This window comes from Cedecea sp. VD22 (assembly GCF_037150195.1).
GTDB lineage: Bacteria > Pseudomonadota > Gammaproteobacteria > Enterobacterales > Enterobacteriaceae > Cedecea.
The window spans coordinates 1-114,322 of the sequence record NZ_JBBCPX010000012.1 but is presented as its reverse complement, the minus strand read 5'-3'; the positions used below and the strand labels follow the sequence as shown (position 1 = coordinate 114,322).

At 56.2% G+C, this 114,322-nt stretch carries 105 protein-coding genes, 2 rRNA genes and 1 riboswitch (1 of these 108 cut by a window edge); of the genes, 47 read left to right on the top strand and 60 right to left on the bottom strand.

Going from position 1 to position 114,322, the window contains the following annotated elements; genetic code table 11:
* The 3 genes from WFK85_RS18575 to WFK85_RS18565 all read right to left on the bottom strand — a co-directional run.
* Positions 1-426 carry the start of a glycoside hydrolase family 1 protein gene (locus WFK85_RS18575; protein WP_336709032.1) on the bottom strand. Its footprint begins 981 nt before the window's first position, so the window shows 426 of its 1,407 coding nt (coding positions 1-426); the start codon lies at positions 424-426; the stop codon falls past the left edge of the window.
* A gap of 8 nt (positions 427-434) precedes the next feature.
* Positions 435-749: a PTS sugar transporter subunit IIB gene (locus WFK85_RS18570; RefSeq protein WP_008455701.1), complete on the bottom strand. Its 315-nt coding sequence runs from the start codon at positions 747-749 to the stop codon at positions 435-437.
* Positions 750-1,169: 420 nt separating this feature from the next.
* Positions 1,170-1,913 (bottom strand): SDR family oxidoreductase, encoded by a 744-nt coding sequence (locus tag WFK85_RS18565; protein ID WP_336709033.1) that lies wholly within the window; start codon positions 1,911-1,913, stop codon positions 1,170-1,172.
* 122 nt (positions 1,914-2,035) lie between these two features.
* On the opposite strand from WFK85_RS18565, the gene WFK85_RS18560 reads away from it, so the two are divergent.
* A complete protein-coding gene (locus WFK85_RS18560; protein WP_008455703.1) occupies positions 2,036-2,395 on the top strand; it encodes a winged helix-turn-helix transcriptional regulator in 360 nt (119 codons plus the stop codon).
* A 14-nt stretch (positions 2,396-2,409) separates the two neighbouring features.
* Here WFK85_RS18560 and WFK85_RS18555 read toward each other — a convergent pair whose 3' ends face one another.
* From WFK85_RS18555 to WFK85_RS18545, 3 genes are all read right to left on the bottom strand, one after another.
* Entirely contained in the window at positions 2,410-3,285 is an 876-nt protein-coding gene (locus WFK85_RS18555; RefSeq protein ID WP_286180214.1) for a diguanylate cyclase regulator RdcB family protein, read from the bottom strand.
* A complete protein-coding gene (gene crfC / locus WFK85_RS18550; protein ID WP_336709034.1) occupies positions 3,285-5,648 on the bottom strand; it encodes a clamp-binding protein CrfC in 2,364 nt (787 codons plus the stop codon). The genes WFK85_RS18555 and crfC overlap by 1 nt, the downstream gene beginning before the upstream one ends.
* Positions 5,649-5,752: 104 nt before the next feature.
* Positions 5,753-6,421 (bottom strand): WYL domain-containing protein, encoded by a 669-nt coding sequence (locus WFK85_RS18545; protein WP_008455708.1) that lies wholly within the window; start codon positions 6,419-6,421, stop codon positions 5,753-5,755.
* Between the two features lie 409 nt (positions 6,422-6,830).
* On the opposite strand from WFK85_RS18545, the gene WFK85_RS18540 reads away from it, so the two are divergent.
* From WFK85_RS18540 to phnP, 13 genes are all read left to right on the top strand, one after another.
* Positions 6,831-7,166, top strand: coding sequence for a zinc ribbon domain-containing protein YjdM (locus WFK85_RS18540; protein WP_008455710.1), 336 nt, complete (start codon positions 6,831-6,833; stop codon positions 7,164-7,166).
* A 97-nt stretch (positions 7,167-7,263) separates the two neighbouring features.
* Positions 7,264-7,692, top strand: a complete 429-nt coding sequence (gene yjdN, locus WFK85_RS18535) for a VOC family metalloprotein YjdN (protein WP_336709035.1) — start codon at positions 7,264-7,266, stop codon at positions 7,690-7,692.
* 608 nt (positions 7,693-8,300) lie between these two features.
* Positions 8,301-9,026: a phosphonate metabolism transcriptional regulator PhnF gene (gene phnF / locus WFK85_RS18530; RefSeq protein WP_008455715.1), complete on the top strand. Its 726-nt coding sequence runs from the start codon at positions 8,301-8,303 to the stop codon at positions 9,024-9,026.
* On the top strand, positions 9,027-9,488 hold the full coding sequence (phnG, locus tag WFK85_RS18525; RefSeq protein ID WP_336709036.1) for a phosphonate C-P lyase system protein PhnG: 462 nt from the start codon (positions 9,027-9,029) through the stop codon (positions 9,486-9,488).
* A complete protein-coding gene (phnH, locus tag WFK85_RS18520) occupies positions 9,485-10,069 on the top strand; it encodes a phosphonate C-P lyase system protein PhnH (RefSeq protein WP_008455719.1) in 585 nt (194 codons plus the stop codon). Before phnG ends, phnH begins: the two co-directional genes overlap by 4 nt.
* Positions 10,069-11,133, top strand: a complete 1,065-nt coding sequence (locus WFK85_RS18515) for a carbon-phosphorus lyase complex subunit PhnI (RefSeq protein WP_008455720.1) — start codon at positions 10,069-10,071, stop codon at positions 11,131-11,133. The genes phnH and WFK85_RS18515 overlap by 1 nt, the downstream gene beginning before the upstream one ends.
* On the top strand, positions 11,126-11,971 hold the full coding sequence (locus WFK85_RS18510) for an alpha-D-ribose 1-methylphosphonate 5-phosphate C-P-lyase PhnJ (protein ID WP_008455722.1): 846 nt from the start codon (positions 11,126-11,128) through the stop codon (positions 11,969-11,971). The genes WFK85_RS18515 and WFK85_RS18510 overlap by 8 nt, the downstream gene beginning before the upstream one ends.
* Positions 11,968-12,726 carry a phosphonate C-P lyase system protein PhnK gene (gene phnK, locus WFK85_RS18505; RefSeq protein ID WP_336709037.1) on the top strand — a complete coding sequence of 253 codons (759 nt, stop codon included), beginning with the start codon at positions 11,968-11,970 and terminating at the stop codon, positions 12,724-12,726. Before WFK85_RS18510 ends, phnK begins: the two co-directional genes overlap by 4 nt.
* A gap of 9 nt (positions 12,727-12,735) precedes the next feature.
* The gene (phnL, locus tag WFK85_RS18500) at positions 12,736-13,440 is read left to right on the top strand and encodes a phosphonate C-P lyase system protein PhnL (RefSeq protein WP_336709038.1); all 705 of its coding nucleotides are present in this window, start codon (positions 12,736-12,738) and stop codon (positions 13,438-13,440) included.
* On the top strand, positions 13,427-14,563 hold the full coding sequence (gene phnM, locus WFK85_RS18495; RefSeq protein WP_008455728.1) for an alpha-D-ribose 1-methylphosphonate 5-triphosphate diphosphatase: 1,137 nt from the start codon (positions 13,427-13,429) through the stop codon (positions 14,561-14,563). The genes phnL and phnM overlap by 14 nt, the downstream gene beginning before the upstream one ends.
* Positions 14,560-15,147 (top strand): ribose 1,5-bisphosphokinase, encoded by a 588-nt coding sequence (phnN, locus tag WFK85_RS18490; RefSeq protein WP_237717570.1) that lies wholly within the window; start codon positions 14,560-14,562, stop codon positions 15,145-15,147. The genes phnM and phnN overlap by 4 nt, the downstream gene beginning before the upstream one ends.
* Positions 15,140-15,607: an aminoalkylphosphonate N-acetyltransferase gene (gene phnO, locus WFK85_RS18485; RefSeq protein ID WP_166993141.1), complete on the top strand. Its 468-nt coding sequence runs from the start codon at positions 15,140-15,142 to the stop codon at positions 15,605-15,607. Before phnN ends, phnO begins: the two co-directional genes overlap by 8 nt.
* Positions 15,585-16,343 (top strand): phosphonate metabolism protein PhnP, encoded by a 759-nt coding sequence (phnP, locus tag WFK85_RS18480; protein ID WP_336709039.1) that lies wholly within the window; start codon positions 15,585-15,587, stop codon positions 16,341-16,343. Before phnO ends, phnP begins: the two co-directional genes overlap by 23 nt.
* Here phnP and yjdP read toward each other — a convergent pair.
* Positions 16,340-16,660 (bottom strand): DDRRRQL repeat protein YjdP, encoded by a 321-nt coding sequence (yjdP, locus tag WFK85_RS18475; RefSeq protein WP_008455735.1) that lies wholly within the window; start codon positions 16,658-16,660, stop codon positions 16,340-16,342. The genes phnP and yjdP overlap by 4 nt on opposite strands.
* A gap of 68 nt (positions 16,661-16,728) precedes the next feature.
* On the bottom strand, positions 16,729-17,178 hold the full coding sequence (gene rpiB / locus WFK85_RS18470; protein ID WP_166877505.1) for a bifunctional allose-6-phosphate isomerase/ribose-5-phosphate isomerase RpiB: 450 nt from the start codon (positions 17,176-17,178) through the stop codon (positions 16,729-16,731).
* A gap of 354 nt (positions 17,179-17,532) precedes the next feature.
* Here rpiB and WFK85_RS18465 point away from each other — a divergent pair, with 354 nt between their 5' ends.
* The 6 genes from WFK85_RS18465 (at position 17,533) to alsK (ending at position 23,879) form a co-directional block, all read left to right on the top strand.
* Entirely contained in the window at positions 17,533-18,423 is an 891-nt protein-coding gene (locus tag WFK85_RS18465; RefSeq protein ID WP_008455739.1) for a MurR/RpiR family transcriptional regulator, read from the top strand.
* 55 nt (positions 18,424-18,478) lie between these two features.
* The gene (gene alsB / locus WFK85_RS18460) at positions 18,479-19,414 is read left to right on the top strand and encodes a D-allose transporter substrate-binding protein (RefSeq protein WP_008455741.1); all 936 of its coding nucleotides are present in this window, start codon (positions 18,479-18,481) and stop codon (positions 19,412-19,414) included.
* A gap of 288 nt (positions 19,415-19,702) precedes the next feature.
* Positions 19,703-21,235: a D-allose ABC transporter ATP-binding protein AlsA gene (gene alsA / locus WFK85_RS18455; protein WP_336709040.1), complete on the top strand. Its 1,533-nt coding sequence runs from the start codon at positions 19,703-19,705 to the stop codon at positions 21,233-21,235.
* Complete coding sequence (gene alsC / locus WFK85_RS18450) at positions 21,214-22,194, top strand: D-allose ABC transporter permease (RefSeq protein WP_038476559.1); 981 nt, start codon at positions 21,214-21,216, stop codon at positions 22,192-22,194. The genes alsA and alsC overlap by 22 nt, the downstream gene beginning before the upstream one ends.
* Before the next feature lie 61 nt (positions 22,195-22,255).
* Positions 22,256-22,951 (top strand): D-allulose 6-phosphate 3-epimerase, encoded by a 696-nt coding sequence (alsE, locus tag WFK85_RS18445; protein ID WP_008455746.1) that lies wholly within the window; start codon positions 22,256-22,258, stop codon positions 22,949-22,951.
* Positions 22,935-23,879 carry an allose kinase gene (gene alsK / locus WFK85_RS18440; RefSeq protein ID WP_336709041.1) on the top strand — a complete coding sequence of 315 codons (945 nt, stop codon included), beginning with the start codon at positions 22,935-22,937 and terminating at the stop codon, positions 23,877-23,879. Before alsE ends, alsK begins: the two co-directional genes overlap by 17 nt.
* Here alsK and WFK85_RS18435 read toward each other — a convergent pair.
* On the bottom strand, positions 23,812-26,394 hold the full coding sequence (locus WFK85_RS18435; protein ID WP_336709042.1) for an ATP-binding protein: 2,583 nt from the start codon (positions 26,392-26,394) through the stop codon (positions 23,812-23,814). The genes alsK and WFK85_RS18435 overlap by 68 nt on opposite strands.
* Positions 26,395-26,760: 366 nt before the next feature.
* On the opposite strand from WFK85_RS18435, the gene WFK85_RS18430 reads away from it, so the two are divergent.
* From WFK85_RS18430 to WFK85_RS18415, 4 genes are all read left to right on the top strand, one after another.
* Complete coding sequence (locus WFK85_RS18430) at positions 26,761-28,284, top strand: ATP-binding cassette domain-containing protein (protein WP_166993126.1); 1,524 nt, start codon at positions 26,761-26,763, stop codon at positions 28,282-28,284.
* Positions 28,277-29,269 (top strand): ABC transporter permease subunit, encoded by a 993-nt coding sequence (locus WFK85_RS18425; RefSeq protein WP_166993123.1) that lies wholly within the window; start codon positions 28,277-28,279, stop codon positions 29,267-29,269. Before WFK85_RS18430 ends, WFK85_RS18425 begins: the two co-directional genes overlap by 8 nt.
* Positions 29,270-29,304: 35 nt before the next feature.
* On the top strand, positions 29,305-30,249 hold the full coding sequence (locus tag WFK85_RS18420; protein ID WP_008455755.1) for an ABC transporter substrate-binding protein: 945 nt from the start codon (positions 29,305-29,307) through the stop codon (positions 30,247-30,249).
* A gap of 105 nt (positions 30,250-30,354) precedes the next feature.
* The gene (locus WFK85_RS18415) at positions 30,355-31,038 is read left to right on the top strand and encodes a D-lyxose/D-mannose isomerase (protein ID WP_166993120.1); all 684 of its coding nucleotides are present in this window, start codon (positions 30,355-30,357) and stop codon (positions 31,036-31,038) included.
* On the opposite strand, the gene WFK85_RS18410 is transcribed toward WFK85_RS18415, so the two are convergent.
* Positions 31,035-32,144, bottom strand: a complete 1,110-nt coding sequence (locus WFK85_RS18410; protein WP_166993116.1) for an FAD-dependent monooxygenase — start codon at positions 32,142-32,144, stop codon at positions 31,035-31,037. The two genes, WFK85_RS18415 and WFK85_RS18410, sit on opposite strands and share 4 nt — an antisense overlap.
* 99 nt (positions 32,145-32,243) lie before the next feature.
* Between WFK85_RS18410 and WFK85_RS18405 the strand changes: the two genes are divergently transcribed.
* Positions 32,244-33,056, top strand: coding sequence for an AraC family transcriptional regulator (locus tag WFK85_RS18405; protein WP_008455760.1), 813 nt, complete (start codon positions 32,244-32,246; stop codon positions 33,054-33,056).
* A 3-nt stretch (positions 33,057-33,059) separates the two neighbouring features.
* On the opposite strand, the gene WFK85_RS18400 is transcribed toward WFK85_RS18405, so the two are convergent.
* The gene (locus WFK85_RS18400; RefSeq protein ID WP_008455763.1) at positions 33,060-33,794 is read right to left on the bottom strand and encodes a response regulator; all 735 of its coding nucleotides are present in this window, start codon (positions 33,792-33,794) and stop codon (positions 33,060-33,062) included.
* 294 nt (positions 33,795-34,088) lie between these two features.
* Between WFK85_RS18400 and fdhF the strand changes: the two genes are divergently transcribed.
* Positions 34,089-36,236: a formate dehydrogenase subunit alpha gene (gene fdhF / locus WFK85_RS18395; RefSeq protein ID WP_166993621.1), complete on the top strand. Its 2,148-nt coding sequence runs from the start codon at positions 34,089-34,091 to the stop codon at positions 36,234-36,236.
* A gap of 60 nt (positions 36,237-36,296) precedes the next feature.
* Here the strand turns inward: fdhF and gltP are convergent, their stop codons facing one another.
* Complete coding sequence (gltP, locus tag WFK85_RS18390; RefSeq protein WP_166993113.1) at positions 36,297-37,610, bottom strand: glutamate/aspartate:proton symporter GltP; 1,314 nt, start codon at positions 37,608-37,610, stop codon at positions 36,297-36,299.
* 426 nt (positions 37,611-38,036) lie between these two features.
* Here gltP and acs point away from each other — a divergent pair, with 426 nt between their 5' ends.
* The 3 genes from acs (at position 38,037) to actP (ending at position 42,027) form a co-directional block, all read left to right on the top strand.
* A complete protein-coding gene (gene acs, locus WFK85_RS18385; protein WP_336709043.1) occupies positions 38,037-39,995 on the top strand; it encodes an acetate--CoA ligase in 1,959 nt (652 codons plus the stop codon).
* Positions 39,996-40,066: 71 nt separating this feature from the next.
* The gene (locus tag WFK85_RS18380; protein ID WP_008455772.1) at positions 40,067-40,381 is read left to right on the top strand and encodes a DUF485 domain-containing protein; all 315 of its coding nucleotides are present in this window, start codon (positions 40,067-40,069) and stop codon (positions 40,379-40,381) included.
* Complete coding sequence (gene actP, locus WFK85_RS18375) at positions 40,378-42,027, top strand: cation/acetate symporter ActP (protein ID WP_336709044.1); 1,650 nt, start codon at positions 40,378-40,380, stop codon at positions 42,025-42,027. Before WFK85_RS18380 ends, actP begins: the two co-directional genes overlap by 4 nt.
* 39 nt (positions 42,028-42,066) lie before the next feature.
* Here the strand turns inward: actP and WFK85_RS18370 are convergent, their stop codons facing one another.
* Both WFK85_RS18370 and WFK85_RS18365 read right to left on the bottom strand, forming a co-directional pair.
* Positions 42,067-42,756 (bottom strand): LrgB family protein, encoded by a 690-nt coding sequence (locus tag WFK85_RS18370; protein WP_008455777.1) that lies wholly within the window; start codon positions 42,754-42,756, stop codon positions 42,067-42,069.
* Entirely contained in the window at positions 42,749-43,174 is a 426-nt protein-coding gene (locus tag WFK85_RS18365) for a CidA/LrgA family protein (RefSeq protein ID WP_166877540.1), read from the bottom strand. The genes WFK85_RS18370 and WFK85_RS18365 overlap by 8 nt, the downstream gene beginning before the upstream one ends.
* 101 nt (positions 43,175-43,275) lie before the next feature.
* Here WFK85_RS18365 and WFK85_RS18360 point away from each other — a divergent pair, with 101 nt between their 5' ends.
* Positions 43,276-44,175, top strand: a complete 900-nt coding sequence (locus WFK85_RS18360; RefSeq protein ID WP_008455780.1) for a LysR family transcriptional regulator — start codon at positions 43,276-43,278, stop codon at positions 44,173-44,175.
* Between the two features lie 5 nt (positions 44,176-44,180).
* On the opposite strand, the gene WFK85_RS18355 is transcribed toward WFK85_RS18360, so the two are convergent.
* The 4 genes from WFK85_RS18355 to soxR all read right to left on the bottom strand — a co-directional run bounded on the left by WFK85_RS18355 (position 44,181) and on the right by soxR (position 49,274).
* Positions 44,181-45,827 (bottom strand): Na+/H+ antiporter, encoded by a 1,647-nt coding sequence (locus tag WFK85_RS18355; RefSeq protein ID WP_008455781.1) that lies wholly within the window; start codon positions 45,825-45,827, stop codon positions 44,181-44,183.
* 149 nt (positions 45,828-45,976) lie between these two features.
* Positions 45,977-47,326, bottom strand: a complete 1,350-nt coding sequence (ghxP, locus tag WFK85_RS18350; protein ID WP_336709045.1) for a guanine/hypoxanthine transporter GhxP — start codon at positions 47,324-47,326, stop codon at positions 45,977-45,979.
* A gap of 345 nt (positions 47,327-47,671) precedes the next feature.
* Entirely contained in the window at positions 47,672-48,340 is a 669-nt protein-coding gene (locus WFK85_RS18345) for a glutathione S-transferase family protein (RefSeq protein WP_336709046.1), read from the bottom strand.
* Positions 48,341-48,818: 478 nt separating this feature from the next.
* A complete protein-coding gene (gene soxR / locus WFK85_RS18340) occupies positions 48,819-49,274 on the bottom strand; it encodes a redox-sensitive transcriptional activator SoxR (RefSeq protein WP_008455786.1) in 456 nt (151 codons plus the stop codon).
* Positions 49,275-49,354: 80 nt separating this feature from the next.
* Between soxR and soxS the strand changes: the two genes are divergently transcribed.
* Together soxS and WFK85_RS18330 are read left to right on the top strand one after the other, a co-directional pair.
* Positions 49,355-49,678, top strand: a complete 324-nt coding sequence (soxS, locus tag WFK85_RS18335) for a superoxide response transcriptional regulator SoxS (RefSeq protein ID WP_008455787.1) — start codon at positions 49,355-49,357, stop codon at positions 49,676-49,678.
* A 20-nt stretch (positions 49,679-49,698) separates the two neighbouring features.
* Positions 49,699-50,364, top strand: a complete 666-nt coding sequence (locus WFK85_RS18330) for an alpha/beta hydrolase (RefSeq protein ID WP_008455789.1) — start codon at positions 49,699-49,701, stop codon at positions 50,362-50,364.
* Here WFK85_RS18330 and WFK85_RS18325 read toward each other — a convergent pair.
* On the bottom strand, positions 50,338-51,945 hold the full coding sequence (locus tag WFK85_RS18325) for an EAL domain-containing protein (protein WP_166993619.1): 1,608 nt from the start codon (positions 51,943-51,945) through the stop codon (positions 50,338-50,340). The two genes, WFK85_RS18330 and WFK85_RS18325, sit on opposite strands and share 27 nt — an antisense overlap.
* A 442-nt stretch (positions 51,946-52,387) precedes the next feature.
* Here WFK85_RS18325 and WFK85_RS18320 point away from each other — a divergent pair, with 442 nt between their 5' ends.
* Positions 52,388-52,669 (top strand): YjcB family protein, encoded by a 282-nt coding sequence (locus WFK85_RS18320; protein WP_008455794.1) that lies wholly within the window; start codon positions 52,388-52,390, stop codon positions 52,667-52,669.
* 49 nt (positions 52,670-52,718) lie between these two features.
* On the opposite strand, the gene modA is transcribed toward WFK85_RS18320, so the two are convergent.
* The 4 genes from modA to WFK85_RS18300 all read right to left on the bottom strand — a co-directional run bounded on the left by modA (position 52,719) and on the right by WFK85_RS18300 (position 55,275).
* Entirely contained in the window at positions 52,719-53,423 is a 705-nt protein-coding gene (modA, locus tag WFK85_RS18315; RefSeq protein WP_336709047.1) for a molybdate ABC transporter substrate-binding protein, read from the bottom strand.
* Entirely contained in the window at positions 53,423-54,475 is a 1,053-nt protein-coding gene (locus WFK85_RS18310) for an ABC transporter substrate-binding protein (protein ID WP_336709048.1), read from the bottom strand. Before WFK85_RS18310 ends, modA begins: the two co-directional genes overlap by 1 nt.
* Before the next feature lie 80 nt (positions 54,476-54,555).
* Positions 54,556-54,942 carry a tautomerase family protein gene (locus WFK85_RS18305; protein ID WP_166993095.1) on the bottom strand — a complete coding sequence of 129 codons (387 nt, stop codon included), beginning with the start codon at positions 54,940-54,942 and terminating at the stop codon, positions 54,556-54,558.
* On the bottom strand, positions 54,943-55,275 hold the full coding sequence (locus WFK85_RS18300; RefSeq protein ID WP_166993092.1) for a carboxymuconolactone decarboxylase family protein: 333 nt from the start codon (positions 55,273-55,275) through the stop codon (positions 54,943-54,945).
* Positions 55,276-55,378: 103 nt separating this feature from the next.
* On the opposite strand from WFK85_RS18300, the gene WFK85_RS18295 reads away from it, so the two are divergent.
* From WFK85_RS18295 to WFK85_RS18285, 3 genes are all read left to right on the top strand, one after another.
* Entirely contained in the window at positions 55,379-56,239 is an 861-nt protein-coding gene (locus tag WFK85_RS18295; RefSeq protein WP_166993089.1) for a LysR substrate-binding domain-containing protein, read from the top strand.
* Positions 56,240-56,653: 414 nt separating this feature from the next.
* Positions 56,654-58,039, top strand: a complete 1,386-nt coding sequence (locus tag WFK85_RS18290; RefSeq protein WP_008455804.1) for a diaminobutyrate--2-oxoglutarate transaminase — start codon at positions 56,654-56,656, stop codon at positions 58,037-58,039.
* 14 nt (positions 58,040-58,053) lie between these two features.
* Positions 58,054-59,526, top strand: coding sequence for a pyridoxal-dependent decarboxylase (locus WFK85_RS18285; protein WP_166993086.1), 1,473 nt, complete (start codon positions 58,054-58,056; stop codon positions 59,524-59,526).
* Between the two features lie 50 nt (positions 59,527-59,576).
* Here WFK85_RS18285 and WFK85_RS18280 read toward each other — a convergent pair whose 3' ends face one another.
* The 3 genes from WFK85_RS18280 to ssb1 form a co-directional block, all read right to left on the bottom strand.
* Positions 59,577-60,581: an alpha/beta hydrolase fold domain-containing protein gene (locus WFK85_RS18280; protein ID WP_166993083.1), complete on the bottom strand. Its 1,005-nt coding sequence runs from the start codon at positions 60,579-60,581 to the stop codon at positions 59,577-59,579.
* On the bottom strand, positions 60,565-61,197 hold the full coding sequence (locus WFK85_RS18275) for a hypothetical protein (RefSeq protein WP_336709049.1): 633 nt from the start codon (positions 61,195-61,197) through the stop codon (positions 60,565-60,567). Before WFK85_RS18275 ends, WFK85_RS18280 begins: the two co-directional genes overlap by 17 nt.
* Positions 61,198-61,316: 119 nt before the next feature.
* Positions 61,317-61,847 carry a single-stranded DNA-binding protein SSB1 gene (ssb1, locus tag WFK85_RS18270; protein WP_008455813.1) on the bottom strand — a complete coding sequence of 177 codons (531 nt, stop codon included), beginning with the start codon at positions 61,845-61,847 and terminating at the stop codon, positions 61,317-61,319.
* A 233-nt stretch (positions 61,848-62,080) separates the two neighbouring features.
* Between ssb1 and uvrA the strand changes: the two genes are divergently transcribed.
* Positions 62,081-64,906, top strand: coding sequence for an excinuclease ABC subunit UvrA (gene uvrA, locus WFK85_RS18265; RefSeq protein ID WP_008455814.1), 2,826 nt, complete (start codon positions 62,081-62,083; stop codon positions 64,904-64,906).
* Here uvrA and WFK85_RS18260 read toward each other — a convergent pair whose 3' ends face one another.
* The 5 genes from WFK85_RS18260 to dnaB form a co-directional block, all read right to left on the bottom strand.
* On the bottom strand, positions 64,907-65,260 hold the full coding sequence (locus WFK85_RS18260; RefSeq protein WP_166993077.1) for an MmcQ/YjbR family DNA-binding protein: 354 nt from the start codon (positions 65,258-65,260) through the stop codon (positions 64,907-64,909).
* 138 nt (positions 65,261-65,398) lie between these two features.
* Positions 65,399-66,112, bottom strand: coding sequence for an acid phosphatase AphA (gene aphA, locus WFK85_RS18255; RefSeq protein WP_008455816.1), 714 nt, complete (start codon positions 66,110-66,112; stop codon positions 65,399-65,401).
* A gap of 216 nt (positions 66,113-66,328) precedes the next feature.
* Positions 66,329-67,522, bottom strand: a complete 1,194-nt coding sequence (locus tag WFK85_RS18250; RefSeq protein ID WP_166993074.1) for an aromatic amino acid transaminase — start codon at positions 67,520-67,522, stop codon at positions 66,329-66,331.
* Positions 67,523-67,580: 58 nt separating this feature from the next.
* Positions 67,581-68,660: an alanine racemase gene (alr, locus tag WFK85_RS18245; protein WP_336709050.1), complete on the bottom strand. Its 1,080-nt coding sequence runs from the start codon at positions 68,658-68,660 to the stop codon at positions 67,581-67,583.
* 163 nt (positions 68,661-68,823) lie between these two features.
* Positions 68,824-70,230 carry a replicative DNA helicase gene (gene dnaB, locus WFK85_RS18240; RefSeq protein ID WP_008455821.1) on the bottom strand — a complete coding sequence of 469 codons (1,407 nt, stop codon included), beginning with the start codon at positions 70,228-70,230 and terminating at the stop codon, positions 68,824-68,826.
* A gap of 79 nt (positions 70,231-70,309) precedes the next feature.
* On the opposite strand from dnaB, the gene WFK85_RS18235 reads away from it, so the two are divergent.
* Positions 70,310-71,293, top strand: coding sequence for an NADPH:quinone reductase (locus tag WFK85_RS18235; RefSeq protein WP_166993068.1), 984 nt, complete (start codon positions 70,310-70,312; stop codon positions 71,291-71,293).
* Positions 71,294-71,501: 208 nt separating this feature from the next.
* Here WFK85_RS18235 and dusA read toward each other — a convergent pair whose 3' ends face one another.
* The 3 genes from dusA to WFK85_RS18220 form a co-directional block, all read right to left on the bottom strand.
* Positions 71,502-72,506 (bottom strand): tRNA dihydrouridine(20/20a) synthase DusA, encoded by a 1,005-nt coding sequence (gene dusA / locus WFK85_RS18230; RefSeq protein WP_336709051.1) that lies wholly within the window; start codon positions 72,504-72,506, stop codon positions 71,502-71,504.
* 85 nt (positions 72,507-72,591) lie between these two features.
* The gene (locus tag WFK85_RS18225) at positions 72,592-73,899 is read right to left on the bottom strand and encodes a conjugal transfer protein TraF (RefSeq protein ID WP_166993062.1); all 1,308 of its coding nucleotides are present in this window, start codon (positions 73,897-73,899) and stop codon (positions 72,592-72,594) included.
* A gap of 171 nt (positions 73,900-74,070) precedes the next feature.
* The gene (locus tag WFK85_RS18220) at positions 74,071-74,574 is read right to left on the bottom strand and encodes a cupin domain-containing protein (protein WP_008455830.1); all 504 of its coding nucleotides are present in this window, start codon (positions 74,572-74,574) and stop codon (positions 74,071-74,073) included.
* Positions 74,575-74,669: 95 nt separating this feature from the next.
* Between WFK85_RS18220 and zur the strand changes: the two genes are divergently transcribed.
* A complete protein-coding gene (zur, locus tag WFK85_RS18215) occupies positions 74,670-75,182 on the top strand; it encodes a zinc uptake transcriptional repressor Zur (protein ID WP_008455832.1) in 513 nt (170 codons plus the stop codon).
* Between the two features lie 75 nt (positions 75,183-75,257).
* On the opposite strand, the gene WFK85_RS18210 is transcribed toward zur, so the two are convergent.
* From WFK85_RS18210 to WFK85_RS18195, 4 genes are all read right to left on the bottom strand, one after another.
* Entirely contained in the window at positions 75,258-75,467 is a 210-nt protein-coding gene (locus WFK85_RS18210; protein WP_008455833.1) for a CsbD family protein, read from the bottom strand.
* 235 nt (positions 75,468-75,702) lie between these two features.
* Entirely contained in the window at positions 75,703-77,037 is a 1,335-nt protein-coding gene (dinF, locus tag WFK85_RS18205) for an MATE family efflux transporter DinF (RefSeq protein WP_336709052.1), read from the bottom strand.
* Positions 77,038-77,114: 77 nt separating this feature from the next.
* Positions 77,115-77,723 carry a transcriptional repressor LexA gene (gene lexA, locus WFK85_RS18200; protein ID WP_008455837.1) on the bottom strand — a complete coding sequence of 203 codons (609 nt, stop codon included), beginning with the start codon at positions 77,721-77,723 and terminating at the stop codon, positions 77,115-77,117.
* Positions 77,724-77,832: 109 nt separating this feature from the next.
* On the bottom strand, positions 77,833-78,201 hold the full coding sequence (locus WFK85_RS18195) for a diacylglycerol kinase (RefSeq protein ID WP_008455840.1): 369 nt from the start codon (positions 78,199-78,201) through the stop codon (positions 77,833-77,835).
* 131 nt (positions 78,202-78,332) lie between these two features.
* Here WFK85_RS18195 and plsB point away from each other — a divergent pair, with 131 nt between their 5' ends.
* The gene (plsB, locus tag WFK85_RS18190; RefSeq protein WP_008455842.1) at positions 78,333-80,762 is read left to right on the top strand and encodes a glycerol-3-phosphate 1-O-acyltransferase PlsB; all 2,430 of its coding nucleotides are present in this window, start codon (positions 78,333-78,335) and stop codon (positions 80,760-80,762) included.
* Between the two features lie 61 nt (positions 80,763-80,823).
* Here plsB and ubiA read toward each other — a convergent pair whose 3' ends face one another.
* The 5 genes from ubiA to malK form a co-directional block, all read right to left on the bottom strand.
* The gene (gene ubiA, locus WFK85_RS18185; protein ID WP_008455843.1) at positions 80,824-81,696 is read right to left on the bottom strand and encodes a 4-hydroxybenzoate octaprenyltransferase; all 873 of its coding nucleotides are present in this window, start codon (positions 81,694-81,696) and stop codon (positions 80,824-80,826) included.
* Positions 81,696-82,205, bottom strand: a complete 510-nt coding sequence (gene ubiC / locus WFK85_RS18180; protein WP_008455844.1) for a chorismate lyase — start codon at positions 82,203-82,205, stop codon at positions 81,696-81,698. The genes ubiA and ubiC overlap by 1 nt, the downstream gene beginning before the upstream one ends.
* A gap of 189 nt (positions 82,206-82,394) precedes the next feature.
* Positions 82,395-83,357, bottom strand: a complete 963-nt coding sequence (gene malM / locus WFK85_RS18175; RefSeq protein WP_336709053.1) for a maltose operon protein MalM — start codon at positions 83,355-83,357, stop codon at positions 82,395-82,397.
* A 99-nt stretch (positions 83,358-83,456) separates the two neighbouring features.
* Complete coding sequence (locus WFK85_RS18170; protein WP_336709054.1) at positions 83,457-84,779, bottom strand: maltoporin; 1,323 nt, start codon at positions 84,777-84,779, stop codon at positions 83,457-83,459.
* 42 nt (positions 84,780-84,821) lie between these two features.
* The gene (gene malK / locus WFK85_RS18165; protein ID WP_008455848.1) at positions 84,822-85,931 is read right to left on the bottom strand and encodes a maltose/maltodextrin ABC transporter ATP-binding protein MalK; all 1,110 of its coding nucleotides are present in this window, start codon (positions 85,929-85,931) and stop codon (positions 84,822-84,824) included.
* A gap of 374 nt (positions 85,932-86,305) precedes the next feature.
* Between malK and malE the strand changes: the two genes are divergently transcribed.
* The 3 genes from malE (at position 86,306) to malG (ending at position 90,101) form a co-directional block, all read left to right on the top strand.
* On the top strand, positions 86,306-87,496 hold the full coding sequence (malE, locus tag WFK85_RS18160; RefSeq protein ID WP_008455851.1) for a maltose/maltodextrin ABC transporter substrate-binding protein MalE: 1,191 nt from the start codon (positions 86,306-86,308) through the stop codon (positions 87,494-87,496).
* Between the two features lie 158 nt (positions 87,497-87,654).
* A complete protein-coding gene (gene malF, locus WFK85_RS18155; RefSeq protein WP_336709055.1) occupies positions 87,655-89,199 on the top strand; it encodes a maltose ABC transporter permease MalF in 1,545 nt (514 codons plus the stop codon).
* 11 nt (positions 89,200-89,210) lie between these two features.
* Entirely contained in the window at positions 89,211-90,101 is an 891-nt protein-coding gene (gene malG, locus WFK85_RS18150) for a maltose ABC transporter permease MalG (RefSeq protein ID WP_008455854.1), read from the top strand.
* 102 nt (positions 90,102-90,203) lie between these two features.
* On the opposite strand, the gene psiE is transcribed toward malG, so the two are convergent.
* The 6 genes from psiE to pgi all read right to left on the bottom strand — a co-directional run bounded on the left by psiE (position 90,204) and on the right by pgi (position 96,496).
* Entirely contained in the window at positions 90,204-90,611 is a 408-nt protein-coding gene (psiE, locus tag WFK85_RS18145) for a phosphate-starvation-inducible protein PsiE (RefSeq protein WP_008455857.1), read from the bottom strand.
* An 85-nt stretch (positions 90,612-90,696) separates the two neighbouring features.
* Positions 90,697-92,793: a YjbH domain-containing protein gene (locus WFK85_RS18140; protein WP_336709056.1), complete on the bottom strand. Its 2,097-nt coding sequence runs from the start codon at positions 92,791-92,793 to the stop codon at positions 90,697-90,699.
* A complete protein-coding gene (locus WFK85_RS18135; protein WP_166993044.1) occupies positions 92,793-93,530 on the bottom strand; it encodes a capsule biosynthesis GfcC D2 domain-containing protein in 738 nt (245 codons plus the stop codon). The genes WFK85_RS18140 and WFK85_RS18135 overlap by 1 nt, the downstream gene beginning before the upstream one ends.
* The gene (locus WFK85_RS18130; protein WP_336709057.1) at positions 93,527-94,165 is read right to left on the bottom strand and encodes a YjbF family lipoprotein; all 639 of its coding nucleotides are present in this window, start codon (positions 94,163-94,165) and stop codon (positions 93,527-93,529) included. The genes WFK85_RS18135 and WFK85_RS18130 overlap by 4 nt, the downstream gene beginning before the upstream one ends.
* A gap of 62 nt (positions 94,166-94,227) precedes the next feature.
* On the bottom strand, positions 94,228-94,479 hold the full coding sequence (gene yjbE / locus WFK85_RS18125; protein WP_336709058.1) for an exopolysaccharide production protein YjbE: 252 nt from the start codon (positions 94,477-94,479) through the stop codon (positions 94,228-94,230).
* Between the two features lie 367 nt (positions 94,480-94,846).
* The gene (gene pgi / locus WFK85_RS18120) at positions 94,847-96,496 is read right to left on the bottom strand and encodes a glucose-6-phosphate isomerase (RefSeq protein ID WP_336709059.1); all 1,650 of its coding nucleotides are present in this window, start codon (positions 96,494-96,496) and stop codon (positions 94,847-94,849) included.
* A 239-nt stretch (positions 96,497-96,735) separates the two neighbouring features.
* Positions 96,736-96,955: riboswitch (Lysine riboswitch) on the top strand.
* Between the two features lie 102 nt (positions 96,956-97,057).
* Between pgi and lysC the strand changes: the two genes are divergently transcribed.
* The 3 genes from lysC (at position 97,058) to WFK85_RS18105 (ending at position 99,797) form a co-directional block, all read left to right on the top strand.
* Entirely contained in the window at positions 97,058-98,407 is a 1,350-nt protein-coding gene (gene lysC, locus WFK85_RS18115) for a lysine-sensitive aspartokinase 3 (protein WP_008455866.1), read from the top strand.
* A gap of 93 nt (positions 98,408-98,500) precedes the next feature.
* Positions 98,501-99,433, top strand: coding sequence for a ketopantoate/pantoate/pantothenate transporter PanS (gene panS, locus WFK85_RS18110; protein WP_336709060.1), 933 nt, complete (start codon positions 98,501-98,503; stop codon positions 99,431-99,433).
* A gap of 91 nt (positions 99,434-99,524) precedes the next feature.
* Entirely contained in the window at positions 99,525-99,797 is a 273-nt protein-coding gene (locus tag WFK85_RS18105; RefSeq protein WP_008455871.1) for a DUF3811 domain-containing protein, read from the top strand.
* Position 99,798: 1 nt separating this feature from the next.
* Here the strand turns inward: WFK85_RS18105 and rluF are convergent, their stop codons facing one another.
* The 5 genes from rluF to metH form a co-directional block, all read right to left on the bottom strand.
* Positions 99,799-100,677, bottom strand: a complete 879-nt coding sequence (gene rluF / locus WFK85_RS18100) for a 23S rRNA pseudouridine(2604) synthase RluF (protein ID WP_008455873.1) — start codon at positions 100,675-100,677, stop codon at positions 99,799-99,801.
* 65 nt (positions 100,678-100,742) lie between these two features.
* On the bottom strand, positions 100,743-101,057 hold the full coding sequence (locus tag WFK85_RS18095; RefSeq protein ID WP_166993031.1) for a CcdB family protein: 315 nt from the start codon (positions 101,055-101,057) through the stop codon (positions 100,743-100,745).
* Entirely contained in the window at positions 101,057-101,320 is a 264-nt protein-coding gene (locus tag WFK85_RS18090; protein ID WP_166993028.1) for a type II toxin-antitoxin system CcdA family antitoxin, read from the bottom strand. Before WFK85_RS18090 ends, WFK85_RS18095 begins: the two co-directional genes overlap by 1 nt.
* A gap of 36 nt (positions 101,321-101,356) precedes the next feature.
* Positions 101,357-102,988 (bottom strand): Na/Pi cotransporter family protein, encoded by a 1,632-nt coding sequence (locus tag WFK85_RS18085; protein WP_008455880.1) that lies wholly within the window; start codon positions 102,986-102,988, stop codon positions 101,357-101,359.
* Between the two features lie 144 nt (positions 102,989-103,132).
* Positions 103,133-106,816, bottom strand: a complete 3,684-nt coding sequence (metH, locus tag WFK85_RS18080; protein WP_336709061.1) for a methionine synthase — start codon at positions 106,814-106,816, stop codon at positions 103,133-103,135.
* A 193-nt stretch (positions 106,817-107,009) separates the two neighbouring features.
* Between metH and iclR the strand changes: the two genes are divergently transcribed.
* On the top strand, positions 107,010-107,843 hold the full coding sequence (iclR, locus tag WFK85_RS18075; protein WP_008455884.1) for a glyoxylate bypass operon transcriptional repressor IclR: 834 nt from the start codon (positions 107,010-107,012) through the stop codon (positions 107,841-107,843).
* Here the strand turns inward: iclR and aceK are convergent.
* The 6 genes from aceK to WFK85_RS18045 all read right to left on the bottom strand — a co-directional run.
* Entirely contained in the window at positions 107,840-109,582 is a 1,743-nt protein-coding gene (aceK, locus tag WFK85_RS18070; protein WP_008455886.1) for a bifunctional isocitrate dehydrogenase kinase/phosphatase, read from the bottom strand. The two genes, iclR and aceK, sit on opposite strands and share 4 nt — an antisense overlap.
* 57 nt (positions 109,583-109,639) lie before the next feature.
* Positions 109,640-110,947, bottom strand: a complete 1,308-nt coding sequence (gene aceA / locus WFK85_RS18065; protein WP_008455888.1) for an isocitrate lyase — start codon at positions 110,945-110,947, stop codon at positions 109,640-109,642.
* A 30-nt stretch (positions 110,948-110,977) separates the two neighbouring features.
* A complete protein-coding gene (gene aceB, locus WFK85_RS18060) occupies positions 110,978-112,576 on the bottom strand; it encodes a malate synthase A (protein ID WP_336709062.1) in 1,599 nt (532 codons plus the stop codon).
* A 245-nt stretch (positions 112,577-112,821) separates the two neighbouring features.
* Positions 112,822-113,751: a homoserine O-acetyltransferase MetA gene (gene metA, locus WFK85_RS18055; RefSeq protein ID WP_008455894.1), complete on the bottom strand. Its 930-nt coding sequence runs from the start codon at positions 113,749-113,751 to the stop codon at positions 112,822-112,824.
* Between the two features lie 256 nt (positions 113,752-114,007).
* Positions 114,008-114,123: ribosomal RNA gene (rrf, locus tag WFK85_RS18050) — 5S ribosomal RNA — on the bottom strand.
* A gap of 98 nt (positions 114,124-114,221) precedes the next feature.
* Positions 114,222-114,322, bottom strand: a 23S ribosomal RNA gene (locus tag WFK85_RS18045); the annotation flags it as partial.

Genomic DNA, 114,322 nt, shown 5'->3' with positions numbered 1-114,322 from the left:
AGCGTCCACCACTTCCCGGTTCTCAAACCCGCCCTTGGCCTGCAGCGCCAGCGGCATATCAAAATGGTAGAGATTGATAAAAGGCTCAATGCCCTGGCGAATCAGCTCATCAATCACATCGTTGTAAAACTGCACGGCAAAAGGATTAACTTCCCCGTCGCCGTCGGGGATCAGGCGAGACCAGGAAATCGACGTACGGAAAGCATTCAGGCCAATGTTTTTCGCCAGCTGAATATCTTCCCGCCAGCGCTGATAAAACGTGGAAGTCTCGTCGGAGGTGACGCCGTCATAAAAACGGGCGTTAAACTCATGCGAGGCGAAATCCCAGATATTATCCCCCTTACCATCGCCCTCGACTCGCCCCTCTGACTGCGTGGCGCTGGTCGCCGTACCCCACCAAAATTTTTCAGGAAAGCGGTATTTCATACGGCCCCCTAGTCAGCAGTTTTCAGCAGCGACAGTGCGTGATCCAGCACCTTGTCACCCTGCATCGAGCCGTAATGCATCATGTCGATGGCCGCTACCGGAACGCCGTGGGGCGCCGCCGCCGCGCTCAGGTTTTGCAGTTGGAATTTCACCTGCGGCCCGAGGAGGATGACATCAGCCTCCTCGATAATTTGGTCAAAATCGGACACCGGCACGGCGGTGATTTCCACCGCCACATCACGGCTTTGCGCGGACTGCTTCATTCTTTCCACTAACATGCTGGTGGACATCCCCGCAGCACAGCATAAGAAGATTTTTTTCATCACTTTTCCCTCAGAGAATCAATGCAGTGTCCGCGGTATGCGGCCAAATATATTCTGGGTAGCGGTGAAAAAAGCCACAAGTGAGGGTGGGCACAGATTTGCTTTTAGCGGCTGGTACTTTTGGCGAATGAACGCCAGAACTTACATTAAAAGTAATAATAAACAGACGGATAAGAATGTTACTTTTCTGGTGGCGTTCGTCTTTTAGCGCGGTTTTATTCACGAGAATGGTGGGGCGGTCACAGGCAGACGTTCATCTTAGTATTGCACCATGCCCTCACCCCGGCCCTCTCCCAGAGGGAGAGGGGGAAAACAAGTGCCAGATAACAAGGTATATTCCCTCACTCCATCATCAAATGGGAACAGCAGCTTCGGCCTGTTTTATTTATACCCTCTCCCTTCCAGGGAGAGGGTAAAGAGCTACAAACTCCCCACGCCACCGTCGACCAACAGATCGGTGCCGACCACGAAGGCTGATTCGTCAGACGCCAGGAACACAGCGGCTTTTGCCAGCTCCAGCGCGGTGCCGAGACGCCCAATCGGCACAAGATCGCGGATAGCTTCCCGCAGCGTGTCGGCGGCTACGCCATTGCCCAGTTTGCCCAGCGCCGGGGTTTCCGTCGGGCCAGGGCTCAGGCCGTTCACCCGAATGCCACGCGGATGCAGCTCACCGGAAAGCGTACGAGCCAGAGAAAGGATCCCTGCTTTGCTCGCCGCATAGGCGTTAGTCTGCGGCAGGCCGATACGAGCGCTGACCGAACCGCACAGAATCACCGAAGACGGGTTAGCCAGCAGCGGCAACAGCGCCTGGATCAGGAAGAACGGGCCTTTGAGATTGATGTTCATCAGTCGGTCATACGCCTGTTCGTCCCAGTCTTCCAGCGAATGGTGCGTCACATCCCCCGCATTAATGTAGAGCACATCCAGCCGCGGCCAGAGCTGCTTCAACTCTGCCGCCACCGTAGGCTGCCCGGCGATATCGCCCGCATCGCTTTTCATCAGGTGCACATTGCCCAAAACCTCTTTGGCTGCCTGTAGCCCCTCTTCGCTCCGCCCGGTGATCGCCACCGTTGCGCCCTCGGCAATAAACTGCCGCGCCGTTTCAAGTCCAATTCCGCTGGTACCGCCGGTAATTAAGGCGTATTTGCCATTAAGTCTGCCCATCGTCGTGTCCTTATAAAGGGTTGGTGAGGGCATTATTTCCGCTATAGTATCCTTTAGATAGTAGGCACCAAATGGATACTAAGGAACCACAAGGGGCGCATTAGCGTGTGCCGGGAGCCAGCATGACAAAAAATTTTTCAGCCCTGCCACCGGCGGGCAGCGACTGCCCGATGGTGAATTTTGTGAACCTCATTTCAGGTAAATGGGCCATTCCGATTCTGTACCGCCTGATCCTGCTCAACGATCCGGTGCGGTTTAGCGACCTGCAGCGGGCGGTCAGCCCCATTACGCAGAAAGAGCTCACCCGCCAGCTTCGTCAATTTGAAGCTCGCGGCCTGGTGGTGAGGCAAGTTTTTGCGGAAGTCCCGCCGCGAGTGGAATATCAGATCACCGCGCTCGGTAAATCTCTGCGCCCAACGCTGGATTCACTCGCCGAATGGATGAGGGAGAATGCCGGTGAGATGGAACTGTCTCTTCCCTGAGAACGCTAAATCAGTTAGCCAAAAACTTCATCGACCAGCGCGCTGCCGAGGCGCATGGCCGAACAAATACGCGGCATCCCCAGCGCCACGCCCTGCCAGCTCTGGGTCACCGAGTAACAGATCGGCTGGCGTTCAATGTCGCAGCCAGCGCCGAGCCAGGTTAAAGCATCTTTATGCTCCAGCAACCCCGGAGACGTTGGCGTCGCCAGCCAGTCATGGAAATAGTGGCGGGTGCGGGGGGAAGCGTTCACTTCTTCCGCCAGACGGCTGATGGCGAGGCTGCGCACATGCTCAATCAACGCCTCCGCCTGCTCGGGCGTCCCCAGACGAACAGCATCACCAAAGGTGCCCCAGCGCAGCTCTTCCAGCGCGACGTAGCAGCGCGCCGCCGGAGAAAATGAAAAGTAGTGCCCGCTGCGCCAGCGGGAAAAAATCTGCTCGCTGTGGACCATGCCCTGACGAACAAGATCGCTGTGCTGAAACTCTTCTTCCAGCCGGGTAAGCCGCTGAGAAAAGTGCTCGCGCAGGGCCTGAAGCCGCTCGCGAGCCGCTGCCGAATGGTGTGCCGTGCGGGCGGATACCGGCTCCAGCTGAGCAATTCTCTCGCTTATCTGGCTGTTGGCTAAGTAGCTTTTTGCCAGATCTGCCGACAGCTGGCCAAGGCTTATCAGCGACGCGTCAAGCTCGTCCTGCGGCGGTGTTCCAGCCATCCCGGCCTGTCGCCGGGCCACGACGACGAACAGCGCCAGAAGCTGCTCATAAAACGCCTGGCTTTGTGGGCTGCTCCACGGCTGGCGGGCAACATCAATCCCCATGGCAAAATCGACGACAAATTTTTCGCTAAGACAGCTGAGGGTTCTTATTGGCCCTTCCATTAATACACTGCTCATCATTGCTCCGCTGAGAAAAGCGTCTGGATATCATCGCGCAACAGGCGGGTATCCTCGTGAATGTAACGTGCCGTTCTGACACTCTGTTCCAGCTTGCTCTGGAGAGAAAACAGCACGCTGTCGTTCTGCTGCTTCGCGGAAAGACTCTGGCGTAAATTGCTGTGAATAGCGTCCAGTGCGCCGGCAAAATCGGCGAAAAACGTCGCCATCCCGGCCGTGACGGAAATATCCACCTGCGCGGTAATGGCCTGGTTTATCTGGCCCAGGAAAGTCGACACATGGTCATGCAGCTTTTGCTGTAACTTATCCAGATCAATCACGTAGCGGCTATGGGTGGCTGCGTAATCTTCCCAGCCCCAGTCCACGCCGTTCAGCCAGCGCGCCAGCACGCCCCGCATCCCGTTTTGCGGCTGCATTTCCGACATCGCCACTTCCTGGTTTTCGATAACGTTGGTGAACGCCGAGTGGGTATTAAAATTAAGCTGGCTGGCCTGGAACGCAGGCAGGCTGATTTGGGCGCGGAACCCGGCTACTTTCAGGCCGTCGCTTACCCGCTGTTCAATCGGTTTCAACGCCGACTGCAGCGTATAGCCCAGGCTCGACTCAAGGTTGCTGAGCAGCGCCCCAAGCTCCCCGCTTAGCGTCTGCTGGGCGGCAAATAAAATGCTTTCACTGGACGCGCGAACCTTGTGCAGCAGGGTGCGGGCCGTCGCTTCATCTTCGCCCATCAGCTTGTCGCTGCCCGGCGAAAAATCAACGTTTCGCGTTAAGGTATGCGGGTATAACGGATGCAGCTTCTCAGCGCCCAGCCGCCCTTCCCGGAAATAAGTTTTCAGGTCGCTATGAATCTGCGTTTCAAAGCGCTGCACAAAATCGCCTATGCCGGCGAGGGCATCGCTGACCTGCCGCTGAATCACCGCACTCACCGACTGCTGAGTCTGCAGCAGCAGTTGAATATCCTGCTCCAGTTGCCGAATATTCTCCTGCAGGCTGTCGTTAGCCACCTGCAACCCCTGGCAGCGGAAACTCAGGTAACGTTCAGCGCCCTCGGCATAGTCCAGCAGCTTGTGGCACGCCGCGCGCAGCGTGTAGAGAGAAGCGTTGGCGTGCGCGGTATGCAGGATAGTCCCAATGGGTGACTCAAACATCGAGTCTTCCCACAGCAAGTCCGCCGCATGGCGCAGATGCTCAATATCCGCCAAATCCGCGCTGCGCCAGCGCCGGCCTAATGCCGCTTCCGCAAAGTCCTGCACCCAGCGCTGCTCTTCGGGGTCGGGCAAACGGCCATGCGTGGCCAGCTCATAGCGGGCGCGGTTGGCAAGGTAGCCCCACATGCTCGATACCGGGAACACGTTTTCCGGCGCAATGCTGTCCTTCATCAGCGTCCCGGCGATCATCGCCTTCACCTGAGCGGCATCGTCGCCGTTGCGGTCCTTCTGATCGAACTTGTTCACCAGCGCATACAGCGGCACCGATTTGCTGACGCCGAGCACCGCCTCGCGGACTTCTTCGTCGGAGATGGACTTAAGCTGCGTATAGTCCATCACCGCCAGCACGGCAGAAGCCTGCGCCAGCTGCTCTTTAAGCATTTTTTGCAGGTGCGGCTGCCCCGCTTCGTTCGGCCCAGGCGTGTCCAGCAGCGTCAGCTGGCCGTGGCCGTTTTTGAGGCCGGCCAGATGCACAAACTCCACCTCAATCACCGGCACATGCTCAATAGCGGCGTAGGCTTTGAAGGGGAAAGCCACATCCAGCACCCGGCACAGGCGCACCAGATCGTTCAGGCTCTTCAGGCAATGGAAAATAGGCTGTGCGCCGAGATAATGGCGCTCAAAACCTTTTCCGTTGGCGATCCGGGCGATAAGCGCCTCCATATCCCGGTCCACTTCCAGCTTGCGCGCCAGCGCTTCCCGGCTGGTGATCAGCAGTTTCTCCTGCAACTCCCCCATCAGGTTCTCTATCGGCTGCACATAGGGAAAATGCAGCACCGGCTCGCGCTGACCCGGCGTGTGGCGGATCAGCGTCGGCAGCGCCGTCATGGGCCGGTTGCGGTTAGGCAGAACCTCCGTGCCCACGATGGCATTAATGGTGGTCGACTTCCCCGCCTTCATGGTGCCGACAATCGCCAGAACCATTTCATGTTGGGTTATTTTACGCCTTTCGTTTTGCAGCATATCTTTCTGCAGTTCGATTCCGCGTGGGCTAAATTTCAATGGATGTACCGTCGCCACAGGGTTCGTTAAAGCGCTATTTTGTTCATTTTGCAAAGCCAGCGGAGCGACTTTTAAAGCGCTAAGGTTTTGCAACGCTAATTGCAAAAGCCGCTCGGCTTCCTGACTCAATTCAAAAATAGTTTGTGTGTGCATAAAAAATCTTTCCTTAACTCAAATTACCCGGCTTTATCACCGCCATCGTTTAGTTGTAATCATGGCAATACCGGTTTTTATAATTACGTGAGGGAAATAATTTATTAATTAACATTACACCATGCCGCGATCCTGGCTTTTAAGTCGCTCTGCCAGACCTGCGGAGAAATAATGGTGAGATGCGGTATCCAATACTGCACCAGCGGAAACAATTGTTCTGGCGAAGCAATATGACTCGCCAGAAGTAACTCTCCGTTATCAAGCTCTCTGACGGTTTTTTGAAAAGGTAATAGCTTGCGCTGTTTAAAATGTTCAGCCGCCTGCGCCGAAACCTGTAACAGCACTTCCGTTTTTACCCTTTCCCCACCAGGATCATCCCGATCGTCAAATAATGGATAAAAAATAGCTTTACGCTGTGGGCTATTTTCATATTCATACCCTACAACCAATAAATCTGGAATAGCGCGCAGCGTAATATATTGATTATGGCTCTTTATGTCGTACCACGGATAAAACGCAGCAAGCCCTACGCGTTTAGTAATGCGTAACAGGTCGTTTACGTTAAACTGTCCTTTTAAATGCGAAGAGAGACGCTTTTTCCCCTCGCCGACGTCCTCCAGAATAGCACCAAGCCGGTTCAAATCACGATACGCAGTTCGCATATCTACATCAAAACGCTGGCGGATAATATCAGCGGAAAGGGTTTCCCCCTGATAAAGACTTAAGACGATTTCGGCCAGTCGATCTGCAACTTTTACTTTCGCGCCTTTCATTCTCATCGGTTCCTGCCTCTGTATCGGTACATCCATAGGCCCAACCATACCCCTGTCAAGTGACAGGAGGTGTCAGCGCAATACGCTTTTTTTTATTTTTTCAAACAGGTATAGCGCAGCAGCCCCTGCTGGCAGACTTGCTCGAAGCAAAGTGAAACTAAGTTAAATTAGCCTTATTTAACGGCAATTAAAGCCTGAACTTTAAGTTAAATTTGGTGCTTATTTCTTTGAATGAAAGGTTTTTTGCACTTTATGGCGGCCAGAAAGCCCGCCGGGCATAGGTTTACGGCAATAATCCCTGCAAATGTAGGGATTTGATGTATAATCTCAGCACTTTTTCGCGATTCAGCATATTTTTACGGCCAAATCGCTATTTTTCATTACTTTATCTCACCTTGAGGATCAGATAATGCAACTCCCTCATTGCCCGAAGTGCAATTCCGAATACACCTACGAAGACAACGGCATGCTGATTTGCCCGGAGTGCGCTCATGAATGGAACCCGGCCGCGGCGAGCGAAGAAGACGCCGCGCTGGTTGTAAAAGATGCCAACGGCAACCTGCTGGCCGACGGCGACAGCGTTACCGTCGTGAAAGATCTGAAGGTCAAAGGCAGCTCTTCGATGTTAAAGATCGGCACCAAAGTGAAGAATATTCGCCTGGTAGAGGGCGACCACAATATCGACTGTAAAATCGACGGTTTTGGCCCGATGAAGCTGAAGTCCGAGTTTGTGAAAAAGAACTAATCTCCCCCGGCAGGTGGTCTTGCCGCCTGCCCCGCCTGGCTTACCTGCCCCGCACAACCTACACTTCTTCTGCACTCTCCTTACAGAGGATTCGGTTATGCCTTTAGGACCCTACATCTCATTAAACGGTCGCTGCGCGGAGGCCATCGCCTTTTACCAACAGGCTTTGGGCGCCGAACTGACGTTCAAAATTACCTTCGGTGAAATGCCCAAAGAAGCAACCAATGCCGAGGGCTGTAGCGGCGCGGGCGTCTATTCTGACGACAGCGTTATGCACGCAAATTTGCGGGTAGCCGGTAACGATTTGATGATGACCGACGCCAGCATGAGCGGGGAAAAACCACAGCACAGCGGCTTTTCACTCTGCCTTGCCAGCCAGGATCCGGCAGAGGGTAAACGCTGGTTTGACGCCCTCTCTGCTGGCGGCACCGTCACCATGCCCTGGAGCGAAACTTTTTGGGCAAAAGGCTATGGCTCACTGACGGATAATTTCGGCATTCCGTGGATGGTCAACGTCGAAAGATAAAGAGGCATATTCTTTTATTCTTTTTGGGTCCGCTAATCCGGGCCCTTTATTTTTACCAATGGTTAAAAATTCAAGAAAATCAAAGCAGCTTATATATTCATTTTTTTGATGCCATTTCATTATTCCTTTTTAAAGAATTTATTCCTGACAAAAAGAGCCAGCATGCCAGCGCGCAATCGGTATAACCGGTAAATTAATCATTCCGAGTCTAAGCATATTATTTCAGGAATAAGACAATATATTTAAAGAGAACCATCACCAGGATATAGAATATATTAGAAGATCAATTGCAAGCGTGCGTAAACATTGTTTGCTGACGATCGCTTTGACTTAACCTTTCCCCGCCATCTACCGGTTTTTTTCGCTTTAACAAGGCAACTCCCTGATTCCACGAAAAACAGGGCTGTCTTCTGGCCGCAAACTTCAACTCTTCATCGTACAGAAACCAATCATTAACAAAACCGTCACTTTCCCCCGGCACCATGAGGCAACTTTTGAAGGAGGCCCGTGATGCAAACGACTCTTCACCTCATCAAGCAAAACCTATGCACAGCCCAGCCGCCGTGCGTGCGCATTCGCTTTATCTGATTTGAGAGGCTTTGACTGCTATGCACTTGTCCAGACATCCGACCAGTTACCCCACGCGCTATCAGGAGATAGCCGCCCGGCTCGAGCAGGAGCTGCGCAACAACTACCGCTGTGGCGACTATCTGCCTGCCGAAACTCAGCTGGCCGCCTACTACGAAGTCAACCGCCACACGCTGCGCCGCGCCATTGACGAGCTGGTTAATAAAGGCTGGGTTCAGCGCCGCCAGGGCGTCGGCGTCCTGGTGCTGATGCGCCCGTTTGACTACCCGCTGAACGCCCAGGCGCGCTTTAGCCAGAACCTGCTGGATCAGGGCAGCCATCCCACCAGCGAACGCCTGCTGGCGGTAATTCGCCCGGCCTCTCAGGACGTGGCGGATGCGCTGGGGCTGGCCGAAGGGGACAACGTTATTCACCTGCGCACCCTGCGCCGGGTGAACGGTATCGCGGTGTGCATCATCGACCACTACTTCGCCGAGCAGGCCTGGTGGCCCGCGCTGCAAACCTTCAGCCACGGATCGCTGCACGATTTCCTTCAGGCCGAGTTAGGTATTGCCCTGACCCGCGCCCAAACCCGCATCAGCGCCCGTCGTTCCCAGGCCAAAGAGAGCCGCCTGCTGGAAATTCCCAACATGGCGCCGCTGCTCTGTGTTCGCACCCTTAACCACCGTGAAGGCGAGGCCAAAGCGACGGAATACTCCGTCAGCCTGACCCGCGCCGACATGATTGAATTCACCATGGAGCACTAAATGGACACCAGCCATTTCAACAATGAACAGCGCCGCGAGTGGATGGCGGTGCTGTCACACAGCCAGCCGCAGGAGCTTCTTGAGCGCTGGCGCAGCCTGAATATTCAGGCGGACTACACGCTTATTCGCGCACCGGAAATCGGCCTGGTTCAGGTGCAGGCACGCATGGGCGGCACCGGCCAACGTTTTTTCACCGGCGACGCCACGCTGACCCGCTCGGTGGTCAAGCTGGCGAGCGGCACCTACGGCTACAGCTACCTGCTTGGCCGCGACAAACAGCACGCCGAATGTTGCGCGGTGATCGACGCCCTGATGCAGGAAGCCACGCATTTTCAAACGCTACAAGAGACCCTAATTGCACCGTTGGCGGCCAACCGTGAACAACGCCTTGCCGCTCGCCGTGCAGAAGTTAACAGCAGCCGCGTGGACTTCTTCACGCTGGTACGCGGAGACAACGCATGACTTTAATGACCGCTTTTACCCTTCCGGTGCAGGATGCCCAGCAGAGTTTTCGTCGCCTGCTCAAAGCGATGAGCGAGCCGGGCGTGATTGTCGCGCTGACTTCGCTGCAGCAGGGCTGGCTGCCGCTGAATGTGGCGACCACCAGCGTGCTGCTGACGCTGGCCGATAACGACACGCCGGTGTGGATCGACGCCACATTGGGCAACGATATTGCCGCGCAGAACATTCGTTTTCATACCAATGCGCCGCTGTGCGAACAGCCTGACCACGCGCAGTTCGCCGTGGCCAGCGACGCTATCTCTTCCGAACAGTTGAACCTGCTGGCTCAGGGCTGCGACATCGCCCCCGATACCAGCGCGACGCTGATTCTACAGGTGTCCAGCCTGAGCGGTGGGCGCATGCTTCGCCTGACCGGCGCGGGCATCAACGAAGAGCGCATGATTGCCCCACAGCTGCCGGAATGCGTTCTGCACGAACTGACCGAACGCCCGCACCCCTTCCCGCTGGGCATTGACCTGATCTTGACCTGTGGCGATCGCCTGCTGGCTATCCCACGGACCACCCACGTGGAGGTGTGCTGATGTACGTTGCCGTCAAAGGGGGCGAGAAGGCAATCTCCGCCGCCCACGCCCTACAGGAGCGCAACCGACGCGGCGATGAAACGCTAAAAGAGCTTAGCGTCGCGCAGATTGAGCAGCAGCTTGGCCTGGCCGTGGACCGCGTGATGACGGAAGGCGGCATCGCCGACCGGGAACTCGCCGCGCTGGCCATCAAGCAAGCCAGCGGCGACATGATCGAGGCGATTTTCCTGCTGCGTGCTTACCGCACCACGCTGCCTCGTCTTGCCGTCAGCGAGCCGCTGAACACCGCCGAAATGCGCCTCGAGCGCCGTATCTCCGCCGTTTATAAAGACGTCCCTGGCGGCCAGCTGCTGGGCCCAACCTACGACTACACGCACCGCCTGCTGGACTTCACGCTGCTGGCTAACGGTGAAGTCCCTGACGCCGGACAGGCCGACGAGCAAAGCGCTCCAGCCCCGCATGTGTTCAGCATGCTGGCGAAACAGGGTCTGGCCAAAGTCGAAGAAGACGATGGCGCACAGCCGGACGACATCACCCGCAACCCGCCGGTCTACCCGTGCTCACGCTCTTCGCGTCTGCAACAACTGGTGCGCGGCGACGAAGGCTACCTGCTGGCGCTCGCCTATTCCACCCAGCGCGGCTACGGGCGCAACCACCCGTTTGCCGCCGAGATCCGCAGCGGCTACGTAGACATCGAAATTGTGCCGGAAGAGCTAGGTTTTGCGGTGAACATCGGCGAACTGCTGATGACCGAATGCGAAATGGTGAACGGCTTTGTTGCCCCGGCAGACGAACCGCCGCACTTCACCCGCGGCTATGGCCTGGCGTTTGGCATGAGCGAGCGCAAAACCATGGCGATGGCGCTGGTTGACCGTGCGCTACAGGCCCCGGACTACGACGAAAACGTCGCCGGCCCCGCGCAGGACGAAGAGTTCGTGTTATCCCACGCGGATAACGTGGAAGCGGCAGGCTTTGTGTCCCACCTCAAACTGCCTCATTACGTGGATTTCCAGGCCGAACTGGAGCTGCTTAACCGCCTGATAAAGGAGCGAGCCAATGGCTAACCTGAGCGGCTATAACTTTGCCTATCTGGACGAACAAACTAAACGCATGATCCGCCGCGCAATGCTAAAAGCGGTGGCGATTCCAGGTTACCAGGTGCCGTTTGGCGGCCGCGAAATGCCAATGCCTTATGGCTGGGGCACCGGCGGCATTCAGTTGACTGCCAGCCTGATTGGCGAGTCTGACGTGCTGAAAGTGATTGACCAGGGCGCGGACGACACCACCAACGCCGTCTCAATCCGCAACTTCTTCAAGCGGGTGACCGGCGTGAACACCACCGAACGCACCGAAGACGCGACGCTGGTGCAGACCCGCCACCGCATCCCGGAAACGCCGCTGGTAGAAGATCAGATCCTGATTTATCAGGTGCCGATCCCTGAACCGCTGCGCTTTATCGAACCACGCGAAACGGAAACCCGCACCATGCACGCATTGGAAGAGTACGGCGTGATGCAGGTGAAACTGTACGAAGATATCGCCCGCTTCGGCCATATCTCTACCACCTACGCCTACCCGGTGAAGGTGAACGATCGCTACGTGATGGACCCGTCGCCGATCCCGAAATTCGATAACCCGAAAATGCACATGTCCCCTGCGCTGCAGCTGTTCGGTGCCGGACGCGAAAAACGCATTTACGCCGTGCCGCCGTTTACCCGCGTAGAGAGCCTCGACTTCGACGACCATCCCTTCCAGGTGCAGGAATGGGAAGAGCCGTGCGCGATTTGTGGGTCACGCCACAGCTACCTTGATGAAGTGGTGCTCGACGACGCGGGCAACCGCATGTTCGTCTGCTCCGATACCGACTACTGCCGCCAGAACAGTGAGGCCTCTCAGTCATGACCAGCCCGTTACTTTCGGTGAATAACCTCACCCACCTCTATGCGCCCGGTAAAGGCTTTATGGACGTGTCGTTTGACCTCTGGCCCGGAGAAGTGCTGGGCATTGTGGGCGAGTCCGGCTCCGGCAAAACGACGCTGCTGAAAGCCATTTCTGCCCGCCTTGCGCCGCAGGAAGGGGAAGTGATTTACCTCGACCGTTCGCTGAATGACATGTCGGAAGGCGAACGCCGCCGCCTGCTGCGCACTGAATGGGGCGTGGTTCACCAGCATCCGATGGACGGCCTGCGCCGCCACGTTTCCGCCGGGGGCAACATCGGCGAACGGCTGATGGCCACCGGGGCGCGCCACTACGGTGACATTCGCGCCACCGCCCAGCGTTGGCTGGAAGAAGTTGAGATTCCGTCGGCCCGTATCGACGACCTGCCGACCACGTTTTCCGGCGGGATGCAGCAGCGCCTGCAGATCGCCCGCAACCTGGTCACCCATCCGAAGCTGGTCTTTATGGATGAACCGACCGGCGGGCTGGATGTGTCCGTGCAGGCGCGCCTGCTCGACCTGCTGCGTGGTTTGGTAGTGGAGCTGAACCTGGCCGTGGTGATAGTCACCCACGATCTGGGCGTGGCTCGCCTGCTGGCCGACCGCCTGCTGGTGATGAAACAGGGCAAAGTGGTGGAAAGTGGGCTGACCGACCGCGTGCTGGACGACCCGCATCACCCGTATACCCAGCTTTTGGTGTCCTCCGTCCTTCAGAATTAGGTACTCGCTATGACCAGAATACGGGTTGAAAACCTGAGCAAAACCTTTGTCCTGCACCATCAGCACGGCATTCGCCTGCCGGTGCTGGCCAACGCCTCGCTGGAAGTCAAAGGCGGTGAATGCGTGGTGCTGCACGGCCACTCTGGCAGCGGGAAATCCACCCTGCTGCGCTCGCTCTACGCCAACTATTTGCCGGATGAAGGACACATCTGGGTTAAGCACAACGACGAATGGATCGACATCGTGCAGGCCCCGGCGCGCGAAGTGCTGGCGGTACGTCGCCAGACCATCGGCTGGGTGAGCCAGTTTCTGCGCGTTATCCCGCGTATTTCGGCGCTCGAAGTCGTCATGCAGCCGCTGCTGGATTTGGGCGTGTCGCGCGAAGAGTGCGAGGGAAAAGCCGCCAGCCTGCTGACCCGGCTCAATGTACCTGAGCGCCTGTGGCACCTTGCCCCGTCGACCTTCTCCGGCGGCGAGCAGCAGCGCGTGAACATCGCCCGCGGCTTTATTGTTGATTACCCCATTTTACTGCTTGATGAGCCTACCGCCTCGCTGGACGCCAAAAACAGCGCCGCCGTGGTGGCTTTGATTCAGGAAGCAAAAGCGCGTGGAGCGGCCATTGTCGGCATCTTCCACGATGAAGCTGTACGTGAACAGGTGGCCGACCGCCTGCATACGATGTCCGCGATGGAGCCCCAACATGATTATCAATAATGTTCGCCTGGTGCTGGAAGAAGAAGTGGTCAGTGGCTCACTGGAAGTGGCCGACGGTGTGATTCGCAACTTTGCCGAGACCCAAAGCCAGCTGCCGGGCGCGCACGACGGCGGCGGCGGCTGGCTGCTGCCGGGGCTGATTGAACTGCACACCGACAACCTGGATAAATTCTTTACCCCACGGCCAAAGGTTGACTGGCCGGCGCACTCCGCCATGAGCAGCCACGACGCGCTGATGGTGGCGAGCGGCATCACCACCGTGCTGGACGCCGTTGCCATCGGCGACGTGCGCGACGGTGGCGACCGCCTGGAAAACCTCGAAAAAATGATCAACGCCGTGGAGGATACGCAAAAGCGCGGCCTCAACCGCGCCGAACATCGCCTGCATCTGCGCTGCGAACTGCCGCACCACACCACGCTGCCGCTGTTCGACAAGCTGGTTGACCGCGAACTGGTTTCCCTCGTTTCGCTGATGGACCACTCGCCGGGCCAGCGCCAGTACGCAGAGCTGTCCAAATACCGCGACTACTATCAGGGCAAATACCATCTCACCAACGAGCAGATGGATCGCTTTGAAGAAGAACAGCTGACGCTGGCGGCCCGCTGGTCGCAGCCAAACCGCCAGGCCATCGCCGCCCGCTGCCGCGACCGCAATATCGCCCTCGCCAGCCATGACGATGCGACGACCGCCCACGTGGTGGAGTCCCACGAAATCGGCAGCGTGATCGCCGAATTCCCGACCACGGAAGAAGCCGCCGAAGCCTCTCGTCGCCACGGCATGAGCGTGCTGATGGGCGCGCCAAACATCGTGCGCGGCGGCTCTCACTCCGGCAACGTGGCGGCCAGCCATCTTGCTCAGGCCGGGCTGCTGGATATCCTTTCCTCGGATTACTACCCCGCAAGCCTGCTGGATGCGGCCTTCCGCGTGGCGCACGACGACAGCAACAGCTTCACGCTGGCGCAGGCGATTCACCTGGTGACTCGCAACCCGGCACGGGCGCTGAACCTGGCCGACCGGGGAACGCTGGCGGAAGGGAAACGAGCGGATCTGGTGCTGGCGCACATGCACGGCGACCATATCCATGTCGATCACGTCTGGCGCCAGGGAATTCGGGTGTTCTGATGAGTAAACTAATCTGGCTGATGGGCCCGTCCGGCTCCGGCAAAGACAGCCTGCTGAGCGCCCTGCGCCAGCAGGAGCACGCCAGGCTGCTGGTGGCGCACCGGTACATTACCCGCGCCGCCGACGCAGGCTGCGAGAACCACATTGCGCTAAGCGCAAACGAGTTTGAGCAGCGCCAGCAGCTGGGGCTGTTTGCTCTGAGCTGGCAGGCGCATGAGCACTCCTACGGGGTCGGCGTGGAAATGGATATATGGCTCGAAGCCGGATTTGACGTGGTGGTGAACGGCTCGCGCCAGCACCTGAAACAGGCGCGGGAACGCTATGGCGATGGGCTGGTGCCCATCTGCCTGCAGGTTTCGTCGGACGTGCTGCGCCAGCGGCTGGAACAGCGCGGGCGGGAAAACGCAGAGCAAATCGAGCAGCGGCTGCAGCGGGCCGCGCTTTATTCGCCAGAGGGAGGCGATTGCCTGATACTCAACAACGACGGGAGTCTGCTACAGTCTGCCGCATTGTTTATGCGACTGTTAGCCCAGCACCGCTCGAACGTTATCCCTCTTCACCGCAAGGAGCCCCGCCATGTCTGATGTTGTTAAATTGAAAGCCGCCGCTATCGAAGACAGCGACACCGTTTACCGCATGATTTGCGAGCTGAAACAGGCTCAGGCCGACCGCCCAGGCTTTAACGCCTGCTTCACGGAGAACCTGCGCGATCCGAATATCTTTTATCAGCTGGCGTGGCTGGGGAATAAAGCCGTGGGGATGATCAGCCTGCACCTGCAATACCATCTGCATCACGCCCGCCGCATCGGCGAGATCCAGGAGCTGGTGGTGCTGGAAGAAGCCCGCGGCCACGGCGTAGGCAAACAGCTGCTTGCCTGGGCAGAAGCAAAAGCACGCAAAGCCGATGCGGAGCTGACGGAACTTTCGACCAGCACCAGCCGCAAAGACGCCCATCGTTTTTACGAGCGTGAAGGCTACCGCGCCACCCATATCCGCTTTACCAAACCGGTGGAGACACCTGATGACGCTGACGCTAACGCTTAGCGGCACCGGCGGGGCGCAGCTTGTCCCGGCCTGGGGCTGCCGCTGCGCCGCCTGTTCACGAGCCAGAGCCAATCCGGCCCACCGCCGCCGCCCGTGCAGCGCGGTACTCAAGTATAACGATGCGATTACGCTGATAGACGCGGGGCTGCCCGACTTGATGGACAGCTGGCAGCCGGGAGATTTTCAGCAGTTTTTGCTCACCCATTACCATATGGATCATGTCCAGGGGCTGTTCCCGTTGCGCTGGGGCGTGGGCGAGAAAATCCCGGTTTACGGCCCGCCGGATGAGCAAGGCTGCGACGATCTGTTCAAGCACCCCGGCCTGCTGGACTTTAGCCATACCGTCGAGCCGTTTGTCGCCTTCACTCTGCAGGCGCTGCGCGTCACTCCGCTGCCGCTGCTGCACTCAAAGCTGACGTTTGGCTATCTGTTTGAAACTGCCTACAGCCGTCTTGCCTGGCTGAGCGATACGGCGGGGCTGCCGGATAAAACCCTGAAGTTTCTGGCCGCCAACCGCCCGGAAGTAGTGGTGATAGATTGCAGCCGCGAACCCCGGCCTGACACGCCGAAAAATCATTGCGACCTAACCACGGTGATCGCCCTGAACGAGCAGATTGGCAGCCCGCGAGTCGTGCTGACCCACATCAGCCACCAGTTTGATGCATGGCTGATGCACAACGTATTGCCTGAAGGGTTTGAAGCCGGTTTTGACGGCATGGAAATCGTGCTGGACTAGCGATCGTCGTCGTCCTGCAGGCGGCCCTCTTCGTCATCCAACTGCTGGCGCTCGCGGTCGAGCTGATTCTGCCGTTCATCAAGGCTGCGGCGTCTGTCCTCCAGCTGGCGATAGCGGGCTTCGTCCTGGCGGCTGAGCCGACGCTGATCTGCCGAATCATCACTGTCATCATGATAAACGCGGTCGCTGCCCGGCTTGTAGGCATCGCTAAACGCCTGCTGGATATTGCCAATCGCGTCATCAATCACGTCGGCCTGCGCGAACGGCGAGGCCAGGTACAGCGTGCCGAGCAGCAGCGCGGCGGCATAAGATTTCATCGGTCAGTCTCCAGGATGGACTGGCCTCAGCGTAATCAGGCGGCCTCATATGCAGTAGCGGAGGAATCTCAAATTCTCGGCGATTCCAGCGCGCCAATGGCCTCGACTCGCGCCTGATGCCGCCCGCCTTCAAACTCCCCGCTTAGCCATGCATCGACGATCATTTTAGCTAAATCCAGCCCCACCACGCGGGAGCCGAAAGCCAGCACGTTGGTATTGTTGTGCTGGCGGGAAAGCAGCGCGGAATAAGGTTCGCTGCAGACCACCGCCCGGATACCGGGAAATTTATTGGCGGTGATCGAGATCCCCACGCCGGTGCCGCAAATTAAAATGCCGCCCTCGACTTCGCCATTCACCACGGCTTCTGCCACCGCGCTGGCGTAGAGCGGGTAATCGGTGCGCTCACCGGACCAGGTCCCCTTATCCAGCACCTCAATACCTTTCTCCTGAAGATGCGCCACAATCTCCGCCTTCAGCAGGAAGCCTACGTGGTCACAGCCAAATGCAATTTTTTTCATTTTATCCTCACCGTTGCCGTTACTTTACGAACCCGACAGCTTTCGTGATTTAAGACCGGCTCACTGCCCAATTAATCGGCAAAACCGCCGGGTTCGTGGCCTTTTCTACACCGATTCTCTTCACAACACAATGCATCAACTTGTCACTCTGGCGTCATAAAACGACTTCCACTAACGAGAAAAATTAAACTAATTCATTATTTTTCATGAAAATAAATAAATTTACGCACTCACCTAACTTCACAAAAAGTAAAACTTTATGAATTAATTATTTTTGTGAAGTATGCAGCATATTTTCTGCACATGCTGTGGTGTTATAGTGGCGTCTTCACTCTACGGACACGAGAGAACAGGATGAGTCAGTCAGATATTGATTCACAGCCGCCGTTCGGCATCGGCCTTGCCCCCTGGCTGCGCATGAAGCAGGAGGGGATGACGGACAACGAAAGCCGCATCGTCGACTGGTTGTTGAAGCCCGGTAATCTGAGCGATGCCCCGGCCATTAAAGACGTTGCCGAAGCCCTTGCGGTGTCGGAAGCGATGATCGTTAAAGTCTCGAAGCTGCTGGGGTTCAGCGGCTTCCGTAACCTGCGCAGCGCGCTGGTCACCTACTTTTCCGAGTCAGAGCAGGTATTGCCGACCGAACTTGCCTTCGACGAAGCGCCGCAGGATGTGGTCAACAAGGTGTTTAACATCACCCTGCGCACCATTATGGAAGGGCAGTCGATCGTCAACGTGGACGAAATCCACCGCGCGGCGCGCTACTTCGCGAAGGCAAAACAGCGGGATTTGTACGGCGTGGGGGGCTCAAACGCCATTTGTAACGACATTCAGCATAAGTTTTTGCGCATTGGCGTGCGCTGCCAGGCTTACCAGGATGCCCACATCATGATGATGTCGGCCTCGCTGCTAAAAGAAGGTGATGTGGTGCTGGTGGTATCCCATTCGGGGCGAACCGGTGATTTAAAAGCGGCGGTGGAGCTGGCGAAAAAGAACGGCGCAAAAATAATTTGTATTACTCATAGCTATCATTCGCCGATTGCCCGACTGGCTGACTTTATTATTTGTTCGCCCGCACCGGAGACACCTTTATTGGGCCGTAACGCCTCGGCGCGTATATTACAATTAACGTTACTCGATGCATTTTTTGTTTCAGTCGCACAGCAAAATATTGAACAGGCAACATTAAATATGCAAAAAACTGGCGCAATTGTGGATTTCTTTTCCCCAGGGGCGCTGAAGTAAAAAAGAGATCCCGCCTCAGCGGGATCTGACTGTACCCTACACTGAGAATATTATTATGAATAAATATCTGAAAATATTCAGCGGCGCTGCTATGGGCCTGATGTTATCCACCAGCGCTTTTGCGGCTGCCGATTATGCGGTGGTATTAAAAACATTATCCAACCCTTATTGGGTGGATATGAAAAAAGGTATTGAAGATGAAGCCAAAACGCTGGGCGTTAGCGTAGATATTTTTGCTTCACCTTCGGAGGGGGATTTCCAGTCGCAATTACAGCTTTTTGAAGATTTAACCAATAAGAAATACAAAGGCATCGCTTTTGCGCCGCTCTCCTCGGTCAACCTCGTGGTGCCGGTCGCGAATGCCTGGAAAAAAGGCATTTACCTGGTCAACCTCGATGAAAAAATCGATATGGATAACCTGAAAAAAGCCGGCGGCAACGTCGAAGCCTTTGTCACCACCGATAACGTGGCGGTCGGCGCGAAGGGCGCAGGCTTCATCATCGATAAGCTCGGTGCCGCAGGCGGCGACGTCGCCATCATCGAGGGCAAAGCAGGTAACGCCTCCGGCGAAGCCCGCCGCGTAGGCGCCAGCGATGCCTTTAAGAAAGCCAGCCAGATCAAACTGGTTGCCAGCCAGCCCGCCGACTGGGACCGCATCAAGGCGCTCGATGTAGCCACCAACGTGCTGCAGCGTAACCCGAACCTGAAAGCCTTCTACTGCGCGAACGACACCATGGCGATGGGTGCCGCTCAGGCGGTGGCTAACGCCGGGAAGACCGGGAAAATTCTGGTGGTCGGCACCGACGGTATCCCGGAAGCCCGCAAGATGGTGGCTGACGGGCAGATGACCGCCACCGTGGCGCAGAACCCGGCGGATATCGGCGCGACAGGCCTGAAGCTACTGGTAGATGCGGCGAAAACGGGCAAGGTGATTGCGCTGGATAAGGCCCCGCAGTTTAGCCTGGTGGATTCGGTGCTGGTGACGAAATAGTTAAGGTTTGAGTGGCTTTATCCCCTCACCCCAGCCCTCTCCCCAAAGGGGAGAGGGAGAAAGACTGAGTGGCCCTCTCCCATAGGGAGAAAGTGAAAAAAGGGGTAGCTCTCCCCCGCGGGCAAAGGGGCGAAAAGAGTACTAAAAGAAAAGCAGTGGCAGCAGTTATTCACTCTCCCTTTCGGGATGAGAGAGAAAACCAACATCAGCTCGGTACCGTCCCCTCTCCCCTGTGGGGAGAGGGTTAGGGTGAGGGGAAACCTTCGCTAAAAATGATTGAGGCTCGTCATGGTCACGCCATACATTGCAATGGCGGGGATCGGCAAATCCTTTGGTCCGGTTCACGCATTAAAATCGGTTGATTTAACAATATTTCCCGGCGAAATTCACGCGCTGCTCGGGGAAAACGGTGCAGGTAAATCAACCCTGATGAAAGTCCTGTCGGGTATTCACGAACCGACCAAAGGCACCATTACGATTAATGACGTTAATTATGAAAAACTTGATCATAAATTAGCGGCACAGCTCGGCATTGGGATTATTTATCAAGAACTCAGCGTCATTGATGAATTAACAGTTTTAGAAAATCTTTATATTGGCCGTCATACCACCAAAAAAATCTTCGGGATTAATATTGTTGACTGGAAAGAGATGCGCATTCGCGCCGCGATGATGCTTTTACGTGTCGGCTTAAAAGTGGATCTCGATGAAAAGGTGGGTAATTTATCCATCAGTCACAAGCAAATGTTAGAAATTGCCAAAACATTAATGCTGGACGCCAAAGTCATTATTATGGATGAGCCGACCTCTTCTTTAACCAATAAAGAAGTCGATTATCTTTTTCTCATCATGAACCAGCTGCGGAAAGAAGGCACGGCGATGGTGTACATCTCCCATAAACTCGCCGAAATCCGCCGCATCTGCGACCGCTACACGGTAATGAAAGACGGCAGCAGCGTCTGCAGCGGCCTGGTCAGCGACGTCTCCAACGATGACATTGTGCGCCTGATGGTTGGCCGCGAGCTGCAAAACCGCTTTAGCGCGATGAAAGAGAGCGCCGGGAACGTGGAGCCTGACGTGGTGTTTGAAGTGAAGAACGTCAGCAGCCGCGACCGCAAAAAAGTGAAAGATATTTCGTTCAGCGTGAATCGGGGCGAGATCCTGGGCTTCTCCGGCCTCGTCGGCTCCGGGCGTACCGAGCTGATGGACTGTCTGTTTGGCGTGGACAAACGTTCGTCCGGGGAAATTCTGCTTAACGGCAAAAATATCTCGCCGAGCTCACCGATGGACGCGCTGAAAAAAGGCATGGGCTACATCACCGAAAGCCGCCGCGATAACGGCTTTTTCGCCAACTTCTCCATCGCGCAGAACATGGCCGTCAGCCAGAGCCTCAAGCGCGGCGGTTACAAAGGCGCGATGGGCCTGTTTAACGAAGCCGAGGAGCGCCAGACCGCCGAAGCCCAGCGCCAGCTGCTGGCGCTGAAGTGCCACAGCGTCGACCAGAACATTACCGAGCTTTCCGGCGGCAACCAGCAGAAGGTGCTGATTTCTAAGTGGCTGTGCTGTAAACCGGAAGTGATCATTTTCGATGAGCCTACGCGCGGCATCGACGTCGGCGCGAAGGCCGAAATCTACAAAGTGATGCGCCAGCTGGCGGATGACGGAAAAGTCATCCTGATGGTGTCGTCTGAGCTTCCCGAAATTATCGCCGTCTGCGACCGCATTGCCGTGTTCTGCGAAGGGCGACTGACGCAAATCCTGAACAATCGCGACGATATCAGCGAAGAGGAGATTATGGCATGGGCATTACCACAAGAATGAAACGCGAAGAAAGCGAGAAAAAACCGTTCAATTTCGCCCAGTTTTGGGACAAATACGGCACCTTCTTCATCCTCGCGATTATCGTCGCCATCTTCGGCACGCTCTCCGCTGAGTACTTCCTGACGGCCAGCAACATCAGCGCCATCTTTGTGCAAAGCTCGGTGACGGTGCTTATCGGGATGGGGGAGTTCTTCGCCATTCTGGTGGCGGGGATCGATCTGTCGGTGGGCGCGATTCTGGCACTTTCCGGCATGGTCACTGCCAAACTGATGCTGGCGGGCGTCGATCCGTTCCTTGCGGCACTGATTGGCGGCGTGATTGTCGGCGGGCTGCTGGGGGCGATTAACGGTTGCCTGGTGAACTGGACGGGGCTGCATCCGTTCATCATCACCCTCGGCACCAACGCCATTTTCCGCGGCATCACGCTGGTTATCTCTGATGCCAACTCGGTGTACGGCTTCTCGTTCGATTTCGTGAATTTCTTCGCCGCCACGCCGCTCGGCATTCCGGTGCCGGTGATCTTCTCGCTGATTGTCGCCGGGATACTGTGGTTCCTGACCACCCGCACGCGCCTGGGCCGCAATATTTACGCCCTCGGCGGCAATAAGAACTCGGCGTTCTACTCCGGCATCGACGTGAAGTTCCACATGCTGGTGGTGTTCATCATCTCCGGCATCTGCGCCGGGCTGGCGGGCGTGGTCTCAACCGCGCGTCTTGGTGCGGCAGAGCCGCTGGCAGGCATGGGGTTTGAAACCTACGCCATCGCCAGCGCCATCATCGGCGGCACCAGCTTCTTCGGCGGCAAGGGCCGGATTTTCTCGGTGGTGATTGGCGGCCTGATCATCGGCACCATCAACAACGGGCTCAATATTCTCCAGGTACAAACCTATTACCAACTGGTGGTGATGGGCGGGCTTATCATCGCTGCGGTGGCCCTGGATCGGTTAATCAGTAAATAAGAACGGCAGATGCGTTGGCCGCACCCGCTGTCAGAAATCCATAGATTTACAGGAGCTTGTAATGAAAATTTCCCCCTCGTTGATGTGCATGGATCTGGCAAAATTCCAGGAACAGATTGCGTTTATCGACCTGCACGCGGACTACTTCCATATCGACATTATGGACGGTCACTTTGTGCCGAACCTGACGCTGTCCCCGTTCTTCGTCGGCCAGGTCAGGAAGCTTGCCAGTAAGCCGCTGGACTGCCACTTAATGGTCACCCGTCCGCAGGATTACATCGTCCCACTGGCGGAGGCCGGAGCGGACATTATCACCCTGCACCCGGAAACCATTAACGGCCAGGCCTTCCGCCTCATCGAAGAGATTCGCCGCCACGGCATGAAAGTTGGCCTGATTTTGAACCCGGAAACGCCGGTTGAGGCGATGAAGTACTACATTCATAAGGCAGACAAGGTGACGGTGATGACCGTTGACCCAGGGTTTGCCGGCCAGCCGTTTATCCCGGAAATGCTGGACAAAGTGGCCGAGCTGAAAGCCTGGCGCGAGCGCGAAGGGCTGAGCTACGAGATTGAAATTGACGGTTCCTGCAACGCGGCAACCTATGAACGACTCATGGCCGCCGGGGCAGATGTGTTTATCGTCGGCACTTCCGGGCTGTTTAACCACGCCCGGGATATCGACGAGGCCTGGCAGGTGATGAGCGAGCAGATCCTGGCGGCCAAAGACGAGGTTATGCCCCATGCCAAAACCGCTTAACGTAGTGGCCGGAGTGGATATGGGCGCCACCCATATCCGCCTGTGTTTGCAGGACGAGTCCGGCACGGTGCTGCATTGTGAAAAACAGCGCACGGCAGACATTATCGCAGGGGGCGTGGTCTGCGGGATAGCCCATCTGCTGAACGAGCGGCTAGGCAGCCTTCACGCCCGCTGCCGCGGCATGGTGATGGGGTTCCCGGCGCTGGTGGGCAAAGACAAGCGGACGATCATCTCCACCCCAAATTTGCCGCTTTCCGCGCTGGAACTGAACGAGCTGGCAGGTAAGCTGGAGGATGCTCTCGGCTGCCCGGTCGAGTTTTCTCGGGATGTAAACCTGCAGCTCTCTTTCGATGTCGCGCAAAACGGCCTGCAGCATCAGCAGGTACTGGGGGCTTATCTCGGCACCGGCTTGGGCTTTGCCGTCTGGCTGAACGGCGCCCCCTGGACCGGCGCCCACGGCGTTGCCGGGGAACTGGGCCATATTCCGCAGGGCGATATGCACCTGACCTGCGGCTGCGGCAATGCTGGCTGTCTGGAGACGGTGTGCTCGGGGATAGCCCTGAAACGCTGGTACGACGCCAGCCCGAAAACGTATGAAATTGGCGAGCTGTTTACCTTTGCCGCCCAGGCACCGTTTGTCGCTGCCCTGCTCGACCACGCGGCGCGCGCCATCGCCACCAGCATCAACCTGTTCGACCCGGATGCAGTGATCCTCGGCGGCGGAGTGATGGATATGGTCGATTTTCCGCGCGAGGCGCTGGTGGCACAGACGAAACGCTATCTGCGCCGTCCTTTGCCGCATGATGCCGTGCGCTTTATCGACGCGTCTTCCTCGGCCTTCAATGGCGCTCAGGGTGCGGCTACGCTTGCCCGCGCCTGTTTCCTGCCCGCGCTTTACGTAGCGCCTCAGCAAGCTGCGCTCGGGTAAACGGCTTACGCAGCAGCTCCACGTCGGGCAGGTGCTGTTCGCTGCGGCGAAGGTCCTGCCCGCTGATCAGCAGCAAATCCAGGTGAGGATGGTGGCGGCGAGCCTGCTGCAGCACATCCGCGCCGCTTAGCTCGCCGGGCAGCATCAGGTCGCTGATCACGAGGCCGATGTCCGGTACCTCAGCCATTAACTCCAGCGCCTGCTGGCTGTCGCTGGCTTCCAGCGTCAGGTAACCCAGCTCGTGCAGCTGTTCGCACAGGGTCTGGCGCACGTCCGGCTCGTCTTCAAGCACCAGCACAAGCTGGTCGGCGATATCAGCCTGTTCACCGGCCAGCGGCAAGGCTTCCGGCTGCACCTCCGCAGACGCACGAGGCAGTTGCAGTATGACCCGAGTCCCTTTGCCGGGTTCGCTTTCAATCTGCACTCGTCCGCCGGACTGGCGCACAAAGCCATAAACCATCGACAGCCCCAGCCCGCTGCCGCTCCCGGTCTGTTTGGTGGTAAAGAACGGCTCAAACACCTGCGCTTTCACTTCGTCCGTCATGCCGTGGCCAGTGTCGGCCACTTCAATCACCACCATATCCTGTTTGTGCCCTTCGCCACGCACCACGCGCTGGTTCCAGGTGCGGATCTTAATTTCCCCGCTGCGACCTTCCATCGCATCCCTGGCGTTCATCACCAGGTTGATGATCGCGTTCTCCAACTGGTTGACGTCGATCCACGCGGGCCAGGCGGGCTGCTGGGCTTCAACAGCAAGCGTGAGGTGGGCGGGCAAAGAGTGGCGCATCAGCGGGTCGAGGTTTTCCAGCAGGCTTTTCATCGCCACCGCACGCGGGTGCAGCGATTGCTTACGGGAAAAGGCAAGCAGCCGCTGGGTAAGCTGCGCGCCACGTTCGGCGGCCTTCAGCGCGCGCTGAATGCGCACGGCGTCCGGTGAGTCTGTCGCGGTCAGCTCCAGGCTGCCGATGATCACCGCCAGCAGGTTGTTGAAGTCGTGCGCCAGGCCGCCGGTGAGCTGCCCCACCGCCTTCATTTTTTGACTGTGCACCAGCGCCTCCTCCAGCGCCTTGCGCTCGCTGCGCTCCAGCACCACGTTCACCATGCCCCGCCCCGGCACCGGGCTAAAGCGCAGCTCGATGGTGCGCCCGTCCGCCAGCCTCAGTTCCTGCGGCTTTGGCAGAGGTCGGGAGAGATTGCCGAGCATGTGTTCCTGAAGCGGCGTGACCTGTTTGAGCAGCCCAAGATAGTGCTGGCCGCGCTGCAGGCGCTGCGGATCCAGCCCCAGCAGCAGCGGGTACTGCTGGTTCCACACCACCAGGAAACCGTCGCTGTCGAACAGCGCAAAGCCATCGCGCATGGCGTGGAAGGTGGTTTCCAGCAGGGTACTTTTCTCTTTCAGCAGGCGTGAAGTGTGCTCCAGCGACGCCGTATTGCGGGCAAAGACGTTAAACGCCCTGGCCAGTTCACCCAGCTCATCGCGCCGCTGCTGCGCGGGCACGCTGACCTCTTTTTCACCCTTCGCCAGCCGCGTCATCGCCTGGGAAATGGCCGTTAAGTTAGAGCCGAGGTTGCGGTAGATATACAGCCCGGCGAAGCCAGTGATCACCAGCGCCAGCAGGGCGAACAGGCCGATAAAGGCGATAATGGACTGCAAATCCCGGTGGCTTTGCTGGCTGCGCTGCCGGGATTCTTCCCCGACTTTTTGCACGTACAGGTTGATGTCCTGATTCAGAAAAGCCACCAGCGCTTTGATGTGATACATGTGCCAGGCGATGCCCAGGTCACTCTCCTCAAGCTGGGCGGAGAGCGGTGGCAGCTGCTGAAGGCCGCTTCTGAACTGCTGCAAAATACTGTCCGCCAGCGGCGACGGCGCTCGTTCGGGCAGAAGCCGCATCACTTCGCTCAGCTGGCGTACCGCCGGCCTCGGCGAGGAAGACTGAATCGCCACCAGCATCAGGCGATCCATCTCTTTCAGCAGCGCGGCATCCGGCACGTTCAGCCCTTCGCGCGCGTTAACCTCCTGCAGGTGCTCAAGATAGCTCTGGTTCTGGTACAGGGCGCTTAGCAGCAGGTTGCGCTGCAAGTGGCGGCGGTGCCCCATCACCAGCATGTTGGTGACGCTGCTTTCCAGCTCGTTGCTGCGGGCGATGATCCGGCCGACCAGCTGCGGTTCACGCCGGGCCAGCGGCGCGGTAGCCAGATGAGAAAGCGAGTTTTGCAGCGAAAGCTGGGTCTGTTTCAGGCTTTCCGCTTCGCTCTGATATTCCAGCGCGCCGACGACCTGAGAAAGCCTGACCGCCGCCGTCGCCACGTTGGAGGTGTCGCGCGCCAGCTCCATGCTGCCGGACATGTCGAGCAGCGTTTGCCCCTGCACCTGTTCCTGGAGGCGGCTGGCGTGTTGAAAGCCGAGCACCGCCACGCCGCAAACCATCAGCGTGACCGCCACTACCAGCAGGTTGAAAAACAGCAGGCGGCCACGGGCGCTGGCGAAGAAGGACGGACGAGGCTGGGTCATAGGGGCTCCGTGGTTGTTTTTTTCCCCTCACCCTGACCCTCTCCCCAGAGGGGAGAGGGAAAAAAGGGGGTAACCTCTTCCCAAGTGGCACTGGGAAAAAGGGGGTAACCTCTCCCCAAATACGGACTGAGGCCAAAGCATTGCACATCGTCTTTCCCCCTCTCCCTTTCAGGGAGAGAACCGGGGTGAGGGCCACATATTCACTCCAGTTAAGCATTGCACGAATTTTGATAAATATTTCCACACCGGGAATGTGATCCAGGTTAACTATTCAACTCTATGACAAATATGAACGGCCGCTGACATTTTGCATTTACCGGCGCGTGGTTGACTGGCCTCATAAATAACCACCACAGGCGCCGCACCATGAACAGAGTCCCCATTCTGGAAATGCGCAATATTGCCAAGTCGTTTGGCAAATTTTATGCGCTTAAAGGCGTCGATTTAACGGTCTTTCCCGGTGAAATCCATGCACTAATGGGCGAGAACGGCGCTGGCAAAAGTACCCTGATGAAGATCCTTGCCGGGGCTTACATCGCCACCAGCGGCGAAGTGCTTATTGACGGTGAGCCCTACGCCATCAAAGGCCCCAAAGATGCCCTCAACGCGGGCATCACGCTGATCTACCAGGAGATGCAGCTCGCGCCAAATCTCACCGTGGCGGAAAACATTTTCCTCGGCAGCGAACTAGCGCGCGGCGGCCTCGTGCAGCGCAAAGAGATGGTACAGCAGGCGCAGGCGGTGATTGACCGCCTCGGCGCGCAGTTCAAAGCCACCGACCTCGTGATGAAGCTCACCATTGCCGAGCAGCAGCAGGTTGAGATTGCCCGCGCGCTCCAGCGCAACAGCCGTATTCTGGTGATGGATGAACCCACCGCCGCCCTCTCCTCTCGCGAAACGCATCGCCTGTTTGAGCTGATTTTCCGCTTGCGCGATGAAGGCATGGCGATTATCTACATCAGCCACCGCATGGCAGAGATTTATGAGCTGTCTGACCGGGTCAGCGTGCTGCGCGACGGCCAGTATGTCGGCAGCCTGACGCGCGAAAACCTGAACGCCAGCGAGCTGGTGAAAATGATGGTGGGTCGGCCCCTTAGCGACCTGTTTAACAAAGAGCGTGATATCCCGCTGGGCAGCCCTCGCCTGAATGTTCATCACCTGACGGACAACGGCAAAGTGCAGCCCGTCAGCCTGCACGTTCGCTCCGGGGAAATAGTCGGCCTGGCCGGGCTGGTTGGCGCGGGACGTTCAGAGCTGGCGCAGTTGATCTTCGGCGTGCGCAAACCCGCGGGCGGATCGATTGAGATCGACGGCCAGCCTGTGACGCTGCATTCCCCCCGCGAGGCGATTCAGCACGGCATTGGCTTCCTGACCGAAAACCGCAAAGAGCAGGGGCTGTTCCTTGAGCTGGCCGCGCAGGACAACATCACCATGGCCACGCTTGAGCGTGACGCCCACTTCGGCATGCTCGACCGCAAAAAAGCCCAGACCATTTCAGACGACGCCATCAGCCTGCTGAATATTCGCGTCCCTCACGCGCAGGTTCGTGCCGGGGGTCTTTCCGGGGGCAACCAGCAAAAACTGCTGATTTCCCGCTGGGTTGCCATTGGCCCACGCATCCTGATCCTCGACGAGCCAACGCGCGGCGTGGATGTGGGGGCTAAAAGCGAAATTTACCGCATCATGAACCAGCTGGCCCGCCAGGGCGTGGCCATTTTAATGATTTCGAGCGAGCTGCCCGAAGTGGTGGGGATGAGCGACCGTGTGTACGTCATGCGCGAAGGCAGCATTGCCGGCGAGCTGCTGCGCCACGACATTACACAAGAAAATATTATGACCCTGGCTACCGGCGTGACCGAGGCCCATAAGAAAGAGGTGCACCATGACTAACTCAGGCACGCAACCGGTGGCAAAATCCGCCTCGCTCAAAAAAGCCCTGTTCGGCGATTTGATGCAAACCGTCGGTATTTTGCCGATTCTGGTGCTCATCATTGCCGTCTTTGGCTTTGTCGCCCCTAACTTCTTCACCGAATCTAACCTGCTCAATATCGCTCGCCAGTCGTCTATTAACATCGTGCTGGCGGCAGGGATGACCTTCATCATTCTGACCGGCGGCATCGACCTGTCCGTCGGATCTATCCTCGGCACCACCGCCGTCACGGCGATGGTGGTGTCGCTGATGCCTGGCTGGGAAGGCCTGTCGATTCCGGCGGCGCTGTTGATGGGCACCGGGCTGGGGCTGTTTAACGGCATGTTGGTCGCCTGGGCCGAGCTACCGCCGTTTATCGTCACGCTCGGCACCTATACCGCGCTGCGCGGCGCGGCGTATCTGCTGGCCGACGGCACGACGGTGATTAACTCCAACATTAATTTCGAGTGGATTGGCAACGCCTATCTTGGCCCGGTGCCGTGGCTGGTGGTTATCGCCCTGCTGGTGATTGCGGTGTGCTGGTTCATTCTGCGCCGCACCACGCTGGGCGTTCATATTTATGCGGTGGGTGGCAACATGCAGGCGGCACGCCTGACCGGCATCAAAGTGTGGATGGTGCTGCTGTTCGTGTACGGCATGAGCGGGCTGCTTTCCGGCCTGGGCGGCATCATGAGTGCGTCACGGCTCTACAGCGCCAACGGTAACCTCGGCGTGGGCTACGAGCTGGACGCCATCGCCGCCGTTATCCTCGGCGGAACCAGCTTCGTGGGCGGGATTGGCACCATCACCGGCACGCTGGTGGGGGCGCTGATTATCGCCACGCTCAACAACGGCATGACGCTGATGGGCGTCTCCTATTTCTGGCAATTGGTGATCAAAGGGGCGGTGATCATCATAGCGGTGCTGATCGACAAATACCGTACCCGTCACAATCAAAGTGCATAACAACAAAACCCTACCCTACGAGTGAGGAAAACAGCATGCGTTTGAAACCTATAGTTACTGCGTTACTGGCTGGTGCAATGATCGCAGGCGCGCCGTTTGCCCAGGCGAAAGAGTTAAAGTCGATCGGCGTGACGGTGGGCGACCTCGCCAACCCGTTCTTCGTGCAGATCACCAAAGGTGCCGAGCTGGAAGCCCGCAAGCTCGCCGGTGATAACGTGAAAGTGACGCTGGTCTCCAGCGGCTACGATCTCGGCCAGCAGGTGGCGCAGATCGACAACTTCATTGCCGCGAAGGTGGACATGATCATTCTTAACGCCGCGGATTCCAAAGGGATCGGCCCGGCGGTAAAACGCGCGAAAGACGCCGGGATCGTCGTTGTGGCGGTGGACGTTGCGGCAGACGGCGCCGATGCCACGATCACTTCCGATAACACTCAGGCCGGGCAAATGGCCTGTAAATACATTTCGGATCGCCTGAAAGACAAAGGCAATGTGGTGATCATTAACGGGCCGCCGGTTTCCGCCGTACAGAACCGCGTTGAGGGCTGCGAAACCGAATTCAAAAAACACCCGGACATTAAGATCCTTTCGTCTAACCAGAATGCTAAGGGCAGCCGCGAAGGTGGCCTGGAAGTGATGACCTCGCTGCTGGCGGCAAATCCGAAGATCGACGGCGTGTTTGCGATCAACGATCCGACGGCGATCGGGGCCGATCTGGCGGCAAAACAGGCTCAACGTAACGAGTTCTTTATTGTCGGCGTGGACGGCAGCCCGGACGGTGAAGAAGCCCTGAAGCGCGGCGGCAGCTCGCTGTTTGTGGCGACCCCGGCCCAGGATCCGCAGGTGATGGCGGCGAAAGCGGTTGAGATTGGCTATGACATTTTGCAGGGTAAACCCGCGCCAAAAGGCCCGGTGCTGATCCCGGTGACGATGATCGATAAGAGCAATATCGGCAGCTACAAAGGGTGGACGGTGAAGTAATTTGCCCCTCACCCCGGCCCTCTCCCCAAAGGGGAGAGGGCGAAAATGGTTAGTCCTCTCTCCCTTCCAGGGTTAGGGTGAGGGTCCACATCAAAGGAAGGCCAGATGAAACGCTCCGAGGTCAATCAGTACCTGAATGAAACCCGGCAGTTTTTTGCCCGCCACGGGGTGCAACTGCCCCCGTTCGCCAGCTTCTCGCCGCAAAAATGGCTGCAGGTTAACCCCCGCAGCTGGCAGGAGGTATTCGATCTGAAACTCGGGTGGGACATCACCGACTTCGGCGGCGGCGACTTCCTGACCATGGGCCTGACGCTGTTTACCCTGCGCAATGGCTCGCCGGAAGGCGCGCCCTACGCCAAATCCTACGCAGAGAAGGTCATGCACGTGCGTGATAACCAGATGACGCCGATGCATTTTCACTGGAGCAAACAGGAGGACATTATCAACCGCGGCGGCGGGAACTTGATTGTCGAACTGTGGCAGTCAGATCCCTTCGAACAGCCTGACGAAACAGACATCACGGTGGTGATTGACGGCTGCCGCCAGACGCACGCGGCGGGCAGCCAGCTGCGCTTATCGCCCGGAGAAAGCATCAGCCTGGTGCCGGAGATGTACCACAGCTTTTGGGCTGAGCCGGGCTACGGCGACGTGCTGGTCGGCGAAGTGTCGATGGTCAACGATGACGACCACGACAATCGCTTTTTAAAACCGCTTGAGCGCTTCAGCACCCTTACCGAAGATACCTCCCCGGACCTGCTCTTGTGCCATGAGTACCGGCAGTTTATCTAGCCGGAAAGCTTTGCAGCCGCCACGGCGGAATCTGCCACGGCCGCTTTGCCTCTGGCAAGCATCAGGCGTTCATATTCAGCTAAACCGGACAGGCCCTTGCCGTGAAGCGCGGTGGCAAGATCGGCGGCATCTCTCAACGCAGTATTAGCCCCTATGCCACCGGCCGGACTCATGGCGTGGACGGCATCGCCCAGCAGGGTGACGTTTCCGGGCTGCCAGACAATATTCGAATTGCCGTAGCGGACCGGCAGCGTCGCAATATGTTCTGGCAAAGTCCGTTGTATAAGCTTTTGCAGCATCGGGGGAAGAGACAAGCTGTCTAAGGGAACAGCTAACCGTGAACCGGGGCCGATCAGCGCCCAGTAAAGATAATCTTCGGTCTGCGTGAGACTGCCGTTAAAACCCGCCTTTGCCGCGAGCGCTGTAAAATCCTGCCGAAAGCGCATTTCATCAATAATGGCGCTGAATCCGTCGCAAAACAGCACGTTAGTGCCTTCGTACAACGCCTTCTCCACCGTTAAAGCGCTTTTGCCATACAGGCAGAGATAGCCCGAATCCGCCGGCGCGGCATCAGGGGCAAGCTGTGTCCTGACCCGTGAATTGATACCGTCCGCGCCGACCAGAAGCTGGCAGCTTGCGTCAGCCGTATGAGCAAACCTTAGCCCTACCCGGCCTTCACTTTCCTGATGGTAACCCTCTAAAGCGTGGCCGTAGCGCAGAGCCCCCTCGAGGCCACACATCAGGATTTCCCGCAGGGTCTGGCGATGAATGCTTAAATCTGGGGCAAGATCGGGGTTTTGTTCAGCCCGATGCCAGCCTTCAGGCTGACGGCCATTAGCCTGTTGTCCGGTTCTATCCAAAAAACGTCCTTCCGTACTGGCTACCGAGGCCGTTTGTCGAAAGAGTTGATAAAGCGCAGGAGGCAACACCCTGGCAAGTGCCTGCTGCCCTTGGGCGTCGATTCTAATCCGGTAGCCCTGGATACGGCTGTCGGGCGCCGGATCTGCCTCGTAAACGGTGGCGCTGATTCCATGGCTTTTCAGGCCCTGAGCCAGCGCCAGCCCGCCCAGTCCCGCACCAATAATTGCAACGCCTGAAGTACTCATGAGGTTTCCTCTGTGGTTTGTTCTGGTTCCACAAAAGAGTTGCACGGCTCGACCGCGCAAGGATAACGTTATACGGACGATAAATAGTGAAAACCGGCCATGATAAAACATCCTCCTCAGCCACCAGCCCCCGATTACAGCGAATGGCTTAGCGGCCCGGCGCTGATTGCCCTTGAAGGCAGCGTCGCCCCTGAAAGTGAATATCTGCTCGGCACGCGGGAAGTGGCCTGGCACCAGCACCTGCGCGGCCAGGTTTTTTGCGTGGAGTCTGGTTTACTGCACGTTCACACCGCTGACGGAGCCTGGTTTTTGCCTCCCCATCGCGCCAGCTGGCTGCCGCCGGGCGTAATCCACAAGGTCAGCATCAGCGGAGCCGTAAAAGGCTGGACGCTGCTGATTACGCCTGAAAGCTGCTCGGGGTTGCCGGAAAAGCCCTGCGTGATTGCCGTTTCGGAGGTGCTTCACGCGCTCGCCCGTCGCGCCTGCGAATGGGATAAGCAGGCAAAACCCGAGCCGGAACATCAGCGTATGGCCGCCGTTATTTACGATGAGATTTGCCGCGCACCGCACGAGGCGCTGCATTTGCCAATGCCGACAGATCATCGGCTGAAAAAAGTGGCTTCTGCACTGCTCGCGAACCCCGGCGATGAGCGGACTTTTGAAGCCTGGGCGGCATTCGGCGCGCTTTCGCCCCGCACTCTGCGTCGCCTTTTTGTGGCAGAAACCGGCCTAAATTTTGCCCAATGGCGGAGGCAGGTCCGGCTGACCCACGGGCTGGATAAGCTGGCACAAGGCATGTCGGTATCGGAGGTTTCAGAATTACTGGGCTACGCCTCTCCGGGCAATTTTATCCATATGTTCAAAAATGCCTTTGGCACTTCACCGGCCCGCTACTTTTCGACCGGGAACTAGACGCTAAACCGCATTATTCTCGCCGTGAGTGATATCGGCGGCAAAAACGTAGCCCACGCCGCGGATGGTGCGAATCAGCGTGGGCTGGTGCGGGTTGACCTCAATTTTGCGCCGCAGCCGCATGATTAATACGTCGATAGTGCGGTCGAACACTTCCAGGCTTTCGCTGTGGGTGAGCTCGAGCAACTTTTCCCGCGACAGCACTTTCCTGGCGTTCTGCACCAGGGAAAGCAGCAGGCCATATTCGCCCTGAGTGAGATCAACCTGCTGTTGCTGAGCATTCATCAACTGGCAGCGGTCGGTGTCCAGCCGCCAGCCGTTAAACTGCAGCCCGCTGGTTTTGGTCGGGCTGCTTTCTACGGCCAGCGCCCCGCTGCGCCTCAGTACCGCTTTGACTCGGGCCACTACCACGCGCCCATTGAACGGTTTGGCGATGTAGTCATCGGCGCCCATTTCCAGGCCCACGACGACGTCGGACTCGCTGCCCATGCCGGTCAGCATCACCACCGGCAAAGCGGGACGCAGTTTCTGCACCTGCTGAAGTACCAGCAGGCCGTTGGTATCCGGCAGCATCATATCCAGCAAAATCAGCGCAACAGAAGGCTCTGCCGCCACAATCTGCAGCGCTTCATTACCGCTATGGCACACAAGCACGTCAAAGACATGTTCACTGAGCACGTCGCGCAGCACGTCGCAAATGGCCTTGTCGTCATCCACCACCAGGATTGCAGGTTTCATTATTTTCTCCGGAGGGGAGGAGGTTCTTTTTAGTGTGAGCGATTGTTGATTGCGCGCCGCAGAAAGAACACAGATCCATGTAGAATTTTCTATCACTGTCACAAATGGCCGTCAGTTCGACACGTCATTTATGACGAAATCCTGCTTCTCTCGTCAGTGCTCCCGTCGGATCTCCCAGAACCCCGCGCCATTACCCACGTATTCTATGTGGCATAGATAATGCATTGAGTGGCTCAGCAAGGCGGTTTGCTTTTATCGCCGCACTTAAATGACAGCATTGACTGGAGCAACATGATGAAAAAAGTCGTCACGGTTTGCCCCTATTGCGCCTCGGGTTGCAAGATAAACCTGGTGGTGGATAACGGCAAAATCGTCAAGGCGGAAGGCGCACAGGGTAAAACCAACCAGGGCGACCTGTGCCTGAAGGGGTATTACGGTTGGGATTTTATCACCGACACCAAAATCCTTACCCCGCGCTTGAAAACCCCGATGATTCGCCGCGAGCGCGGCGGCAAGCTGGAAGCCGTATCCTGGGACGAAGCACTGGATTACGTCAGCTCACGCCTGAGCGAGATCAAAGCCAAGTATGGCCCGAACGCCATTCAAACCACCGGCTCTTCACGCGGAACAGGCAACGAAACCAACTATGTAATGCAAAAATTTGCGCGCGCCGTTATTGGAACCAATAACGTCGATTGCTGCGCACGTGTCTGACACGGCCCATCGGTTGCAGGTCTGCACCAGTCGGTCGGGAATGGCGCGATGAGTAACTCTATCGTCGAGATTGAGGGTACTGATTTAGTCTTTGTGTTCGGGTACAACCCGGCGGATTCACACCCTATCGTGGCTAATCGCGTGATTAAGGCGAAGCAGAAAGGGGCTCAGATTATCGTTGTCGATCCGCGCAAAATTGAAACCGCTCGCATTGCCGATATGCATTTAAGGTTACGCAACGGCTCAAACATCGCGCTGCTGAATGCGATTGGCCACGTCATTATTGAAGAGAATCTTTACGACCACGCTTTCGTCGCTTCTCGTACCGAGGGCTTCGAGGAGTATCGCAAAATTGTTGAAGGCTACACGCCGGAATCCGTAGAGGAAATCACGGGCGTCAGCGCCGGGGAAATCCGTGCGGCGGCGCGCATGTACGCCAAAGCCAAAACGGCCACCATCCTGTGGGGCATGGGCGTGACCCAGTTCTATCAGGGCGTGGAAACCGTGCGCTCGCTCACCAGCCTGGCGCTGATGACCGGCAACCTCGGCAAGCCTAACGTGGGCGTGAACCCGGTTCGTGGCCAGAACAACGTGCAGGGTGCCTGCGATATGGGCGCGCTGCCGGACATGTTCCCCGGCAACCAGTATGTTCGTGACGCGGAAACCCGCAGCAAATTTGCAGCAGCCTGGGGCGTTGACGCGCTGCCGGAAGCTAACGGCTACCGCATCAGCGAACTGCCTCACCGGGTCGAGCACGGGGAAGTCCGCGCGGCCTATATTATGGGGGAAGATCCGCTCCAGACCGACGCCGAGCTTTCCGCCGTGCGCAAAGCGTTTGCCGGGCTTGAGCTGGTGATTGTGCAGGACATCTTCATGACTAAAACCGCCGCCGAGGCCGACGTTATTTTACCGTCCACCTCATGGGGCGAGCATGAAGGCGTCTTCACCGCCGCCGACCGCGGTTTCCAGCGCTTCTTTAAAGCGGTTGAGCCGAAGTGGGATCTCAAAACGGACTGGCAGATTATCAGTGAAATCGCCACCCGCATGGGCTACCCAATGCACTACAGCAACACCCAGGAAATCTGGGACGAGCTGCGCCACCTGTGTCCGGACTTCTACGGGGCAACCTACGAGAAGATGGGCGAGCTGGGCTATATCCAGTGGCCTTGCCGGGACACATCTGACGCGGATCAGGGCACCTCTTACCTTTATGAGAGCAAGTTTGAGCGCCCTAACGGCCGGGGGCAGTTCTTCACCTGCGACTGGGCACCGCCTATCGATCGCGTCACCGACGAGTACCCGATGGTGCTTTCTACGGTGCGTGAAGTGGGCCACTACTCCTGCCGTTCAATGACCGGGAACTGTGCGGCACTGGCCGCGCTGGCCGATGAACCGGGTTATGCACAAATCCACGTCGAAGATGCCGCCCGGCTGGGCATTGAAGATGAGGCGCTGATTTGGGTGAATTCGCGCAAAGGCCGGGTTATTACCCGGGCAGCGGTCAGCGAGCGTCCGAATAAAGGCGCAGTGTACATGACCTATCAGTGGTGGATTGGTGCCTGTAATGAGCTGGTGACGGAGAACCTGAGCCCGATAACCAAAACGCCGGAGTACAAGTACTGCGCCGTGCGCGTCGAGCCGATCGTCGACCAGCCGGCCGCCGAGCAGTATGTGATTGATGAGTACAATAAGCTGAAGGCCCGGCTGCGCGAAAGCGCGATGGGGTAAAACATCCCCTCACCCTAACCCTCTCCCCCTTGGGGAGAGGGCCGGGGTGAGGGGCTTTACTTAACTGTTCGCCTTACTGTCAAACTTCCCAAAAAGCTCACGCTCATAGGCCTGGGCTTTTTTATGGTCGAATTTATGTTCCCACTTGGCGATAACCAGCACCGCCAGCGCGTTGCCGACCACGTTCAGCGCGGTACGCGCCATATCCAGAATACGGTCAACCCCGGCAATAAACGCCAGCCCTTCCAGCGGAATACCGACGCTGCCAAGCGTGGCCAGCAGCACCACGAAAGAGACGCCCGGCACGCCGGCAATCCCCTTTGAGGTCACCATCAGCGTTAGCACCAGAATGATTTCCTGCCACAGCGACAGCTCAATGCCGTACAGCTGAGCGATAAAGATCGCCGCAATGCTCTGATAAAGCGTGGAACCGTCCAGGTTAAACGAGTAACCGGTCGGCACCACGAAGCTGGTGATCGACGCCGGAGCACCATAGGCTTCCATCTTCTCGATGATGCGCGGCAGCACGCTCTCGGAGCTGGCGGTAGAGAACGCCAGAATCAGTTCGTCTTTCAGGATGCGCATCAGGATGGTGATTTTCAGCCCGCACAGGCGCGCCACCGCGCCCAGCACCACCAGCGCAAAGAAGGCAATCGCCACATACACCAGCACCACCAGCTTCAGCAGCGGCCAGAGCGAGGCAAAGCCAAAGTTCGCAACGGTCACGGAAATCAGCGCGAAAACACCCACCGGCGCATAGCGCATCACCATGTGCGTCACTTTGAACATGGTTTCAGAGATGGAGCGGAAGACGGTCACCAGCGGCTCGCGGTGAGTCGCGGGCAGCGACGACAGCCCCAGGCCAAACAGCACCGAGAAGAAGATGATCGGCAGCATCTCGCCCTTCGCCATTGATGCCACAATGTTGGTAGGCACGAGCGACAGAATAGTCCCCATCAGGCCATGAGCATGGCTTTGTACGTCCTGCGCCGTGTGCTGGTATTTCGAAATATCCACGGTAGCAAGCTGTGACATATCTATGCCGTGGCCCGGCTGGAAAACATTCGCGAGCGTAATGCCCAGAATGATGGCAACCGTCGTGATCACTTCGAAATAAATGATGGTTTTAGCGCCGATGCGGCCAAGCTGCTTGGCGTCGCCGACGCCCGCAATCCCGACCACCAGGGTGGAGATCACAATCGGCACGACGATCATTTTGATCAGGTGGATAAAGATATCACCCGCCGGTGACAGCAGGTTAGCGACCAGCCATTCACGGCTATCACTTTGATAATGCAGAAAACTTCCCAGGATAATGCCCAGCACCAGCGCCAGCAAGATTTGCCAGGCCAGGCTCATTTTAAAGTTTTTCATAACGACGACAGTTCCTCAAAAAAACGCCATTCCCATGCTGTTGACTCAGGAGAAGGTCACAAACTGAAAGGGGGTATGACAAACATCAGGTGTTAAGCGGGGTTTTTTAAAGCAACGTATCAGTACCATCCCGATAGCCTGCTGCGCAACCCTTCATTTTTAGGGTTATGCACTTACATTGCATAGATAAACAGGATTTTGCGGAGGAATATGAATATAACTTATTGTTATGGAAAAAAATTCATTATTTGTTTTTGGAAATAAGTACCAAAGGTAATTATTTCTTATGATTCATCTGTTTGAACAATTTTTGTGCAATTATTTTAATGCGTGATCTGCCGCCCAAAAAGTAAACAAAGCTGCCAATACCCCTACTATTAACGTTTGTGTGACATATTATTAACATCCTAAAGGAGAAAAAAAGCCATGAGCCAAGTACACAAACACGCTATTCCCGCAAACATTGCGGACCGTTGCCTGATAAACCCGGAGCAGTACCAGGCCATGTATCAACAGTCGATACAGGACCCGGATGCGTTTTGGGGCGAACAAGGGAAAATTCTCGACTGGATCAAACCGTACCAAAAGGTGAAAAACACCTCTTATGCGCCGGGAAACATCTCTATCAAGTGGTATGAGGACGGGACGCTTAATTTAGCCGCAAACTGCCTCGACCGGCACCTAAAAGAACGGGGCGATCAAACCGCCATTATCTGGGAAGGAGATGACGCGACCCAGAGCAAAAACATCACTTATCGCGAGCTGCATCGCGATGTCTGCCGTTTTGCCAACACTTTGGTTGAACTGGGCATTAAGAAAGGCGATGTTGTCGCGATTTATATGCCAATGGTGCCGGAAGCCGCCGTTGCCATGCTGGCCTGCGCGCGCATTGGCGCCGTGCATTCCGTGATCTTTGGCGGTTTCTCGCCGGAAGCCGTAGCCGGACGCATCATCGACTCCAGCTCTCGCCTGGTGATCACCGCCGATGAAGGCGTGCGCGCCGGGCGCTCAATTCCGCTGAAAAAGAACGTGGATGACGCGCTTAAAAACCCAAATGTGAAAACCGTTGAGCACGTTATTGTCCTGAAGCGCACCGGCGGCAAAATCGACTGGCACCAGAATCGCGACCTGTGGTGGCACGAGCTGACAGAGAAAGCCAGCGACCAGCACCAGCCGGTGGAAATGAACGCTGAAGATCCGCTGTTCATCCTCTATACCTCCGGCTCCACCGGTAAGCCAAAAGGCGTGCTGCACACCACCGGCGGCTATCTGGTGTATGCCGCGACCACCTTTAAATATGTCTTCGACTACCATCCGGGCGATGTCTACTGGTGTACCGCCGACGTGGGCTGGGTGACCGGGCACAGCTACCTGCTTTACGGCCCGCTGGCCTGCGGCGCGATCACGCTGATGTTTGAGGGCGTGCCTAACTGGCCGAAGCCAAACCGCATGGCGCAGGTGGTCGACAAACATAAGGTGAATATTCTCTACACCGCGCCAACCGCCATTCGTGCGCTGATGGCCGAAGGGGATAAAGCCACCGAAGGTACCGACCGCACTTCGCTGCGTATTCTTGGTTCCGTGGGCGAGCCCATCAACCCGGAAGCCTGGGAGTGGTACTGGAAGCACATCGGCAATGAGAAATGCCCGGTGATGGACACCTGGTGGCAGACGGAAACCGGTGGCTTTATGATCACCCCGCTGCCCGGCGCGACCGAGCTGAAAGCGGGCTCCGCGACCCAACCGTTCTTTGGCGTTCAACCCGCACTGGTCGATAACGAAGGCAATCCGCAGCTGGGTGCTACCGAAGGCAACCTGACCATTACCGATTCCTGGCCAGGCCAGGCACGCACGCTGTTCGGGGACCACGAGCGCTTCGAGCAGACTTATTTCTCCACTTTCAAAAACATGTACTTCAGCGGCGACGGCGCGCGCCGTGACGAAGATGGTTATTACTGGATCACCGGCCGCGTGGATGACGTGCTGAACGTGTCCGGCCATCGCCTGGGTACCGCCGAGATTGAATCAGCGCTGGTGTCACATCCGAAGATTGCCGAAGCCGCGGTGGTGGGGATTCCGCACAACATTAAAGGCCAGGCGATTTACGCCTACGTGACGCTGAACCACGGTGAAGAGCCGACGCCGGAGCTGTACGCCGAGGTGCGCAATTGGGTGCGGAAAGAGATTGGCCCGCTTGCCACGCCGGACGTTCTGCACTGGACCGATTCGCTGCCGAAAACCCGCTCCGGCAAGATCATGCGCCGTATTTTGCGCAAGATTGCCTCCGGCGACACCAGCAACCTGGGTGATACCTCCACCCTCGCCGACCCGGGCGTAGTAGAAAAACTGCTGGAAGAAAAACAGGCTTTATCCATACCTTCGTAACCTTGTTCTACCCCTCTCCCCACTGGGGAGAGGGAATAAAAAAACCTACAAAAACCTCTGGAGATTCTGTGATGAATGACACCATTTATCAGCGGATAGAAAGCAGTGCGCATTTCAGGGAGTTGGTTTCCAAAAGGCAACGGTTTGCCGCCCTTCTGTCACTGATTATGTTAGTGATTTACGTTGGTTTTATTTTGCTGATTGCCTTCGCACCGGCGTGGCTTGGCACCCCGCTGCATGACGGCACCAGCGTCACGCGGGGCATCCCTATCGGCATCGGCGTGATCGTTATTTCCTTCCTGCTCACCGGGATTTATGTCTGGCGTGCTAACGGCGAATTTGACCGCCTGAATAACGAAGTACTGCGTGAAGTGGGGGTTAAATGAAGCGTTTTCTTACGGTCTTTGCCGCTCTGCTGCCGGCCGGTGCCTTTGCCGCCGATGCCATAACCGGCGACGTGCAGCGCCAGCCAACCAACTGGCAGGCGATCATCATGTTCCTGATTTTCGTCGCGCTGACGCTGTATATCACTTACTGGGCGTCCAAGCGCGTTCGCTCCCGCAGCGACTATTACACCGCGGGCGGCAACATTACCGGTTTCCAGAATGGCCTTGCGATTGCCGGTGACTTCATGTCGGCGGCCTCGTTCCTCGGAATTTCCGCGCTGGTGTACACCTCCGGCTACGACGGCCTGATTTACTCCCTGGGGTTCCTGGTCGGCTGGCCGATTATCCTGTTCCTGATTGCCGAGCGCCTGCGTAACCTGGGCCGCTATACCTTTGCCGATGTGGCGTCGTATCGCCTCAAGCAGGGGCCAATCCGCACGCTGTCGGCCTGCGGGTCGCTGGTGGTGGTCGCCCTTTATCTGATTGCCCAGATGGTTGGCGCCGGGAAGCTCATCGAGCTGCTGTTCGGCCTGAACTACCACGTCGCCGTGGTGCTGGTGGGTGTGCTGATGGTGATGTACGTGCTGTTTGGCGGCATGCTGGCGACGACCTGGGTGCAAATCATCAAGGCCGTGCTGCTGCTGTTCGGCGCAAGTTTCATGGCGTTTATGGTGATGAAGCACGTCGGCTTCAGCTTCAACAACCTGTTCAATGAGGCAATGGCGGTTCACCCTAAAGGCGCGGCGATCATGAGCCCTGGCGGGCTGGTGAAAGACCCTATTTCTGCGCTGTCTCTGGGCCTCGGCCTGATGTTTGGCACCGCTGGCCTGCCGCATATTCTGATGCGCTTCTTCACCGTGAGCGACGCCCGCGAAGCGCGTAAAAGCGTGTTTTACGCCACCGGCTTCATGGGTTACTTCTACATTCTGACCTTTATCATCGGTTTTGGCGCCATTATGTTAGTAGGTGCTAACCCAGCGTTTAAAGACGCGGCGGGCGCGCTGATTGGCGGCAACAATATGGCGGCGGTTCATCTTGCCGACGCTGTGGGCGGGAACCTGTTCCTCGGCTTTATCTCTGCGGTTGCCTTCGCCACCATCCTCGCGGTTGTGGCCGGGTTAACGCTGGCGGGCGCTTCGGCGGTATCTCACGACCTTTACGCCAACGTCTTCCGCAAAGGCGCGTCCGAACGCGATGAACTGAAAGTGTCGAAAATCACCGTTCTGGTGCTGGGCGTGGTGGCTATCCTGCTGGGTATTCTGTTTGAAAAACAGAACATTGCTTTCATGGTGGGGCTGGCATTCTCCATTGCCGCGAGCTGTAACTTCCCGATTATCCTGCTGTCGATGTACTGGTCGAAGCTGACCACGCGCGGCGCAATGATTGGCGGCTGGCTCGGCCTGCTGACGGCGGTGGTGCTGATGATTCTGGGCCCGACTATCTGGGTGCAGATCCTCGGCCATGAAAAAGCGGTCTTCCCGTATGAATACCCGGCGCTGTTCTCTATTCTGATTGCGTTTGTCGGCATCTGGCTGTTCTCGATTACCGATAATACGCCGGAAGGTAAGCTGGAGCGGGAGAAGTTCCGCGCGCAGTTTATTCGCTCTCAAACCGGTATCGGCATCGATCAGGGGCGGGCTCACTAGTTAGTAAGTGCTTACCGGGGCTATCTCTGCCCCGGTAGGTTAAAACATCAGCCAACTGACCAGCGGTGCGACCAAAACCGTCACCACGCCGGACAGCATCATCACCAGGCTGGCAATCACCCCTTCCTGCGGCCCCAGCTCATAAGAGCGAGCGGTACCCGCGCCGTGAGAAGCCGCGCCGAACCCCGCGCCTTTGGCTATCCCTTCCCTGATCGACAGGCGCAGAAACAGCACGTCCCCCACCGCCATGCCGAACACGCCGGTGATCACCACAAACAGCGCCACCAGTTCAGGCTCACCGCCGATGGGCTTCGCGGCCGCCAGGGCAAAAGGCGTGGTAATTGAGCGCACGGCCAGGCTGCGCTGAATGCCGTCCGGCAGGGTAAATAAGCGGGCCAGCCAAATCGAGCTGGTTACCGCCACCACCATCGCCGTCAGCACGCCCGCAGAAAGCGACATCCAGTGGCGTTTTATCACCCGAAGGTTGTCATACACCGGCACCGCAAAAGCAATGGTGGCAGGCCCAAGCAGCCACAGCAGCCAGTGCGCCTCTCCCATGTAGTTGCTGTAGGAGATATGGCCGAAGACGAGCATCCCCACCAGCAGCACCGGCGTAAAGACCAGCGGCATCAGCGGCAGTTTGCGAAAACGGCGATACAGGCGTTTATTGGCGAAGTAGAAAACCAGCGTGACCACAAGGCACAGCACGCTGAGCTGGAAGTTAGTCATTGCGGGACTGCCTGCGGGCTTCGCGAGCCAGTTCAAAGCGGTAGACTTTTTCCACCACAAAGGCCGTGCTGCCGAGCACCAGCACGGTGCTGACCGCTATTACGGCAAAAATACGCCAGCCCTCCACCATCAACAGCTGCGAGTAGTTCACCACGGCCACAACCGCCGGGACGAAAAACAGCAGCATCTCGGCCAGCAGCCATTTCGACCCTTCCCTGACCCATTTCAGCGGCACAATGCGGCACACAATCAGCGCCAGCAGGAGCAACATCCCCACCAGGTTCGCGGGCAGCGGCAGATGCCCCCACGTCACCAACTGTTCGGCAAAAACAAAAAGTCCGGCGTACAGCGCAACCTGCACGGGGACACGCAGGCTATGCATTACAGCAGGCGTAAAACGGCCTAACGCCAATGCCATGATCGGTGCTCCAGAAAAAATACCAGCCCCGATTATAGAGAGCGGTTCATCGCTACTGAAATGAATTAAAATCATTGCAGGTATAGTTAACAGGAATAGTTATGGACATCAGAACGCTGCGTTATTTCGTTGAAGTCGTCCGCCAGCAGAGCTTCACCCGGGCGGCGGAGAAGATGTTCGTCACGCAGCCCACCATCAGCAAAATGCTGCGCAACCTCGAGGATGAGCTGAACTGCACGCTGCTGATCCGCGACGGCCGCCGCCTGCTGCTGACCGACACCGGCCAGGTCGTGTTCCAGCGCGGGCTGGCCATCCTCGCCGAGTTTCGCCAGCTTGAGGCCGAGCTGAGCGACATCAAGCAGCTCACCAACGGCGTGCTGCGCCTCGGTATTCCGCCGATGGTTGGTACGCTGATGACCGGCCCGATAGGCGTGTATCAGCACCGCTACCCCGGCGTGGAGTTCAAGATTTCCGAATTCGGCGGCCTGACGGTGCAGCAGGCGGTGCTTAACGGCGATCTGGATTTGGCGGTGACGGCCATCCCCGTAGAAGATGAAGACGCGCTGACGGTTATGCCGCTGTTTCGCCATCCGCTCTGCGTGCTGGTGCCCCGCTCCGGCCCGTGGATTGGCCGCACCAGCGTTGACCCGGCGGAGCTCGCCGAGCACCCGCTGCTTATCTACAACGAAGATTTCTCCCTTAGCCGCCAGCTGATGCAGCTGTTTGCCGACCACGGTTTTACCCCGCGCATTGCGGTGCGCAGCGGGCAGTGGGATTTCCTGGCGGCGATGGTACAGGGCGGCGTGGGGATTGCCGTGTTGCCGGAGCCGATTTGCCGCAAGCTCGACCACACCACGCTGATGTGGCTGCCGCTGAACAGCAACCTGAGCTGGCAGTTAGGGATGATTTGGCGTGAAGGGGTGTATATTTCGCAGAGCGCGCAGGCGTGGATTGATTGCTGCAGAGAGTTCTGGCCGGCAGTGGAAACCGGCCAGAACTAGCGGGATTACTCTTTTTCGATCAGCAGCGCTTCCAGCAGGTCGAGATCGTGCAGGAGTTTTTGCAGGGTCTCATTGCTGATTTGCTGGGTGGCGCGCAGATGGTAAAGCTCAGCGCGCTCTGAACGCAGCGCCGTCAGGCGGAAGCGGCGCTCAAGGTTCTCTTCAAGCTCGCTGCTTTCTACGTCATTACGTCCGTCTGCGCGGCGGCGTAAATTCCCGATAACCCGCGAACTCACCTCTTTCAGTAGCTGGTCGTCGATGTTCTCTTCGCTGTCCGCGGCCAGGCGCTCCTCCATTTTCTGGATAGCGACAATCGCTACTTCGGCCGTGGCGGACCGGGCCAGCCGCTCCTCTTTGCGCGACAGAGATTTATCCCCAACCTCAACGTTTCGCAGCAGAATCGGCAGCATGATGACCCCGGCAAACAGCGAGAACAGGATCACGCCTGCGGAGAGGAAAATCAGCTCATAGCGTGCCGGAAAAGGCGTGCCATCGTTCAGCAGCAGCGGAATAGAAAGCACACCGGCCAGGGTGATGGCCCCGCGCACGCCGGCAAAAGAGGCAATACCCAGCTCACGGGTGGTGAAAGAGCCAAACTCCAGCGGGCGCTTTTTCAAAAAGCGCAGGCTGAGGCGCTTCATCGACCACAGCCACAGGAAACGCACCGCAATCAGGGCGAAATAGATCATCGCCACGTCGAGGAACAGCATCCACAGCTCAACATTCGGATCGGCATTAGCCGCCGCAACGGATGTTTCGAGAATGCCCGGCAGCTGCAGGCCCAGCAGCAGGAAGACCATGCCGTTGAACACAAATTCCAGCATCGCCCAGACGCTGTTCGCGCGCAGGCGCATGGTCAGCGGGGCGCTACGCAGCACGCCGGAACGGGTAATGGTCATCCCTGCGGCTACCGCCGCCAGAATGCCGGAAACGCCGATGTGTTCAGCAATCAGGTAAGAGGCGAACGGCAGCAGAAGCAGCAGCAGGATTTGGGTGGCGGGTTCGTCCCCGCTCCAGCGGCTCATCAGACGCAGTGATTTGCCGTACAGCCAGCTGACCGCAATCCCCGCCAGCAGGCCGCCAATGGCAACTTTGAAGAACTCCAGCGAAGCCCCGCCAACGCTAAAGGCCATCGCCCCCACGGCGACCGCCACCGCAAGCTTCAGGGAAACCAGGCCTGAGGCGTCGTTCATCAACGCTTCGCCCTGCAATATCCCCATGATCTTCTTCGGAATCCGCCCTTCGCCGACGATCCCGGACAGCGCCACGGCGTCCGTCGGCGACAGCACGGCAGCCAGCGCAAAAGCAGGCACCAGCGGAATGCCCGGCACCAGGAAGTAAATCAGGAAGCCGATGCCAACCACGGTGACCAGCACCAGCACCAGCGCAAGGCCAATAATTTCGCGGCCATGATGGAGAAATTCATGAGTGGGCGTTTTCCAGCCGTCGGCAAACAGCAGCGGCGGAATGAACAGGACCAGGAATAGCTCAGGGTCGAATTCAACGTGTAAGCCAAAGTGCGGCCAGGCAAGCAGCGCCCCGATGGCGATTTGCATTAACGGCAGTGGGATCTGAAACGGCAACATACGTGTTACCACCCCAGAGAGGGAGACCACGAGGGTCATAATCAAGATTGTGAAGAAAATTTCCATGTTTTCCCTGAACGTGATGTGTGATTTGAAGCGTCACTCTTAGCGGTTGTTTTTATAATAAAACAACTTTTTGCATCACATTGGAACCGGAAATGCCCGAAGTGGGTGAAAGCGGCGGGTTACAGAGCGCAACCCGCACGAATTGAAAATCAGATAGCCCAGCCGCCAGCGTAGAACGCCACCAGCGCAACGGCAATAACGACGGTGCCGATGTTCAGCTTGCGCCATTCACCGGATACTACGCGGCCAATCACCAGAGAAGCAAAGCCGATCATGATCCCGGTGACGATGTTGCAGGTCAGCACGATGAATACCGCGGTAATCAGCCCGGCCATCGCATCCACGAAGTCCGCAAAGTCAATTTTGGCAACGTTGCTCAGCATCAGCAGGCCAACATACATCAGCGCAGGTGCCGTGGCATATGCCGGTACCAGGTAAGAGAGCGGCGACAGGAACAGGATCAGCAGGAACAGCACGCCAACGGTGATGGCTGTCAGGCCGGTTTTGCCGCCTGCCGCGGTACCCGCTGCAGATTCGATGTAAACCGCCGCCGGGGCTGCGCCCACCAGGCCGGAGAACACGCTGCTCAGGGAGTCGGTGGTCAGCGCTTTGCCGCCGTCAATGATCTGGCCGTCTTTGTCCAGCAGGTTTGCCTGACCGGCTACCGCGCGGATAGTGCCGGTGGCGTCAAACACGGCGGTCATCACCAGCGCCAGCACGCTCGGCAGAATGATTGGGTTCAGCGCGCCCATGATATCCAGGCTGCCAATCAGCGAGTTGCCTTTGTCATCGCTCAGCGACGGCATGGCGAAAATGCCGGAGAAATGCACGTTCGGGTCGAAGATCAGGCCGACAATGGACACGCCGATAATGGTCAGCAGAATGCCGCCCGGCACCTTCAGTTTTTCCAGACCAATGATCACCGCCAGGCCAATCAGCGACATGATCACAGGGAAGCTGGCGAAATGCCCCAGCGCAACCGGCAGCCCATCCAGCGGGTTTTTAATCACCAGGCCGACGCCGTTCGCGGCAATCAACAGCAGGAACAGGCCGATACCGATCCCGGTGCCGTGCGCCACGCCCATCGGCAAATTGCGCAAAATCCAGCTACGAATGCCGGTGGCAGAGATAAGGGTGAACAGAACGCCCATCAGGAATACCGCGCCAAGGGCGACCGGCACGCTGATGTGCTGGCCGAGCACCAGGCTAAAGGCGGTGAAGGCGGTCAGCGAGATAGCGCAGCCGATGGCCAGCGGCAGGTTCGCCCACAGGCCCATCACGATGGAGCCCACGCCTGCCACCAGGCAGGTAGCCACAAAGACCGCCGCCGGTGGGAACCCGGCTTTGCCGAGCATTCCCGGCACAACGATCACCGAGTAAACCATAGCAAGGAAGGTTGTGAAACCGGCGACAACTTCCTGACGCACGGTGCTGCCGCGTGCAGAGATTTTGAACCAGGCGTCGAGCGAACCGCCGGCGCGCGGAGAAGGTGTAGACATAGTGAAAAATCCCCTGAGATTTTTAGAATGACGTTTGCCCGGGTGGTGGACAACCCGCTGCCAGTTAAACGTTGTCTCCCTGCGCTACGATTGTGACAAAGGGGTGTCACAAAAAAGCAATCGTTTAACTCCACACGGACAAATCGGTGTTACAGAATTAAGGCAAACGATTATCCTGCCTTCCTGACGGGATTTTCAACTTAACTTTTGCGATTTTCGCGGAAAATATGCTCAGCTGATGAATTATTCGCCTTAGGGTGCGCAAACGTTATCGTCAATGCGCAATTTCGCAACAAAAACGCAAAAAAGTTAGGCTGGTTTTCTCTCGCTTTACTTTTGCGGCGATCACGCCCCAGGGATTTCAAAAGGGCCGCCTTGATTTAATGCTCGCTGCCAGGCGGGGCGCGTTTGCACATTTTTCATCCACGCCTGGGTGTGCGGCATGTCGTTGACTTCACCTCTCGCCAGCAACGCGGCCACCGGGAAACTCATCTGAATATCTGCCGCGCTGAACTGTTGCCCGGCGAACCACGGGAGCTGGCTCAGGTGATCCTCAATAAAACGGGCATGGGTGGTGAGTTGCTTATTCAGCCAGGCTTTCTGCACGCCCTGCCCCAGCGCTTTGCCCACCGGGCGCAGCGGCCAGGGTACCGGGGCTTTGCCGAGGCTACCAAACACCAGCTTCATTAACAGCAGCGGCATCAGCGATCCTTCGGCGTAATGCAGCCAAAAGCGGTACTGGATTTTGTCGTTAATGTCCTGCGGCTTCAGGTGGTTTTCGCTGTCGTAGGTTTCCTGCAGGTACTCAAGAATGGCACCTGATTCCGCCAGGATATGGCCGCTATCTTCCACCACCGGGGATTTGCCCAGCGGATGGATTTTTTTTAGCGCTTCCGGGGCAAGCATGGAGGGCTCCCGCTGGTAACGTACGATCTGGTAGGGCTGCGCCAGTTCTTCCAGCATCCAGAGTACGCGCTGAGAACGGGAGTTATTGAGGTGATGGACCGTGAGCATGAGATAACCCTCTGTTTAGCCAGATGGAATAACTATAGGAAAGCCCTGCACGGATCACATGTCAAAAAAATGAACAAAAAAAGAACAATTGACCTTGCAAAGTGAAGGGACAGACCTACACTTAAATTGTCGGTGCAGACCGGAACCTCCAAAGTCAGTGAAGTGTGTACGTAGCTATGTGTAAGCGTTATCGAGGGGTGCCGACGTCGGGGGAAACCCTCCTGCCAGAACGGGATAGAGCGAAAGACAAAGACCGGAAAACAACTAAAGCGCCCTTGTGGCGCTTTAGTTTTATATGGCAACGGATGATCCCTGTTAAGCAATGCCGCTACTGAAGACGCCATTAATAAACCGGGACAATCAATTCATTGATTTTCGGCTAATAACAACAAAGAGGGAAAAACCACGCTTTTTCCCTCTTTGTTAGCCGTCTTGAGCACCCTTGTGGCGCTTTAGTTTTATGTTTGAAAGATAATTTTCAATCTTCCAACAGCCTTGCGCCGGTCCCCTGCTCGCCCAGCTTGTCTCCAGGGTTACGCAGTGGGCATTGCGCCCCGGATAAACAGCCGCAGCCAATGCAACCATTCAGTTCGTCACGCAGCGCGGTCAGCGTGGCAATGCGGTGGTTCAGCTCCTCGCGCCATTGCGATGACAGCTTCTTCCAGTCGTTTTTGTTGATTGAATGGCCGTCGGGCAGCACGCCAAACGCATCCCCGACGGTGCTCAACGGAATGCCAATGCGCTGCGCAATTTTTATTATCGCCACCGTTCGCAACACATCACGCTGATAACGCCGCTGATTGCCTGCATTTCTCGTACTTTTAATCAAACCTTTGCTTTCGTAAAAGTGAAGCGCGGAGACGGCCACGCCGCTGCGCTTCGCCACTTCACCGGGCGTTAACAGCGTTTTTATTCGGGGCAATTTCTTTTCCATAATGCTCTTTACCTCAAGTTAACTTGAGGAATTATACTCCCTGGCAATGAAACTAGCTAACCCGGAAATGAGGACGACTCATGGCTCACCAGGACATCATTTATACGTTGACTGAATGGATTGATGAACATATTGACCAGCCGCTGAACATCGACGTGGTGGCGAAAAAATCAGGTTATTCAAAGTGGTACTTGCAGCGAATGTTCCGCACCGTCATGCACCAGACGCTGGGTGAGTACATCCGCCAGCGCCGCCTGTTGATGGCTGCCACCGCGCTACGCACTACCCAGCGCCCTATTTTTGATATCGCGATGGACTACGGGTATGTCTCGCAGCAAACCTTCTCCCGCGTGTTCCGCCGTGAGTTTGACCGTACCCCAACGGATTACCGCCATCAGGCCTGAGAAAACCAACAGGAGTTGGAGTGAAAAAGTTAAGTTTTGCCATTTTGGCCATCGGGCTTGCCTCAATGGCCGCTCAGGCGGCAACCATTTATACCGCGTTCCCTGACAGCGTTAATCCGAAACAGAAATACGTTTTTTATACGCACGGGAAAGTGTTAGAGGGAAATATTGACCGGCCGAGTAATCCAAATAAACCGCAGTGGGGCGTTTACGATTTCCCGGCGGTGAAAGAGAAGCTCAGCGATGATGGCTACAACCTGATTGCTTATCACAGAGCCAAAGATACTCAGCCAGATCAGTATGCCGAGAAGCTAAAGCAGGATGTGAACACGCTGATTGCAAAAGGCGTTCCGGCTAAGAATATTACGCTTGTCGGCTTCTCACGCGGCGGCGAAATTACCATTCTGGCGGCAAGTAAACTGCAGAATAAGGCGCTCAACGTTGCCATTCTGGCGGGATGTACTCATTCCATTCAGGATGACGCCCGCAATCGCCTGTACGGGAACGTGCTCTCCATTTATGAAGCCTCGGATGAAGTGGGTTCCTGCCAGACGATTGTGAACCACAGTCCGGGGATTACTCATTATAAAGAGATAAAAATCTCTACCGGCCAGCAGCACGGGGCATTTTTCCGCCCTAACCCAGAATGGGTTGTTCCTTTAAAGCAGTGGCTCGCGAGCCACTGAGGCCTTACGTACGGGGATCCCGCCTGGCGTATAGAGCCAGGCGATAAACTCTTGCGGAGGCAGTGCCTTCGCAAAATACCAGCCCTGGCAATACTCCACGCCGTGATCCACCAGCCACGCCACCTGCGCTTCGGTTTCAACCCCTTCGGCAATTGTCGTTAACTTCAGGCTGTGGGCAATTTCAATGATGTGTTCCACCAGCAAGTGGCTGGCCCGCTCGCTGGCGAGGGAATCAATAAAGCTTTTGTCGATTTTTAAAATATCGACGTTCAGGTACTGCAGATTGTGCAGATTCGAATACCCGGTGCCAAAGTCATCAATGGCGACTTTAAAGCCCGCGTTGCGAAACTCCTGGATAAACGGCCTGGTTTTTTCAACGTCAATAAACCCTCGCTCGGTCACTTCGATTTTTATCTGCTCTGGACGAATGTTGTAGGTTTTAATCCGTTCTGAAAGTACGGTGATTAAGCGTGAAGAGTGAAAATCAGATGCTGAAAGATTAATCGAAATATAGAGCCCAGGATGGTCGGCAAGAAATTCACCAAAATCTTTAAATACGGCATCAACCACATAGTCCGATATTTTGTGAATCAGACCTTCAGATTCTGCCAGCGGAATAAACGTCCCGGGGCTGATGGTTTGTCCATTAAAATTCACCCACCGCAGCAGCGCTTCCGCCCCCACGCAATAGCCATTTTGAATATCAATAATGGGCTGATAGTGAAGTTTGAGCTGTTTTCTGGCCAGCGCTCTTAAAAGCATCCGCCGCGGGGAATTTAATTGCTGACGGGTTCGGGACCACATAATTAATATCAGCAGGCTGCAAATAACGCCTAACGGAAGCGTCAGCGTCAGCTGGTGATACCACTGGCGGTTAAACAAGGTTTCTGACGTGGAAACAATCACCGCAATCGGTCTTTTAGCCGACTGGTCGACGGCGTAAAAACGGTTATCCTCGGTAAACGCTTTCTCTTTACGCAGAATAAAACTGTGCAGCAGGTCGCTGTCGGCCCCCGGACTTAAAGAGAAAAAACTGCGGGTGACGGTGTCGTAGACGCCATAAATCAGCGAGTCATCTTCGGACAAAACTTCTGACCAGGTGAGCGGGTTAATCACCGCCATATAATGCCCACGTTGCATGTAGGTCATTTTATGCCCGGCATAAAACGGCGTATCCAGATAATAAAAAATCGCGACGTCCGGTTTACGGGTATAAGAAGGGCGCGGCGCTGGCAGCGCTTTTAACGGCTTATAGCTGGTCGAGCACAGCAGCTTATCGCCGCTGACGTAAATTAAATCGGCGACAAAAAGTTTACCGCGCACAATATCCAGCATATTTGCCATATGCCGGGGACTGCATATTTCCCCGGAGAAACGTTCCGCCTCGCTGCGCGCCTCATTAACATGACTGATGACGATTTCCGTTTTTTCCATCACCAGTTTGCCAAAAGAGTGCAGGTGCTGCTGGGTGTCACTGGTGGCGCGAACATGGGCAAAATAAATTGCCAGCATTATCGGCAGGCAAACGATCAGGACAAAACCTGAGGTACGCAACGCCTTAAGATAAATCCGTTTCACCATGATGCTCACACGTCTCTGCTTTTATGCGCCTGTTTTTATACTTTATTAGAACAACCTGATGACCGCCGATTACGTTGCATCATAAAGCCTGCTTTAGCAATAGCCTTCAGCCGTTAACTCTGCGGAAATTAATTTGCGCAACAAAGAGATAAGAGGAACCGGGATGCTGTTTAGCTTAAGATTTAACCCACCGTGTTAATATGAGTTTTTCTGGGGTTAAAGCAGCAGGGAATGATTATTTAAACGAAATTGTGGTAAACGTCAGATAAACAAAATGTTCACGCCTTTCACGTCCTGGTTTTCCTAAAAACCCCCGCCGACCTGGCCTCAAAACCGCGCAAAAAACCATCACAATGCTGGTGATTAAACACACAAAAGTGATACACTTCACATTATCAGTGCAACAGAAAATTAAATTGCAGCTTTTTGAGGAACAAGGTTCATGGCAACAATCACCACCGGCGTGATGCTCATACGCTGGCCGCTGCTTAGTGCGGTTTTGATGTTTTTGGCAAGCAGCCTGAATATTCAGTTTCGCCGCTCGGATTACCGGGCTTTAGCCATAATCAGCAGCGGGCTGGGGATTGCCGCATCCTGCTGGTTTGCCATGGGTTTATTGGGCCTGACGCTCGGCGACTTCCCGATTATCTGGGCGTCGTTTAAAACGGGGCTGGTCGAGATCATCGCCAGAATGCCGCCCGAATGGCCGACGATGATGCCTTAACAGGCTGAGAAGTATTAAAAAAACCGCCTTCATCGGCGGTTTTTTACTTTCAGACGACAAAGCCGTAATCCCGCAGTATTTGCCGCGCAGCGTCCGAGACCAGGAACGCCCGCAGCGGCTCCGCCCGTTCGTCGCATACCGCCAGCCCATAATCGGCCTGAATATTGTAGGACGCCGGGATCTCGAACACCCGCAGTTCACGATGGGCCTGCAGCGCTGCGGCATAGCTTCGGTAACCAATCATCAGATCGGCCTGCCCGCTGGCAATAAGCCACTGCGCCGCAAGCCTGCCGTCGGGCACGGCCTGCGTGTCCGGTCCGCCAACCAGAGCTAAGGCTCGCGGCTGCAGGGCGATGCCAAATTCAGCTTCAAATCTGCCAAAGAACTGCCAGGTATAATCCCCGGAAGGATCGCTGCCCGGCGTGGACGTGCCAATGCGTAAGGCCGGATTGCTCAATAGCGTTAGCCAGGTACTCTGCTCATCAACGCAGTGCGCCCCCGCCGTCAGGCAAAGGGCGTTCCCGGCAAACCGGTGAACCGCCCGAGCTTTGCCCCGCTCCAGCAGCGTGTGCGGGTGCGCCATGTTTGCCGACGCAAACAGCGAACAGTTTTCACCGGCTTCTATACGGGCTCTTAGCAGGCCCGCAGGCCCAAATTGCGTCTCTGTCGGCAAGCTAGTTTCCTGCTCAAACTGGGCCATAAGCGGCTGCCAGACCCGCCGCAGGCTTCCCGCCGCCAGAATTTGCAGCGTCATTACTCAACGCCTTCATAGTGGGTGCGGTAAAAACGCTGATACCAGCTGTCGGCCACTTTCTTCATGTCGATGTCTTTGAATCTGGCGGGATACAGTTTTTTCGCCATCCACAGCTCGCCGATCGCCATCGCTTCCGGCATCGGGTAGCCCCAGGCTTTGGCGTATTCCGGCATCAGCCAGACCTGATGGCTTTTCACCGCGTCGATCGGCTGCCACTCGGGCTTGCTGACGATCTCATCCACCACTTTGGGGTAACGATCCTGCACGAAGATCACCTGCGGATCCCAGGCGATCACCTGCTCCATCGACACCTGCTTGAAACCTTTCACGGTCGACGCCGCCACGTTCAACGCGCCCGCGTGGGCCATCATCAGGCCGGTATATTTCCCGGATCCGTAGGTGGTCAGGTCAGGATTGGCCATATAAGCCCGCACCCGCTGGTCTGCCGGGATGTCTTTCAGGCGGTCGCTGACCAGCTTGCGCTCGGCAAAAGTGGCGTCGATCAGCGCTTTGGCCTGCTTCTCTTTATTAACCACTTCACCAATCAGTTCGATGCCTTCTTTCAGGCCGAGATTATAGGCTTGCTCTTCGTCCTGCATCGACGGGTTCAGTTTGCCCTGCTCGCCCGGTGTATCGTGCCGCAGAGAAATCGCAATCACCGGGATGCCGAGTTTGCTAATGCTGTCGATCATCTCCTGCGGCGCATAGTTGGTGACGAACACCACCTGAGGGTGCAGCGCCACCAGCTTTTCGGTGTCCACGCTGGTTAAATCCCCTAACTGGGCCTTATGCTCAAGCTCCGGTGCCAGGCGCGCGTAGCCGCTGCCAAGCTGTTGCTTCCAGTTCGCCAGAATGCCAACCACTTTGTCGGTGGCGTTCATTTGCACCAGCAGGTTGAGCGTTTGGTGCTGAAGCACCACGACGCGGTTAACCTCGTCGGGGATCGTGACCTGGCGGCCAAGCTGGTCGGTGAGCGTGCGGTTCGCCAGCGCAGCGAGCGGGGAAAGTACTAATAGTGCGCCCAGCGTCAGGCGGCGGGTAAATCGGTTCACGGCGAGAGTCCTTATGATCGTTGTGTATGAAAATATACAGCGATCATTTCCCCGCGCCCAGCGCTTTTAAGGGGTAGATCTTACTCCGCGAGCAAACTCGCCTTGCCCCCACCAAACGACCAGTCCTCAGCCTTGTTATGGCGAATGACGACCATAACGTCGTTGGGCTGAATGCCCGGTGAATCGGCAAGTTGATCGGTAATGACCCGGTAAAAACGCTGCTTCATCTCAATACTTCGTGGCTTACCGGCCGTTATCTCAATCAGAAGCCAGTCATTGCTGCGCGGCCCCGCCATATAGTGACGATCAAACCGCAGCGCTGATTTATCTTGCTCATGAAAAACCTGAAACAGATCTGCCTCCGGCACATCAAATGCCTCCACCAGCGCCCGCTGTATGCTGGATGAAACCGCCGCCAGCCAGGCCTCCGTTTTTCCTTTTAATAAGGTGACATGAAGTACCGGCATTTATTGCTCCTCCCGACGACATCCGACGATCAGCTTATCCAGTACCTTTAGCGCACTGTGGGCGGCAGGCCAGCCCGCATAAAAAGCCAGATGGGTGATCAGCTCGCTTAACTCCTCATCGCTGACGCCATTTTTGCGCGCTAATTCGAGATGAATAGGCAGCTGTTCAAGCCGATACAGCGCCAGCAGCGCTGCCACGGTGATCAGGCTGCGATCGCGTTTATTCAGTTCCGCTCTTTCCCAGATATCCATGAATAACAAGTCGTTGCTCATGCTGGCAAGTTTTGGCGCCCGGCTCAAAACCCGTTGAATGTCGTGTGATGTTTCGCCCATGAAGCCTCCCGGCTGTTGTTGACAACCTGAGCATACTCATTGAGTATCATTCTAAAAATCAGATATTTTTTAACCAATAATCCTGATTTTCAGGACAATAACTATGACGAATTTAGATCTCGACGTTCTCCGCACCTTTGTGACCGGCATGGCGCTCGGCAGCTTTGCCCGGGCAGCGGACCGGCTGGGGCGTTCAACCTCAGCGGTCAGCGCCCAGTTAAAGAAACTGGAAGATCAGGTCGGAACGCCGGTCGTCAAAAAATCAGGCCGGGGCCTGGCGCTGACACCAACCGGCGAAATTGTGTTGAGTTATGCGAAACGCCTGCTGGAGCTGAATGATGCCGCAATGGCTGCTGTGGGCGACACACAGCTGAGTGGGCTCTTACGGGTAGGGTTTCAGGAGGATTTTGGTGAGGGCTTGTTAACCGATGTTCTTGGGTCATTTAGTCGCGCCCACCCTGCCGTCATTCTTGAGGCACGTATCGCACGAAACGCAGAGCTGGAGTCCGCCCTCAACCATTCGCAGCTGGATTTGGCCTTACTCTGGCAAACGCCATCGGCCTCCGCAGAGAATGAGATCGGTAAAATTCCGCTGCACTGGATGGGCATCCCCGAGCAGGTAGAGGCATGCCTCGCCAATGGGCAGCCGCTACCTTTAGTGGTTTTTGACGCTCCCTGTATTTTACGCCGTCACGCCATTGAGGCGCTGGATTGCGCAGGGATCCCCTGGCGGATAGCCTTTACCAGCAGCAGTCTGAACGGCCTGTGGGCAGCGGCGCGAGCCGGATTAGGCGTGACGCCAAGAACGCAGGTAGGCAAACCAGCCGATCTCCCGATGATCCCGACGCTTCCCGCTCTCCCCTCATTAGGCATTTGTCTACCAAGAGCCTCATCTGAACCTAATCCGATTCGGGATTGCCTGGCAGACATTATTGAAAAACAGGTGGGCGTTTTTTGCCGTTAAAGCTGAACCATCGCCAGATTTACGGGTAAAAAGTGCAACCCCAGTTGCCAATCAATGTCCCAGGGTAATTTTTTGTTGTTAATTATTTCTATCCAGCAAAACCTGGTCTGTCCAGACCGTTTTAATACGCAAAATTAGGCCTTTCAGGGGGCTTTTTTTCCTGCCATTGCCAATAGTTGAGAGATCGGATGTCTGGATACCCGTCAAAAGAGTCTTCAATCCATTGATTTTAAATTAAAAAAATCGGAAAAAATTAATGATTGAGCGGGGGGGTAAAAAGCCATATATTGGCGGCGTTTTATGCACCCTAACCGATACCTATACTCTGGATAATTCGAGTTTCAACTTGAAGCATGACGAGTATTGTTTACTTAATTCAGCCGCTGCGCTCATGCCGACGGTTGTAGGAGAGATATGATGACGGATAAAGTCCGTATTGATACTTTAGATGCAAAATCTGCAAACGCTACCAACGAAACCTATTTGGCACGACAGGCTGAATTCGAATCGAATGTCAGAAGTTACCCGCGCAAATTACCGTTCGCTATAGCCAAAGCCCAGGGCGCCTGGATCATCGACGTGGAAGGTAACCGCTACCTTGACTGTCTGGCCGGTGCGGGCACATTGGCGCTTGGCCACAACCATCCTGACATCCTGCAAAGCATCCAAAACGTCATTACCAGCGGCTTGCCGTTACATACTTTGGATCTGACTACGCCGTTAAAAGACGAGTTCTCAGAATACCTGCTCTCTTTACTGCCGAGCCAGGGTAAAGAGTACTGCCTGCAGTTCTGCGGCCCATCCGGCGCGGACGCTGTAGAAGCCGCTATCAAGCTGGCGAAGAAACACACCGGCCGCAGCGGCGTAATCAGCTTCTCCGGCGGCTACCACGGGATGACCCACGGCGCGCTGTCCGTGACCGGCAACCTGTCTCCGAAAGCGGCCATCAACGGCCTGATGCCGGAAGTACAGTTCCTGCCATACCCGCACGAATACCGCTGCCCGCTGGGCATTGGCGGCGACGCGGGCGTGAAAGCGCTGACCTATTACTTCGACAACCTGATCAACGACGTTGAAAGCGGCGTGCGCAAACCTGCGGCCGTGATCCTCGAAGCGGTTCAGGGCGAAGGCGGCGTGAACCCGGCTCCTGCAGAGTGGCTGCAGCGCATCCGCAAAGTGACCAAAGAGCACGGCATCGTGCTGATCATCGATGAAGTTCAGGCTGGCTTTGCCCGTACCGGCAAGCTGTTCGCCTACGAACACGCTGGCATTGAGCCAGACATCATCGTGATGTCCAAAGCCGTTGGTGGCGGTCTGCCGCTGGCCGTATTGGGCCTGAGAAAAGAGATCGATGCCTGGGAACCTGGTCACCACACCGGCACCTTCCGCGGCAACCAGCTGGCAATGGCCACCGGCCTGACCACCCTGAAGTACCTGAAAGACAACAAAGTCGCAGACAAAGTTGCCGCTCAGGGCGAATGGCTGAAAGGCAAACTGTACGATCTGCAGAAACGCTACCCGGCTATCGGCCACGTTCGCGGCCTGGGCCTGATGCTCGGCATTGAGATCGTGAAGCCAGAAGAAGCACAGGATCACATGGGTTGCTACCCGGCTGACGGCGCGCTGTCTGCTCTGATTCAGAAAAAATGCTTCGAAGCGGGCCTGATTCTGGAGCGCGGTGGCCGTAACGGCTGCGTGCTGCGCCTGCTGCCGTCCCTGCTGATCAGCGACGACGAGCTGGAAATCTTCCTGAGTAAATTTGAAAAAGCCTTGTTAGCCGCTGGCGCAAAAGCTGTCTGACTGGAGTAATAAATATGTCCCGATCTAACCCGATTCTGGCCTCCTCTGCCCAGAGCATTGAGGAGTACCAGCAGGCGATCGCCCAGACCAGCCAGGCCGTAGTGGAATGGCTGCAGCAGCCCCAGATGTACAAGGGCAAAACCGTCGCCGAGCTGAAAGAACGCATTCAGCTCGACTTCAATCCTCAGGGCCTGGGCAACCAGGTCGCGATTGAACGCGCGATTGAGTATTTCTTAAAAGACAGCCTGCTGGTGCATCACCCGCAGTGCGTGGCGCACCTGCACTGCCCAAGCCTGGTGGTTAGCCAGGCCGCAGAAGTGCTGATCAACGCCACCAACCAGAGCATGGACTCCTGGGACCAAAGCCCGTCGGCGACCATCATTGAGATGAAGCTGATCGAATGGCTGCGCGCGCAGGTCGGTTATCAGCCTGGCGACGCGGGCGTGTTCACCAGCGGCGGGACCCAGAGCAACCTGATGGGCCTGATGCTGGCGCGTGACGCTTACTTTGCGCGCCAGGGCCACTCTGTCCAGCAGGATGGTCTGACCGGTGATATCCGCAAAATCAGAGTACTGTGCTCTGAAAATGCCCACTTCTCCGTGCAGAAAAACATGGCGCTGATGGGCATGGGCTACCAGTCAGTCACGCTGGTGAAAACCGATGAGTTTGCCCGCATGGACGTTACCGACCTGGCGGCTAAAATCGCCCAGGCGCAAGCGAACGGCGAGCAGATCATGGCTATCGTCGCCACTGCCGGTACGACCGATGCAGGCGCTATCGACCCGCTGAGCGACATCGTGAAGCTGGCCGCAGAGCACCAGATTTGGGTACACGTTGATGCAGCCTGGGGCGGCGCACTGCTGCTGTCCGAGAAGTATCGTGATTACCTGAACGGCCTGGAGCTGGTGGATTCCGTTACCCTGGACTTCCACAAGCAGTTCTTCCAGACCATCAGCTGCGGCGCGTTCCTGCTGAAAGATGCTCGCCACTACGAGCTGATGCGCTACCAGGCGGCATACCTGAACTCCGAGTTCGACGAAGAGCAAGGCGTACCGAACCTGGTGTCCAAGTCGCTGCAGACCACCCGCCGCTTTGACGCTCTGAAGCTGTGGATGGGCCTCGAAGCGCTGGGCCAGAAACAGTACGCTGAAATCATCGATCATGGTGTGACCATGGCGAAGAATGTGGCGGCCTATGTGGCTGACCACGCTTCTCTGGAGCTGGTGATGCAGCCTCAGCTGGCGAGCGTGCTGTTCCGCTTCCGTCCGGCAAGCCTGGCTGGCCGCAGCGATGCGGAAATCGCGCTGCTGAACCAGAAAATCGGTGATGCGCTGCTGGAGTCTGGCCGCGCGAACGTTGGCGTGACCGAGCATAACGGCGTGACCTGCCTGAAGCTGACCCTGCTGAACCCAACCGTCACCCTGGAGGATGTCAAAGTCCTGCTGGCGCTGGTGGAGAAAACCGCAGAGCCGCTGCTTAACGCGTAATTTTTTGCGAATGAATAAAAGCCGGTCGCGATCCCTCGCCGCCGGCTTTTTTATTGCTTTGAGTTCTCCAGCCTGAGCTGGCGACGAATAAATTTCGTCACTTCTTCCACCAGATCTCTGTCTTCAGGCGTTCCCATAAATCCACCGTGCGGCATCGCCTCAAAGACGTGCAGCTCAGCTTCAACGTTCGCTTTTCTCAACACCCGGTGCAACCTCACCGCATTCGACAGGAATAAATCCCGCGTGCCGCTTTGAATCAATGTTGCCGGGAAACCACGGGTAAAATCGCCAAACAGCGGCGAAAGATAAGGATGCGTTAACTCAGCCCCCGCGGCATAAAGCAGGTTGTTTTCCCTCAACGATCCCGGCAGTACCACATCCACAAGCTGGTTCACCTGGAAGCTGTCGCCGGACTCGGTCAGATCTGCCTCCGGGGACAGCAGCACTAAGGCACCTGGCAACGGCAAGCCTTCATCACGCGCCCGCAGCACCATCGCAGCGGCGAGATTCCCACCAGCCGAACGCCCGGTAATCACGATATTTTCCGGGGCATATTGCTCGAGCAGGTAACGGTATATGGCCAGGCAATCATCCAGCGCAGCCGGATAAGGATGCTCGGGCGGCATTCGGTAATCGACGCTATAGCAACGAAGCCCATACTGCACAGCCTGGGTGCTGGCACTGGCCTTGCAGGCTTCCCCCCCGCCAAAGGTAAACGCCCCGCCGTGCAGATCCACCAGAACGTGATGTTCCGAAGCCAGCGCGCCTGGCGTGGCAATATGCACCGTAGCCTGCTCAATCTGCAGTGTTTGTAGTTCTGGCTCATCGCTCGCTGGCCTGGATTTCATGGCTTCGGCATACCAGGCCGCCGAAGTGGCCTGAATCTGTTTCCAGGCTTCACCGTCGGTGTGGGATGGCATCGCAAAGCGCGCGTTGTGGGGCATGCCATGCTCATCAACCTGGCGGCGCAGAGCGGCCTGCGCTTCATCGCTGATGGAATCAGGGAACGGGATAATGTGCTCGGGGCGCAGAACGCCATCAATTTTGTCTGTCATTGCCTGACCTGTGATGAGTGTCTGCCGCCAGCTTTCGCTGGATAGAGAGTAGCGTGCGCCGCCTGATCCAGCCGCTGGCCGGACGAATGAGCATCCAATAGAGAGCGAACAGGGCTTTCACGCGCGGCGTTGGGCAATAGACAAAGGTTTCGGTACGTAATACCGCCGTGCCGTTGTTCTCAGGCGTGACATCAAAGCGCAAGACCAGCTTAGCCGCGCGTGAGTCGGCAAAATGCTTGAAGGCTTCGGCATCTTTCAGAGACTCGACGTCAAGCAACGGTCGCCAGAAACGCCCGGCCAAACCAAAAGAGACTTCCTGGCTGCTTTGATGCAGCAGAGTGAAAGAGCCAAACCCGAAGGTATCGGCTGGTTCCGTGCTCTCTGACTTAAACAACGCCCGGCGCAGGCGGCGAGGGAGCTGGCGCAAACGGAGTAGCCGACGAATAACCGGATCGTCTTCCATATTCAGCGCCAGAACCGCCTGAATAATGGCTTCAGGCGAACCTTCAATAGGCGGGGAGAGATGCTTTTCATAAAAGCTAAATGAAGGCAGCCATGGCGTGGCGTCCACCTGACGCCGACACGCTCTCTCACTGACAAAACCTAAAAATGCCACGGTATCTTCCTTATCCGAGGGCCGCCTGTCCGGCAGATTTCATGCCGCCATAATAGAAAAAAACCCTGCGAGGCAGGGTTTTATTTGTTCGTCACGTACAGGGTTACACCCTGAGGGGATCAGAACGGGATATCGTCGTCGAAATCCATTGGCGGTTCGTTAGATGGCGCTGGCGCGCTCTGCTGCTGCGGACGAGACTGCGCGCCGCCGCTGAACTGGTTGCCGCCCTGTGGTTGCTGAGGCTGACCCCAACCGCCCTGCTGCTGGCCGCCGTTGCCGCCTGCCGGAGCGCCGCCGCCCTGACGGCCGCCGAGCATCTGCATGGTGCCGCCCACGTTAACCACAACTTCGGTAGTGTATTTTTCTACACCAGCCTGGTCGGTCCATTTACGGGTTTGCAGTGCGCCTTCGATATAAACCTGAGAGCCTTTACGCAGGTATTCACCGGCCACTTCGGCCAGTTTGCCGAACAGCACCACGCGGTGCCACTCGGTTTTTTCTTTGGTTTCGCCGGTTTGCTTATCACGCCAGGACTCTGACGTGGCCAGTGTAATGTTGGCGACAGCGCCCCCATTTGGCATGTAGCGTACTTCCGGGTCCTGACCCAGATTCCCAACGAGAATCACCTTGTTTACGCCTCTGCTGGCCATGTTCGTGTCTCCTGAAACGTTTTTAAATAGTCTAAACCGGGGATTCTACACTATGCCACCCACAATGTTTATAGCTACGAGGGACATTCCAGAATGTCGGCTAAGTATAGCTCGTTTCATTAAAACACTGGATATTCATTCAGGTTTTATTGTGTCATAATTAGCCGTTTCTGGCCGTCGGTTGTACCTCTATACATACCAGGCGCATGCAGTCATTATTCCGGGAAAGGTGAATGGATAAGATCGAAGTTCGGGGCGCCCGCACCCACAATCTCAAAAATATCAACCTCGTCATCCCGCGCGACAAACTGATTGTTGTCACCGGGCTTTCGGGTTCAGGCAAATCCTCGCTGGCATTCGACACCCTGTACGCGGAAGGGCAGCGTCGCTACGTTGAGTCCCTTTCGGCTTACGCGCGTCAGTTCCTGTCGCTGATGGAGAAGCCGGACGTCGACCATATCGAAGGGTTGTCTCCTGCGATTTCTATTGAACAGAAATCCACGTCCCATAACCCGCGTTCCACCGTCGGCACCATCACGGAAATCCATGACTACCTGCGTCTGCTTTACGCCCGCGTAGGCGAACCGCGCTGCCCGGATCACGACATCCCGCTCGCGGCCCAAACCGTCAGCCAGATGGTGGATAACGTGCTTGCGCAGCCGGAAGGCAAGCGCCTGATGCTGCTCGCGCCGATCATTAAAGATCGCAAAGGCGAACACGCCAAAACGCTGGAAAACCTGGCCAGCCAGGGCTATATCCGGGCGCGCATCGACGGCGAAGTCTGCGACCTGTCCGATCCGCCAAAATTAGAGCTACAGAAAAAGCACACCATTGAAGTGGTCGTCGACCGCTTTAAGGTACGTGAAGACATCGCCCAGCGCCTGGCCGAGTCGTTTGAAACCGCGCTGGAGCTGTCCGGCGGGTCTGCCGTTGTCGCCGACATGGACGATGAAAAAGCGGAAGAGCTGCTGTTCTCCGCCAACTTTGCCTGCCCGGTCTGCGGCTACAGCATGCGCGAGCTGGAACCGCGCCTGTTCTCCTTTAACAACCCGGCCGGTGCCTGCCCGACCTGCGACGGCCTGGGCGTACAGCAATATTTCGATCCCGATCGCGTGGTGCAAAACGGCGAGCTGTCGCTGGCCGGTGGCGCTATCCGCGGCTGGGATCGCCGTAACTTCTATTACTTCACCATGCTGCGCTCGCTGGCCGATCACTATAAGTTCGACGTGGAAGCCCCGTGGAACGAGCTGAGCGACGCGGTGAAGAAAGTTGTGCTGCACGGCTCGGGCAAAGAAACAATCGAATTCAAGTACATGAACGACCGCGGGGACACCTCCGTGCGCCGCCATCCGTTCGAAGGCGTGCTGCACAACATGGAGCGTCGCTACAAAGAAACCGAATCTTCCGCCGTGCGCGAAGAGCTGGCGAAATTCATCAGCAACCGCCCCTGCACCAGCTGCGAAGGGACGCGCCTGCGCCGTGAAGCGCGCCATGTATTTGTAGAAAATACCGCGCTGCCAACGATTTCTGATATGAGCATCGGCCATGCGATGGAATTCTTCCAGAACATGAAGCTCAGCGGCCAGCGGGCGCAAATCGCGGAAAAAGTACTGAAAGAGATCGGCGATCGCCTGAAGTTCCTGGTGAACGTCGGCCTGAACTACCTTTCTCTCTCCCGTTCGGCAGAAACGCTGTCCGGTGGTGAAGCCCAACGTATTCGTCTGGCAAGCCAGATTGGCGCCGGGCTGGTTGGCGTGATGTACGTACTGGATGAGCCGTCCATCGGCCTGCACCAGCGCGATAACGAGCGCCTGCTGGAAACGCTGATTCACCTGCGTAACCTCGGCAACACGGTGATTGTGGTTGAGCACGACGAAGACGCCATTCGCGCCGCCGACCATATTATCGATATTGGTCCAGGCGCGGGCGTGCACGGCGGCCAGGTGGTCGCGGAAGGCACCATGAAGGATATTATTGCGGTGCCGGAATCCCTGACCGGGCAGTTCCTCAGCGGCAAACGCGAGATTGCGGTGCCGAAACAGCGCGTTGCTGCCGATCCGTCAAAAGTGCTCAAGCTCTCCGGCGCGAAGGGGAACAACCTGAAGGACGTCACGCTGACGCTGCCGGTGGGGTTGTTTACCTGTATTACCGGGGTATCCGGCTCCGGCAAGTCGACGCTGATTAACGACACGCTGTTCCCGATTGCCCAACGTCAGCTAAACGGGGCGACAATCGCCGAACCGGCACCGTACCGTGAAGTTCAGGGCCTGGAACACTTCGATAAGGTCATCGACATTGACCAAAGCCCGATTGGCCGCACACCTCGTTCCAACCCGGCGACCTACACCGGCGTGTTCACCCCCGTGCGCGAGCTGTTTGCTGGCGTACCGGAAGCGCGCTCGCGCGGCTATACGCCGGGGCGCTTTAGCTTCAACGTTCGCGGCGGGCGCTGCGAAGCCTGCCAGGGCGACGGCGTAATCAAAGTCGAAATGCACTTCCTGCCGGATATCTACGTGCCGTGCGACCAGTGCAAAGGCAAACGCTATAACCGTGAAACGCTGGAGATTAAGTACAAAGGCAAAAGCATTCACGAAGTGCTGGATATGACCATTGAAGATGCCCGCGAATTCTTCGACGCCGTTCCGGCGCTGGCACGTAAGCTGCAAACGCTGATCGACGTGGGCCTGTCCTACATTCGGCTTGGCCAGTCGGCGACCACGCTGTCAGGCGGTGAAGCACAGCGCGTTAAGCTGGCGCGTGAGCTGTCTAAGCGCGGCACCGGCCAGACGCTGTATATCCTCGATGAGCCGACCACCGGCCTGCACTTTGCGGATATCCAGCAACTGCTGGAAGTGCTGCATCAGCTCAGGGATCAGGGCAATACCATTGTGGTGATTGAACACAACCTCGACGTGATTAAAACCGCAGACTGGATTGTGGACTTAGGGCCGGAAGGCGGCAGCGGCGGCGGCGAGATCCTGGTCTCCGGCACGCCGGAAACCGTCGCCACCTGCGAAGCTTCTCATACCGCGCGTTTCCTCAAGCCACTGCTGAAGTAGTCAAACCGACAATTGCTGCCTGACCTGCTCAGGCAGCAATGCCACCGCCTGCTGATACGAAGCATCCACCAGATAATAAATTTGCGAGCCGGGCAGCGAGCCGTCCAGGTAAAGCGTGCTCCAGTGCGCCTTATTCAAATGGGCGCTGGGGAAGACGTCCTGATGCTGCTGACGAAGAAGGTCTGCCAGATCGGGCGTGGCTTTGAGGGAGACTGCCGGGCGCTGGTTCTCCGCATGCACCATGGCAAACAGCACATCGCCGACTTTGATTTGCGTGGCCTTCCAGTCGCTGTGCACGCTCTGCTCTGCGCCGGGTTTTTTCATGCAGTACTCTAAAAGATCCGAATGGGTCATCTTCATTTCCTCGTCCTGAACGTTTACCGGAAGCATTCGCGGCAGCATTAAGTGTGCGCCAAAAGCGGATAACAGACGAGGGAATTGATTAAAAAAACGGCAGACAACTTATGTTAGCTGCCGCTTTTCTGGCCGGGATCAGTATTCGGAGTTGACGATAACCTCTTCGCCAAACGAGCCTGCTTTCGGCAGCGGCTGGTAGCTGGAGTTGGAGGCTCGCAGGATACGAATGCCGCGCGCGCCGACGTCCTGGGCCGCGGTGATGTCGTTGTCTGAATCGCCGTAGAAGATTTTGATTTTCTTCTCTTTCAGCCACTGCGTTTTGGTGTTCTGGCCTTCTTTATCGCCGGCAAAGATCACCGGATTGACGCTCGGCTCCGGGATCAGGAAGTCGTTTTGCAGGGTTTTGGTGACGGTTTCGGTTTTGGTCTGGCTGCGTCCGGTCACAAAGTACACGCTGTCGCCGCGCTTGAGGTGCATGGTGATCAGGCTTTTTGCCACCTCTTTAGGCATGCTGAAGTCATCCCAGCCGTTGTTCATCTTTTCCCAAAAAGCCGGGTTTTTCAGGTAGTCCTGCTTACCCGGCGAGAACTCTTTTTGCCCGCGATAAAAGCCCGGGCTGGAAAACAGCACGGTATCGTCGATATCAAACCCGACGGCGATAGGCGCGCGGCCAAGCAGGCTATTTTCAATTTGTGCCACGGAAACCCAGTGGATTGGCACCTGTTGCGCCAGCTGCGCCACGGTGACGCCAGGATTCAGCGGAGCGGGGGCGGATTCGGTTGCCAAAGCGGCATGATTGAAGCCTGCCAGCAGGCAGACGGCACTGAGTGCCAGGGCGATCTTACGCATTGTTTTCCCTTTATTTTCTGTTTTTAATCGTTGTTAAAATGAGCAGCCTTGCCATAAAGCCTTCCGACCATACCTGCCGGGGACCGATCGACAAAGATTTTTTTCAGTTTTATGTCAGAGAAAATAGGCAGGGTCACAGAATAGAGCAGGAATTTCCTCTCCCAAACGGGAGAGGAAAAAGAGAACATGCGGTAACTAAATAAAGTTGGCGAGCACTTACATCACTGCAGCGAACGCCTGCGCCACGCGCTGAACGTTGCTGTGATTAAGCCCGGCAACGCAGATACGACCGCTGGTGAGCAGGTAAATGCCAAACTCATCACGCAGGCGGTCGGCCTGAGCCGCGCTTAGCCCGGTGTAGCTAAACATGCCGCGCTGTTTCACCAGGTAGTCAAAGTTGCGCCCCGGCACAGCTTTAGTCAGCACTTCCACCAGCACCTGGCGCATTTCCAGAATACGCACGCGCATGGTTTCCACTTCCGCAATCCAGCTTGCTTTCAGCTTCTCGTCATTCAGAACGGTCGCCACAACCTGCGCCCCAAAGTTCGGCGGGCTGGAGTAGTTGCGGCGCACGGTAGCTTTGAGCTGACCTAGCACTCGCCCTGCGGCATCGCTGTTTTCGCAAACTACGGAAAGCCCGCCCACGCGTTCGCCATAGAGAGAGAAGATTTTAGAGAAGGAATTGCTGACCAGCATCGGCTGCCCGGAGGAGGCGATGGCGCGGATGGCATAGGCATCCTGCTCCATGCCCGCGCCAAAGCCCTGATAGGCGATGTCGAGGAACGGGATCAGGTTGCGTGCTTTAAGAATTTCCGTGACGGCATCCCACTGGCTGTCGGTGAGATCCGAGCCGGTTGGGTTGTGGCAGCAAGGGTGCAGCAGCACGATGCTAAGTTCAGGCAGCGTATTCAGTTTTTCCAGCAGCGCCTCAAAGCGCACGCCGTTGGTTGCGCTGTCGAACCACGGGTAAGTATTCACGGTGAAACCCGCGCCTTCAAAGATGGCGACGTGGTTTTCCCAGGTTGGATCGCTGACCCACACCTGTGAATCAGGGAAATAGGTTTTCAGGAAGTCAGCGCCAATTTTTAAGGCACCGGACCCCCCGAGCGTTTGCACGGTGGCAATGCGACCTTCCACCAGCGCCGGGTGGTTAGCACCAAACAGCAGCGGCGCGATGGCGCTGCGATAGCTGTTCAGGCCCTCCATCGGTAAATAGAGAGAGGCGCCGTGAGCCTGCGCGTTCAGGCGAGCTTCTGCTTCTGCCACGGCCTGTAACTGCGGGATCACCCCGTCTTCATTGTAATAGAGGCCGATGCTGAGGTTGACCTTGTCGCTGCGCGGATCGACTTTAAAGCGTTCCATGAGGGAAAGGATCGGGTCGCCAGCATAGGCGTCAACTTTTTGAAACACGGTGAGGTTCTCCTGGTTTACAGTTCGCGGATTTCCACTGTAAACCAGGCGAGGACACTCAGTCCAGATACTTCATTGTTACCCTTGAAGTCAGGCGAGTGATAAGTTCGTAAGCACTTACATTCGAATATTCGGCGATGCGTTCGACCGGCAAACCTTCCCCCCACAGCACTGCGCTATCACCCGGTTTATCGGCGGCATCCGGGCCTAAATCGACGCAAATCATGTCCATGGCAACGCGCCCCACAATGGGCACTTCGCGACCATTGATCAGCACCGGCGTGCCGGACGGCGCGCTGCGCGGGTAACCATCGCCGTAGCCCATAGCCACCACGCCAAGGCAGGTGTCACGCTCGGCAGTCCAGGTCCCACCGTAGCCGACCGGCTCCCCGGCTTTATGGCCGCGAACCGCGATCAGGCTTGAGATTAAAGACATCACCGGCTGGAAACCAAAGTCTTCACCCCACGGCTTTTGTTCCAGCGGCGAAACGCCGTACAGGATGATGCCGGGGCGAACCCAGTCCATATGCGAGTCGGGCCACAGCAGAATGCCGCCCGAGGCGGCGATAGAGCGCTGCCCCGGCTTGCCTGCAGTGAAAGAATTAAAGATATCGAGCTGGCGCGGGGTGGCGTCGGACTCCGGCTCATCGGCACGGGCAAAGTGGCTCACCACGTTTACCGGCTGGCTGACGTTTTTGCAGGCGGCCAGGCGCTGATAGAAAGCTTCGGCCTCTTCCGGGCGCACGCCGAGGCGGTGCATCCCGGTGTCCAGCTTCATCCAGATGGTGATGGGCTGGCTGAGATCGGCCTGCTCTAACGCTTCCAGCTGTTGAATGCTGTGGATCGCCGTCTGGAAGTTCTGGGCGGCAATCGTCGGCAAGTCTTCAGGATTGAAGAACCCTTCCAGCAGCAGAACGGGTTTAGTGATGCCACCTTCCCGCAGGCGCAGGGCTTCTTCGAGGCGGGCCACGCCGAAGGCATCGGCGTTTTCTAAGGTGCGGGCGGTCTCCAGCAGACCATGCCCATAGGCGTTTGCTTTCACGACTGCCACCAGGCGACTGTTCGGAGCCAGTTCGCGGAGGCGTTGCAGGTTGTGTCGCAGAGCGCGGCGGTTAATGACGACGGTTGCCGCTTGCATGTTCGTTCCTTGCTCAGTGTTTGGATTAAATGCTACCCATCCTCTAAATCATTCAGGTCACAGCAAGGCGGCAAAATAACTCAGCCCAATGAGCTTACTAAAGTAAGTGGTTCGGGTAAGAGTGCAGCCCACGCCGCTGTGGCTTGAAGGATGACGAGGATTTTTATTCTTCGTCGTACTGCGGCCCGGCATAGTTATCGAAGCGTGACCACTGGCCGTTAAAGGTCAGGCGTACGGTACCGATCGGGCCGTTACGCTGCTTACCGATGATGATTTCCGCGATACCTTTCAGGTCGCTGTTTTCGTGGTAAACCTCGTCGCGATAGATAAACATGATCAAGTCGGCATCCTGCTCGATGGACCCAGATTCACGCAGGTCAGAGTTGACCGGGCGTTTGTCGGCGCGCTGTTCCAGGGAGCGGTTAAGCTGCGACAGCGCCACCACCGGAACCTGAAGTTCTTTTGCCAGCGCCTTGAGCGAGCGGGAAATCTCGGCGATCTCCAGCGTACGGTTGTCGGACAGCGACGGCACGCGCATCAGCTGCAGGTAGTCAATCATGATCATGCTTAAACCTTCATGCTCACGGTAGATACGGCGGGCACGGGAGCGCACTTCGGTTGGCGTCAGGCCAGAAGAGTCATCGATGTACATGTTGCGCTTCTCGAGCAAAATGCCCATGGTGCTGGAGATACGCGCCCAGTCCTCATCGTCCAGCTGGCCGGTACGGATTCGGGTCTGGTCCACGCGCGACAGCGACGCCAGCATACGCATCATGATCTGCTCGCCGGGCATTTCGAGGCTGAAAATCAGTACCGGTTTGTCCTGCAGCATGGCGGCGTTTTCGCACAGGTTCATCGCAAAAGTGGTTTTACCCATCGACGGACGAGCGGCCACGATAATCAGGTCAGAGCGCTGGAGGCCCGCTGTTTTCTTGTTCAGATCCTGGTAGCCGGTATCCACCCCCGTGACGCCGTCGTGCGGCGTCTGGTAGAGGGACTCAATTCGGGAAACCGTGGCTTCCAGGATCTGGTCGATGCTTTTCGGGCCTTCATCTTTGTTAGCGCGGTTTTCGGCAATCTGGAAAACGCGGGATTCTGCCAGATCCAGCAAATCTTCACTGGTGCGCCCCTGCGGGTCGTAGCCGGCATCGGCAATTTCATTGGCGACCGCAATCATTTCACGCACAACCGCACGTTCGCGCACGATATCCGCGTAAGCGCTGATGTTCGCCGCACTTGGCGTGTTTTTAGAGAGTTCCGCGAGATAAGCAAAACCACCGACGCTCTCGAGCTGCCCCTGGAGCTCCAGGGATTCAGAAAGCGTAATCAGGTCGATGGGTTTGCTCATTTCGAGCAGGCGCTGCATTTCGGTAAAGATCATGCGGTGCGGACGGCTGAAGAAGTCGTTAGCGACCACGCGCTCGGCGACGTTGTCCCAGCGTTCGTTATCCAGCATTAAACCGCCCAACACCGACTGCTCCGCCTCAAGCGAGTGCGGCGGCATCTTCAGCCCTTCTACCTGACGGTCGCGGGGTTCTTTCGGTTTGTTGAAGGGTTTATTTCCTGCCATAGTGAGGGAGCTACCAAATTCATAGTGAGAGACCGGGAAGTATAACCATTCTTGTCACTCTTCGACACAAGGAGTTTCCATGGCAACGCGCATCGAATTTAGCCAACACGGCGGGCCAGAAGTATTGAAAGCCGTTGAGTTTACGCCGAAAGATCCGGCGGAGAACGAAGTTCAGGTTGAGAATAAAGCGATAGGTATTAACTACATTGATACCTATATCCGCAGCGGGCTCTATCCGCCACCGGCGCTCCCGAGCGGGCTGGGTACCGAAGCGGCTGGCGTTGTCAACAAGGTCGGCAGCAAAGTCACTCACCTGAAGGTTGGCGATCGCGTTGTTTACGCGCAGTCTGGCCTGGGCGCATACAGCAGCGTTCACAATGCGCCAGCCGATAAAGTCGCTAAAATCCCGGATGCTATCTCTTTCGAACAGGCAGCAGCTTCTTTCCTGAAAGGCCTGACCGTGTTTTACCTGCTGCGTAAAACCTACGAAATTAAAGCCAATGAAACCTTCCTGTTCCACGCGGCGGCGGGCGGCGTGGGCTTAATTGCCTGCCAGTGGGCGAAAGCGCTGGGCGCCAAACTGATTGGTACCGTCGGTTCAGCACAAAAGGCCGATCGCGCTTTGCAGGCCGGGGCGTGGCAAACCATCAACTATCAGCACGAAAATATCTCTGAGCGCGTCAAAGAGCTGACCGGCGGCAAGAAAGTGGCAGTCGTGTATGACTCCGTCGGGAAAGAGACCTGGGAAGCGTCGCTGGATTGCCTGCAGCGCCGTGGGCTAATGGTGAGCTTTGGTAACTCTTCCGGGCCGGTGACCGGCGTGAACCTGGGCATTCTGAACCAGAAGGGATCGCTGTACGTGACTCGCCCTTCTCTGAACGGCTATCTCACCACCCGCGCCGAGTTCGATGAAGCCTGCCATGAGTTGTTTTCGCTGATCGCCAGCGGCGCGATTAAGGTGGATGTCGCGGAAAACCAGAAATTTGCGCTGAAGGATGCGGTGCTTGCACACCAGACGCTGGAGAGCCGTGCCACGCAGGGTTCAAGCCTGTTAATTCCGTAACCCACTCAAAATTCAGAAAGAATTAGGGCTTCCCGGAGGAAGCCCTTTCTTTTTTGTTCGTGCTGTATGTAGGGTACAGCGCGATGAATTCTTGTTACTGCGAAAGGATAGTCGCAGATTTAATAAGTAAAAGAAATGACGCCACCGGGATTAAGTTCAGGCTTGTGATCGGCTCCGCAATACCTGAATTCTCCCGGTGGCCTTAAGGCTAAAGCTGACGCTTATCGGCAACCAAAGACAGCGCGTGTTCAACCACTTCAATGCCTGCCCCGGCTTTATGAGCGTTTTCGCTTAAGTAACGGCGCCACTGACGCGCGCCCGGTATTCCCTGGAATAAACCAAGCATATGCCGAGTTACATGGCCCAGGTAGGTGCCGTTTGCCAGTTCGCGTTCAATGTATGGATACATCGCTCGCACCACGGCAACGGGATCGCTGTCCGCAACATCTGCCCCGAAAATTTCGCGGTCAACCGTCTTCAGCAAGCCCGGGTTTTGGTAAGCCTCGCGCCCGACCATCACGCCATCGAGATGCTCGAGGTGGGTTTTCGCTTCTTCCAGCGTCTTAATCCCGCCGTTAATCGCCATGGTGAGCTGCGGGAAATCACGCTTGAGCTGGTACACGCGCGGGTAATCCAGCGGTGGAATTTCACGGTTTTCTTTTGGGCTCAGGCCAGAGAGCCAGGCTTTACGCGCGTGGATGATAAACATCTCGCATTCGCCCTTGCCTGCCACAGTGCCAATGAAATCGCAGAGAAATTCGTAGCTGTCCTGATCATCAATGCCGATGCGGGTTTTTACCGTCACCGGAATAGAAACCACATCGCGCATCGCTTTAATACAATCGGCAACCAGCTGCGTTTCACCCATCAGGCAAGCACCAAAGCGCCCGTTCTGCACCCGGTCAGACGGGCAGCCCACGTTCAGGTTAATTTCATCGTAGCCGCGCGCTTCGGCGAGTTTCGCACAGTGTGCCAGCGCCTGAGGATCACTGCCGCCAAGCTGCAGCGCAATCGGATGTTCTTCTTCGCTATAGGCCAGATAGTCCCCTTTACCGTGGATGATCGCCCCGGTGGTCACCATTTCGGTGTACAGCAGCGTGTGGCGGGACAGCTGACGCAGGAAATAGCGGCAGTGGCGATCTGTCCAGTCGAGCATCGGCGCAATGGAGAAACGGTGCGGCTGGAAAGGAGTCTGGTTGCTTTGTGAGGACATACGTTTACGCAGGCTACGATTAAAAAAGGGTCGCTACTATAGCATAAAGCAGCGCCGGGGCATCAGGCTGCCCCGGCATTCAGCATCAGAAGGCCACGCTCAACTGCGCCCCCGCGCCCCAGGTTTGGTCTTCGCCGTACAGGCCCATCAAATCGATATTGACGTGTTTGCCTGCCGCGAACCCCACCCCGCCGGTAAAGACGTTGCTGTCATTGCTTTTCACATCCGCACGATAGCCGGCACGCAACGCCAGCCAGGAAAGCGGCCTCACCTCAGCGCCAACACCCACATACTGAGAGTTGGCTTCGCTTTTAAAGCCTTTGGTTTCGGTCAGATCGCCGTCCGCGCTCAGGGTCACCAGCTCGTTATGCCAGGCTACCCCGGCGGTCACCAGCGGGCTGATTTGCCAGGTATCTTTGTAGTTCCGTACTTCGCCGGTACGCCCGTTAATGATGCGAATATCTTTCGTGTCGATATCGCGGGACACCAGGTTCTGGCCGCTCAGGCCGACTGTCCAGTTCTCGCCAAAATCGGCCGCCACGCCTGCGTCAAGGTTGAATCCAGTGTCATCGTTGCGGTACTGACTGTTCTTCCAGTCGCCGCTGCGATAGTCGTAAATGGACGTGGTGTAGTTATACAGCCAGGTCTTCTGCAGCTTAGGCGTGACGCCAACTGACACCGGCACGCCGCCAACGTCAAACTTGTGGGCAAGAGCAATCCCATAATCAGAAACAATGGCCGCGCGACCGGAAGCGGTTGAGTTCAGGTTACGGGTAATCTGACCGGAACCATTTTGCAGCGCATCAAACGCCACCTCTCCCGCTACCGCGCTGGAGTTTTGGATACTTCGCAGGTAATTGATGTCGTTCTGATCGATATCAGAGCTGACTTTCGCTCGGGCGTAAGCTTTAGTGACGAAAGCCACGGAGAGAGTGTCATTTGGGATGCTAACCGCAATCCCCGCGGCGGCTTTGGCCCTTGCCGTATCGCCCCGCAAATCTTCGAGTTCCCCTGCTAAATCTCCTGCTGCGCTGCGAAACTGATTTAACGTTCCGTTCGGATTAAAAAGAATATCCCGCAGCGTCAACGACCCAATAGATTGTTTATAGTTATCAACTTTGTCGCTGATGCCGTCGATGCGATCCTGAAGGTTGTCTTTATCCGTTATTTGCGCCCCGACAGACGGTAAAATAACGGTAATATTGTCGTCTGGTTTGGACCGGGCTAATAGCGCCGGGTTGATTAATACGCCGCTGCCATAATTAGCCGAAGCCACGCCGGTGCCCCCCATCGCATCGTTTCGCGCTTCGGACCAGGTCCCTGCTGCCCCGGCCTGATGGGCAATAAAGAAGGTTGCGGCGAGTGTCGCCACCGAAGATTTTATTTTATTCATTCACAGCACGCCTGTCTGATTGTCAGATGAAGTAATTCGCCCCTGACAGTTATGACTGAACAGAGGCAGACTATTGCTGTGAATAGCGCGATAAAAAGATGGATATTTGAACCATCAGGATCCCAGATATATCCTTAGGGTTAACGTCTTATTGTTTCCATGCTAATTAATTTATAGTTTACCCTTCGGCTTTCGTGAAGGAAGACCGTTGTGCGGGCCAAAGAATTGAGGCGGATGATCTATCCAACGATCCTGCCGCTGCACGGCATAAGACTGATTTAGCGGGTAATAAATTTTATTTTCGGCTTTATTGGCTTCACCTACGACTAATAGCCGCACATCCTGTTCGGTATTATTAATAAAGGTATGGCAAATGCCGGTTCCGGCAGGAAATCCCACGCTATCGCCCGGCTCGAGCGCCCAAAGATGACCGTTGATCCACACTTCGGGGTGCCCTTCGAGCACATACGCAAACTCTTCTTCGCTGCTTTCCGCGTGGGGATAAGAGGTTCTGCGGCCCGGAGGAATACGCTCATGGTGAATCCCAAGGCGGGTTAAACCGAAATTACGGGCCAGAGGAGCGCCAATAGAAAACAGCTCCGCGCTGTCCGGGTAAGTTGCGTCATCCTCGCCTTCCAGCTCGCGCCAGTGACGAATACAATCAGGTTTTTGCATCACTTCCTCCTGGGTAGATAGGGTCAGTATGTACCAGGATTCGGCGTTTTATCCGCATTATGGTAAAGTATTGCGTCAATGACCGGGAGAGGCTGATGGATACCACAACTTCGCAAAACGTGTTAGCTCAGGCTGAAAAGCTCTGCCTGCAACGCAATGTACGCCTGACGCCACAGCGTCTCGAGGTTTTGCGCCTGATGGCCGAGCAAACCGGGGCCATCAGCGCTTATGATCTGCTGGATCTCCTGCGCGTTAGCGAGCCACAGGCTAAGCCTCCAACGGTTTATCGCGCGCTGGATTTTCTGCTGGAGCAGGGTTTTGTGCACCGCGTGGAATCCAACAACAGTTACGTGTTGTGTAATTTTATCGATCATCCAACCCACTCTTCCGCCATGTTTATCTGCGACAGATGTGGGGCCGTGAAAGAGCAGGCCGCTCAGGGTGTGGAAGATATTATGCAGAAACTGGCGTCCAAAATGGGGTTTGCCCTGCGCCATAACGTGATTGAAGCCCACGGATTGTGCGCTGATTGCTCGGAAGTTGAAGCCTGTAGCCACCACGGCGCCTGCGATCACGATCATTCAGTGCAGCCGAAGAAAAAGCGTTAAGAGGGAGTGGTACATCCCTGTACCCGGGCAGGATTGGTCTTACTTACTGATTAGCACATTTGAGGGTCCGCCAGATTACCAGCGGTAATTGCTCCCGGACTCCCAGTCCTTCACTTCTTTCTCTGCCTGGTCTTTGGCGTAGCCATAGCGTTCCTGGATTTTACCCACTAGCTGGTCACGCTTCCCTTCGATGACGGTCATATCGTCATCGGTCAGCTTACCCCATTTCTCTTTGATCGTGCCTTTGAACTGCTTCCAGTTACCGCCGATTTCGTCCTTATTCATCATCATCTCCTCATCGTTCGGTTTAGATTTTCGCATCCGGGCTGCAGGATGCTGACTTTCTGGAACACACCCACTGTCTGCTGGATGTAAAGGTAATTGTAGACAAGGATTCCGAGTTACATTTAAAACTCAGAATCTTTAACCATTCTTAAAAGCGATGGAACGCTGATTCCTCGTCTTAGAAACGAGAAATCAGCACGACAGGAGCAGGGTTAACGAAGGCCAGGAGGTTCGATCAATGGCCGCCCGATGTAGCGAACCAGGTGTTATTACGCCAGTGGCGCCGCCAGATGACGCCCAGCGACAGGCCACGCAAGGCCAGAAACACCGCCAGAGACAGCCACAGGGCGTGGTTACCCCACAAAGGCAGCGTAAACATCGTCACGCCAAAGCCCAGCGCCGCAACCGCCATGCTGTTACGCATTTCGGCACCCCGCGTCGCGCCGATAAACATACCGTCCAGCAGGTAACACCAAACGCCCACGACCGGCAAAACAACCTGCCAGGCAAGGTAATGATTTGCCAGAACACGAAGCTCCGGCAGGGAGGTAAGCAGCGCGACAATTTGCTCCCCAGCAAAAGCATAAATAGCGGCAAATGCTATCGCAACCAGCCCCGCCTGCCTGCACGCAGCCCCCCAAACTTCGAGCAACTGCCCACGGTTACGCGCCCCGTAAGCCTGCCCTGAATGGGCTTCTACGGCGTAAGCAAAACCGTCCAGCGCATAGGCGGTAAAGGTCAACAGCGTCATCAGCACGGCGTTAACGGCAACAATTTCGCTGCCGAGACGCGCACCAAAAATGGTGATTGAAGCAAAGCAAATTTGCAGCAGCAGCGAACGCAGCATGATATCGCGGTTAAGGGCCAGCAGCTTGCTTAAGTCCCCTTGCCAGGCCGTTTTGAGACGAGCCCAACTGATGCCCCGCAGCTTCAGTACCTTCCGCACCATCACCAGGCCGATGATAAACGTCGCATATTCGGACACCGCCGTGGCCAGCGCCGCCCCCTGCACGTTCATGTGCAGCCCCATCACCAGCCAGAGGTCGAGCACGATATTAATCAAATTGCCGACGACCAACAGGATGACCGGCGCCCGCGCATACTGAACGCCCAACAACCAGCCTAACAGCACGAGGTTAGCCAGTGAGGCCGGGGCGCTAAGCCAGCGGATCTCCAGGAACCGCCTTGCCTGATACAACACCTCGTCATTGCCGCCAACAACGTGCAGCGCAAGGTTGATCAGTGGATAACGCAGGACCACGATAGCCAGCCCGGCTATCATCGCCAACATCAGGGGTTGAACCAGTGCGCGCGCCAGCCGCTGTGGATCGTTCGCACCAAACGCCTGTGCCGTTAACCCGGTGGTGCTCATGCGCAGAAAAAGCAGCAGCATAAAGAGGAAACTGGTCGCCGTGGCGCCGATAGCTACCCCGCCAAGATAGGTCGGGCTATCAAGATGGCCAATGACCGCCGTATCGACCAGGCCCAGTAACGGAACGGTGATATTGGAAAAAATCATCGGCAGCGCAAGCCGCCACAGCGCACCATCCGTTGACGAAAAGAATCGCATGGGAATGATCCAGAGGAAAAAAGAGAGGTGTTTAAGGCAGGTGGCACGGCAGAGTTACCGCACCACCGGAAGAGGTGTTACAGCCATTCACCGTTGCGGATCACCCCGACGGCCAGGCCTTCAATGCTAAAATTCTGCTCGCGAAGATCGACCACAATAGGCTGGAATTCGCTGTTTTCCGGCAGCAGGTGCACGGTATTGCCCTGCTTTTTCAGGCGTTTTACGGTCACTTCATCGTCGATACGCGCGACAACGACCTGGCCATTACGCACGTCCTGGGTTTTGTGAACGGCTAATAAATCACCGTCCATGATGCCGATATCTTTCATCGACATGCCGCTGACGCGCAGCAGGAAATCGGCATTCGGCTTGAACAGAGAAGGGTCAACCTGGTAGTGGCCTTCGATGTGCTGTTGCGCCAGCAGCGGCTCACCGGCGGCAACACGGCCCACCAGCGGCAGGCCATTTTCTTCTTCAACCAGCAGACGAATGCCGCGTGATGCACCAGAAACAATCTCGATGGCACCTTTACGTGCCAGCGCTTTAAGATGCTCTTCCGCGGCGTTTGGAGAACGGAACCCCAGACGTTGTGCAATTTCGGCGCGCGTAGGTGGCATGCCGGTCTGGTTGATATGATCCCGAATGAGATCAAACACCTCTTGCTGCCTGGTAGTTAGTGCTTTCATTCCGCCCCCTGGGTGTTTATACAGTTATGCTGTGAGTATATACAGCCCCGGGCGATTTTGAAACCACAAATTAAGCAAAAAACCAGCGACTTAAACTGTTCTGGAAGGGCTATCGCAAATGTGACCAAAGCAAGGTGGCCCAGGTTGCAACCGCAAGGATAATCGCTATCAATACGGCGGCGGAACCCATATCTTTGGCTCGCCCTGAAAGCTCGTGGTACTCGGTGCCGACACGGTCAACCAGCGCTTCAATGGCGCTGTTGAGGATTTCGACAATCATCACCAAAACAACCGAGCCAATCAGTAAAATACGCGTGATGGGGTCCACGTCCAGCCAGCAGGCGATGATGATAGCGATGACCGCCGCTACACCCTCCTGACGAAAGGCGGCTTCGTTGATCCAGGCCGCACGCAACCCCTTCCACGAGTAGCCTGCAGCCTTAATAATGCGGGTGATGCCGGTGGTATTATTCGCCATTCAAGGAAACCTTTTTAAATATTGAGCGTCAATGCTCACTGAGTCTAAATCGCAGCGCCACAGAAATTCCCCAGAGTTTCTGATATCCTTGCGGCGCATTTGCATTATTAACCTGAGGCTTTACATCATTTATGTCAGGCTGGCCAAGAATTTACTACAAATTACTGAATTTACCATTAAGCGTTCTGGTAAAGAGCAAGTCTATCCCGGCGGATCCCCAAACCGAACTCGGTCTGGACCCTTCACGCCCCATCATGTACGTCCTGCCCTACAATTCTAAGGCAGACTTACTGACGCTGCGTGCCCAATGTCTGGATCACGATCTGCCCGACCCGCTGGAACCTCTGGAAATTGACGGCGTACTGCTGCCGCGCTACGTGTTTATCCACGGCGGGCCGCGCGTCTTCACCTATTACACGCCAAAAGAAGAGTCGGTAAAACTGTTCCACGATTATCTGGATCTGCACCGCAGCAATCCCGATCTCGATGTACAGATGGTGCCGGTTTCCGTGATGTTCGGCCGCTCGCCAGGGCGCGAAAAAGGGGAAATCAACCCGCCTTTACGCACGCTGAACGGCGTCCAGAAATTCTTTGCGGTTTCCTGGCTGGGTCGCGATAGCTTCGTGCGTTTCTCGCCGCCGGTTTCGCTTCGCCGCATGGCAACCGAACACGGCACGGACAAGATTATTGCCCAAAAATTGGCTCGCGTGGCGCGCACTCACTTTGCCCGCCAGCGCCTGGCCGCCGTTGGCCCGCGCCTGCCGGTCCGCCAGGATCTCTTCAACAAGCTGCTGGCGTCAAAAGCGATTGCCCGCGCGGTAGAAGATGAAGCCCGCAGCAAGAAAATCTCCCACGAAAAAGCGCAGCAAAATGCCGTCGCGCTGATGGAAGAGATTGCCGCGAACTTCTCCTACGAAGCCGTACGTCTGACGGACCGCGTTTTAGGTTTAACCTGGAACCGCCTCTATCAGGGCATTAACGTGCATAACGCCGAACGCGTGCGTCAGCTTGCCCATGATGGCCACGAAATCGTCTATGTGCCCTGCCACCGCAGCCACATGGACTATTTGCTGCTTTCCTACGTGCTTTATCACCAGGGGCTGGTTCCGCCGCACATTGCCGCCGGGATCAACCTGAACTTCTGGCCAGCCGGCCCGATTTTCCGCCGCCTGGGCGCGTTCTTTATTCGCCGTACCTTCAAGGGCAACAAGCTTTACTCCACGGTATTCCGCGAATATCTGGGCGAGCTGTTCAGCCGCGGCTATTCCGTTGAATACTTTGTCGAGGGTGGCCGCTCCCGTACCGGCCGTTTGCTGGATCCTAAGACTGGCACGCTGTCGATGACCATTCAGGCCATGCTACGTGGCGGCACCCGCCCGATCACTCTGGTGCCGATTTACATCGGGTACGAGCACGTCATGGAAGTGGGCACTTACGCGAAAGAGCTACGCGGTGCGACCAAAGAAAAAGAGAGCTTCATGCAGATGGTGCGCGGCCTGAGTAAGCTGCGCAACCTCGGCCAGGGTTACGTTAACTTCGGCGAACCGCTGCCGCTGATGACCTACCTGAACCAGCATGTTCCGGAATGGAAAGACTCTATCGATCCGATAGAAGCAATTCGCCCGGCCTGGCTGACGCCAACGGTGAATGATATCGCTGCCGATATCATGGTGCGTATCAACAACGCAGGGGCCGCTAACGCCATGAACCTGTGCTGTACCGCGCTGCTTGCTTCACGCCAGCGTTCGCTGACCCGTGAACAGCTTACCGAACAGCTCGACTGCTACCTGAACCTGCTGCGTAACGTGCCGTATTCTCCGGATGCCACCGCACCAACGGTTTCCGCTGACGCGCTGATCGACCACGCGCTGCAGATGAACAAGTTCGAGGTGGAGAAAGACACCATCGGTGACATCATCATTCTGCCGCGCGAGCAGGCCGTGCTGATGACCTATTACCGCAACAACATCATGCACATGCTGGTGCTGCCGTCGCTGATGGCGTCCATCATCACTCAGCATCGCCACATCTCGCGCGCAGAGCTGCTGCGTCAGATAGAAGTTGTTTACCCGATGCTGAAAGCCGAGCTGTTCCTGCGTTGGGAAAAAAGCGAGCTGGGCAGAGAAATTGATGCGCTGATCGCGGAGATGGAGCGTCAGGATCTGGTCATGGTTGTCGGTGACGAAGTGCAGATCAACCCTCACCGTTCACGCACTCTGCAGCTTCTGGCGGCGGGCGTGCGCGAGACAATCCAGCGGTATGCCATCACCTTCTGGCAGTTGAGCGCCAACCCGTCGATCAACCGCGGAACGCTGGAACGCGAAAGCCGCACGGTGGCGCAGCGACTGTCCGTTCTGCACGGCATTAACGCCCCGGAATTCTTTGATAAAGCGGTCTTTACCTCGCTGGTGCTTACCCTGCGCGATGAAGGCTATATCAGCGATACCGGTGATGCAGACGCGACCGAAACCATCAAGGTTTACCAGATGCTGGCCGATCTTGTGACCTCGGACGTACGTCTGACGATTGAGAGCTCCGCTTCCCAGGACGCGGTTTCTTAATTCAGCAGAAACGAAAAAGGCGGGTGATTAACCCGCCTTTTTTTATTGCCTGAAGACTGACTCAGAAATGCAGGTAGCTCAACGCCAGGCCCAGGAACAGCACCAGCCCGACATAGTTATTGTTCATAAACGCTTTAAAGCAGCCTTCGCGCTCGCGTTTGGCGATCAGCTTCTGCTGGTGCACAAACAGCCCGCCCGCCAGCAAAATTGACCAGTAGAACGTGCCACCCAGCCCATTGAGCCAGCCCACAACGCCCATCAACAGCATGGTGGCGATTTGCAGCAGGCCGATGATCAGCTTATCGTTGCGGCCAAACAGGATCGCCGTCGACTTAATGCCAATCTTCAGGTCGTCGTCGCGGTCGACCATCGCATACTGCGTGTCGTACGCCACAGTCCAGCAAATGTTAGCGAGGAACATCAGCCAGCAGCTTAACGGCACCGATTCGCTGGCGGCGGCAAATGCCATAGGAATGGACCAGCCAAAAGCCGCACCCAGCACCACCTGAGGCAAATGGGTATAGCGCTTCATAAACGGATACACCCATGCCAGCGCCAGGCCGGCCACGGACAGCAAGATCGTCATGGTGTTGAGCGTCAGCACCAGCAGGAAAGCCAGGCCCACCAGCACCGCGAATAGCGCCTTCGCTTCTTTCTCAGAAACTGCGCCACTGGGCAGCGGGCGCTGCGCGGTACGCTTTACGTGACCATCAAATTTACGGTCGGCATAATCGTTCACCACGCAGCCCGCGGCGCGCATCAGCCAGACGCCAGCGATAAAAACAACCAGATTCAGCAGCGAGGGTAAGCCCGGGGTGGCCACCCACAGCGCCCACAGCGTGGGCCATAGCAGCAACAAAGCGCCAATGGGCTTATCGGTACGCATTAACCGGTGATAAGCCAGCAGTTTTCCCTGCTTAAGACTCCACTCCATTATTTTTCCTCTTCGTACAGCGGAGATGCCGGCAGGAACAGTTCGGTCAGCAACAAAGGCTTACCGGAAAGTCTCAGTCGGGAACGACGTCCCCACAGTTCGGCGCTGCGGCCAATCTCAATATAGTCACGCGTCAGGGTTGATGAACTAAAAAGGTAGCGCCCGAGCGGCGTATCGCCAAGCTTTTGCAAAGCCAGCTCAGGGCCATCAAGCGTGCTTTCAGGCACCACGGTGCGCCCCAGCAGCCAGGGTTCATCATCCCCGCAGAGGATAATTTCCCGCAGCCAGTAACGCGCAGAGGCAGGTAATAAATCGGCTTCGGGCAAATCATTGCCAGCAGGGACAAAACCTTCGCGCACGATGCGGACGGTGACTTTTTGGCAGTGCTGTTCGAAGCGTTTAGTCATCGAATCTTCCAGCAATAACCAGTCGAGATAAGCGGAGCTAAGCCCTTGCGGGACCTCCGTGTAGAAATTCAGGGCGCGCAACGGCGACAGCGCGTCGGACATGGGAATACTCTCCGATACATAACCTGATGGCATTGTAACGCAGAACATCTCTGTGCGGGCAGACAATGGCAACACACGCGGCAAATACCGCAACAATTGAGCAACAGCAACTTAAAGTTTTTAGGCTACAGAAAAAAAGGTGCGCCTGAGCGCACCAATACTTCAAGCATCAGCAACGTGGGGAAATGGTTACCCCTTGCCTTTTACACTGCTGATAAAAGTTTTACGGGCGGAGGTGGAACCCAGACGCTCGGCTTCATTCAGCAGTTTCAGGGCTTTATCAATGTCGCCTTTATCCACCGCCTGTTTAATGGCGCGGTTAAAATAGCTTTCCGTATCATTGAGCATTGGCTCGCTTTTCGCGGCAGGCGCCGGAGCTGGCGCTGCCACTGGTGCTGGTGCTGGTGCTGGTGCAGCGGCCGGTGCAGAGTAGGCCGTCGGTGGCGCTACGTTACCGACCACAACAGGTTTGGTATCGGATCCACCAAAGATCTTACCGATCATGATGTTGCCGCTGTTTTGTTCGGTTTTCAGCTTCACCGTCAGGGTACCTTGCCCACTGTGGCTAGCAATCGGATCGGCCACATCAGGAATGGCGTTGCTTGCCCCTTCAGCATAAAGCTTCGCCGGGTTGATCATGCGGGTCGTTTCCGTCAGATCGTGTTTCGTGGTGTACACCAGCATGTAGATCTGTTTCTGCCCCATCATAGGGGTCAGTTTCATGACGTTTTCCAGACGGTTGCCGGAGGTCATGCCCGGTTTCTGGTACTGGAAGTAACTGCTCGGGAAGAAAGCAGAAGGCTGCATCTGCCCGTCGAGAATCAGAACGTTTGGCGCATAAACGCTCAGGTCTTTAACCACGCTGGACAACGTGATTTCCAGTGAGCCCTGATCCGCTGGCAGCACGAAGGCGGCCACACTCCCGGTGAGCTCTCCGACATTAATGCTGGCCGAAGAGGCGCTCAGCACCACGTCCTGGCTGACGGCAGGTATCAACGGAACCCATGGCAGGCTTTGTAATTTGTCCGCAGGAATAGACGGTGCGGTAGAGACATTCTGTGGGTTAATCGCCGTGTTGGCGGCAAAAGAAGCCGGCACGGACGATAGGCCCAGAACGGGAAGCAGGCAAAGCGCAAGAAGATGTTTTTTCATTGTTTTATCCTCGAAGCGAACCCGCCTCCTTCAGGCAAAAAAGAGACGGGTCAGGCATGTGAAACTGGCGGGCGCTAAGCACCCGCGCAGTGGGTTAACTTACCACCAGGCTTCCATCTGAATACCGAAGGTCACTTCGCTATCGTTGCCACGGCTAAAGGTACGGGCGCTGGTATCGCTGAAAGCAATGCCGGATGGCGTGCCAGCTACGTAGTTAGCATCGCTGGCGTCACTGGAAGAGTAACCCCACTTCTCATCCCACTTGGCGTAGGTCGCGAAGACGCGAATAGCCGGACGAGACCAGATGCTGTTGCCCGCCTGCCACTGTTGCGCCAGGGTGATTTTGTACTGATTGTTGCTCTTGTCGGTCAGCTGAGACTTCACGTTGTCGTAGCCAACTTCCATCAAGGTGCTCATGATTGGCGTCCATTTGTACATAGGACGAACACCCACGGTCCACCATTTGGTGCCGTTGTTATCATCGCGGTTGATATCCTGGTACATACCCACATACATCAGGCCCCAGGTATCGTTGAAGTCGATAGCCCCGTGGTCAATGACGCGCAGCATTTTGCCATCGTTGTTTCTGGAAGTATCCGGACGACCGGTACCGTTGGTCTGCGCCATGGCGTTGGTGCCGTACTGCACCACAAATTTGTTCAGGCTGGTGCCGAGGAAGGTCTGGGTATGCTCTACGGTTCCCAACCAACCATTTTTAGTCGCATCCTGCTCAACAAAATCGTAGTGCTTGGTGGTGTTTGCACGGCCGTAGTCAAAACCAACTTCCAGAGAACCGCCCGGGTTAACTTGCATCTGGCCTAAACGAATATCAAAGATATCGTTCGCCAGGTCTTTATTTTTGGTAGAACCGTTGATAAAGGCCTCTGAACCACCGGCTTCACCGTTACGGGTTGCGGCCAGGGAGAGTTTACCGAAGCCCAGATCGATATCTTCGATACCGCCGCCAGGGCCTGAGATATCCCAGTAGTAGAAGTCGATCATGTGCACGTCATGGCGTTTGTAATAACGCTTACCTGCCCAAATGTTCGCGCCCGGCAGCGCGTCGATCAGGTTTTTACCCACGACGTTCATCTGGCGTACACGCGGGCCGCCGTCGGTGTCTTCAACGTCGTTCAGCTGGCTGGTGGCATAGCCAATCATGGTGTCAACGTAGAAGCTTTTTTCACCTTCTTGCCAAACTTGCTGACCTAACTCAACTTCAGCATAAGTTTCACATTCGTTACCCAGACGGTATTTAGAACCGGCACCTGTCGCTTTAAAACACTGCTGCTCGCCGCCGCTGCCTGTCCAGCCAATACCAGAACGTGCATAGCCCTTGAAGTCAACAGCGCCGGCCTGTGCAGACACGATGCCTGCAATCACGGCGACCGCCAGTGGGAGTTTGCGCAGAGTAATCATCATTCTATCTCCTGAGATCATTGCTTTTCTTTTTTATGGGAATGCTTAAACGCCGGGCTCTTGATGCAACCGACGACATGCGGTGCCATCTTCTCGGAACAGATGACAGCGCTCTGGCGGCAGGCCAATAGCGAATGTGGCACCCTCTTTTACCAACACCACGTCGTTCTGGCGGTAAACCAGGTTTTGACGAATGGCGGGGATTTGGATGTGAATCTGAGTCTCATGTCCCAACTGCTCAACGACCTGCACTTCCCCTTCAAGGGTGACATCAGCAATGTCGCTCGGCAGCAGGTGTTCCGGGCGAATGCCAAGTGACATATTGGCCCCCACCTGAACGTTGCGGCTTTCCACCGGCAGCCAGACATGCTGACGGTTAGGCAATTCCACCTGCACCTGATCAATGGCCGTCGCGGTCACTTTTACCGGCAGGAAGTTCATTTTTGGCGACCCGATAAAGCCCGCCACAAAGCGGTCTGCCGGGTAGTGATACAGTTCTAGCGGTTTCCCGACCTGCGCAATCCGGCCGGCATCCAGCACGACGATTTTGTCGGCCAGGGTCATCGCCTCAATCTGGTCGTGGGTCACGTAAATCATCGTGCGGCCCAGGCGCTTGTGCAGGCGGGAGATCTCAATGCGCATCTGCACGCGCAGCGCGGCATCCAGGTTGGAAAGCGGCTCATCCAGCAGGAACACTCGCGGCTCCGCCACCAGGGTTCGGCCAATCGCGACGCGCTGACGTTGCCCACCGGACAGCGCCTTAGGGCGGCGCTCCAACAAATGCGCGAGCTGTAAGGTTTCGGAAACCTGATTCACGCGCTGGTTGATCTCGTCTTTTTTTGCCCCGGCAAGCTTCAGGCCAAAGGACATGTTTTCGGCGACGGAGAGATGGGGATAGAGGGCGTATGACTGAAAGACCATGCCCACGCCACGCTCGGCGGGAGGGGTGTCATTCATCCGTTTTTCACCAATCAGCAGCTCGCCGCTGGTGATGGTTTCAAGGCCTGCAATCATTCGCAGCAGCGTTGATTTACCGCAGCCAGATGGCCCGACAAAAACCACAAACTCTCCCTCATTGATGTCGAGATTGATGTCTTTCGACACCACCACGTCACCCCAGGCTTTTGTTACGTTCCGTAGCTGCACGCTCGCCATTACCACTCCCTCATTACTGCCGCCTGCCGTCGGACAGGTGATTCAAGATGTGTCCGACTATGAGGGATAGCTACATTTGGTAAATCCTCCGCCCTATGGCTTTTTTATGGGGGAGGAGGCGGGAGGATGAGAGCGTGGTATCTGCAACCGGTTGCAGGCGGCACAAGGGATTTTCGTGATCGCGGCTTCAGTTTTCGCTGCGTTTTTATGTGCGCCAGGACACATAACGCTGAGTTATGCAAAGTGGATCACAGATAACTGCCCAGGGGCGTAGAGCAAAGGAGGATGAGAAGCGCTTGCCATCTCCGCAGACTTAGCACCGTGAATCTGCACTCCCCTATGAAGCGCACACCACCACTCAAAAGGATGGGAACATGAAAATGAAAACCGGCGCCCGCGTTCTCGCTTTGTCAGCCCTGGCAACGATGATGCTTTCCGCCTCTGCACTGGCAAAAATCGAAGAAGGCAAACTGGTCATCTGGATTAACGGCGATAAGGGCTACAACGGCCTGGCCGAAGTCGGTAAGAAGTTTGAGAAAGATACCGGTATTAAAGTCACCATTGAACATCCTGATAAGCTTGAAGAAAAATTCCCACAGGTGGCGGCAACCGGCGATGGCCCGGACATTATCTTCTGGGCTCACGACCGCTTCGGTGGCTATGCGCAGTCCGGCCTTTTGGCCGAAATCACCCCTGACAAAGCCTTCCAGGACAAACTCTATCCGTTTACCTGGGATGCCGTACGTTACAACGGCAAATTCATCGCTTACCCGATTGCGGTAGAGGCGCTGTCGCTGATTTATAACAAAGACCTGGTTCCAAACCCGCCGAAAACCTGGGAGGAGATCCCCGCCCTGGATAAAGAGCTGAAGGCCAAAGGTAAGAGCGCGCTGATGTTCAACCTGCAGGAACCTTACTTCACCTGGCCGCTAATTGCGGCAGACGGCGGGTATGCCTTCAAGTTCGAAAACGGCAAATATGATGTGAAAGATGTGGGCGTAGACAGCGCGGGGGCAAAAGCCGGCCTGAGCTTCCTGGTCGATATGATCAAGAACAAGCAGATGAACGCCGACACCGACTACTCCATTGCCGAAGCCGCGTTTAACAAAGGCGACACGGCGATGACGATCAACGGCCCGTGGGCCTGGTCCAATATCGATAAGAGCAAAATCAACTACGGCGTGACGCTGCTGCCTACCTTTAAAGGCAAGCCGTCTAAACCGTTTGTCGGCGTCCTGAGCGCCGGTATCAACGCCGCCAGCCCGAATAAAGAACTGGCGAAAGAGTTCCTTGAGAACTACCTGTTGACCGACCAGGGTCTGGCGGATGTGAACAAGGACAAACCGCTCGGTGCCGTGGCGCTGAAATCGTTCCAGGAGCAGTTGGCGAAAGATCCACGTATTGCCGCCACCATGAATAACGCCCAGAAGGGCGAGATTATGCCTAATATTCCTCAGATGTCTGCCTTCTGGTATGCCGTACGCACCGCGGTTATCAACGCCGTTAGCGGCCGCCAGACCGTTGATGCGGCGCTGAAGGATGCTCAGGGACGTATCACTAAGTAAATCTTGCCCCTCACCCCGGCCCTCTCCCACTGGGGAGACGGAATTCGGATTGAGCCCGCTCCCCCGCTAGAGTGAGAAAACAGGCCCTTTCTGTCCCCTCTCCCCCTTGGGGAGAGGGTTAGGGTGAGGGGAAATAACACGCTGTAGAGGAACACCCCATGGATGCAGTTAAAAAGAGCCGCTGGTGGCAAAGCGAGGGACTGAAATGGTCACTCATCGGGGCATTAGGCCTGCTGGTTGGCTATCTTGTGGTTTTAATGTACGCCCAGGGGGAGTACCTGTTCGCCATAATGACGCTGATTTTAAGCTCACTTGGCCTCTATATTTTTGCTAACCGTAAGGCATACGCCTGGCGCTACGTTTATCCCGGCATGGCCGGCATGGGGCTGTTCGTCCTCTTCCCGCTGATCTGCACTATCGCTATCGCTTTTACCAACTACAGCAGCACCAACCAGCTGACGTTTGAACGCGCGCAGCAGGTGCTGATGGACCGCCAGTACCAGGCAGGCAAAACGTTCAACTTTGGCCTTTACCCAGACGGCAATGAATGGACGTTAGCGCTCACCGACGGGGAAAGCGGGAAAAACTATGTCTCGGACAAGTTTACCTTTGGTGGTGAACAAAAAATCCAGCTGAAAGAAGCCGATGCGTTGCCAACCGGCGAGCGCGGCAACCTGCGCGTGATCACCCAAAACCGCCAGGCGCTGAGCCAAATAACCGCTGTGTTGCCGGATGAAAGTAAGGTGGTGATGAGCTCGCTTCGCCAGTTTTCCGGCACACGCCCGCTCTACACTTTGACGGAAAACGGCGAGCTGACCAATAACCAGACCAGCGTAAAATACGCCCCGAACGACCATATTGGTTTTTACGAGTCGGTAAACGCCGACGGCAGCTGGGCCGGAGAACAGCTAAGCCCGGGCTATACGGTCACTATCGGCTGGAAAAACTTCCTGCGCGTTTTCCACGATGACGGGATCCAAAAACCGTTCCTGGCTATCTTCGTCTGGACGGTGATTTTCTCGGTGCTGACGGTGATTCTTACCGTCGCGGTGGGGATGGTGCTGGCCTGCGTAGTGCAGTGGGAAGCGCTCAAAGGCAAGGCGGCTTATCGCCTGTTGTTAATTCTGCCCTACGCCGTGCCTTCGTTTATTTCCATTTTGATTTTCAAAGGCTTATTCAACCAAAGCTTTGGCGAAATCAATATGATGCTGAGCGCACTGTTCGGCATTAAGCCCGCCTGGTTCAGCGACCCAACCACCGCTCGCTCAATGATCATCATCGTCAATACCTGGCTGGGTTATCCCTACATGATGATTCTGTGCATGGGGCTGCTGAAAGCGATTCCTGACGATCTTTATGAGGCGTCGGCAATGGACGGCGCGGGCCCGTTCCAGAACTTCTTTAAAATAACGCTCCCGCTGCTGATTAAGCCGCTCACGCCGCTGATGATTGCCAGCTTCGCCTTTAACTTTAACAACTTTGTTCTGATTCAGCTGCTGACCAACGGCGGCCCGGACAGACTCGGGACGACCACGCCAGCGGGATATACCGACCTGCTGGTGAGCTACACCTACCGCATCGCCTTTGAAGGCGGCGGCGGTCAGGACTTTGGCCTGGCTGCAGCTATCGCAACGCTTATCTTCCTGCTGGTGGGCGGCCTTGCGATTGTGAACCTGAAAGCCACCCGCATGAAGTTTGATTAAGGAGACCGACGATGGCCATGGTGCAACCCAAATCTCAAAAGCTGCGTCTGTTTCTCACGCACTTTCTGCTGCTGCTGTTTATCGCGGCAATCATGTTCCCGCTGCTGATGGTCATCGCCATCTCGCTGCGTCCGGGTAACTTTGCCACCGGGAGCCTGATCCCGGACCAGGTTTCATGGGAACACTGGAAGCTGGCGCTTGGCTTTAGCGTTGAGCACGCGGACGGTCGCGTCACGCCGCCACCGTTCCCGGTGCTGCTCTGGCTGTGGAACTCGATAAAAATTGCCGGGATCACGGCGATAGGTATCGTTACCCTTTCTACAACCTGCGCCTACGCTTTTGCCCGTATGCGTTTCCCCGGCAAAGCCACGCTGCTGAAAGGGATGCTGATTTTCCAGATGTTCCCGGCGGTGCTGTCTCTGGTGGCGCTGTATGCCCTGTTTGATCGCCTGGGCCAGTACATTCCGTTTATTGGTCTGAACACGCACGGTGGGGTGATCTTTGCGTATTTAGGCGGGATAGCGCTACACGTCTGGACGATTAAGGGCTATTTCGAAACGATTGATGGCTCGCTGGAAGAGGCTGCCGCGCTGGATGGCGCGACGCCGTGGCAGGCATTCCGTCTGGTGCTGCTGCCGCTGTCGGTACCGATTCTGGCCGTGGTCTTTATTCTGTCGTTTATTGCCGCGATTACCGAGGTGCCGGTGGCTTCGCTGCTGCTGCGCGACGTGGACAGCTACACGCTGGCCGTGGGGATGCAGCAATACCTTAACCCGCAGAACTACCTGTGGGGCGATTTTGCCGCCGCGGCGGTGCTCTCCGCGATACCGATTACCGTTGTGTTCCTGCTGGCCCAGCGCTGGCTGGTGAGCGGCCTGACCGCTGGCGGGGTGAAAGGTTAACGTTTATCCCTGAAGTCATTTGCTTCATCTTTATGCCATACCACTGCAACCCTCACTTTGACCTTAGCACTTTATTCAGGCGGCCCAAGGGCCGCCCTTTTTTTATTCCCGCTTCAGGCGCTGGCTGTTACACAACCAAAGCGTAATCACCAACACCAGAATCGCGGCCGAGTAGATTAGCACGTCCAGCGGCGAACTGTGGTCAATGATAATCAGGCGCACAACTGCGGTAATGCCGATGTAGATAAAGTAGCGCAGCGGGAAGTGATAGCCCGACTGAAAATACTTCACAATCAGCGCGATAAACTCGAAATAGAGGAAGTAAACCACCAGCCCCTCGATAAACAGATACGAGCTGGCGTCATCTCCCGGCGCAAACAATACGGTGGCCAGGTGAATGGTCTCTTTGCCGAGGAAGATAATCAAAATCAGCCCAAGGGCTAACAGCCCCAGATTAAGCACCGTCTGCATGACGGTAGAAATCCAGGAAAAACGCGGTGTCGCAGGCATAACGGCCTCTCATTTTTATTGTGGTCTTGAGAGGCTGTTATACGTCTAAAATGTGATCTTGATCTAGTTTATTTACTTACCTTCGTTAGCGGAAATTTTCGCTGCGGTCGCTGGTCACCCCATACAGGTCAAACTTACGGCCCAGCATCTGCCCGCCGTCACGCGTCAGCGGTGTCCAGGTCACCTGCGCCCGGCTGCGGGTTGGGTAAGCCGAGAAGATTTCCAGCGGCACATTGATGTAGAAACCTTTGGTGAAGTCCCCCTCGCCGTACTCTTTCTTCGACACGTTGGTGATGGTGGCGTAGGTGCCCACCACGATCCCGCTGTCAAAGTGTTTGGAAATCTCCAGCGTGCCGCCTTTATCCTGCGCCAGATACTGGCCGATACTGAGCTTAACCAGCACATCCTGAGCAAACGGCGGCGTCCAGTAGCCGGTGATATGCCCGGTCTTCGCGCTGTAGTCGGTAAATTTCATCATGTCCTGCGAACTGCGCCAGTCACGCTGTTTGACGTAGTTGCCGTTGACGCCGATCGCCCAGTTGCTGTCCACCGGACGGTAAAGCAGCTCGGCCCCCGCCCCGCCGTACATGGTTTCCAGATAGCCCGCATAAACCTGGCCGTAAATCCCATGCCCAAAGTACTGGAAGTAGTTGGCCTGCAGGTTGTTGATGTACACATCGTTTTCTACATATTCGCGAACGTGGGTACGCACGCGCGGCAGCGTAGAATCCATTGGCGGATTGGTGTAGTTAAATTTGTCGTAGTTATTGGCGACGTTGGCAAACAGGCTGCCGCTGGTTAACAGGTGATCCGTCAGCCAGTAATCGACGTTCCCCATCACCCCGACCTGGTACATATAGAAGCTTTCCGGGCCACCGATAGACTGGTTGAGAATCGGATCAATTGAATAATTAAAGCGCGACTTCTCGATGTAGTATCCCTGTTCGGTGCTTTCTGGCACCACCGGCTCAACGCGTTTTTGTACCAGCGTCGTTTCCTGCCCCAGCGGTTCCCCCTCAAGGTGCCGACGCAGGCTGGCCACGTCCGTTTCAGTGGTAACCTGCGGCATATTAATCCGGCTTTCGGTAATGCGGATGGTGCGAATATTATCCGGCAGGTCATTCATCACGATGCGGTTGGCGCGTTCGATGCCTTCGCGGGAATTGCGATATTTCACCTGCTCGCCCGTGACGTAGAGCGTATCCCCTTTGACCTGAATGTTCGGGTTGATCAGCCCGGCGTTGTATTTCAGGTCGGTCAGCTGATTGGCCACCACGTTGTGCTGCAGAATTTCGTCCTGCGGGTGCGGCTGATACTCAGGACGACGGGAATCGTTGTACCCCGGCTTGAGGTCATTGAAATTGGTGCGGAACGTCACGCCAAACATAAAGGTGTTGCCGCGCTCGTAGCTCATGTTCACGTCGGCCCAGTCGGTCACCCGGTAGATAGCGCCGACGTTAACGCTGCTGCGCTGGTCTATTTTCCCCGCAAACTCATGGCTGTAGTTGTTGCCCTCATATTCAACCTTCAGCCTGAGTGGCTGCCACGGCGTCTGGTACTCTACGCCGCCAAACAGCGACGTCGGGCCGTGGAACATGCCGCTAAAGTTGAAGGAGCCCGCCATTTGGTAGCTGTTATCCCGGTGGCAGTATTTGTCGCTGTATTCACAGAGCGGGTTTTTGATGTTGCCGCTGGTGCCTAAATACCCCCAGCCCATGCCAAGGCTGAAGTCGAACGGCCCCCAGGATTTGCTCGCCACCACATATTCACCGTCAAACAGCCCGGTGCCGCCCAGGTCACGAATACCGGCAGAGACCTGAGGCAGCCAGTAGCCCTCTTCCCACAGGCGGAATTTCACGTCAAACGCTTTGTCTTTATAGGTCTGGTCACCCGAGAAAGCCTTCACGCTACTGTAGTGACGTGTGCGCACGTCGGTGTAGCGCAGCGTGGCCTCCATCCAGGGGAAAAGCTGCATGGAGGCGGAGTAGAAGCGGTACTGATCGTTGTCGCGGTAGTTGAGATTAAATTCGCCCTCAGGCGCCATGCGCGCCGTCGGCGTTTGCAGCAGACCCGCGCCGCCAAAGTCTGCCTGCGAAGGGCCAACGGGAGCCGGATACGTTTCGGCGCGGCAGGCGGAAGTCACCGCCAGCGCAATCAGGCTATACAGGTAACGTTTTTTCATTAATCCGGTATCCGATGGGTCAGGGTATTAAGAATCTGCTGGTTCAGCTCATCAAAGGTGGCGCTGAAAAGGCGGTCAGAGAATCCCACAAAGATAAGGCTACCTGGCGACGGTTCTCTATGGCGTTTATTCCAGTAAGCAACTGGCGCTTTTTCGATTTTGCCGTCCGGGTAAATCACCCAGGCATAACTTCTTTCGGCCCCGCTCAACAGGCTGACGTCGTCCAGATAGTCATCCACGCTGCGTCCGGGGGTAAAAGGTTTCACGCCGGGCGAACTGACTAATCCCACCAGGGTGATGGTTGTGGGCTGCGGGCCGGCCCAAAGGCTGTATTCCCCCTGAAGCGGCACGTTTGATTGTGGGCGAAGGCGAACCCAGTCGGGGTCCAGATTGACAAACTGCCGCCCGGTCACATGCATAGCGCTGAGCTGCTGGCGCAGTCCGTTGATTGCCGCCCCGTCGTCTCCGCCTTCGTCCGCCGCCACTTCAGCCAGGCGCGCCAGAAGCTGCTGGTGTTTTTGCTCTTCTGCGGCGCTTGCCTGCCGGGTGCTAATCACCGCCGCAGGCCACCAGGTGCGGCTTAACGCAGGGTTAGTCACCAAATCCGCCAGCCGTGCAGCATCTTTAATCACCCGCGGCTGCGTTTGCGGTTGGGTATAGACCGTCACGGTACTTTCTGCGTGGGTAAAGGCGCTGGCAAAAAGCAGAGCCATAAACGTAAAGGGGAGTTTTTTCATTGTTTTGCCGCCTTCACAAGAAGCGTGGTAATGGGCCAGTAGCCGGGGCCAAGGTACTGTTTTGATTTGCGGATTTGGCCTTCATCGTCCACCCAATAGCGGTTCGTCCAGCTTTTCCCGAGCGCGGTTACCTCTTCTTCCAGGACGCGTACTTTGGTCACGCTACTGCCAAGCTTCACCGTGTCGATGCCGTCAAATTCAAAGGTGGACGTTGCGGTGGCGTAGCGAACCTGCTGGCGTTCAGTCCAGGCCATCTGCCGGGTCCAGCTCGCGCCATCCTTAATCTGTTTCACGTTCGCCAGCGGGTCACGGGACAGGTTGGTCACTTCCGTCAGGTTGTCGCCCAGCCCGGAGGTTTTCACAATGCGGCCGTTCTGCGTGACGATGACCGATCTGTCCTGCGTCACCCACTTCTGCTGGCCGTCTTCGTTATAGGCCAGCACCACAAACAGCTGCGGGCCGTTGTTGATGCTCATGTACTGGCTCGCGTAGCGCATCTCGGCAATTTCATCGTCGGTAAGCTGCACGCCCCCACCTCCGGCAATACTGTTCCAAAGCGAGGTGCCAAGCCCTCTGGTGGTCGCTGAGCACGCCTGGAGTAACAGACAGACAAAGAGTATTGCGAGTCGCTGCACGGTGATTCCCCGATTTAAAATAACCACACCGAAGTGTGGTTATGGTTAAAAACACCCAGACGTTAACGGGTGGTGGTGCTGGTCGTCGTGGTTGTGGTGGTTCCGGTGTTTGAACCGTCGCCGCCACCGGTTGCGGCTAATGCCACACCAACCGCAGACCCAACAGTGCTGGCGCTGGTTGCAGCAGAACTGCCTGCAGACACAGACGTCGCCTGCGCGCCGGCCGCATCACCCACAGCTACAGGGTCAGCATTCGCCGCGCCGGCGGCAGCCAGCGTAAATATGGCTATAGCGCCATAAAGGGTTTTTCTCATTACAATTTCCCTTCATTGAATGAATGGAGATTTACCTGAAAAGGTTTCAGGCGCGATCGAGTATACACAACACAATGTGATGAATTAGCCTGCAGAAAATAAGGGATGAACTTTAAGAAAAAGAGTAAAAATCAAGACTTGAGTTATATTTAAATGAAAGTTATTCAAATAAAAACAATTATTTACCAAGAGGCATTGGAAATATCAATTCAATATAATCTTAAATTAAAGCCCTGACAAAGCGGCGGGAAAATCATTTTTAGGATTAACCTCAGGGTGGCAATATCGAGAATTATGACGACAAGGGGATAACTCTTATAAAAAATATGCCAGCACGAGGCTGGCATATTTTCATCACGCGGTTTAATTAATCACGCCATGCTTTATAGCGGTTAATCAGGCCGTTGGTTGAGCTGTCGTGGCTGGCGATTTGTTTGTCGTCACCCAGCTCTGGCAGGATGCGGTTAGCCAGCTGTTTGCCCAGCTCCACGCCCCACTGGTCGAAGGTGAAGATGTTCAGGATCGCGCCCTGGGTGAAGATTTTGTGTTCGTAAAGTGCAATCAGCGCGCCCAGGCTGAACGGGGTAATTTCGCGCAGCAGGATGGAGTTGGTTGGGCGGTTGCCTTCGAACACTTTGAACGGCACAACGTGGTCCAGCGTGGCCGGATCTTTACCCTGGTCACGGTATTCCTGCTCAACCACTTCACGGGATTTCCCGAACGCCAGCGCTTCGGTCTGTGCGAAGAAGTTAGACAGCAGTTTTGGATGGTGATCCGACAGCGCGTTATGGCTGATAGCCGGTGCGATGAAGTCGCAAGGCACCATTTTGGTCCCCTGGTGGATCAGCTGGTAGAACGCGTGCTGCCCGTTGGTACCCGGCTCACCCCAGATAATTGGGCCAGTCTGGTAGTCCACGGCGTTGCCGTTGCGGTCAACGTACTTACCGTTGGACTCCATGTTGCCCTGCTGGAAGTAGGCGGCAAAGCGATGCATGTACTGGTCGTATGGCAGAATCGCTTCAGTTTCAGCACCGAAGAAATTGTTGTACCAGATGCCGATCAGCGCCAGCATAACCGGCAGGTTTTGCTCGGCAGGCGTGGTGGAGAAGTGTTTGTCCATCGCGTGCGCCCCGGACAGCAGCTCAACAAAGTTGTCGAAGCCCACGGACAGAATGATGGACAGGCCAATCGCGGACCACAGAGAGTAGCGGCCGCCAACCCAGTCCCAGAATTCGAACATGTTTGCGGTGTCGATACCAAACTCACCGACGGCTTTCCCGTTGGTGGACAGCGCAGCGAAGTGTTTTGCCACGTGCTTTTCATCGCCAGCGGCACGCAGGAACCAGTCACGCGCGCTGTGGGCGTTAGTCATCGTTTCCTGAGTGGTGAAGGTTTTAGAGGCCACCAGGAACAGCGTGGTTTCCGGGTTAACTTTCTTCAGCACTTCGGCAATGTGGGTACCGTCAACGTTGGACACAAAGTGCATGTTGAGGTGATTTTTGTATGGACGCAGCGCTTCGGTAACCATGAATGGGCCGAGGTCAGAGCCGCCGATACCGATGTTAACCACGTCGGTGATGGCTTTACCGGTGTAGCCTTTCCAGTTTCCGCTGATGATACTTTCAGAGAAGGCTTTCATCTTCTCAAGCACCGCGTTCACTTCCGGCATTACGTCTTTGCCATCGACCACGATAGGCGTGTTGCTGCGGTTACGCAGCGCAACGTGCAGCACGGCGCGGTCTTCGGTGCGGTTGATTTTCTCGCCGGCGAACATGGATTTGATCGCGCTCTGCAGATCGGTTTCTTTCGCCAGCGCCTGCAGTTTTTCGAGGGTTTCGGTGGTGATGCGGTTTTTGGAGAAGTCCACCAGCATCAGGTCATCGAAAGTTGCGGAGAACTTGCTGAAGCGGTCGTTATCTTTCGCGAACAGGTCGGAAAGCGTAACGTCTTTCATCTCATCGTAATGTTTCTGGAGTGCCTGCCAGGCAGAGGTCTGCTTCGGGTTGATGTTTTTCATAGCAATACTCTTCTGATTTGAGAATTGTGACTTCGGTCGATTGTAGCGCCTGCAGGCAAAAATTGTGATTGATTTTATGCCATTAACCGAGGGTTTCCCGTAACCCCCTAAAAAGCGGCAAAAATACCCTCTTATAAGTTAAATTCCTGATTACCGATTTAACATGAAAAATCCGCATAACCCCGCAGTTGACATGCCTTCGCCGAAGCTTTATTTATTAGGCGCTACCTGCGCGTGCGCAGGCCAGAAGAGGCGCGTTGCCCAGAAAATCGTATCCGAGAAACCAGTAACAAGGACGATACGTGAGGGGGAGCAACGCCGAGATGATGAAGCGGCTGGTCACGCTTATTGTCGGCTGCAGGGGCTGAATCCTCTGGGTTGTCACCAGAAACGTTCGCAGTCGAGCGTTTCATATCCGGCTCCAAAGCTGGATAGACAAGGTGGAGCACTTCTGGGTGATATCGTAGTTCTCCTGCTCTGCGCCCACCCGTTTACCGCTCTTCCCTTGTGCCAAGGCTGAATACTTTTTTGCCAGTTAATGGCCCCTGACACGAGGTAGTTATGTCTCAAACCGTAGTCGCCAAATTTGGTGGGACCAGCGTCGCCGATTTCGACGCGATGAACCGCAGCGCCGATGTGGTGCTGGCCGATAGCCACGTCCGCGTGGTGGTGCTTTCCGCCTCCGCTGGCGTGACTAACCTGCTGGTTGCTCTGGCTGAAGGCCTCGAAGCGACCGAGCGCTTCGTCAAGCTCGATGCCATCCGCAAAATCCAGTACAACATCGTTGAGCGTCTGGCGAATCCGGACGTTATTCGCGAAGAAATCGACCGCCTGCTTGAAAACATCACGACCCTTGCGGAAGCCGCCTCTCTGGCGACCTCCACCGCGCTGACCGATGAACTGGTCAGCCACGGCGAACTAATGTCCACTCTGCTATTTGTGGAAATCCTGCGTGAACGTCAGGTGGAAGCGCAGTGGTTCGACATTCGTAAAGTCATGCGCACCAACGACCGCTTCGGCCGTGCCGAACCGGATATCGCCGCGCTGGCGGAACTGGCAAGCCAGCAGATGCTGCCGCGCCTCGCGGAATCCCTGGTGATCACTCAGGGCTTTATTGGGAGCGAAGAAAAAGGCCGAACGACCACGCTTGGCCGCGGCGGCAGCGACTATACCGCCGCGCTGCTTGGTGAAGCGTTAAATGCCGCGCGCGTAGATATCTGGACCGACGTGCCGGGCATCTACACCACCGATCCGCGTATGGTACCTGCGGCAAAACGCATTGACCGCATCGCCTTTGAAGAAGCCGCTGAAATGGCGACCTTTGGCGCGAAAGTCCTGCACCCGGCCACGCTGCTGCCCGCCGTGCGCTGCGACATTCCGGTGTTCGTTGGCTCCAGCAAAGATCCTGCTGCTGGCGGAACTTTGGTATGCAAAAAAACGGAAAATCCACCGCTCTTCCGCGCCCTTGCGGTACGTCGCAAGCAAACGCTGCTGACGCTGCACAGCCTGCATATGCTCCATTCCCGTGGTTTCCTGGCGGAAGTGTTCAGCATTCTGGCTCGCCATAATATTTCCGTGGATCTGATCACCACCTCCGAAGTGAGCGTGGCGTTGACCATGGACACCACCGGCTCTACCTCCACTGGCGACAGCCTGCTGACCACCGCGCTGCTCACCGAGCTTTCATCGCTGTGCCGTGTGGAAGTCGAAGAGAACCTGGCGCTGGTGGCCATCATAGGCAATAAACTGTCCCAGGCCTGTGGCGTAGGCAAAGAAGTGTTCGGCGTGCTCGACCCGTTCAACATCCGCATGATTTGCTACGGCGCTTCCAGCTACAACCTGTGCTTCCTGGTGCCTGGCGACGATGCAGAGCAGGTCGTGCAGAAACTGCACCGCAACCTGTTTGAATAACCGTTCAATCCATGCCATGAATACAGAAAGCCGGGCTCGCACCCGGCTTTTTTTATAACCATAAAACAACACAAACTCTGCAAGGACATCGCTATGATCGCCACCCTAACCCGGCTGTTCCCGCTTTGGGCGCTGCTGCTCTCCGTCGCTGCGTATTATACCCCCTCAACCTTTATCCCGATTGGCCCGTGGGTCAGCACGCTGCTGATGCTCATTATGTTTGGCATGGGCGTCCACCTGCGGCTTGAAGACTTTAAACGCGTGATGTCGCGCCCGGCCCCGGTAGCTGCAGGCATTTTTCTGCATTACCTGGTGATGCCGCTGGCGGCGTGGCTGCTGGCAATGTTGTTCCATATGCCGCCCGACCTATCAGCCGGGATGGTGCTGGTCGGCAGCGTAGCCAGCGGCACGGCGTCCAACGTCATGATTTACTTGGCCAAAGGTGATGTTGCGCTCTCCGTAACAATATCTTCTGTTTCTACACTGGTCGGCGTATTTGCCACGCCGCTGCTCACCCGTCTCTATGTCGACGCCGACATTAAAGTCGATGTGATGAACATGCTGGTCAGTATTCTGCAAATCGTCATCATCCCGATTGGCCTTGGCCTGATTGTGCATCATCTGTTCCCACGCCTGGTGAAGCGCGTGGAGCCCTGGCTGCCTGCGTTTTCTATGCTTTGTATTCTCGCCATCATTAGCGCAGTTGTGGCAGGCTCGGCGTCACACATCGCTTCCGTTGGCCTGGTGGTGATTGTCGCGGTGATTCTGCATAACACCATTGGCCTGCTCGGCGGTTACTGGGGCGGACGCCTGTTTGGCTTTGATGAATCCACCTGTCGGACGCTGGCCATCGAAGTGGGAATGCAGAACTCCGGTCTTGCGGCCACGTTGGGTAAAATTTACTTCTCGCCGCTCGCAGCGCTGCCTGGCGCGCTGTTCTCCGTCTGGCACAATCTGTCCGGCTCTCTGCTGGCCGGGTATTGGTCCGGCAAAGCGATAACGCCGAAGCCAGACGGCAAAAAATAATCGCTAAAAGCCTGCTGATGCAGGCTTTTTTGTCTCGTCGGCGCGGTGGGTTTGTTTTACACTGAGAGTCCTTTCCTGGGAGATTGCAACGATGGCTACAGCCAGACTGACACAGCAAGACATGACGGAAAGCGAACAGCGTGAGCTAAAAACGCTGCTGGATCGCGCCCGCATTGCCCACGGTCGTACGTTGACCAACTCAGAGACTAATCAGGTAAAAAAAGAGTACATCGACAAGCTGATGGCGGAACGAGCGCTGGCGGCTAAGAAAGCTCGCCAGCTGAAGAAACAAAATGCCTTAAAGCCGGATACGACGACGACTTATTCATGGTCAGCCAACAACCATACGCGAGGCAAACGCTAGTTTAACGGCCCTTTTTCTTCCGGCCTGGAGAAGCAAAGCGTTTACGCGAGGCAAGCTCAGCGGGCGTTTTGGCTGAGCTTTTCGGGCCACTTACCAACGGTTTTTTCGCCGCCGGGCTGGCCGCTTTTGGCTTCGCTTTTTTAGCCGGCTTCGCCTCAGAGGACGAATCCTCAATCAGCTTAAACAGCTCAATCAGTTCATCATCCGTCAGGTCGCGCCATTCCCCAAGCGGGATCCCAGTGAGATTAACGTTCATGATGCGCGTACGTTCCAACTTCGTCACTTCATAGCCAAAGTGTTCACACATGCGGCGAATCTGGCGGTTCAGCCCCTGAACCAGGGTGATGCGAAACGCAAACGGCGCTTCTTTTTTAACTTTGCATTTCTTGGTGACGGTGCCCAGAATCGGCACGCCTGCCCCCATACCACGAATAAACTCGTCGGTAACCGGCTTGTTCACCGTGACCACGTACTCTTTCTCATGGTCGTTCCCGGCACGCAGAATTTTGTTCACCAGGTCGCCGTGGTTGGTGAGGAAAATCAGCCCCTGAGAATCTTTGTCCAGGCGGCCAATGGGGAACACGCGCTTGCTGTGGTTCACATAGTCCACGATGTTGTCTTTCTCGCCGTCTTCCGTGGTGCTTACAATTCCCACCGGCTTATTCAGCGCAATGAGCACCAGGTCTTCTTCGTTGCGGGGTTCGATGAGCTGACCATTCACCTTCACGCTGTCGCCGGCAAAAACCTGATCGCCAATTTTGGCGCGTTTGCCGTTAATAAAAACGTTGCCCTGTTCGATGTAGCGATCGGCGTCACGGCGTGAGCAGATCCCGCTCTCGCTGATGTATTTGTTAAGACGAATAGATGAATTAGTCAGCATGGCTCCTCCGAAAACCCAGGACTATACCTTACCCGCAGGGCGTTGCGAACCGCAAAATGGGCTTGTTAGTAAACCTGAATCATAAAATCAACGGCGCCACACAGCTCATCTCTGTAATGCGTCAAATCCGCGACTGAAGCACCGAGTTCTTTAAGCGGAATACCTGCCATCATGTGAGTCATCGCCACGCAAGGCTGCCCCTCAATCGTCACGATGGGGCAGATTTTTTCTGGGGGCATGGCACCCAGTAATTCGCGTTCAATAACGGGAATGACCAGGACATGCTTTAAGGCATCAGCAATGGGGTGCTGCATATTGATGAGATAAGGATACGTTTTCTTCCCTGCGCCAGTATTTTCGTAGGCGTGAAACTGTTCCATCAGAAGCTCCTCTGAAAATCACTGAACGAGCCGTGCTCCTCAACAAACTCATTAAGCGCGGCAATCTTTTCCTGATTATCCTTGAGCCACTCAGCCCGAGCGTTTTCGCGAAATTTCTCGATTAATGCCTCGGTCAGTACCGCCGAGATATTTAGTTTCAGCTTACGGGCCTCATCCAGAATCTCCGGCGCTAGCGTGACATTCACCGATTTTTTAGCGGCTGTACTTTCAACGCGCATATTAACCCCCATTGTAATGCGCATACATTATTCAATTATAGAGCGATGCCGGGTTGACGATCAATATTCATCCCGCTCGTCGTCATCGTCCGGTTGGTCCAGCACGCTGTAGGCAACGGAACAGAACAACGAGTTCAGGCGCTTCATGTCCCCCAGCAGCCCGAGGTGCAGCGAGCTGGTCTCGATGCTCTGCACGTTCTGCTGGTGCAGGCGATCAACGTGGGCATGGGAGTAGCGGCGGTTCATGATGCGGAAGCGGTGTTTGTTCCGGCGCAGCCGGCGGGCACTGCCCAGGTCGCTCGAGAAGAACACCGACAGGCTCAGTTGCAGGTTGCTGATCAACTGCTGGAGCAGGTTATCCAGCTCGGTCAGGCCGTCCGGCGAGAAGGCCCGGCGCGCGGCGAGAGATTTATCCGCCACCTCGCTGCCCATACGTTCGATGATGTCCGCCGCCTGCTCCAGGTTCAGCGACATTTCGATGATTTCCGCCCAGCGGCGCGACTCCATTTCCGCCAGATCTTCCTTCGGCATCTGCGCAAGGTAAAGTTTGATGGCGGTATACAGCACGTCCACGTCGTCAGCTAGCTTGCGCAGCTCTTTTTCCTGGCGCGGCTCGCCGTGCATCACCTTGCTCCAGGTTTCCAGCATCTGCTCCAGCACGTCGCCCATTCTCAGGGTTTCCCGCGCGGCGTTAGATAACCCCAGCGCGGGAGTATCCAGCGCCGTAGGATCGAGGTGCTTCGGCTTCATTCGGGCGTCGACTTCCGGCGCTTCGCTGATCACCCGGCGGCAAAAGCGTGCCATTGGCTCGGCAAACGGCACCATCACCAGGCAACGAATCAGGTTGTAGAACACGTGGAAGTAGATAACCAGTTCAGACTCCGGCAACGGCAGGTGATGCATCAGCCGGGCCAGGACATGCACAAACGGCAGCACCAGCAGGCTGCCCACCAGCTTGAACAGCAGGCTGCCCAACGCCACACGACGGGCGGCAGCATTCGCAGCGCTGTTATTGATCATTGCCAGCAGGCCGGAGCCGAGGTTAGCCCCGATAACCAGACACAGCGCCACATCAAACGAGATCACGCCGGTGGAGGTCAGCGTGGCCGTCAACAGGACGGCAGCCAGGCTCGAATAGCTGATAATGGCAAACATCGCGCCAATCAGCGCGTCGAGCATGATGTCGCCGGTCAGGGAAGCGAAGATCACCTGGACGCCGTTCGCCTGGGTAATCGGCGTAACGGCTCCCACAATCAGCTCGAGCGCCAGCAGAATAAGACCCAGGCCAATCCCCACGCGGCCAAGCTGCCCGGCGCGAGTCTGCTTGCGGCTGAGGAAGAAGATTACGCCGATGAAAATCAGCAGCGGCGAAAGCCACGAAAGATCGAAGGTCAGGATACGCGCCATTAGCGCTGTACCGACATCAGCTCCCAGCACAATCACCAGCGCAGGGGCGAGCGCCACCAAATCCTGGGCAACGAACGAGGTCACCAGCATGGTGGTGGCATTACTGCTCTGCACCAGCGCGGTCACGCCTATCCCGGCGCAGAAGGCGAGCGGTTTCTTTTCTACGCTGTGGCTAAGCACACTGCGCAGGTTGGCGCCGTAAACGCGCATGATACCGGTGCGCACAATGTGCGTACCCCAGACCAGCAGCGAAACGGCGGACAGCAGGTGTAACAACGTCAGCACGGATTCTTGTTCTCCTTATCGTTTTTAGGGTTCCCGAAGCAAAAATAGCCACCATCCTTCAGTATAAGGGTTTAACTTCAATAAAGAGACAAGGCGCCCCCAGAGCGCCTTGTAAGTTGTAAGGAAAGATAACAGGTTTGTGAGTCAGTCGGCGTCGTACCCGAGGTTCGGCGCAAGCCAGCGTTCGACCTCGCTGACCGGCATGCCTTTGCGTCGGGCGTAATCTTCGACCTGGTCGCGCTGAATTTGCGCGACGGCGAAGTACTTGCTGTCCGGGTGGCTGAAGTACCAGCCGGAAACTGACGCACCGGGCCACATGGCGTAAGACTCGGTGAGCTTCATGCCAATCACGTTTTCGACGTCCAGCAGCGCCCAGATGGCCGCTTTTTCCGTGTGCTCCGGGCAGGCCGGGTAGCCCGGTGCCGGGCGAATGCCTTGGTAATTCTCGCGAATCAGTTCCTCGTTGCTGAGGTTTTCCGTGGCCGCGTAGCCCCAGTAAACTTTACGCACGCGCTCGTGCAGATATTCAGCAAAAGCTTCGGCCAGGCGGTCGGCAACCGCTTTCACCATGATTTTGTTGTAATCATCGTGCTGCGCATCGTAGGCACCCGCCAGCGCGTCTTCTTCAATACCGCCGGTGACCGCAAAAGCACCGATGTAGTCGGCTTTACCGCTGTGTTTAGGCGCCACAAAATCGGCAATGCAGTAGTTCGGGAAGCCGTTCTTTTCCGTTTGCTGGCGCAGATGGCGGCTGAAGCCTTTCACCTGAGAGCGTGTTTCATCGGCATAAATCTCCACGTCGTCCCCCACGCGATTCGCCGGGAACAGGCCGACCACGCCGCGCGGCGTCATTGTTTTCGTCCGGTGGAGCATATCCAGCATGTCGTTAGCGTCTTTAAACAGCCGTTTTGCCTCCTCGCCAACAACCTCATCTTCCAGAATGCGCGGATATTTTCCGGCCAGCGACCAGGTCATGAAGAACGGCGTCCAGTCGATGTAGTTCCTCAGCGTTTCAATGCTGGCGGTCACTTCCTGCACGCCCAGCCGGTGCGGAACCGGAGGCGTGTAGTTTTCCCAGTCGAAAGGCAGATCGTTATCCCGCGCGACTTCCAGCGTAACCGGCGGCGTGCGCGGTTTTTTACGCGCGTGCTGCGTACGAACAACTTCGTATTCTTTGCGGGTGCGGGCGACAAATTCATCGCGCTGGGTTTCTGAAAGCAGAGCAGAAACCACGCCGACGGTGCGCGAGGCGTTCTGCACGTAGACGGTTGGCCCGCTGTAGTTCTGCTCTATTTTCACCGCCGTGTGGGCTTTTGACGTAGTTGCCCCGCCGATCAGCAGCGGCAGCGTAAAGCCCTGCCGCTCCATCTCTTTGGCCACGTTGACCATTTCGTCCAGCGACGGGGTGATAAGCCCGGACAGGCCAATGATATCGGCCCCCACTTCACGGGCGGTTTTCAAAATTTTCTCGCCGGGCACCATCACGCCAAGATCGATAATCTCGTAGTTGTTACATTGCAGCACTACGCCGACGATGTTCTTGCCGATGTCATGGACGTCGCCTTTGACGGTCGCCAGCACGATTTTACCGTTGCTGCTGCCCTGCTCTTTGCTGGCTTCGATGTACGGCTCAAGGTAAGCCACCGCCTGCTTCATCACGCGAGCCGATTTCACCACCTGCGGCAGGAACATTTTCCCTTCGCCGAACAAATCCCCCACCACGTTCATTCCCGCCATCAGCGGGCCTTCAATCACTTCTATTGGGCGAGTCGACTGCTGGCGGGCCTCTTCGGTATCCGCTTCGATAAACTCGGTGATGCCTTTCACCAGCGAATACTCGAGACGTTTCACTACGTCCCAGCTACGCCACTCCGCCAGTTGAGCATTGGCGCCGTCATCGCTTTTGCTGCCGCGATATTTTTCGGCCAGCTCCAGCAGACGTTCGGTGCTGTCATCGCGGCGGTTGAGAATGACGTCTTCGACGGCATCCCGCAGTTCAGCCGGAAGATCGTCGTATATCGCCAGTTGCCCGGCGTTGACGATCCCCATGTCCATGCCGTTGCGAATTGCGTAGTAAAGGAATACCGCGTGGATGGCCTCGCGCACCGGCTCGTTGCCGCGGAAAGAGAAGGAGACGTTAGACACGCCGCCGGAGATCATCGCATGGGGCAGCTCGCGCTTAATATCTTCGCAGGCGCCGATAAAATCCTGGGCGTAGTTGTTATGTTCTTCGATGCCGGTCGCCACCGCGAAGATGTTCGGGTCAAAGATGATGTCTTCAGGCGGGAAGCCCACCTCTTCGGTAAGAATTTTATAGGCCCGGCGGCAAATCTCGATTTTACGCTCTCGCGTATCGGCCTGGCCCATTTCATCGAACGCCATCACCACCATCGCCGCGCCGTAGCGGCGTACCAGCTTCGCATGATGGATAAACGGCTCAGTGCCTTCTTTCATGGAAATAGAGTTAACGATGCCTTTGCCCTGAATGCACTTCAGCCCTTTCTCGATCACCTCCCATTTCGAGGAGTCGATCATGATGGGCACCCGGGCGATATCCGGCTCACCGGCAATCAGGTTCAGGAAACGCACCATCGCCGCTTCGGCGTCGAGCATTCCCTCGTCCATGTTGATGTCGATGATCTGCGCGCCGCTGGCCACCTGCTGCAGCGCCACGTCCAGCGCTTCGCTGTATTTCTCTTCTTTGATCAGACGCTTAAACTTTGCCGAGCCGGTAACGTTGGTGCGTTCCCCGACGTTAACGAACAGGCTATCCGCGCCGATATTCAGCGGCTCAAGCCCGGCGAGGCGACAGGCAACCGGCAGATCGGGGAGTTTACGCGGCGCAACGCCTGCTACCGCCGCGCTCATTGCGGCGATATGCGCAGGCGTTGTCCCGCAACAGCCGCCGACAATGTTCAGGAATCCGGCCTGCGCCCATTCCCCGATCTGCTGCGCCATCACGTCCGCATCAAGGTCGTATTCACCAAAAGCGTTTGGCAGACCAGCATTAGGGTGAGCCGTCACGTAGCACTCAGCAATGCGTGACAGTTCAGCCACGTACTGTCGCAGTTCGTCCGGCCCCAGCGCGCAGTTAAGTCCGAAAGAGAGCGCGTCGGCGTGGCGCAGGGAGTTATAGAAAGCTTCCGTCGTCTGACCGGAAAGCGTACGGCCTGACGCATCGGTAATGGTGCCGGAAATCATGATCGGCAGATCAACGCCAAGCGCTTCAAACTCGGCCTTTACGGCGAAGATGGCGGCTTTGGCATTCAGGGTGTCGAAGACCGTCTCGATCATGATCAGATCGGCCCCGCCCTCCACCAGCGCTTTGGTCGATTCACGGTAAGCGGCGACCAGCTGATCAAAGGTGATGTTGCGGAAGGCCGGGTCGTTCACGTCTGGAGAAATTGATGCCGTGCGGTTGGTCGGGCCAAGCACACCGGCGACGTAACGCGGTTTTTCCGGCGTACGGGCCGTCCATTCGTCGGCACAGGAACGCGCCAGCTTAGCGGCTTCGTAGTTAATTTCCGCCGACAGCAACTCCATTTGGTAATCCGCCATTGCAATGGTGGTGGAGTTAAAGGTGTTGGTTTCGACGATGTCGGCGCCAGCTTCAAAGTAGGCATAGTGAATCGCGGCGATAATTTCCGGTTTGCTGAGCACCAGCAGGTCATTGTTGCCTTTAAGGTCACACGGCCAGTCGGCAAAACGCTCGCCGCGGAAATCACTCTCATCAAGGCGGTAGCTTTGGATCATGGTCCCCATACCGCCGTCCAGCACCAGAATGCGCTCACTCAGTTGTTGCTTCAGCTTCTCTACGTTGTTGCTCACGCCTTACTCCCACCTGTTTTCCCTGCCTGACGGATATGCCATCCCATACTTGCACAATCTATAGGGTCGTAAAAGCCGCATATCGGGAACATGAGAGATGTTCAGCATCACTCCTCCGATCAGTCTGAGTAGCGGTTGCAAATTCGCCAAATAAAACGAAAATGATTTCCACGATACGAAAAAGGAGTCCGGTATGGTTGCTACAGTCCCCGCTAAACGAGGTAAGAAACCCCGCACCGCCGCCGCTGCGGCTCCGGCTGCCACCGGGCAAGTGCAGTCCCTGACCCGCGGCCTTAAGCTGCTGGAGTGGATTGCCGAATCTGACGGTAGCGTGGCGCTCACCGAGCTTGCCCAGCAGGCTGGTTTGCCCAATTCCACCACCCATCGCCTGCTCACCACGATGCAGCAGTTAGGCTTTGTGCATCAGGTGGGCGATCTTGGCCACTGGACGATTGGCGCGCACGCATTTGTCGTCGGCAGCAGCTTCCTGCAAAGCCGCAATCTGCTGGCCATTGTGCACCCTATTCTGCGCAAACTGATGGAAGCCTCCGGTGAAACCGTCAACCTCGCGGTACTCGACAAGAGCGATCACCAGGCAATTATTATCGACCAGGTTCAGTGCACGCAGCTGATGCGTATGTCAGCACCTATTGGCGGCAAGCTGCCGATGCATGCATCCGGCGCGGGCAAGGCGTTTCTGGCTCAGCTAAATGACGACGAACTGACGGGCCTGCTGCACCGCAAAGGTCTGCACAGCTACACGCCAGCCACGCTGACTTCGCCGCTGCATTTAAAAGAAGATTTAGCGCAAACCCGCAAGCGCGGTTATTCATTTGACGATGAAGAGCATGCCCTGGGGCTGCGCTGCGTGGCTTCGTGCATCTACGATGAACACCATGAGGCATTCGCGGCGATCTCTATTTCTGGCCCGATTTCACGCATCACCGATGACCGCGTGACGGAGCTGGGTGCGCTGGTGATCAAAGCCGCTAAGGACATTACTCTGGCTTACGGCGGCGGGCGCTAGCCCGCTCGCTTCACTTCCCCAAACCGCTGGCTGAAGCGCTGGCGGCGGCGATAAGCATAAACATCTTCGACATAGCCACCGCGGATGCGAGTTTGCAAAGCGCGCCAAAATTCAGCGCGGAACAGGTCGGCATGCATTTCATCGAATAACGGGCGAATGCGTTTGTCTGCACAAAGATAGTGCCGGAACTCTTCCGGGAAAACATCTCCGGGCGAGATGCTGTACCACGGCTCCGAAGAGAGTTCATCTTCCGGGTAACGCGGCGGCGGAATATCCCGGAAATTCACCTCGGTCATGTAGCAAATTTCATCGTAATCGTAGAACACCACCCGCCCGTGACGCGTCACGCCAAAGTTTTTAAATAGCATGTCGCCAGGGAAGATATTGGCTGCCGCCAGTTGACGAATGGCATTGCCGTACTCTTCCACCGCATCCCTTAACTGCTGGCCTTCTACCTGCTCCAGCCACAGGTTAAGCGGCACCATTCGCCGCTCAATGTAGAGATGGCTGATGGCAATGCGGTCGCCAAGATCGGTCAGTTTTTCAGGCACTTCTTCAAGCAGCAGCGACATGAGGTCGGCACTTATCTGCCGCTTATCCAGCACGAAGTTTTCGAACTCCTGCGTATCCGCCATGCGCCCCACGCGGTCGTGCTCTTTTACCAGTTGGTAGCAGGCACGGACCCTTTCGGCGGTGACTTCTTTTTGCGGCGCGAATTTGTCTTTTATCACTTTAAACACGCGATCGAAGCCCGGCAGCGTGAACACCAGCATCACCATGCCGCGTATGCCGGGTGCCTCAATAAACTGCTCGGCCGTGCTGTGAATGTAGGTCAGATATTCGCGATAGCTTTCGGTTTTGCCGTGCTTCTGGCAGCCAATCGCCATGTACAGTTCGGCGGTAGTTTTTCCCGGTAGAATCTCGCGTAGCCACTCCACGAGCGCGGCGGGGAAAGGGGCATAAACCATGAAATAGGAACGCGCAAAGCCGAAAACGATACTGGCTTCGGGGGAGCTGGTCAGGCAGGTGTCTACCATTAACCGGCCATCATCGGTGCGATGGATCGGCAATAAAAAGGGAATTTTTCCTCCCGGCAGAACCAGTTTGCCAACCAGCCAGGCGGCTTTATTGCGGTAAAACAGTTCATTAGCCACTTCCAGCGTGGCCGTCCGCAATGTTTCTGCGCCGAAGGTTTCATGCAGATGGGCGAGGATAAACCCCACATCCCGCGCAATATCCTGCCAGGGCAGGCGCAGCGGGAGATCGGAGAGCAAGGTCGTGAGCAACGTCGTCCAGCCTTGCTCCGGGAAAAAAGTTTTTGCCAGTGGGCGAGGCAGCGGCCGAAGCTGTTTGCCTGCCTGGGAGCTGAAGATAAAAAGCCGCTCGGGAGTAAGCGAGCGGTGGTCGAAGAGCCGACAATAGACAGAATTAAAAAAGCTTTCGGCAATTTCAAAACGCGGGTAATCCGGCAGTAGCCGGGTGTATTGCTCTTTCACGCGCAGTAAAAAGGCCGCGTCGGTGTTCTGCCCGCCGGTAATGCAGCGAAGCTGTTCTACGACGAGACCTACGTGGTGATCGTACAGGTTGATGCGGCTTTTCATCGCCTGTTGAACGGCGTGCCAGTCGGCCTGTTCAAAGCGCTGCTGGGCACCCGCGGTGACCTCCAGAAATCGACCGTATTGCGCGTCAAACCCCTGCAGGATGGTGTGGGCAATTAACAGCTCCAGCCTGTGTGACATTTATTTCTCCCCTCACCCCGGCCCTCTCCCAAAGGAGAGGGGGAAAATAAAGTTTGTTCAGAACTGCTCTTCTTCCGTCGAACCTGTCAGCGCCGTGACGGAAGAAGCGCCGCCCTGGATGACGGTGGTTACGCGGTCAAAGTAGCCGGTGCCCACTTCCTGCTGGTGAGAAACGAAGGTGTAGCCTTCAGAAGCGGCGGCAAATTCAGGCTGCTGTACCTTCTCAACATAGTGGCGCATGCCCTCCCCCTGCGCATAAGAGTGCGCCAGATCGAACATGTTGAACCACATGCTGTGGATCCCCGCCAGGGTGATGAACTGGTATTTGTAACCCATGTCCGACAGTTCTTGCTGGAAGGACGCGATGGTTTTGTCATCGAGGTTTTTCTTCCAGTTAAACGACGGCGAACAGTTATAGGCCAGCAGTTTGCCTGGGAAGCGCGCATGGATGGCTTCCGCGAAACGGCGGGCCTGGTCCAGGTCGGGTTTAGAGGTTTCACACCAGACCAGGTCGGCATAAGGCGCGTAGGCCAGGCCGCGACTGATAGCCTGCTCAATGCCAGCGCGTGTACGGTAGAAACCTTCCTGCGTGCGCTCACCGGTGATGAATTCGCGGTCGTACTCGTCGCAGTCGGAGGTGATCAGATCTGCCGCGTCAGCATCGGTACGAGCGATCAGCAGCGTTGGAACCCCCATCACGTCAGCCGCCAGACGAGCGGCAGTCAGCTTCTGGATAGCTTCCTGAGTTGGGACCAGGACTTTGCCGCCCATGTGGCCGCATTTCTTCACGGATGCCAGCTGGTCTTCAAAGTGCACCGCAGCGGCACCCGCCTGAATCATCGACTTCATCAGTTCGAAGGCGTTCAGCACGCCGCCAAAACCGGCTTCTGCATCGGCAACGATAGGCAGGAAGTAGTCAATGTGGCGTGGATCGCCCGGTTCAATATTAGATGCCCACTGGATCTGATCCGCACGCTGGAAGCTGTTGTTGATCCGATCGACAACCGCAGGGACAGAGTTCGCCGGGTAGAGCGACTGATCCGGGTACATGCTGGACGCCAGGTTAGCGTCCGCCGCAACCTGCCAGCCGGAGAGGTAGATGGCTTCGATACCCGCTTTCGCCTGCTGTAAAGCCTGGCCGCCGGTTAACGCCCCCAGACTGTTTACGTAGCCTTTTTTCGACTCGCCGTGCAGCAGGCGCCAAAGTTTAGCCGCTCCGTGCTGCGCCAGAGTACACTCCGGGGTCAGCGAACCGCGCAGTTTCACGACGTCTTCTGCGCTATAGGTACGCTTAATGCCTTCCCAACGCGGCTGTGTCCAGTCTTGTTGTACTTGTTGAATTTGTTGGCTACGAGAGGTTTTCATTTCAGATGCTCCATTTTTATAGGGTTAGGTTCAGGCAAGCAGGCGGTAGCCCGGCAGCGTCAGGAAGTCGATTAACTCTTCTGAGGTGGTAATTTGTTCCATCAGCCGCGCAGCTTCATCGAAGCGTCCCTGGCTAAAACGCTGGTCGCCCAGCTCGTCCTGAATCACCAACATCTCTTCGGCAAGCATCTGGCGGAACAGCGCTTTCGTCACGGTCTGGCCGTTGCTTAGCGTCTTTTGGTGATGGATCCATTGCCAGATGGAAGTACGGGAAATTTCAGCGGTCGCAGCATCCTCCATCAGCCCGTAAATCGGTACGCAGCCGTTGCCGGAGATCCACGCCTCGATGTACTGCACCGCAACGCGGATGTTGGCGCGCATACCTTCTTCGGTGCGCTCGCCAGGGCAAGGCTCAAGCAACTGCGCCGCGGTGATGGGGGCATCTTCGCTGCGGCTGATGTCCAGCTGGTTCTGGCGTTCACCCAGCGCTTTGCCAAACACCTCAACAACCGTGTCCGCCAGGCCCGGATGCGCAATCCAGGTACCATCATGGCCGTTATTGGCCTCCATCTCTTTGTCCGCTTTGACTTTGTTCAGTACCCATTCATTGCGAGCGCTGTCTTTGCTCGGGATAAAGGCCGCCATGCCGCCCATTGCAAATGCACCGCGACGATGACAGGTCTTGATCAGCAGCCGCGAGTAAGCGTTCAGGAAAGGTTTATCCATCGTCACGGACTGCCTGTCCGGCAGGACGCGATCCGGGTGGTTTTTCAGGGTTTTGATGTAGCTGAAGATGTAGTCCCAGCGACCACAGTTCAGGCCCACGATGTGATCTTTCAGGGCGTGCAGGATCTCATCCATCTGGAATACCGCTGGCAGCGTTTCTATCAATAAAGTCGCTTTAATGGTGCCGCGTGGCAGATCGAAGCGATCTTCCGTGAAGCTGAATACTTCGCTCCACCAGGCCGCTTCCTGCCATGACTGGGTTTTGGGCAGATAGAAATAAGGGCCGCTGCCTTTAGCCAGAAGGGCATCCACGTTGTGGAGGAAATAGAGCCCGAAGTCGAACAGGCTGCCAGGGATCGCTTCCCCGCGCCAGGTCACGTGTTTTTCAGGCAGATGCAGGCCGCGCACGCGGCAAACCAGTACCGCCGGGTCTGGCTTCAGCTGATAGATTTTTCCCGCTTCGTTTGTCCAGCTGATGGTGCCGTTTATCGCGTCGCGCAGGTTGATCTGCCCGTCAATGACTTTGCTCCAGCTCGGCGCCAGGGAATCTTCGAAGTCGGCCATAAAGACTTTTACGTTAGCATTCAGCGCGTTGATCACCATTTTTCGCTCAACCGGCCCGGTAATTTCTACCCTGCGGTCGAGCAGATCCTGCGGAATACCACGAATCTGCCAATCACTTTTACGAATGGAATTTGTTTCCGAATTGAAATCAGGAAGCTTTCCACCGTCGATGGCCTGCTGTTCAGCAATGCGAGATGCCAGCAGCTTATTGCGCTGTGGAGTAAAGCGGCTCACCAGCTCGCCGAGGAATTCTACGGCTTCCGGGGTGAGGATCTGCTTCTCTTGCTCGCCAAACGGCTGGCTAAAGGCCAGCTCTTCGCTAACTGTCTGTTGTGTCATTCGGTTACTCCTTCGTCTTATCCCGTCGAGACGGCCAAAAGTGAATCGCGCACGGCTGTGCAGTTTTCATGCAACAGAATTAAGACTACTTGATGATTTTTTAAAATCAAAAACAATTTCCATTTTTGATTTTAAATTGATTTATCATATTGATATTTATGAGATTAAAGTTTAATCAAGGCGGGAAGTGATTTTCAGAATAGAAAAAAGGCGCCGAAGGCGCCTGGAATGGGAAGCTGAAACGCTTAATCGAGCGTCGGGTTCATGTGGCGAAGGTCGAATGGCGTAATCTGGTAGACGTAGTAGTTCAGCCAGTTAGTGAACAGCAGATTGCCATGGCTGCGCCAGGTCGCGTGAGGTTTCTTCGCCGGATCGTCTCCTGGGAAGTAGTTATACGGCACCTCTGGCTGAAGCCCCGCATCGACATCGCGGAAGTACTCGCCGGACAGCGTCAGCGCATCATATTCCGGGTGACCGGTTACGAACGCGATGCGCTTATCCCTGCTGCCAAACAGGTAGGCATCGCCCTGTTCTGTTTCGGCAAAGATCTCCAGATCGGTGTAATCCCGGATCAGCTGCGCAGGGAAGTCGGCATAACGAGAATGAGGCGCCAGGAATGAATCATCAAAGCCGCGCGTCAGTAAAGCATGAGGCTGAGTAACATTGTGCTCGTAGACGCCAGAAAGTTTTTCATCTCGAGTTTGCTTTGGAATGCCGTATAAAATATTCAGCGCGGCCTGGACGGCCCAGCAGACAAACAGCGTCGAGGTAACATGATCTTTGGCCCATTCCAGCACCTGCTGGATCTGCGGCCAGTAAGCCACATCATTAAATTCAACCAGCCCAAGCGGAGCGCCGGTGACGATCAATCCGTCATAGTTGTCGTGTTTAATGTCATCAAAATTACAGTAAAAGTTATTGAGGTGCTCGCCAGGCGTATGGCGAGATTCACGGCTGTCGATACGCAGCAGCTGGATATCCACCTGCAGTGGAGAGTTGGAGAGCAGCCGCAGGAACTGGTTTTCCGTCTCAATTTTCTTCGGCATCAGATTCAGGATCAGTACCTTTAACGGACGTATTTCCTGATTGCTGGCGCGCGATGTCGTCATCACAAAGACGTTTTCTTCACGCAGGAAATTGACGGCTGGTAGCTCGTCCTGCACCCGAATCGGCATAACCTTATATCCTCAAAGCATACGTTTAAACGTTTAGACATCCAGACAGCTGACGATACCGAGTTTATGATTCAATGTCGAGTCAGAAGCGAAAAGGTGAAAATGTTTCATTTAAGAGTGATAGCCAAGAGCAGATGCTTACGCTGGATTGAAGACAGGAACTCAGTGAATAACTCTGTCGTAGAAAGCTAAAAATATGAAGGGTACAAAAAGCAAAAAACCCCGGCCTTTCGGTCGGGGTTAATGCTGATTTGATGCCTGGCAGTTCCCTACTCTCGCATGGGGAGACCCCACACTACCATCGGCGCTACGGCGTTTCACTTCTGAGTTCGGCATGGGGTCAGGTGGGACCACCGCGCTACGGCCGCCAGGCAAATTCTGTTATTGACCGTTATATCTCCATATAACCATCAATCTAATCCTGAACTAAGCTGAAAATCTTTTGTCTCTCAAAACACCTTCGGTGTTGTAAGGTTAAGCCTCACGGATCATTAGTACTGGTTAGCTCAACGTATCGCTACGCTTACACACCCAGCCTATCAACGTCGTCGTCTTCAACGTTCCTTCAGGA

What these genes read in the sequence shown, in the direction of transcription:
- WFK85_RS18515 (WP_008455720.1), top strand. Translation starts at nt 10,069, where the DNA reads ATGTACGTTGCCGTCAAAGGGGGCGAGAAGGCAATCTCCGCCGCCCAC.
- WFK85_RS18325 (WP_166993619.1), bottom strand. Translation starts at nt 51,945, where the DNA reads ATGGTGAAACGGATTTATCTTAAGGCGTTGCGTACCTCAGGTTTTGTC.
- WFK85_RS18465 (WP_008455739.1), top strand. Translation starts at nt 17,533, where the DNA reads ATGAGTCAGTCAGATATTGATTCACAGCCGCCGTTCGGCATCGGCCTT.
- alr (WP_336709050.1), bottom strand. Translation starts at nt 68,660, where the DNA reads ATGCAAGCGGCAACCGTCGTCATTAACCGCCGCGCTCTGCGACACAAC.
- malF (WP_336709055.1), top strand. Translation starts at nt 87,655, where the DNA reads ATGGATGCAGTTAAAAAGAGCCGCTGGTGGCAAAGCGAGGGACTGAAA.
- WFK85_RS18555 (WP_286180214.1), bottom strand. Translation starts at nt 3,285, where the DNA reads ATGAGCAGTGTATTAATGGAAGGGCCAATAAGAACCCTCAGCTGTCTT.
- WFK85_RS18280 (WP_166993083.1), bottom strand. Translation starts at nt 60,581, where the DNA reads ATGACAGACAAAATTGATGGCGTTCTGCGCCCCGAGCACATTATCCCG.
- WFK85_RS18420 (WP_008455755.1), top strand. Translation starts at nt 29,305, where the DNA reads ATGCGTTTGAAACCTATAGTTACTGCGTTACTGGCTGGTGCAATGATC.
- WFK85_RS18570 (WP_008455701.1), bottom strand. Translation starts at nt 749, where the DNA reads ATGAAAAAAATCTTCTTATGCTGTGCTGCGGGGATGTCCACCAGCATG.
- WFK85_RS18090 (WP_166993028.1), bottom strand. Translation starts at nt 101,320, where the DNA reads ATGCGCATTACAATGGGGGTTAATATGCGCGTTGAAAGTACAGCCGCT.
- WFK85_RS18195 (WP_008455840.1), bottom strand. Translation starts at nt 78,201, where the DNA reads ATGGCGAATAATACCACCGGCATCACCCGCATTATTAAGGCTGCAGGC.
- alsC (WP_038476559.1), top strand. Translation starts at nt 21,214, where the DNA reads ATGGGCATTACCACAAGAATGAAACGCGAAGAAAGCGAGAAAAAACCG.
- rluF (WP_008455873.1), bottom strand. Translation starts at nt 100,677, where the DNA reads ATGCTGACTAATTCATCTATTCGTCTTAACAAATACATCAGCGAGAGC.
- soxS (WP_008455787.1), top strand. Translation starts at nt 49,355, where the DNA reads ATGGCTCACCAGGACATCATTTATACGTTGACTGAATGGATTGATGAA.
- phnO (WP_166993141.1), top strand. Translation starts at nt 15,140, where the DNA reads ATGTCTGATGTTGTTAAATTGAAAGCCGCCGCTATCGAAGACAGCGAC.
- phnH (WP_008455719.1), top strand. Translation starts at nt 9,485, where the DNA reads ATGACTTTAATGACCGCTTTTACCCTTCCGGTGCAGGATGCCCAGCAG.
- plsB (WP_008455842.1), top strand. Translation starts at nt 78,333, where the DNA reads ATGTCAGGCTGGCCAAGAATTTACTACAAATTACTGAATTTACCATTA.
- malE (WP_008455851.1), top strand. Translation starts at nt 86,306, where the DNA reads ATGAAAATGAAAACCGGCGCCCGCGTTCTCGCTTTGTCAGCCCTGGCA.
- aphA (WP_008455816.1), bottom strand. Translation starts at nt 66,112, where the DNA reads ATGCGTAAGATCGCCCTGGCACTCAGTGCCGTCTGCCTGCTGGCAGGC.
- WFK85_RS18435 (WP_336709042.1), bottom strand. Translation starts at nt 26,394, where the DNA reads ATGACCCAGCCTCGTCCGTCCTTCTTCGCCAGCGCCCGTGGCCGCCTG.
- metA (WP_008455894.1), bottom strand. Translation starts at nt 113,751, where the DNA reads ATGCCGATTCGGGTGCAGGACGAGCTACCAGCCGTCAATTTCCTGCGT.
- aceB (WP_336709062.1), bottom strand. Translation starts at nt 112,576, where the DNA reads ATGACACAACAGACAGTTAGCGAAGAGCTGGCCTTTAGCCAGCCGTTT.
- malG (WP_008455854.1), top strand. Translation starts at nt 89,211, where the DNA reads ATGGCCATGGTGCAACCCAAATCTCAAAAGCTGCGTCTGTTTCTCACG.
- ghxP (WP_336709045.1), bottom strand. Translation starts at nt 47,326, where the DNA reads ATGTCTACACCTTCTCCGCGCGCCGGCGGTTCGCTCGACGCCTGGTTC.
- iclR (WP_008455884.1), top strand. Translation starts at nt 107,010, where the DNA reads ATGGTTGCTACAGTCCCCGCTAAACGAGGTAAGAAACCCCGCACCGCC.
- WFK85_RS18430 (WP_166993126.1), top strand. Translation starts at nt 26,761, where the DNA reads ATGAACAGAGTCCCCATTCTGGAAATGCGCAATATTGCCAAGTCGTTT.
- WFK85_RS18405 (WP_008455760.1), top strand. Translation starts at nt 32,244, where the DNA reads ATGATAAAACATCCTCCTCAGCCACCAGCCCCCGATTACAGCGAATGG.
- WFK85_RS18410 (WP_166993116.1), bottom strand. Translation starts at nt 32,144, where the DNA reads ATGAGTACTTCAGGCGTTGCAATTATTGGTGCGGGACTGGGCGGGCTG.
- WFK85_RS18235 (WP_166993068.1), top strand. Translation starts at nt 70,310, where the DNA reads ATGGCAACGCGCATCGAATTTAGCCAACACGGCGGGCCAGAAGTATTG.
- ubiC (WP_008455844.1), bottom strand. Translation starts at nt 82,205, where the DNA reads ATGTCCGACGCGCTGTCGCCGTTGCGCGCCCTGAATTTCTACACGGAG.
- WFK85_RS18565 (WP_336709033.1), bottom strand. Translation starts at nt 1,913, where the DNA reads ATGGGCAGACTTAATGGCAAATACGCCTTAATTACCGGCGGTACCAGC.
- psiE (WP_008455857.1), bottom strand. Translation starts at nt 90,611, where the DNA reads ATGCCTGCGACACCGCGTTTTTCCTGGATTTCTACCGTCATGCAGACG.
- ubiA (WP_008455843.1), bottom strand. Translation starts at nt 81,696, where the DNA reads ATGGAGTGGAGTCTTAAGCAGGGAAAACTGCTGGCTTATCACCGGTTA.
- WFK85_RS18320 (WP_008455794.1), top strand. Translation starts at nt 52,388, where the DNA reads ATGGCAACAATCACCACCGGCGTGATGCTCATACGCTGGCCGCTGCTT.
- phnP (WP_336709039.1), top strand. Translation starts at nt 15,585, where the DNA reads ATGACGCTGACGCTAACGCTTAGCGGCACCGGCGGGGCGCAGCTTGTC.
- yjdP (WP_008455735.1), bottom strand. Translation starts at nt 16,660, where the DNA reads ATGAAATCTTATGCCGCCGCGCTGCTGCTCGGCACGCTGTACCTGGCC.
- malK (WP_008455848.1), bottom strand. Translation starts at nt 85,931, where the DNA reads ATGGCGAGCGTGCAGCTACGGAACGTAACAAAAGCCTGGGGTGACGTG.
- yjbE (WP_336709058.1), bottom strand. Translation starts at nt 94,479, where the DNA reads ATGAGAAAAACCCTTTATGGCGCTATAGCCATATTTACGCTGGCTGCC.
- WFK85_RS18285 (WP_166993086.1), top strand. Translation starts at nt 58,054, where the DNA reads ATGTCCCGATCTAACCCGATTCTGGCCTCCTCTGCCCAGAGCATTGAG.
- gltP (WP_166993113.1), bottom strand. Translation starts at nt 37,610, where the DNA reads ATGAAAAACTTTAAAATGAGCCTGGCCTGGCAAATCTTGCTGGCGCTG.
- actP (WP_336709044.1), top strand. Translation starts at nt 40,378, where the DNA reads ATGAAGCGTTTTCTTACGGTCTTTGCCGCTCTGCTGCCGGCCGGTGCC.
- crfC (WP_336709034.1), bottom strand. Translation starts at nt 5,648, where the DNA reads ATGCACACACAAACTATTTTTGAATTGAGTCAGGAAGCCGAGCGGCTT.
- alsK (WP_336709041.1), top strand. Translation starts at nt 22,935, where the DNA reads ATGCCAAAACCGCTTAACGTAGTGGCCGGAGTGGATATGGGCGCCACC.
- lexA (WP_008455837.1), bottom strand. Translation starts at nt 77,723, where the DNA reads ATGAAAGCACTAACTACCAGGCAGCAAGAGGTGTTTGATCTCATTCGG.
- malM (WP_336709053.1), bottom strand. Translation starts at nt 83,357, where the DNA reads ATGAAAAAACATCTTCTTGCGCTTTGCCTGCTTCCCGTTCTGGGCCTA.
- WFK85_RS18540 (WP_008455710.1), top strand. Translation starts at nt 6,831, where the DNA reads ATGCAACTCCCTCATTGCCCGAAGTGCAATTCCGAATACACCTACGAA.
- soxR (WP_008455786.1), bottom strand. Translation starts at nt 49,274, where the DNA reads ATGGAAAAGAAATTGCCCCGAATAAAAACGCTGTTAACGCCCGGTGAA.
- WFK85_RS18345 (WP_336709046.1), bottom strand. Translation starts at nt 48,340, where the DNA reads ATGCTCACGGTCCATCACCTCAATAACTCCCGTTCTCAGCGCGTACTC.
- WFK85_RS18260 (WP_166993077.1), bottom strand. Translation starts at nt 65,260, where the DNA reads ATGACCCATTCGGATCTTTTAGAGTACTGCATGAAAAAACCCGGCGCA.
- dnaB (WP_008455821.1), bottom strand. Translation starts at nt 70,230, where the DNA reads ATGGCAGGAAATAAACCCTTCAACAAACCGAAAGAACCCCGCGACCGT.
- WFK85_RS18360 (WP_008455780.1), top strand. Translation starts at nt 43,276, where the DNA reads ATGGACATCAGAACGCTGCGTTATTTCGTTGAAGTCGTCCGCCAGCAG.
- WFK85_RS18400 (WP_008455763.1), bottom strand. Translation starts at nt 33,794, where the DNA reads ATGAAACCTGCAATCCTGGTGGTGGATGACGACAAGGCCATTTGCGAC.
- alsA (WP_336709040.1), top strand. Translation starts at nt 19,703, where the DNA reads ATGGTCACGCCATACATTGCAATGGCGGGGATCGGCAAATCCTTTGGT.
- modA (WP_336709047.1), bottom strand. Translation starts at nt 53,423, where the DNA reads ATGACGCTGCAAATTCTGGCGGCGGGAAGCCTGCGGCGGGTCTGGCAG.
- WFK85_RS18135 (WP_166993044.1), bottom strand. Translation starts at nt 93,530, where the DNA reads ATGAAAAAACTCCCCTTTACGTTTATGGCTCTGCTTTTTGCCAGCGCC.
- WFK85_RS18290 (WP_008455804.1), top strand. Translation starts at nt 56,654, where the DNA reads ATGATGACGGATAAAGTCCGTATTGATACTTTAGATGCAAAATCTGCA.
- yjdN (WP_336709035.1), top strand. Translation starts at nt 7,264, where the DNA reads ATGCCTTTAGGACCCTACATCTCATTAAACGGTCGCTGCGCGGAGGCC.
- WFK85_RS18545 (WP_008455708.1), bottom strand. Translation starts at nt 6,421, where the DNA reads ATGAAAGGCGCGAAAGTAAAAGTTGCAGATCGACTGGCCGAAATCGTC.
- WFK85_RS18170 (WP_336709054.1), bottom strand. Translation starts at nt 84,779, where the DNA reads ATGATGATTACTCTGCGCAAACTCCCACTGGCGGTCGCCGTGATTGCA.
- WFK85_RS18140 (WP_336709056.1), bottom strand. Translation starts at nt 92,793, where the DNA reads ATGAAAAAACGTTACCTGTATAGCCTGATTGCGCTGGCGGTGACTTCC.
- WFK85_RS18425 (WP_166993123.1), top strand. Translation starts at nt 28,277, where the DNA reads ATGACTAACTCAGGCACGCAACCGGTGGCAAAATCCGCCTCGCTCAAA.
- WFK85_RS18225 (WP_166993062.1), bottom strand. Translation starts at nt 73,899, where the DNA reads ATGAATAAAATAAAATCTTCGGTGGCGACACTCGCCGCAACCTTCTTT.
- WFK85_RS18370 (WP_008455777.1), bottom strand. Translation starts at nt 42,756, where the DNA reads ATGACTAACTTCCAGCTCAGCGTGCTGTGCCTTGTGGTCACGCTGGTT.
- WFK85_RS18510 (WP_008455722.1), top strand. Translation starts at nt 11,126, where the DNA reads ATGGCTAACCTGAGCGGCTATAACTTTGCCTATCTGGACGAACAAACT.
- acs (WP_336709043.1), top strand. Translation starts at nt 38,037, where the DNA reads ATGAGCCAAGTACACAAACACGCTATTCCCGCAAACATTGCGGACCGT.
- lysC (WP_008455866.1), top strand. Translation starts at nt 97,058, where the DNA reads ATGTCTCAAACCGTAGTCGCCAAATTTGGTGGGACCAGCGTCGCCGAT.
- WFK85_RS18300 (WP_166993092.1), bottom strand. Translation starts at nt 55,275, where the DNA reads ATGGGCGAAACATCACACGACATTCAACGGGTTTTGAGCCGGGCGCCA.
- WFK85_RS18380 (WP_008455772.1), top strand. Translation starts at nt 40,067, where the DNA reads ATGAATGACACCATTTATCAGCGGATAGAAAGCAGTGCGCATTTCAGG.
- alsE (WP_008455746.1), top strand. Translation starts at nt 22,256, where the DNA reads ATGAAAATTTCCCCCTCGTTGATGTGCATGGATCTGGCAAAATTCCAG.
- uvrA (WP_008455814.1), top strand. Translation starts at nt 62,081, where the DNA reads ATGGATAAGATCGAAGTTCGGGGCGCCCGCACCCACAATCTCAAAAAT.
- aceA (WP_008455888.1), bottom strand. Translation starts at nt 110,947, where the DNA reads ATGAAAACCTCTCGTAGCCAACAAATTCAACAAGTACAACAAGACTGG.
- WFK85_RS18295 (WP_166993089.1), top strand. Translation starts at nt 55,379, where the DNA reads ATGACGAATTTAGATCTCGACGTTCTCCGCACCTTTGTGACCGGCATG.
- WFK85_RS18415 (WP_166993120.1), top strand. Translation starts at nt 30,355, where the DNA reads ATGAAACGCTCCGAGGTCAATCAGTACCTGAATGAAACCCGGCAGTTT.
- zur (WP_008455832.1), top strand. Translation starts at nt 74,670, where the DNA reads ATGGATACCACAACTTCGCAAAACGTGTTAGCTCAGGCTGAAAAGCTC.
- aceK (WP_008455886.1), bottom strand. Translation starts at nt 109,582, where the DNA reads ATGTCACACAGGCTGGAGCTGTTAATTGCCCACACCATCCTGCAGGGG.
- pgi (WP_336709059.1), bottom strand. Translation starts at nt 96,496, where the DNA reads ATGAAAAACATCAACCCGAAGCAGACCTCTGCCTGGCAGGCACTCCAG.
- alsB (WP_008455741.1), top strand. Translation starts at nt 18,479, where the DNA reads ATGAATAAATATCTGAAAATATTCAGCGGCGCTGCTATGGGCCTGATG.
- phnL (WP_336709038.1), top strand. Translation starts at nt 12,736, where the DNA reads ATGACCAGAATACGGGTTGAAAACCTGAGCAAAACCTTTGTCCTGCAC.
- WFK85_RS18105 (WP_008455871.1), top strand. Translation starts at nt 99,525, where the DNA reads ATGGCTACAGCCAGACTGACACAGCAAGACATGACGGAAAGCGAACAG.
- phnK (WP_336709037.1), top strand. Translation starts at nt 11,968, where the DNA reads ATGACCAGCCCGTTACTTTCGGTGAATAACCTCACCCACCTCTATGCG.
- dinF (WP_336709052.1), bottom strand. Translation starts at nt 77,037, where the DNA reads ATGCGATTCTTTTCGTCAACGGATGGTGCGCTGTGGCGGCTTGCGCTG.
- phnM (WP_008455728.1), top strand. Translation starts at nt 13,427, where the DNA reads ATGATTATCAATAATGTTCGCCTGGTGCTGGAAGAAGAAGTGGTCAGT.
- WFK85_RS18355 (WP_008455781.1), bottom strand. Translation starts at nt 45,827, where the DNA reads ATGGAAATTTTCTTCACAATCTTGATTATGACCCTCGTGGTCTCCCTC.
- WFK85_RS18305 (WP_166993095.1), bottom strand. Translation starts at nt 54,942, where the DNA reads ATGCCGGTACTTCATGTCACCTTATTAAAAGGAAAAACGGAGGCCTGG.
- rpiB (WP_166877505.1), bottom strand. Translation starts at nt 17,178, where the DNA reads ATGAAAAAAATTGCATTTGGCTGTGACCACGTAGGCTTCCTGCTGAAG.
- panS (WP_336709060.1), top strand. Translation starts at nt 98,501, where the DNA reads ATGATCGCCACCCTAACCCGGCTGTTCCCGCTTTGGGCGCTGCTGCTC.
- WFK85_RS18365 (WP_166877540.1), bottom strand. Translation starts at nt 43,174, where the DNA reads ATGGCATTGGCGTTAGGCCGTTTTACGCCTGCTGTAATGCATAGCCTG.
- WFK85_RS18095 (WP_166993031.1), bottom strand. Translation starts at nt 101,057, where the DNA reads ATGGAACAGTTTCACGCCTACGAAAATACTGGCGCAGGGAAGAAAACG.
- WFK85_RS18220 (WP_008455830.1), bottom strand. Translation starts at nt 74,574, where the DNA reads ATGCAAAAACCTGATTGTATTCGTCACTGGCGCGAGCTGGAAGGCGAG.
- dusA (WP_336709051.1), bottom strand. Translation starts at nt 72,506, where the DNA reads ATGTCCTCACAAAGCAACCAGACTCCTTTCCAGCCGCACCGTTTCTCC.
- ssb1 (WP_008455813.1), bottom strand. Translation starts at nt 61,847, where the DNA reads ATGGCCAGCAGAGGCGTAAACAAGGTGATTCTCGTTGGGAATCTGGGT.
- WFK85_RS18210 (WP_008455833.1), bottom strand. Translation starts at nt 75,467, where the DNA reads ATGAATAAGGACGAAATCGGCGGTAACTGGAAGCAGTTCAAAGGCACG.
- phnF (WP_008455715.1), top strand. Translation starts at nt 8,301, where the DNA reads ATGCACTTGTCCAGACATCCGACCAGTTACCCCACGCGCTATCAGGAG.
- WFK85_RS18560 (WP_008455703.1), top strand. Translation starts at nt 2,036, where the DNA reads ATGACAAAAAATTTTTCAGCCCTGCCACCGGCGGGCAGCGACTGCCCG.
- phnG (WP_336709036.1), top strand. Translation starts at nt 9,027, where the DNA reads ATGGACACCAGCCATTTCAACAATGAACAGCGCCGCGAGTGGATGGCG.